Annotated in this window: 107 protein-coding genes, 1 tRNA gene and 1 pseudogene (1 of these 109 only partly in view); 46 read left to right on the top strand and 63 right to left on the bottom strand. The window is 59.8% G+C overall.

What is annotated here, in order from left to right:
* The 4 genes in view from pth to RDL77_RS09930 are tightly spaced (at most 50 nt apart) and all read left to right on the top strand, a layout consistent with a single transcriptional unit that may run on beyond the window.
* Positions 1-462: the 3' portion of an aminoacyl-tRNA hydrolase gene (gene pth, locus RDL77_RS09945; RefSeq protein ID WP_223612576.1), read on the top strand. The gene continues 252 nt to the left of window position 1, outside the view; only the last 462 of its 714 coding nucleotides appear in the window; its start codon lies beyond the left edge, outside the window; its stop codon occupies positions 460-462.
* Positions 463-474: 12 nt separating this feature from the next.
* Positions 475-1578, top strand: a complete 1104-nt coding sequence (gene ychF, locus RDL77_RS09940) for a redox-regulated ATPase YchF (RefSeq protein ID WP_288192688.1) — start codon at positions 475-477, stop codon at positions 1576-1578.
* Between the two features lie 50 nt (positions 1579-1628).
* Complete coding sequence (locus RDL77_RS09935) at positions 1629-2099, top strand: MaoC family dehydratase (RefSeq protein WP_223612574.1); 471 nt, start codon at positions 1629-1631, stop codon at positions 2097-2099.
* Positions 2096-2566, top strand: coding sequence for a MaoC family dehydratase (locus RDL77_RS09930; protein WP_288192687.1), 471 nt, complete (start codon positions 2096-2098; stop codon positions 2564-2566). Before RDL77_RS09935 ends, RDL77_RS09930 begins: the two co-directional genes overlap by 4 nt.
* A 20-nt stretch (positions 2567-2586) precedes the next feature.
* Here RDL77_RS09930 and RDL77_RS09925 read toward each other — a convergent pair whose 3' ends face one another.
* The 6 genes from RDL77_RS09925 to RDL77_RS09900 form a co-directional block, all read right to left on the bottom strand.
* Positions 2587-3132 (bottom strand): adenine phosphoribosyltransferase, encoded by a 546-nt coding sequence (locus RDL77_RS09925; RefSeq protein WP_288192686.1) that lies wholly within the window; start codon positions 3130-3132, stop codon positions 2587-2589.
* 112 nt (positions 3133-3244) lie between these two features.
* Entirely contained in the window at positions 3245-4114 is an 870-nt protein-coding gene (locus RDL77_RS09920; RefSeq protein ID WP_105732028.1) for a cytochrome c1, read from the bottom strand.
* Between the two features lie 20 nt (positions 4115-4134).
* Positions 4135-5433, bottom strand: a complete 1299-nt coding sequence (locus tag RDL77_RS09915; RefSeq protein WP_223612571.1) for a cytochrome b N-terminal domain-containing protein — start codon at positions 5431-5433, stop codon at positions 4135-4137.
* 21 nt (positions 5434-5454) lie between these two features.
* Positions 5455-6018 carry a ubiquinol-cytochrome c reductase iron-sulfur subunit gene (gene petA, locus RDL77_RS09910; protein ID WP_105732026.1) on the bottom strand — a complete coding sequence of 188 codons (564 nt, stop codon included), beginning with the start codon at positions 6016-6018 and terminating at the stop codon, positions 5455-5457.
* A gap of 235 nt (positions 6019-6253) precedes the next feature.
* A complete protein-coding gene (locus RDL77_RS09905; protein ID WP_288192685.1) occupies positions 6254-8104 on the bottom strand; it encodes an ABC transporter ATP-binding protein in 1851 nt (616 codons plus the stop codon).
* A 179-nt stretch (positions 8105-8283) separates the two neighbouring features.
* Positions 8284-10134: an ABC transporter ATP-binding protein gene (locus tag RDL77_RS09900; protein ID WP_288192684.1), complete on the bottom strand. Its 1851-nt coding sequence runs from the start codon at positions 10132-10134 to the stop codon at positions 8284-8286.
* A 410-nt stretch (positions 10135-10544) separates the two neighbouring features.
* Between RDL77_RS09900 and RDL77_RS09895 the strand changes: the two genes are divergently transcribed.
* Positions 10545-11018 carry a tRNA (cytidine(34)-2'-O)-methyltransferase gene (locus RDL77_RS09895; protein ID WP_288192695.1) on the top strand — a complete coding sequence of 158 codons (474 nt, stop codon included), beginning with the start codon at positions 10545-10547 and terminating at the stop codon, positions 11016-11018.
* A 49-nt stretch (positions 11019-11067) separates the two neighbouring features.
* Here RDL77_RS09895 and RDL77_RS09890 read toward each other — a convergent pair whose 3' ends face one another.
* Together RDL77_RS09890 and RDL77_RS09885 are read right to left on the bottom strand one after the other, a co-directional pair.
* Complete coding sequence (locus RDL77_RS09890; protein WP_288192683.1) at positions 11068-12171, bottom strand: ABC transporter substrate-binding protein; 1104 nt, start codon at positions 12169-12171, stop codon at positions 11068-11070.
* A gap of 238 nt (positions 12172-12409) precedes the next feature.
* Positions 12410-12682: a hypothetical protein gene (locus RDL77_RS09885; protein WP_223612567.1), complete on the bottom strand. Its 273-nt coding sequence runs from the start codon at positions 12680-12682 to the stop codon at positions 12410-12412.
* Between the two features lie 147 nt (positions 12683-12829).
* Between RDL77_RS09885 and hemF the strand changes: the two genes are divergently transcribed.
* Positions 12830-13744, top strand: coding sequence for an oxygen-dependent coproporphyrinogen oxidase (gene hemF / locus RDL77_RS09880; RefSeq protein ID WP_223612566.1), 915 nt, complete (start codon positions 12830-12832; stop codon positions 13742-13744).
* Positions 13745-13868: 124 nt separating this feature from the next.
* Positions 13869-14051, top strand: a complete 183-nt coding sequence (locus tag RDL77_RS09875) for a DUF1059 domain-containing protein (protein ID WP_105732019.1) — start codon at positions 13869-13871, stop codon at positions 14049-14051.
* On the opposite strand, the gene RDL77_RS09870 is transcribed toward RDL77_RS09875, so the two are convergent.
* The 3 genes from RDL77_RS09870 to RDL77_RS09860 are packed head-to-tail and all read right to left on the bottom strand — an operon-like array spanning position 14048 to position 16565.
* On the bottom strand, positions 14048-15316 hold the full coding sequence (locus RDL77_RS09870) for a CCA tRNA nucleotidyltransferase (protein ID WP_288192694.1): 1269 nt from the start codon (positions 15314-15316) through the stop codon (positions 14048-14050). The two genes, RDL77_RS09875 and RDL77_RS09870, sit on opposite strands and share 4 nt — an antisense overlap.
* A gap of 2 nt (positions 15317-15318) precedes the next feature.
* Positions 15319-15960, bottom strand: coding sequence for a CoA pyrophosphatase (locus RDL77_RS09865; RefSeq protein ID WP_288192682.1), 642 nt, complete (start codon positions 15958-15960; stop codon positions 15319-15321).
* Positions 15957-16565, bottom strand: coding sequence for a DUF1285 domain-containing protein (locus tag RDL77_RS09860; RefSeq protein WP_288192681.1), 609 nt, complete (start codon positions 16563-16565; stop codon positions 15957-15959). Before RDL77_RS09860 ends, RDL77_RS09865 begins: the two co-directional genes overlap by 4 nt.
* A 134-nt stretch (positions 16566-16699) precedes the next feature.
* On the opposite strand from RDL77_RS09860, the gene RDL77_RS09855 reads away from it, so the two are divergent.
* Genes RDL77_RS09855 through RDL77_RS09840 form a run of 4 tightly spaced genes read left to right on the top strand, consistent with a single transcriptional unit; the run spans position 16700 to position 23535 of the window.
* Entirely contained in the window at positions 16700-17707 is a 1008-nt protein-coding gene (locus tag RDL77_RS09855; protein WP_288192680.1) for a MoxR family ATPase, read from the top strand.
* Positions 17707-18621 carry a DUF58 domain-containing protein gene (locus RDL77_RS09850; protein WP_223612562.1) on the top strand — a complete coding sequence of 305 codons (915 nt, stop codon included), beginning with the start codon at positions 17707-17709 and terminating at the stop codon, positions 18619-18621. The genes RDL77_RS09855 and RDL77_RS09850 overlap by 1 nt, the downstream gene beginning before the upstream one ends.
* Positions 18621-21452, top strand: coding sequence for a DUF4159 domain-containing protein (locus tag RDL77_RS09845; RefSeq protein WP_288192679.1), 2832 nt, complete (start codon positions 18621-18623; stop codon positions 21450-21452). Before RDL77_RS09850 ends, RDL77_RS09845 begins: the two co-directional genes overlap by 1 nt.
* A gap of 1 nt (position 21453) precedes the next feature.
* The gene (locus RDL77_RS09840) at positions 21454-23535 is read left to right on the top strand and encodes a hypothetical protein (RefSeq protein ID WP_288192678.1); all 2082 of its coding nucleotides are present in this window, start codon (positions 21454-21456) and stop codon (positions 23533-23535) included.
* An 8-nt stretch (positions 23536-23543) separates the two neighbouring features.
* Here RDL77_RS09840 and RDL77_RS09835 read toward each other — a convergent pair whose 3' ends face one another.
* The gene (locus RDL77_RS09835; RefSeq protein WP_223612559.1) at positions 23544-24056 is read right to left on the bottom strand and encodes a GNAT family N-acetyltransferase; all 513 of its coding nucleotides are present in this window, start codon (positions 24054-24056) and stop codon (positions 23544-23546) included.
* Between the two features lie 574 nt (positions 24057-24630).
* On the opposite strand from RDL77_RS09835, the gene RDL77_RS09830 reads away from it, so the two are divergent.
* Positions 24631-25608 (top strand): glutathione S-transferase family protein, encoded by a 978-nt coding sequence (locus RDL77_RS09830; protein WP_223612558.1) that lies wholly within the window; start codon positions 24631-24633, stop codon positions 25606-25608.
* A 2-nt stretch (positions 25609-25610) separates the two neighbouring features.
* Here RDL77_RS09830 and RDL77_RS09825 read toward each other — a convergent pair whose 3' ends face one another.
* Positions 25611-26081: an NUDIX domain-containing protein gene (locus RDL77_RS09825; RefSeq protein WP_374042699.1), complete on the bottom strand. Its 471-nt coding sequence runs from the start codon at positions 26079-26081 to the stop codon at positions 25611-25613.
* An 85-nt stretch (positions 26082-26166) separates the two neighbouring features.
* Here RDL77_RS09825 and RDL77_RS09820 point away from each other — a divergent pair, with 85 nt between their 5' ends.
* Positions 26167-27090: a metallophosphoesterase gene (locus RDL77_RS09820; RefSeq protein ID WP_288192677.1), complete on the top strand. Its 924-nt coding sequence runs from the start codon at positions 26167-26169 to the stop codon at positions 27088-27090.
* A gap of 3 nt (positions 27091-27093) precedes the next feature.
* On the opposite strand, the gene RDL77_RS09815 is transcribed toward RDL77_RS09820, so the two are convergent.
* The 8 genes from RDL77_RS09815 to putA form a co-directional block, all read right to left on the bottom strand.
* Positions 27094-27726, bottom strand: a complete 633-nt coding sequence (locus tag RDL77_RS09815) for a hypothetical protein (RefSeq protein ID WP_223612556.1) — start codon at positions 27724-27726, stop codon at positions 27094-27096.
* A 76-nt stretch (positions 27727-27802) separates the two neighbouring features.
* The gene (locus tag RDL77_RS09810) at positions 27803-28567 is read right to left on the bottom strand and encodes an alpha/beta fold hydrolase (RefSeq protein ID WP_288192676.1); all 765 of its coding nucleotides are present in this window, start codon (positions 28565-28567) and stop codon (positions 27803-27805) included.
* Between the two features lie 56 nt (positions 28568-28623).
* Entirely contained in the window at positions 28624-30324 is a 1701-nt protein-coding gene (gene leuA, locus RDL77_RS09805) for a 2-isopropylmalate synthase (RefSeq protein ID WP_288192675.1), read from the bottom strand.
* A gap of 304 nt (positions 30325-30628) precedes the next feature.
* Complete coding sequence (locus RDL77_RS09800; RefSeq protein WP_223612553.1) at positions 30629-31573, bottom strand: alpha/beta hydrolase; 945 nt, start codon at positions 31571-31573, stop codon at positions 30629-30631.
* A gap of 303 nt (positions 31574-31876) precedes the next feature.
* Positions 31877-32785 (bottom strand): cation diffusion facilitator family transporter, encoded by a 909-nt coding sequence (locus tag RDL77_RS09795; RefSeq protein ID WP_223612552.1) that lies wholly within the window; start codon positions 32783-32785, stop codon positions 31877-31879.
* Entirely contained in the window at positions 32785-34968 is a 2184-nt protein-coding gene (locus RDL77_RS09790; RefSeq protein ID WP_223612551.1) for an anthranilate synthase, read from the bottom strand. The genes RDL77_RS09795 and RDL77_RS09790 overlap by 1 nt, the downstream gene beginning before the upstream one ends.
* Positions 34969-35204: 236 nt before the next feature.
* Positions 35205-36884, bottom strand: a complete 1680-nt coding sequence (locus RDL77_RS09785; RefSeq protein ID WP_288192674.1) for a formate--tetrahydrofolate ligase — start codon at positions 36882-36884, stop codon at positions 35205-35207.
* Positions 36885-37161: 277 nt separating this feature from the next.
* Complete coding sequence (gene putA, locus RDL77_RS09780; protein WP_288192673.1) at positions 37162-40254, bottom strand: bifunctional proline dehydrogenase/L-glutamate gamma-semialdehyde dehydrogenase PutA; 3093 nt, start codon at positions 40252-40254, stop codon at positions 37162-37164.
* Between the two features lie 110 nt (positions 40255-40364).
* On the opposite strand from putA, the gene RDL77_RS09775 reads away from it, so the two are divergent.
* Positions 40365-40826, top strand: a complete 462-nt coding sequence (locus tag RDL77_RS09775; RefSeq protein ID WP_223612548.1) for an Lrp/AsnC ligand binding domain-containing protein — start codon at positions 40365-40367, stop codon at positions 40824-40826.
* 341 nt (positions 40827-41167) lie between these two features.
* On the opposite strand, the pseudogene RDL77_RS09770 reads toward RDL77_RS09775, so the two are convergent.
* The 7 genes and pseudogenes from RDL77_RS09770 to RDL77_RS09740 form a co-directional block, all read right to left on the bottom strand.
* Positions 41168-41251: pseudogene (locus RDL77_RS09770) on the bottom strand (DUF2333 domain-containing protein); the annotation flags it as partial.
* A gap of 401 nt (positions 41252-41652) precedes the next feature.
* The gene (locus RDL77_RS09765) at positions 41653-42777 is read right to left on the bottom strand and encodes a DUF2333 family protein (protein ID WP_288192672.1); all 1125 of its coding nucleotides are present in this window, start codon (positions 42775-42777) and stop codon (positions 41653-41655) included.
* 12 nt (positions 42778-42789) lie between these two features.
* The gene (locus RDL77_RS09760) at positions 42790-44076 is read right to left on the bottom strand and encodes a DUF6638 family protein (protein WP_288192671.1); all 1287 of its coding nucleotides are present in this window, start codon (positions 44074-44076) and stop codon (positions 42790-42792) included.
* Positions 44076-45986, bottom strand: a complete 1911-nt coding sequence (locus RDL77_RS09755) for an AAA family ATPase (protein WP_288192670.1) — start codon at positions 45984-45986, stop codon at positions 44076-44078. The genes RDL77_RS09760 and RDL77_RS09755 overlap by 1 nt, the downstream gene beginning before the upstream one ends.
* A gap of 12 nt (positions 45987-45998) precedes the next feature.
* On the bottom strand, positions 45999-47150 hold the full coding sequence (locus tag RDL77_RS09750; RefSeq protein ID WP_288192669.1) for a hypothetical protein: 1152 nt from the start codon (positions 47148-47150) through the stop codon (positions 45999-46001).
* Positions 47150-48238 (bottom strand): hypothetical protein, encoded by a 1089-nt coding sequence (locus RDL77_RS09745; RefSeq protein ID WP_223612544.1) that lies wholly within the window; start codon positions 48236-48238, stop codon positions 47150-47152. The genes RDL77_RS09750 and RDL77_RS09745 overlap by 1 nt, the downstream gene beginning before the upstream one ends.
* Before the next feature lie 122 nt (positions 48239-48360).
* Positions 48361-48951, bottom strand: a complete 591-nt coding sequence (locus RDL77_RS09740; RefSeq protein WP_288192668.1) for a thymidine kinase — start codon at positions 48949-48951, stop codon at positions 48361-48363.
* A 190-nt stretch (positions 48952-49141) separates the two neighbouring features.
* On the opposite strand from RDL77_RS09740, the gene RDL77_RS09735 reads away from it, so the two are divergent.
* The 3 genes from RDL77_RS09735 (at position 49142) to choV (ending at position 52045) form a co-directional block, all read left to right on the top strand.
* Positions 49142-50083, top strand: coding sequence for a choline ABC transporter substrate-binding protein (locus RDL77_RS09735; protein ID WP_223612542.1), 942 nt, complete (start codon positions 49142-49144; stop codon positions 50081-50083).
* A gap of 79 nt (positions 50084-50162) precedes the next feature.
* Entirely contained in the window at positions 50163-51005 is an 843-nt protein-coding gene (gene choW / locus RDL77_RS09730; protein ID WP_288192667.1) for a choline ABC transporter permease subunit, read from the top strand.
* Positions 51002-52045 (top strand): choline ABC transporter ATP-binding protein, encoded by a 1044-nt coding sequence (gene choV, locus RDL77_RS09725; RefSeq protein ID WP_288192666.1) that lies wholly within the window; start codon positions 51002-51004, stop codon positions 52043-52045. The genes choW and choV overlap by 4 nt, the downstream gene beginning before the upstream one ends.
* Positions 52046-52063: 18 nt before the next feature.
* On the opposite strand, the gene RDL77_RS09720 is transcribed toward choV, so the two are convergent.
* The 6 genes from RDL77_RS09720 to RDL77_RS09695 form a co-directional block, all read right to left on the bottom strand.
* Positions 52064-52330, bottom strand: coding sequence for a hypothetical protein (locus RDL77_RS09720; protein ID WP_288192665.1), 267 nt, complete (start codon positions 52328-52330; stop codon positions 52064-52066).
* 183 nt (positions 52331-52513) lie between these two features.
* On the bottom strand, positions 52514-53347 hold the full coding sequence (locus tag RDL77_RS09715; RefSeq protein WP_223612539.1) for an ABC transporter ATP-binding protein: 834 nt from the start codon (positions 53345-53347) through the stop codon (positions 52514-52516).
* The gene (locus RDL77_RS09710) at positions 53344-54198 is read right to left on the bottom strand and encodes an ABC transporter ATP-binding protein (RefSeq protein ID WP_288192664.1); all 855 of its coding nucleotides are present in this window, start codon (positions 54196-54198) and stop codon (positions 53344-53346) included. The genes RDL77_RS09715 and RDL77_RS09710 overlap by 4 nt, the downstream gene beginning before the upstream one ends.
* 4 nt (positions 54199-54202) lie before the next feature.
* Entirely contained in the window at positions 54203-55063 is an 861-nt protein-coding gene (locus RDL77_RS09705; RefSeq protein WP_288192663.1) for an ABC transporter permease subunit, read from the bottom strand.
* Positions 55064-55126: 63 nt separating this feature from the next.
* Positions 55127-56134 (bottom strand): ABC transporter permease subunit, encoded by a 1008-nt coding sequence (locus RDL77_RS09700; RefSeq protein WP_223612536.1) that lies wholly within the window; start codon positions 56132-56134, stop codon positions 55127-55129.
* A 52-nt stretch (positions 56135-56186) separates the two neighbouring features.
* Positions 56187-57791: an ABC transporter substrate-binding protein gene (locus RDL77_RS09695; protein WP_223612535.1), complete on the bottom strand. Its 1605-nt coding sequence runs from the start codon at positions 57789-57791 to the stop codon at positions 56187-56189.
* A gap of 333 nt (positions 57792-58124) precedes the next feature.
* On the opposite strand from RDL77_RS09695, the gene RDL77_RS09690 reads away from it, so the two are divergent.
* The 5 genes from RDL77_RS09690 to RDL77_RS09670 all read left to right on the top strand — a co-directional run bounded on the left by RDL77_RS09690 (position 58125) and on the right by RDL77_RS09670 (position 62081).
* Positions 58125-58886, top strand: a complete 762-nt coding sequence (locus tag RDL77_RS09690) for a 3-hydroxyacyl-CoA dehydrogenase (protein ID WP_288192662.1) — start codon at positions 58125-58127, stop codon at positions 58884-58886.
* A 178-nt stretch (positions 58887-59064) separates the two neighbouring features.
* A complete protein-coding gene (locus tag RDL77_RS09685; protein ID WP_288192661.1) occupies positions 59065-60258 on the top strand; it encodes a hypothetical protein in 1194 nt (397 codons plus the stop codon).
* Positions 60255-60845: a protein-S-isoprenylcysteine O-methyltransferase gene (locus RDL77_RS09680; protein WP_308526393.1), complete on the top strand. Its 591-nt coding sequence runs from the start codon at positions 60255-60257 to the stop codon at positions 60843-60845. Before RDL77_RS09685 ends, RDL77_RS09680 begins: the two co-directional genes overlap by 4 nt.
* A gap of 54 nt (positions 60846-60899) precedes the next feature.
* Entirely contained in the window at positions 60900-61583 is a 684-nt protein-coding gene (locus tag RDL77_RS09675; RefSeq protein ID WP_288192660.1) for a hypothetical protein, read from the top strand.
* Positions 61584-61691: 108 nt separating this feature from the next.
* The gene (locus RDL77_RS09670; RefSeq protein ID WP_288192659.1) at positions 61692-62081 is read left to right on the top strand and encodes a DUF930 domain-containing protein; all 390 of its coding nucleotides are present in this window, start codon (positions 61692-61694) and stop codon (positions 62079-62081) included.
* 54 nt (positions 62082-62135) lie between these two features.
* On the opposite strand, the gene RDL77_RS09665 is transcribed toward RDL77_RS09670, so the two are convergent.
* Complete coding sequence (locus RDL77_RS09665) at positions 62136-63086, bottom strand: cell wall hydrolase (RefSeq protein ID WP_223612530.1); 951 nt, start codon at positions 63084-63086, stop codon at positions 62136-62138.
* A gap of 239 nt (positions 63087-63325) precedes the next feature.
* On the opposite strand from RDL77_RS09665, the gene RDL77_RS09660 reads away from it, so the two are divergent.
* The 3 genes from RDL77_RS09660 (at position 63326) to RDL77_RS09650 (ending at position 65228) form a co-directional block, all read left to right on the top strand.
* Positions 63326-63517: a hypothetical protein gene (locus RDL77_RS09660; RefSeq protein WP_223612529.1), complete on the top strand. Its 192-nt coding sequence runs from the start codon at positions 63326-63328 to the stop codon at positions 63515-63517.
* Between the two features lie 90 nt (positions 63518-63607).
* Complete coding sequence (locus RDL77_RS09655; RefSeq protein ID WP_288192658.1) at positions 63608-64387, top strand: HugZ family protein; 780 nt, start codon at positions 63608-63610, stop codon at positions 64385-64387.
* Between the two features lie 4 nt (positions 64388-64391).
* Positions 64392-65228 carry an RNA methyltransferase gene (locus RDL77_RS09650; protein ID WP_223612527.1) on the top strand — a complete coding sequence of 279 codons (837 nt, stop codon included), beginning with the start codon at positions 64392-64394 and terminating at the stop codon, positions 65226-65228.
* On the opposite strand, the gene RDL77_RS09645 is transcribed toward RDL77_RS09650, so the two are convergent.
* The gene (locus RDL77_RS09645; RefSeq protein WP_288192657.1) at positions 65199-66260 is read right to left on the bottom strand and encodes a hypothetical protein; all 1062 of its coding nucleotides are present in this window, start codon (positions 66258-66260) and stop codon (positions 65199-65201) included. The genes RDL77_RS09650 and RDL77_RS09645 overlap by 30 nt on opposite strands.
* 144 nt (positions 66261-66404) lie before the next feature.
* Positions 66405-66989: a DUF1134 domain-containing protein gene (locus tag RDL77_RS09640; protein WP_374042697.1), complete on the bottom strand. Its 585-nt coding sequence runs from the start codon at positions 66987-66989 to the stop codon at positions 66405-66407.
* 321 nt (positions 66990-67310) lie between these two features.
* On the opposite strand from RDL77_RS09640, the gene chpT reads away from it, so the two are divergent.
* Positions 67311-67940 carry a histidine phosphotransferase ChpT gene (chpT, locus tag RDL77_RS09635; RefSeq protein WP_223612525.1) on the top strand — a complete coding sequence of 210 codons (630 nt, stop codon included), beginning with the start codon at positions 67311-67313 and terminating at the stop codon, positions 67938-67940.
* A gap of 117 nt (positions 67941-68057) precedes the next feature.
* Positions 68058-68411: a response regulator gene (locus tag RDL77_RS09630; protein ID WP_226904627.1), complete on the top strand. Its 354-nt coding sequence runs from the start codon at positions 68058-68060 to the stop codon at positions 68409-68411.
* A 10-nt stretch (positions 68412-68421) separates the two neighbouring features.
* Here RDL77_RS09630 and RDL77_RS09625 read toward each other — a convergent pair whose 3' ends face one another.
* On the bottom strand, positions 68422-69288 hold the full coding sequence (locus tag RDL77_RS09625; RefSeq protein WP_288192656.1) for a LysR family transcriptional regulator: 867 nt from the start codon (positions 69286-69288) through the stop codon (positions 68422-68424).
* Positions 69289-69380: 92 nt separating this feature from the next.
* Between RDL77_RS09625 and RDL77_RS09620 the strand changes: the two genes are divergently transcribed.
* Complete coding sequence (locus tag RDL77_RS09620) at positions 69381-70346, top strand: quinone oxidoreductase (protein WP_288192655.1); 966 nt, start codon at positions 69381-69383, stop codon at positions 70344-70346.
* Positions 70347-70371: 25 nt separating this feature from the next.
* Here RDL77_RS09620 and RDL77_RS09615 read toward each other — a convergent pair whose 3' ends face one another.
* Positions 70372-71586 carry an MFS transporter gene (locus RDL77_RS09615; RefSeq protein WP_288192654.1) on the bottom strand — a complete coding sequence of 405 codons (1215 nt, stop codon included), beginning with the start codon at positions 71584-71586 and terminating at the stop codon, positions 70372-70374.
* A 46-nt stretch (positions 71587-71632) separates the two neighbouring features.
* On the opposite strand from RDL77_RS09615, the gene RDL77_RS09610 reads away from it, so the two are divergent.
* The 3 genes from RDL77_RS09610 to RDL77_RS09600 all read left to right on the top strand — a co-directional run bounded on the left by RDL77_RS09610 (position 71633) and on the right by RDL77_RS09600 (position 74127).
* Entirely contained in the window at positions 71633-73048 is a 1416-nt protein-coding gene (locus RDL77_RS09610; RefSeq protein ID WP_288192653.1) for a PLP-dependent aminotransferase family protein, read from the top strand.
* A gap of 16 nt (positions 73049-73064) precedes the next feature.
* A complete protein-coding gene (locus RDL77_RS09605; RefSeq protein ID WP_288192652.1) occupies positions 73065-73427 on the top strand; it encodes a VOC family protein in 363 nt (120 codons plus the stop codon).
* A gap of 121 nt (positions 73428-73548) precedes the next feature.
* Positions 73549-74127: a tyrosine phosphatase family protein gene (locus tag RDL77_RS09600; protein ID WP_288192651.1), complete on the top strand. Its 579-nt coding sequence runs from the start codon at positions 73549-73551 to the stop codon at positions 74125-74127.
* A 76-nt stretch (positions 74128-74203) separates the two neighbouring features.
* Here the strand turns inward: RDL77_RS09600 and ctrA are convergent, their stop codons facing one another.
* Positions 74204-74905, bottom strand: coding sequence for a response regulator transcription factor CtrA (gene ctrA / locus RDL77_RS09595; protein ID WP_223612517.1), 702 nt, complete (start codon positions 74903-74905; stop codon positions 74204-74206).
* A 454-nt stretch (positions 74906-75359) separates the two neighbouring features.
* On the opposite strand from ctrA, the gene RDL77_RS09590 reads away from it, so the two are divergent.
* The gene (locus tag RDL77_RS09590; protein ID WP_288192650.1) at positions 75360-75746 is read left to right on the top strand and encodes a flagellar export protein FliJ; all 387 of its coding nucleotides are present in this window, start codon (positions 75360-75362) and stop codon (positions 75744-75746) included.
* 24 nt (positions 75747-75770) lie between these two features.
* Here the strand turns inward: RDL77_RS09590 and RDL77_RS09585 are convergent, their stop codons facing one another.
* Together RDL77_RS09585 and RDL77_RS09580 are read right to left on the bottom strand one after the other, a co-directional pair.
* Entirely contained in the window at positions 75771-76067 is a 297-nt protein-coding gene (locus RDL77_RS09585) for a GNAT family N-acetyltransferase (RefSeq protein ID WP_288192649.1), read from the bottom strand.
* A 149-nt stretch (positions 76068-76216) separates the two neighbouring features.
* Positions 76217-76492 (bottom strand): DUF1153 domain-containing protein, encoded by a 276-nt coding sequence (locus RDL77_RS09580; protein WP_091878079.1) that lies wholly within the window; start codon positions 76490-76492, stop codon positions 76217-76219.
* A 304-nt stretch (positions 76493-76796) separates the two neighbouring features.
* Here RDL77_RS09580 and mnmA point away from each other — a divergent pair, with 304 nt between their 5' ends.
* Positions 76797-77987 carry a tRNA 2-thiouridine(34) synthase MnmA gene (gene mnmA / locus RDL77_RS09575; RefSeq protein WP_223612515.1) on the top strand — a complete coding sequence of 397 codons (1191 nt, stop codon included), beginning with the start codon at positions 76797-76799 and terminating at the stop codon, positions 77985-77987.
* Positions 77988-78026: 39 nt separating this feature from the next.
* Here mnmA and RDL77_RS09570 read toward each other — a convergent pair whose 3' ends face one another.
* Entirely contained in the window at positions 78027-79154 is a 1128-nt protein-coding gene (locus tag RDL77_RS09570; RefSeq protein ID WP_288192648.1) for a DegT/DnrJ/EryC1/StrS aminotransferase family protein, read from the bottom strand.
* Between the two features lie 172 nt (positions 79155-79326).
* Positions 79327-80289, bottom strand: coding sequence for a Gfo/Idh/MocA family protein (locus RDL77_RS09565; RefSeq protein ID WP_288192691.1), 963 nt, complete (start codon positions 80287-80289; stop codon positions 79327-79329).
* Positions 80290-80476: 187 nt separating this feature from the next.
* Here RDL77_RS09565 and RDL77_RS09560 point away from each other — a divergent pair.
* A tRNA-Met gene (locus tag RDL77_RS09560) sits at positions 80477-80553 on the top strand.
* 79 nt (positions 80554-80632) lie between these two features.
* Here RDL77_RS09560 and RDL77_RS09555 read toward each other — a convergent pair.
* Positions 80633-81094, bottom strand: a complete 462-nt coding sequence (locus RDL77_RS09555) for an Lrp/AsnC family transcriptional regulator (protein ID WP_223612513.1) — start codon at positions 81092-81094, stop codon at positions 80633-80635.
* A 111-nt stretch (positions 81095-81205) separates the two neighbouring features.
* On the opposite strand from RDL77_RS09555, the gene RDL77_RS09550 reads away from it, so the two are divergent.
* Positions 81206-81817 carry a LysE family translocator gene (locus tag RDL77_RS09550; RefSeq protein ID WP_288192647.1) on the top strand — a complete coding sequence of 204 codons (612 nt, stop codon included), beginning with the start codon at positions 81206-81208 and terminating at the stop codon, positions 81815-81817.
* 18 nt (positions 81818-81835) lie between these two features.
* Here the strand turns inward: RDL77_RS09550 and RDL77_RS09545 are convergent, their stop codons facing one another.
* Positions 81836-82714: a LysR family transcriptional regulator gene (locus tag RDL77_RS09545; protein WP_288192646.1), complete on the bottom strand. Its 879-nt coding sequence runs from the start codon at positions 82712-82714 to the stop codon at positions 81836-81838.
* 229 nt (positions 82715-82943) lie between these two features.
* On the opposite strand from RDL77_RS09545, the gene RDL77_RS09540 reads away from it, so the two are divergent.
* Entirely contained in the window at positions 82944-84491 is a 1548-nt protein-coding gene (locus RDL77_RS09540) for an MFS transporter (RefSeq protein ID WP_288192645.1), read from the top strand.
* A gap of 48 nt (positions 84492-84539) precedes the next feature.
* Here RDL77_RS09540 and RDL77_RS09535 read toward each other — a convergent pair whose 3' ends face one another.
* Complete coding sequence (locus tag RDL77_RS09535; RefSeq protein ID WP_374042695.1) at positions 84540-85961, bottom strand: coniferyl aldehyde dehydrogenase; 1422 nt, start codon at positions 85959-85961, stop codon at positions 84540-84542.
* 245 nt (positions 85962-86206) lie between these two features.
* On the opposite strand from RDL77_RS09535, the gene RDL77_RS09530 reads away from it, so the two are divergent.
* A complete protein-coding gene (locus RDL77_RS09530) occupies positions 86207-86593 on the top strand; it encodes a RidA family protein (RefSeq protein WP_223612508.1) in 387 nt (128 codons plus the stop codon).
* 15 nt (positions 86594-86608) lie between these two features.
* Here RDL77_RS09530 and RDL77_RS09525 read toward each other — a convergent pair whose 3' ends face one another.
* The 4 genes from RDL77_RS09525 to RDL77_RS09510 form a co-directional block, all read right to left on the bottom strand.
* A complete protein-coding gene (locus RDL77_RS09525; protein ID WP_288192643.1) occupies positions 86609-87382 on the bottom strand; it encodes a molybdopterin-binding protein in 774 nt (257 codons plus the stop codon).
* On the bottom strand, positions 87379-88239 hold the full coding sequence (locus RDL77_RS09520) for a cytochrome b/b6 domain-containing protein (protein ID WP_288192642.1): 861 nt from the start codon (positions 88237-88239) through the stop codon (positions 87379-87381). The genes RDL77_RS09525 and RDL77_RS09520 overlap by 4 nt, the downstream gene beginning before the upstream one ends.
* Positions 88240-88308: 69 nt before the next feature.
* The gene (locus tag RDL77_RS09515; protein WP_288192641.1) at positions 88309-88596 is read right to left on the bottom strand and encodes a pentapeptide MXKDX repeat protein; all 288 of its coding nucleotides are present in this window, start codon (positions 88594-88596) and stop codon (positions 88309-88311) included.
* A 143-nt stretch (positions 88597-88739) separates the two neighbouring features.
* The gene (locus tag RDL77_RS09510; RefSeq protein ID WP_288192640.1) at positions 88740-89453 is read right to left on the bottom strand and encodes a thioredoxin family protein; all 714 of its coding nucleotides are present in this window, start codon (positions 89451-89453) and stop codon (positions 88740-88742) included.
* A 208-nt stretch (positions 89454-89661) separates the two neighbouring features.
* Between RDL77_RS09510 and RDL77_RS09505 the strand changes: the two genes are divergently transcribed.
* Together RDL77_RS09505 and RDL77_RS09500 are read left to right on the top strand one after the other, a co-directional pair.
* Positions 89662-90219: a sigma-70 family RNA polymerase sigma factor gene (locus RDL77_RS09505; RefSeq protein ID WP_288192639.1), complete on the top strand. Its 558-nt coding sequence runs from the start codon at positions 89662-89664 to the stop codon at positions 90217-90219.
* On the top strand, positions 90206-90847 hold the full coding sequence (locus tag RDL77_RS09500) for an NrsF family protein (RefSeq protein WP_223612502.1): 642 nt from the start codon (positions 90206-90208) through the stop codon (positions 90845-90847). Before RDL77_RS09505 ends, RDL77_RS09500 begins: the two co-directional genes overlap by 14 nt.
* A 15-nt stretch (positions 90848-90862) precedes the next feature.
* Here RDL77_RS09500 and iolB read toward each other — a convergent pair whose 3' ends face one another.
* The 6 genes from iolB to RDL77_RS09470 form a co-directional block, all read right to left on the bottom strand.
* Positions 90863-91657, bottom strand: a complete 795-nt coding sequence (gene iolB, locus RDL77_RS09495) for a 5-deoxy-glucuronate isomerase (protein WP_223612501.1) — start codon at positions 91655-91657, stop codon at positions 90863-90865.
* Between the two features lie 4 nt (positions 91658-91661).
* Positions 91662-91883: a DUF3329 domain-containing protein gene (locus RDL77_RS09490; RefSeq protein WP_223612500.1), complete on the bottom strand. Its 222-nt coding sequence runs from the start codon at positions 91881-91883 to the stop codon at positions 91662-91664.
* Positions 91880-92764: a myo-inosose-2 dehydratase gene (iolE, locus tag RDL77_RS09485; protein WP_288192638.1), complete on the bottom strand. Its 885-nt coding sequence runs from the start codon at positions 92762-92764 to the stop codon at positions 91880-91882. The genes RDL77_RS09490 and iolE overlap by 4 nt, the downstream gene beginning before the upstream one ends.
* Positions 92765-92938: 174 nt before the next feature.
* Positions 92939-94789 carry a 3D-(3,5/4)-trihydroxycyclohexane-1,2-dione acylhydrolase (decyclizing) gene (iolD, locus tag RDL77_RS09480; protein WP_288192637.1) on the bottom strand — a complete coding sequence of 617 codons (1851 nt, stop codon included), beginning with the start codon at positions 94787-94789 and terminating at the stop codon, positions 92939-92941.
* A 23-nt stretch (positions 94790-94812) separates the two neighbouring features.
* Positions 94813-96744 carry a 5-dehydro-2-deoxygluconokinase gene (iolC, locus tag RDL77_RS09475; RefSeq protein ID WP_288192636.1) on the bottom strand — a complete coding sequence of 644 codons (1932 nt, stop codon included), beginning with the start codon at positions 96742-96744 and terminating at the stop codon, positions 94813-94815.
* A gap of 135 nt (positions 96745-96879) precedes the next feature.
* Entirely contained in the window at positions 96880-97722 is an 843-nt protein-coding gene (locus RDL77_RS09470; RefSeq protein WP_288192635.1) for a MurR/RpiR family transcriptional regulator, read from the bottom strand.
* A gap of 160 nt (positions 97723-97882) precedes the next feature.
* Here RDL77_RS09470 and RDL77_RS09465 point away from each other — a divergent pair, with 160 nt between their 5' ends.
* Complete coding sequence (locus tag RDL77_RS09465) at positions 97883-99016, top strand: Gfo/Idh/MocA family protein (RefSeq protein WP_288192634.1); 1134 nt, start codon at positions 97883-97885, stop codon at positions 99014-99016.
* A 76-nt stretch (positions 99017-99092) separates the two neighbouring features.
* Here RDL77_RS09465 and iolG read toward each other — a convergent pair whose 3' ends face one another.
* From iolG to RDL77_RS09445, 4 genes are all read right to left on the bottom strand, one after another.
* The gene (iolG, locus tag RDL77_RS09460) at positions 99093-100082 is read right to left on the bottom strand and encodes an inositol 2-dehydrogenase (RefSeq protein WP_288192633.1); all 990 of its coding nucleotides are present in this window, start codon (positions 100080-100082) and stop codon (positions 99093-99095) included.
* A 221-nt stretch (positions 100083-100303) separates the two neighbouring features.
* Positions 100304-101329 (bottom strand): ABC transporter permease, encoded by a 1026-nt coding sequence (locus RDL77_RS09455; protein WP_223612493.1) that lies wholly within the window; start codon positions 101327-101329, stop codon positions 100304-100306.
* A gap of 28 nt (positions 101330-101357) precedes the next feature.
* Positions 101358-102899 carry a sugar ABC transporter ATP-binding protein gene (locus tag RDL77_RS09450; RefSeq protein ID WP_288192632.1) on the bottom strand — a complete coding sequence of 514 codons (1542 nt, stop codon included), beginning with the start codon at positions 102897-102899 and terminating at the stop codon, positions 101358-101360.
* Positions 102900-102974: 75 nt separating this feature from the next.
* Positions 102975-103904, bottom strand: coding sequence for a sugar ABC transporter substrate-binding protein (locus RDL77_RS09445; RefSeq protein WP_223612491.1), 930 nt, complete (start codon positions 103902-103904; stop codon positions 102975-102977).
* Between the two features lie 394 nt (positions 103905-104298).
* Here RDL77_RS09445 and RDL77_RS09440 point away from each other — a divergent pair, with 394 nt between their 5' ends.
* Positions 104299-107571, top strand: coding sequence for a GH92 family glycosyl hydrolase (locus tag RDL77_RS09440; protein WP_288192631.1), 3273 nt, complete (start codon positions 104299-104301; stop codon positions 107569-107571).
* A 74-nt stretch (positions 107572-107645) separates the two neighbouring features.
* On the opposite strand, the gene RDL77_RS09435 is transcribed toward RDL77_RS09440, so the two are convergent.
* The gene (locus RDL77_RS09435) at positions 107646-108479 is read right to left on the bottom strand and encodes a TIM barrel protein (protein ID WP_288192630.1); all 834 of its coding nucleotides are present in this window, start codon (positions 108477-108479) and stop codon (positions 107646-107648) included.
* A 126-nt stretch (positions 108480-108605) separates the two neighbouring features.
* Positions 108606-109637, bottom strand: coding sequence for a LacI family DNA-binding transcriptional regulator (locus tag RDL77_RS09430; RefSeq protein ID WP_288192629.1), 1032 nt, complete (start codon positions 109635-109637; stop codon positions 108606-108608).
* A 161-nt stretch (positions 109638-109798) separates the two neighbouring features.
* On the opposite strand from RDL77_RS09430, the gene RDL77_RS09425 reads away from it, so the two are divergent.
* From RDL77_RS09425 to RDL77_RS09405, 5 genes are all read left to right on the top strand, one after another.
* The gene (locus tag RDL77_RS09425) at positions 109799-110893 is read left to right on the top strand and encodes a fatty acid desaturase family protein (protein ID WP_288192628.1); all 1095 of its coding nucleotides are present in this window, start codon (positions 109799-109801) and stop codon (positions 110891-110893) included.
* A gap of 75 nt (positions 110894-110968) precedes the next feature.
* Positions 110969-111286 (top strand): MocE family 2Fe-2S type ferredoxin, encoded by a 318-nt coding sequence (locus tag RDL77_RS09420; RefSeq protein ID WP_223612486.1) that lies wholly within the window; start codon positions 110969-110971, stop codon positions 111284-111286.
* Between the two features lie 2 nt (positions 111287-111288).
* Positions 111289-112521: an NAD(P)/FAD-dependent oxidoreductase gene (locus tag RDL77_RS09415; protein WP_288192627.1), complete on the top strand. Its 1233-nt coding sequence runs from the start codon at positions 111289-111291 to the stop codon at positions 112519-112521.
* 16 nt (positions 112522-112537) lie between these two features.
* Entirely contained in the window at positions 112538-113335 is a 798-nt protein-coding gene (locus RDL77_RS09410) for a 3-methyl-2-oxobutanoate hydroxymethyltransferase (protein ID WP_288192626.1), read from the top strand.
* A 4-nt stretch (positions 113336-113339) separates the two neighbouring features.
* The coding region (locus RDL77_RS09405; protein ID WP_288192625.1) for an ACT domain-containing protein at positions 113340-113559 on the top strand (220 nt) is incomplete at its 3' end.

The following is a 113559-nucleotide window of genomic DNA, read 5'->3' as shown; positions in this document are numbered from 1 at the left end:
GATCTCGTCGTCATCTATGACGAACTGGACCTGCCGCCGGGCAAGCTGCGCGTGAAGACGGGCGGCGGTTCGGGCGGGCACAACGGCATCAAGTCCATCGATGCCCATTGCGGCAAGGACTACCGGCGCATTCGTGTCGGGATCGGTCATCCCGGCGTCAAGGAGATGGTGACACACCATGTCCTCGGCAATTTTTCCAAGGCGGACGGGGAATGGGTCGAACCCATTCTCGGGGCTATCGCTGACAATACGGGTTTGCTCGTCAACAAGGACGATGCCGGGTTCATGAACCGTGTGGCGCTCGCCACCGGCAGCGGCCACAGGAGCGAGCCGAATCCGGTTGCAAAACCGGCGGGTCAAAGCCATATCCGGCAGGCGCGTCCGGCCAAGCCGAACGTCAACATTCCAAAAACCGGCCCGATGGCCGACATGCTGAACAAGCTCTTCGGCAAGAAAGAATAAGGATCGCAGATTATGGGTTTCAAATGCGGCATCGTTGGCTTGCCCAATGTCGGCAAATCGACGCTTTTCAACGCCTTGACCAAGACAGCTGCCGCACAGGCTGCGAACTATCCGTTCTGCACCATCGAGCCGAACACCGGCGAAGTTGCCGTGCCTGATCCGCGCCTGCAGGCCATCGCCAAGATCGGCAAATCGGCCAACATCGTCCCGACCCGCATCAGCTTTGTCGATATCGCCGGCCTCGTGCGCGGCGCGTCCAAAGGCGAAGGCCTCGGCAACCAGTTCCTCGCCAACATCCGCGAAGTTGACGCCGTGGTGCACGTGCTGCGCTGCTTTGAAGATGACGACATCACCCACGTGGAAGGCCGGATCGATCCCGTTTCCGACGCGGAAACCGTCGAGACGGAACTGATGCTTTCGGACCTTGACAGTCTCGAGCGCCGCATCGTGCAGTTCCGCAAGCGGGCCAGCGTCAAGGACAAGGAAGCACTCACTGTTCTTCCCGTCATGGAGCAGGCACTGTCCCTGCTCCAGGGCGGCAAGCCGGTCCGCTTCATGCTGAACGGCATTGCGCCTGACGACCTCCTCATTCTGCAGGGCCTCAATCTCCTGACCTCAAAGCCCGTGCTCTACGTCTGCAACGTCGCCGAAAGCGATGCGGCAACCGGCAACGAACACACGGAAGCCGTCGAGGAAATGGCAACGGCCCAGGGCGCCGAGACAGTGACGATCTCCGCTGCCATCGAAGCCGAGGTTGCACAGTTGCCCGATGAAGAGGCCAAGGAATATCTGGACGCGATGAACCTGGACGAGCCCGGTCTCGATCGCCTGATCCGTGCCGGTTACAAGCTCCTGCACCTGATCACCTATTTCACCGTGGGACCGAAGGAAGCCCGCGCCTGGACCGTTGAACGCGGATCCAAGGCACCGCAGGCCGCCGGCGTTATCCACACGGATTTCGAGCGCGGCTTCATCCGCGCGCAGACCATCGCCTATAATGACTATGTCACCCTCGGCGGCGAAGTCGCCGCCAAGGAAGCCGGCAAGGCGCGCGACGAAGGCAAGGAATATGTGGTGCAGGACGGCGATATCATGCTGTTCCGTTTCAATACATAAGACGCGCTTCTGCCCCTTGAACCAAATGCGCTCATGCCTATTATGGTGGCATGAGCGACTACAATCCCCGATATGCCTATGAGGATTTCACGGTCGGCAGCGAATGGCTGCTCCCCGCGAAATCCGTCGAAGCCGGTGAAATCATCGATTTCGCCACCCAGTTCGATCCCCAGCCCTTCCATCTGGACGAGGCTGCCGGAAAAGCCAGCATCCTTGGCGGCCTTGCCGCCTCCGGCTGGCACACGGTTTCCATGTTCATGCGCATGATGTGCGATGCCTATCTCCTCGATTCCACATCGCAGGGCGCGCCGGGCATCGACTACGCCAAGTGGAAAAAGCCGGTTCTTGCCGGGGACACGCTGACCGGCAAGAGCACGGTCATCGAACGGCGCGTATCCAAATCCAAGCCGGACCTCGGCTTCATCGTGCTGCACCACGCCATCTCCAACCAGCATGGCGAAGTGGTCTGCGAACTGCAGAACACCGGCATGTTCACATTGCGGGAGCCCGCCGCAGCATGAGCGCAGCCCTCACCGCCCTTATCGGGATTGAACGCGATCTCGGCACGCACACATTCACCGCGGAAGAGATCGTCACCTTTGCCAGGAAGTACGATCCGCAGCGTTTCCACATCGATCCGGAAGCGGCCAGGCACAGCAATTTCGGGGCACTGTGCGCCTCCGGCTGGCATACGACGGCCATTTGGATGCGGCTGAATGTCGAGGACATGAAACGCCAGATCAAGGCAGCCATGGAGCGGGGCGAATCGCCGCCGCAATTCGGCCCCTCGCCCGGCTTTGAAAACCTGAAATGGCTGAAGCCTGTTTATGCCGGGGACACGATCCGTTTCACCCGGACGTTGAACGGGTTTCGCGCGCTGCAATCGCGCCCCGGCTGGGCGATGATGCAGATGTCGTCCGCGGCCTATAACCAGAACGAGCAGAAGGTCCTGGAGTTCAACAGCGCCGCGTTGATTGGAATAGCCTAGTAAGGGGCCGCAGAAGGCCCTCAGTCGCCTTCATAGGCGATGAGCGTGCGCACGTTGACGCCGAGCGCTTCGAGCTTCCTGCGCCCGCCCAGATCAGGCAGATCGATGATGAAGCAGGCGCTGACAATATCAGCGCCCATCTGCTGCAGCAGTTTCACCGCAGCTTCGGCCGTGCCGCCCGTTGCGATCAGGTCATCGACGAGAATAACCTTCTCGCCCGGCACGATGGCATCCCGGTGCATCTCCATTTCATCGACGCCATATTCCAGGCTGTAGGCAATGCGCACCGTGTCATGCGGCAGCTTGCCCTTCTTGCGGATGGGCACGAAACCGGAGGACAGCTGGTGCGCCATGGCGCCACCGATGATGAAGCCGCGCGCTTCCACGCCGGCAACCTTGTCGACCTTGCCGCCCGCATAGGGATGGACCAGTTCATCGACGGCCCGACGAAAGGCGCGTGCATTGCCAAGCAGGGTCGTGATGTCGCGAAACATGACGCCGGGTTTGGGGTAATCGGGGATGTTCCGAATGGCATCCACCAACGTCTGCTTCAGCGTCGAATCCATGTCGTCACTCCTTTGTGCCTGCAAGGCGCACAGCGGTGCAGTTTAATAGACCACCACCGCAAAAGAAAAGGGCGCAAGGCGCCCTTTCCGGATCAGATATAGTCAGAGCCGATCAATGTTCGATGTCGGCCCAGATACGGCGCTTGGCGACGTAGAGGAGACCCGCAAACAGAACAAGGAAGATCATGACGCGGAAGCCGGTCTTCTTGCGGTCTTCCAGGTGCGGTTCAGCGGCCCACATCAGGAATGCCGATACGTCCTTCGAATACTGCGCCAGTGTCTGCGGCGAACCGTCATCATAGGTCACCTGGCCATCCTGCAACGGCTGGGCCATGGCCAATGACTTTGCGGCGATGAAGTAAGGGTTGTAGTGCGTTCCCTCGGGGATCTTCATGCCTTCCGGCGGTGTTTCGCCGAAGCCGGTCAGCAGCGCGTGAATATAGTCCGGTCCGCCTTCCTGATACTGCCCCCAGAAGATGTCGATCAGGAACTGCGGGAAGCCGCGCTCGACAGCACGGGCCTTGGCGATCAGCGAGAAGTCGGGCGGAGCGGCACCATTGTTGGCGGCAGCCGCTGCCTGTTCATTGGCGAACGGCGCCGGGAAATGATCGGCCGGAATAGCCTTGCGGGTGAACATCTCACCTTCCGCATTGGGGCCGTCCTTCACTTCATATTCCGCGGCGAATGCCTTGACCTGCGCTTCGCTGTAACCAAGTTCCGAAAGCGAACGGAAAGCCACCAGCTTCATCGAATGACAGGCGGAGCAGACTTCCTTGTAGATCTTCAGACCGCGCTGAAGCTGCTGCTTGTCATAGGTGCCGAAGGGGCCGGCGAAGGACCACTTCATCTGTTCCGGATGCTTGATCGGGAAGTGCGTCGGCTCAGCAGCATTGTGGGCTGCTTCTTCCGCAAACGCACCGCCGCCGAAAGCCAGCATGGTACCGAGACCGGCAGCTGCGAGACCGAGGAGGATTTTTTTCATCGGAGAGTCCTTCACGTTTCTCAGCCTTTGGTTTCCGGAGCCGCCGCAACACCCGCGGGCTGACCGCCGCTCTTGGTCTTGGCAAGCACAGCTTCGGTAATCGAGTTTGGTATGCGGCGCGGCGTTTCGATCAGGCCGAGCAACGGCATGATGATGATGAAGAAGCCGAAGTAGAAGGCTGTGCCGAGCTGCGAAAGGATCGTGTAGATGCCTTCGGCAGGACGCGAACCGAGCCAGCCGAGCATGATGGCATTGGCAACGAAGATCCAGAAGAACAGCTTGTACCAGGGACGGTAGACGGCCGAACGCACCTTCGATGTATCGAGCCATGGCACAACGAACAGGATCGCGATCGAGCCGAACATGGTCAGAACGCCGCCGAGCTTCGAGTTGATCGGTCCGATGTTGAAGGTGATGGCGCGCAGCATCGCGTAGAACGGCAGGAAGTACCATTCAGGAACGATGTGGGCTGGCGTCTTCAGCGAGTCAGCCGGAATGTAGTTGTCCGGATGGCCCATGTAGTTCGGCATGTAGAAGACGAAATAGGCAAAGAGGATCAGGAAGAGCGACAGCGCAAATGCATCCTTGATGGTTGCATAGGGTGTGAACGCCACCGTGTCCGTCTTCGACTTGACTTCAATACCGGTCGGGTTGGTCTGGCCGGTCACGTGCAGGGCCCAGACGTGCAGGATAACAACACCGGCAATCATGAAGGGCAGCAGGTAATGCAGCGAGAAGAAGCGGTTGAGGGTCGGATTATCCACGGCAAAACCGCCGAGCAGCAGCTGCTGGATCGGGTCGCCGATGATCGGAAACGCCGTGAAGAAGCCGGTGATGACGGTTGCACCCCAGAAGGACATCTGGCCCCAGGGCAGGACGTAGCCCATGAAGGCGGTCGCCATCATCAGGAGAAGGATGATCACGCCGAGAATCCACAACAGCTCGCGCGGCGCCTTGTAGGAACCGTAGTAGAGCCCGCGGAAAATATGCACCCAGACCGCAAGGAAGAACATCGATGCGCCGTTGGAATGCAGGTAGCGCAGCAGCCAGCCCGAATTCACATCGCGCATGATCTTTTCAACGGAGTTGAATGCCAGTCCCGTCTCAGCCGCATAATGCATGGCCAGAACGACACCGGTGATGATCTGCGCCACCAGCATGATCGCCAGAATGCCACCGAAGGCATAGGCGTAGTTGAGATTGCGCGGAACAGGATAGGCAACGAATGAATCATAGATCAGACGCGGCAACGGAAGTCGCGCATCGACCCATTTTTCGATACCTGTGTTCGGCGTATAGGATGAATGTCCACCGCTCATGTCGTGTCTCCCCCTGGAACCTTAGCCGATCTTGATGACGGTGTCGGAAATGAATGAAAGTGGCGGGACGGGCAGGTTTTCCGGTGCGGGACCGGAACGGATGCGCCCGGCAGTATCGTATTGCGAGCCGTGGCACGGGCAGAACCAGCCGCCGAAATCACCCTGCTGCCCGAGCGGAATGCAACCCAGATGGGTGCACACGCCGATCATGACCAGCCAGTTTTCCTTGCCTTTGCCTGCACCGCGATCCGCATCGGTCGCCTGGGCATCGCTCGGCAGATTGGCGTTGCGCGCAATCGGATCCTTGAGCTGGCTCAGCTGGACGTTTTTGGCATCCTCGATTTCCTTCGGCGTACGATTGCGAATGAAAACGGGTTTACCGCGCCATTTGACCGTCAGGGACATGCCCGGTGTCAGCGCTGAAACATCAACTTCGATGGACGAGACTGCCAGCGTGGATGCGTCCGGTCTCATCTGGTCGATGAAGGGCCATGCAAAGGCTCCCGCTCCGACCACACCGGCCATACCTGTCGCAATATAGAGGAAGTCACGCCGTGTCGGCTCGGTCGTATCGTGTGCGCTCACGGGGCCTGTTCCTTTCCGAATAACAACGCAGCAGGAGAGTCCACTTTGTCACCACAATACACGACTGGCCCATAGAATGAGCCTCGCGGATTCCCCAGCATATTGCGTGGTTTCTAAGCATGTCGCATGAGCTTGTCCAGCCTGACAGAGCCACAAGGGCAGGATGTCGCAGGGATAAGTCGCCACACCTTTTCCACTCTTTGGCCATGAATCTGTTTGCATTTTCGCAGCGGCCTCACAGGCGCCCGATAAAGCCGCCGGATTGGCGCGCCCAAAGTCCGGCGTAGAGCCCGTTGGCGGCGATCAGCGCGTCGTGGCTGCCGCTCTCGACAATGCGTCCGCCATCCATGACCACAAGCCGGTCGAGCGCAGCGATGGTCGACAGGCGGTGCGCGATGGCGATGACGGTTTTGCCGCGCATCAGCCGGTAGAGATTGTCCTGGATAGCGGCTTCCACTTCCGAATCGAGTGCCGACGTCGCCTCGTCGAGAATGAGAATCGGTGCGTCCTTCAGCATGACCCGCGCAATGGCGATGCGCTGCCGCTGGCCGCCGGACAGCTTGACGCCGCGCTCGCCCACATGGGCATCGAAGCCCCGCCTGCCCTTGGGATCGGTCAAGGCGGCAATGAAGGTGTCGGCCTGCGCATTCACCACGGCCTGCCGCATCAGTTCATCGGATGCCTCGGGACGGCCATACAGGATGTTGTCGCGCACGGAGCGATGCAGCAGCGAGGTGTCTTGGGTTACCATGCCGATATGCGCGCGCAGCGAGTCCTGCGTTACCTCCGCAATGTCCTGTCCGTCGATCAGAATGCGCCCGGCCTGAACGTCGTAGAAGCGCAGGAGCAGGTTGACCAGGGTGGACTTGCCCGCACCGGAACGTCCGACGAGACCGACCTTTTCGCCGGGAAGAATGTTCAGCGACAGATTGTCGAAGACCGGCTTCGAGCGGTCATAGTGAAACTGCACATTGTCGAAACGGATGGCGCCTGCGGGTACCGCAAGCTGTGCTGCACCGGGTTTGTCGACAACGGTGACCGGCCGCGCCAGCAGTTCCATCGAATTCTGGATGGTACCGTAATTGCGCAAAAGGCCATTGAGGTTGGCCATGGTCCGTCCCAGCAGCATGCTCAACCGCAGGACAAGGCCGAGGGTGAAGGCGATTGCACCGGGCGATATTTCCGACTTCAACCACAGATCGATGGAAACAATCGCCACGGCGCAGATCATCACACCGCTGGTTGCGCCGAGCGCAATGCGGATGCCGCTCAGGCCGCGCGTCAGCGGAATGATGGCATCGAGCCAGCGCTGCATGCCCTGCCGCATATAGGCGTCGTCGCGTTCCGCACTGCCGAACAGCTTGAGCGTCTGGATATTGCTGTAACCATCGACCAGCCGCCCGGTGACAACGGAACTCGCTTCGGCGGTCTCCGCCGCGGCCCGGCGCACACGGGGCAGGAAATAGCGGGCGATCAGGCTGAACACAGCGAGCCAGACGATGACGATCGTTGCCAGCCGCCAGTCAAGGTCGCCGATCAGCGCGATGGTGGTGACGCTGTAGACGATGCAGATCCAGATGGCCTGCAGAAGCGTCATCATGAAATCGCCGACCGCCTGCCCGGTCGCCCAGACCTTGGTGACGATACGGCCGGAAAAGTCATTCTGGAAGAAGGCGAGGCTCTGGCGATAGGTGTGCAGATGCGCCTGCCAGCGCACCAGATTGAAGAAACCGGGCACGACAGTCTGCTCCTCGACCAGCGCAGACAGCGTCAGGACGATCGTCCGGGCGATCAGGACACCCGCCAGCATCAGCAGGAGCGGCGTGCCGTGATCCTGCATCAGGCCTTGCCAGCCCTTTGCCGGGTTGACCGATGCCAGAATATCGACGAGCCCGCCGAGAAACCAGAACAGGCCCGCTTCCGTCAAAGCGACCAGCCCGCCCAGCACCAGCACCGCGAAGAACGCGGCCTTGGCCTGCCGGACATAGAACCAGATGAACGGGAACGGCCGCGACGGGACATGATCTGCCGGCGGTGCGGCGTAAGGATCGATCCAGCTTTCGAACAGACGGAAGATATTTCTCATGCGGTGCACATCGGATCAGCAGCCTTTCAGGGTCAGACGTGCAGCGCGCGACTGAAAGAATACTCTTGAGCGAGTCCCCTCGCCGGTCAAATTAAAGTTCATTCAGATATTTCCCGGCAAAGAAAAATGCTCCCCGGCGAAACCGGGAAGCATTGGTGCAGCGGGACTGTTGAAGGCAGCTATTCCGCCGCTTCCTGCTCGTCATCCAGCCCGAGGAATCCACCGGACTGCCGGGCCCAGAGGTTGGCGTAAATGCCGTCGGCGGCAATCAATTCCTCATGGCTGCCGCTTTCCACAATCCTGCCCTTGTCCATCACCACGAGACGGTCGAGCGCCGCAATGGTGGACAGGCGGTGCGCGATGGCAATGACCGTCTTTCCCTGCATCAGCCGGTAAAGATTGTCCTGGATGGCCGCTTCCACTTCCGAATCAAGCGCGGAGGTTGCCTCGTCCATGATGAGAATCGGCGCGTCCTTGAGCATGACCCGGGCAATGGCGATACGCTGGCGCTGGCCGCCCGAGAGCTTGACGCCCCGCTCGCCCACATGCGCATCGAACCCGCGCCGTCCCTTGGGATCGGACGCCGCCTCGATGAATGCCTCCGCCTGCGCATTCTGCACAGCCAGGCGCATCAGCTCTTCCGAAGCATCAGGCCTGCCATACAGCACGTTGTCGCGGATCGAGCGGTGCAGCAGCGAGGTATCCTGCGTGATCATGCCGATATGCTCGCGCAGCGAGTCCTGCTTTACCCTGGCGATATCCTGGCCATCGATGGTGATACGGCCGCTCTCCAGATCGTAGAACCGCAGGAGCAGGTTGACGAGCGTCGACTTGCCCGCACCCGACCGTCCGACCAGCCCGATCTTTTCGCCAGGACGGATGTCAAGGGACAGCCTGTCGATGACGCCCGCACCCTTGCCGTAGTGGAAACCGATAGCCTCGAAGCGGATCGCACCGGCGCTGACGGCCAGTTCCGGCGCATTGGGGACATCGGTGACAAGGCGCGGCAGCGAGATGGAGGTAATACCGTCTTCCACCGTTCCGATATTCTCGAACAGCGCCGACATTTCCCACATGATCCATTGCGACATGCCGTTGAGACGCAGCACAAGGCCGATACCCACGGCCACGGCGCCGACGGAGATGGCCGAACCGAGCCACAGCCAGATCGCAATGCTGCTTACCGAGAACAACAGGAGGCAGTTCATCGCATAGAGCGTGACATGGAATCCCGTCACCATGCGCATCTGCGTATAGGCGGTGGACAGGAACTCCTCCATTCCCTCGCGGGCATAGTTCTCTTCCCGCTTGGAATGGGAGAAGAGCTTGACCGTGGCGATGTTCGTGTAGCTGTCGACGATACGGCCGGTCATCGACGAGCGCGAATCCGCCTGCGCCTTGGACGCCACCTGCAGCTTCGGGATGAAATACCACATCAGCCCGACATAGGCGGCCAGCCAGATCAGGAACGGTATCATGAGACGCAGATCGGCAGCGGCGGCGATGATCAGCGTGCCGCTGAAATAGACGATCACATAGTTCAAGACGTCGAGCAGCTTCATCACCGCTTCGCGCACGGCGAGCGATGTCTGCATCAGCTTGGTGGAAATCCGCCCGGCAAACTCGTCCTGGAAGAACGTCATGGACTGGCGGACGACATAGCGATGCACCATCCAGCGGATGCGCATGGGGTAATTGCTCAACAGGGTCTGGTGAATGACCAGCGAGTCGAGCAGCACGATACCGGGCATGACGATCAGCACGACGCCGGCAAGCAATGCAAGCTTCCAGCCTTCCTGCGCAATAAAGGTTTCGCGCGACTGGCTGGACAGCCAGTCGACGACATTGCCCATGAAGGCATACATCGACACTTCAAGGACGGCGATTGATGCCGTGCACGCCGCCATGACGGCGAGCCATGGCCAGACGCCGCGCGTGTAGTGCAAACAGAATGCAACCAGTGTCTTGGGTGGCTCACTGGGCTCGGCGGATGGAAACGCCTCAAGCCTTTTTTCAAACCAGCGAAACATTATCAAACCTCTTTCGGGCGAGGGTCTCGGCATGACATGCGAGACGAAAATGATTCCGACGCAGCGTGGCGGTTACTGCGCTTGGGTTGCCGGAGCATGATGGAAACAGAAGAAGACAAACATGCAAACGCCAACCATGGGACGATTGCGACTTGTGTCAGGGAAAAAAACTACGCGGAAAGAACAGACACAAGACCGCCAACGACACCGGGCACGGCTTCATCGGGAGAAGCCATCCGGTTTGGAAGAAGTCGGAAAAATTCAGTCATCGACACCTCCAAAGTTTGTGTTGGCAAAGTTAGCGTTGCGGTCGAAACCCTATACCTATTATGAACGGAAAAAGCGAGAGCCTATTCTCAGGAAATACGTGCGCCTGAGCGAAATATTGCCAACGGAGCCCACCGGTTGTGATTGAAGACAAACCCGACCTGCGCATTGCACTTTACCAGCCGGATATTCCGGGCAATACCGGCACGATCCTGCGCATGGCCGCCTGTTTCGGGATCGGGGTCGATCTCATCGAGCCCGCGGGCTTCGATGTATCCGACCGGTCGCTCAAACGCGCCGGGATGGATTACCTCGAACAGGCTGCGCTCACGCGCCATGCCGACTGGCAGCACTTTCAGAACTGGCGCCAGGGCGAACAGCGGCGCCTGCTGCTGTTTTCCACCAAGGCGGCCGTGCCCTACACGCAATTCACCTTTCGACAGGGCGACATCCTGCTGCTTGGACGCGAATCGGCCGGCGTGCCGGATGAGGTGCACCAGTCGGCCGATGCCAGGTTGATCATCCCGATGGTGCCGGGGGCGCGGTCGCTCAACCTGGCGCTGTCCGCGGCCATCGCTACCGGTGAAGCCTTGCGGCAGTTCTCGCTGCCCGCATGAAAAACGCCGGCCATTTCTGACCGGCGTCCTCATTCACCTGACAGGAAGCTTACTTGACTTCAGCTGCCTTGCCGTCTTCCCACTTGTAGAGAACGAAGGTCGGCGTCGTCAGATCGCCGGTCTTTGCATAGGTCAGGTCGCCGACGACGGTCGAAACCGGTGCGCCGGAATGCAGTGCCGCAGCAACCGCTGCCGGATCGGCAGAACCGGCCTTTTCAATGCCGGCCTTGATGACCTGCAGCGCCGCATAGGCATTGAGCGTGAAGGCTTCAGCCGGAATGTTCTTGGCCTTCAAAGCTTCCATGATCTTCGCAGCGGACGGGTTCTTTGTCGGATCGGCACTGTTGGTGAACAGCGTACCGGCAGCGGCAGCGCCGCCAATGGCCCAATATTCCGTGTTCGACAGGCCTTCGGCACCGATGATCTGGGCCTTGATGCCCTGATCCGCCAGCTGGCGGGCAATCAGGCCGCCTTCCGGATGGTAACCGCCGAAATAGATCACGTCGGCTTTTTCCGACTTCAGGCGGGTAATGAGCGCGCTGTAGTCCTTTTCACCGGCATTGATACCCTGATCGACAACTTCCTTGACGCCGCCCTTGTTGAGCGTTGCCTTCAGATTGTTGGCCAGACCCGTGCCATAGGTGTTCTTGTCATAGACAACCGCGACGCGCTTGTCCTTGTAGTGCTTGAGAATGTACTGGGCAGCAACTTCGGCCTGCTGGTCATCGCGGCCGCAGGTGCGGAACACGGTGTCCAGGCCACGCGTCGTCAGATCCGGCGTGGTGGAGGTCGGGGTGATCATCAGGATGCCGTTTTCAGCCAGCACATCGGAAACCGGCATCGAAACACCTGATGTGACCGGACCGACCACGAACTTGATGCCTTCGCCGACCACCTGGTTGGCAACCGACACACCCTGCTTCGGCTCGCCGGCATCATCGAAAAGCTTGATGACGATCTTCTCGCCCTTGATGCCGCCTTCAGCATTGATGGCTTCCGCAGCCGCAGCAACACCGTTCTTCACCTGCATGCCATAGGCAGCCACAGGGCCGGTTACAGGCGCGATGTTGCCGATGACGATGTCAGCACGGGCGAATGAAGTCATCGCCATGACAGCCGTCAACGCCACGCCAGAGATCAACGATAAGCGCATAGTGTCCTCCTTGAATTTTTTATTGCGCGGATTGCGCGGCCGGAAGATTCTCCGGCGCTGCAAAAAGTTCTACTGTCTTTATGGCAGGCTGTCAGCCACGATTCATGACAATCCTGAATCCATCATTGAAATAATTTGATGCCATTTATGAAGAAAAGTGTTCGGCTGTTGACAATTCACGTCAATTTTTCCCGCAATTCTGAAACTTTCACACTTTCAGCAGTCTTTCCAGTCGACTTTAGTCGGCATTAGGCAAACGGCGCATGGTGAATTCGATGATGTCGCCGGGGCGCTCGTACCAGCTTTCGATTTCCGTCCAGTAGGCTGCTTTCGGGTATTGGTCGAACCACTCCTTCGCCTTCTCCCGGGCGGCAAGACGCGGCAGGCGGAAGCTCTCGCGGATGAATGCGCCACGCTGCCGGGGGGCTTCGCCCCGGCTTTCCTTCAGCTGCTTGCGCAAGCCGTCGAGCGGCGGCTTGGGAAAGTGTGTCCTGGGTACTTTGGAGACCATTTTGCATCCCTTCCTGAACCCTGTACGGCAGAGAGTAGATCAAACCCCGCCCTGAAAACGAGTCATTTTTTTGGGATAGCCCAAACACCACCTTCCTTTGCCGCGCCCCGGATGTGATAAAGTACACAGCAAGAAGGAATCGCTAATATGGACCGCCCGGATATTCCCGCCATCCTGCCCGAAGCGCTTGAAGACAAGAAGACAGCCGCCACCGCGTGGTTTGCCGAATTGCGCGACAAGATCTGCGCCAGTTTCGAGCAGCTCGAGGACGATCTGGAAGGCCCCCTCTCCGACCGGCCGGCGGGCCGTTTCGTGCAGACGCCATGGCAGCGCGACGAAGGCAACGGCGGCGGCGGGATCATGTCCATCATGCATGGCCGGGTCTTCGAGAAGGTCGGGGTCCACACCTCCACCGTCCATGGCGAATTTTCCCAGGAATTCCGCAAGCAGATACCCGGTGCGGATGAGGATCCGCGCTTCTGGGCCTCGGGCATCTCGCTGATTGCCCATCCGCAGAACCCGTTCGTCCCGGCGGTGCACATGAACACGCGCATGGTTGTCACCACCCGCCAGTGGTTCGGCGGCGGCGCTGACCTGACGCCGGTTCTCGACCGCAAACGGACGCAGGAAGACCCGGATACCGCCGCCTTCCACAAGGCGATGAAATTCGTCTGCGACAAGCATGCGGCAGTCGCCAGCCACGAGAAATTCAAGGACTGGTGCGACGAGTATTTTTATCTGCCGCACCGCAAGGAGCCGCGCGGCACGGGCGGCATTTTCTATGACTGGCTGCATTCTTCCGACGAAAATGGCGGCTGGGATGCCGACTTTGCCTTCACCCGCGACGTCGGCCGGGCCTTTTCGGTGGTCTACCCCTATCTCGTCCGGCAGAATTTCAACCGGGACTGGAGTTCCGAAGACCGGCAGGAACAGCTGGTCCGGCGCGGACGCTACGTTGAATTCAACCTGCTCTACGACCGCGGCACGATCTTCGGCCTGAAGACCGGCGGCAACGTGGATTCGATCCTTTCGTCCATGCCACCAACGGTCAAATGGCCGTGATGTGATTTTTTCAGGGATCAATCCCGGCTTTCATGCGTTATGGTGCTGCCGGTACGGTATCTGAAGCCGTATCTCGATGGAGAGGGCCCGCGTCACACCGGGCCCACAACAGGGAGAAAAGGCCATGAAAGAACTTCATTGCATCGTTCCCGGTTGCCAGTGGCATACCCGTCACGACACCGAAGCCGAGATCATCCGCCGCGCCACCGAGCACCTTCGCGAAACCCACGGCGAGACGGCCATCCGCGAAGCCATGCTCGAAACGATCAAGGCCAATATCCAGCCTGAAAAGGGCAAGGCTGCCTAGACAGGCTTTCCTGTCAGGTCGGGAATTCTGGCAAGCAGCGCATCACGGTCCAGCGTAAAGCCCGAGTCAATCCACGCATCCTCGAGCGCGCGTTGCAGCTTGCCCACATCGGGGCCCTTTTCCAGACCGGCAGCGATGAGATCGCCGCCGGAAACGGGGAATTTGGGCTTCTCGTACCGCCCGGCAAATTCCAGCAGTTTTGACAGCTGACCGGCACGCATCATGGCGGCATTGTCGTTGAGCGCCTCCATCCGCGCGGAAACTAGCGCAAGGCGCAGGCGGTCCATCATGCCCTGCCGGTCGCTGCGATAAAGCCGCTTGGCAAAACCCGCCTCGGAAATTTCGGCATTGGGCAGGACGGCACCAGCCCAGGCTTCCAGCCGCTCGCGCTCCTGATTGGAAAGCTTGAGGCGCACCGCCATGGCATGGATGCGCTCCGCATCCGGCGGGATCATGCTGGCAAGGCGCAGCAGCGGATCAGCCGGCCAGCCAAGTTCCTTTTCCGTTTTGACGAGACCATGGATCGCATCGATGCCCCATTTCTCGCTCTCGGGCAGAACCGCCGTCAGCACGCCCGCCTGACGCATCCACAACAGGGCGCGCGAGGGATCGGGTGCCCCTAGCATTTTCTTCAGCTCCGACCAGACACGCTCCGCCGACAGCTGCGCCAGACCGTCCTTCAGGCGGGCGCAGGCCTTCAGGCCTTCGCTCTCGGGACGGCCATGGCCATACCAGGCAAAAAACCGGAAGAAGCGCAGGATGCGCAGGTAATCCTCGCGGATGCGCTGTTCCGCATCGCCGATGAAGCGCAGGGTCCGGCTTTCAATATCGGCAAGACCGCCGACCAGATCGACGATCGTGCCATCCGCTTCGACGTAGAGCGCATTGATGGTGAAATCGCGCCGGTCCGCATCCACCTGCCAGTCGCGGCCGAAGGCTACGGCTGCATGGCGCCCGTCGGTCTCGACATCGGCGCGCAGCGTGGTCACCTCGAACGGCCGCTTGTCGGCGACAACGGTCACCGTGCCATGGCTGATACCGGTCGGCACGGTCTTGAACCCCGCCCCCTGCGCCCGGTGAATCGTTTCATCCGGCACACAGGTGGTTGCGATATCGAGATCGGACACCTCTTGCCCGAGAAGCGCATTGCGCACCGCGCCGCCGACGATGCGCGCGCCCTCGCCATCGGCGGAAAGGGCGGCGAGCAGCCTTTGCAAAGCCTCGTTCTTCAGCCATGGGGCCTTGCCGGCAATCGATACTGTCATGCTCAAGAATAGAGCCTTTCATAAAGTGTGCGGATGATGCCCGCCGTAACGCCCCAGATGAAGCGGTCGCCGAACGGCATCGTATAATAGAAACGTTCCTTGTCCTGCCATATCCGGCTTTCCCTGCGGTGGTTGGCAGGATTCATCAGAAAGGACAATGGCACTTCGAACACATCGGCCACCTCATCCGGATTGGGCGTCAGGTCGAATGGCGGATGGACGAGCCCGAGCACCGGGGTGATGGAATAACCTGTCGTGGTGAGATAGCGCGGCAGACGGCCGAGCAGCTCGACATGCCGCCCTTCCAGGCCGATCTCCTCATGCGCTTCCCGCAGCGCCGCCTTTTCCGGCTGGAAATCGTCTTCCGGATCGACGGCGCCGCCGGGAAACGCCACCTGGCCCGAATGCTTGCGCATGTTGGCATTGCGCAGGGTGAGAATGACGCCCGCTTCATCCCCGTGATCGACGATCGGGATCAGCACCGCCGCCTCGCGCAGTTTGGTCGCCGCGATCAGGGCATCGAGGTCGGGATTGAGCAGGTGGTCGCCATGATCGACGCTCAGCGTCTCATGGCCCTTCGCCGCGACGCGCTGCGCAAAGGCCCGGGCGGAAAAGCCGTCATCCCTCCATACTGTCTGGTTCATAGGCTTTGCTCTTCCAGCTCGCCCGACGGCATGATCGGAAAGACCGTACCGCCGGAACGCACGGCAAACATGGATTTGCCGCCGACGACGATATCTTCGCCATGGCTGACCAGTTCGTACATGACCGGGCGGGCGAGCAGCGCTTCCAGCCGTCCGCGCACCAGCACATAGGGCTTAAGCCCGCCATTGGCCGGATCGATGACAAAGCGCAAGGGATTGTCGGCATTTGCCTCGACGATATCGCCGACATTGGTGCGGAACGTCATGATCTGGTCATCGCCCTCGCCGGATACATTGAGCTCGACACCAAGGAAGGGCGCATCCTCGACGCGGATACCGACTTTCTCGACGGGCGTGACCAGATAGGTCTTGCCATCGGCATCCCGGCGCAGGACCGTGGAGAACAGCCGGACCAGCGGTGCGCGGCCGATGGGTGTTCCCATGTAGAACCAGGTGCCATCAGCCTTGATCTCCATATCGAGATCGCCGCAGAAGTCGGGGTTCCACTTTTCCACCGGCGGCAGGCCCTTGCCTTGCGCCGCGGCGCGCGAAATCAGCGCTTCAAGCCCTGCCGCATCGCGCAACGTGCCCTCTGACTGTGCCATACCAAGACCTTTTTGTTCATTCGTCACGAAATAGTCACCGTTAAACCGCTTGTCTGCATGTCATAGTGATCTAGACTCATTTAAGTGTGAAGCTGACCATAAACCAGCTCCGCAGGCCAGAGACGAGGTAAACCATGACAATCATCAAAACCGGGGAACCGTCCGATCCGAAGGCCATGATAGCAGAGGCCGAAAAGGCTCTGGCCGATATCTCCAGGGTACGCTCTGCCATCGGCACTGTCATCTTCGGCCAGGAAAGCGTGATCGAGCGCACGCTTGTCGCGCTGCTTGCCGGCGGCCATGCCCTTCTCGTCGGTGTTCCCGGCCTTGCCAAGACCAAGCTGGTCGAAACCCTCGGTACCGTGCTCGGCCTCGACGAGCGCCGCGTGCAGTTCACGCCCGACCTGATGCCGTCGGACATCATCGGCTCGGAAGTCATGGAACAGGACGACCACGGCAAGCGCTCGTTCCGCTATGTCAAAGGCCCGATCTTCGCGCAGCTGCTGATGGCCGACGAAATCAACCGCGCCTCGCCGCGCACCCAGTCGGCCCTGCTGCAGTCCATGCAGGAATACCATGTCACCGTTGCCGGTGAACGGCACGACCTGCCATCGCCGTTCCACGTGCTGGCGACGCAAAATCCGCTGGAGCAGGAAGGCACCTATCCCCTGCCCGAGGCGCAGCTTGACCGCTTTCTCATGCAGATCGATATCCTTTATCCGGAACTGGAGGCGGAGCGCCGCGTCCTTCTCGAAACCACCGGCACCTCGGAAGCCCGGGCGGCCAAGACCATCACTGCCGAGCGCCTGCGCGAAATGCAGCAGCTGATCCGCCGGATTCCCGTGGTGGAAGGCGTTGTCGAAGCCATCCTCAAGCTCGTGCGTTCGGCCCGCCCCGGTGCGGACAACGATATCGCGCAAAAATTCATCGCCTGGGGTCCCGGCCCCCGTGCGAGCCAGGCGCTGATGCTGTGCGCCCGCGCCCGCGCGCTCTATGACGGGCGTCTCGCGCCGTCGATTGACGATGTCAAGGCACTCGCGGAACCGGTCCTGCAGCACCGCATGGCACTGACCTTCGCCGCCCGCGCCGACGGCATGAACGTGCGCGAGGTCATCGCCAATCTGACCAAGGCCGCACTCTGATGGCAGCCATCGGCGCGCAGGTCCAGAAGACCGCGACACGCGAGGCGCTGGCGCGTGCACGCCAGCGCGCCGCGCTGTTGCCCGATCTTCTGGTCGAAGCCCGCCGCATTGCCAACACCACGAATACCGGCTGGCATGGCCGCCGCAAGAGCGGCGTCGGCGAGACGTTCTGGCAGTTCCGGCCCTACACGGACGGTGAAGCCATCGCGCGCATCGACTGGCGCCGTTCGGCACGCGATGACCGCACCTATGTCAGGGATCAGGAATGGGAAGCCGCCCATACGGTCTGGCTGTGGGCCGATTCCTCGGCCTCCATGCTCTACAAATCCGATATGGCGCAGGTATCGAAGGAATCGCGCGCGCTCGTGCTCATCCTGGCATTGGCCGAGCTTTTGTCGCGCAGCGGCGAGCGCATCGCCTTTCCCGACGTGACCGATCCGACCTCCGCCGCCAATGGCGCGGAGCGACTGGCGGTTGCGCTGTCGCATGTGATCGACCTGCCGAAGCAGCCGGATTTCAGCAAGGTGCGGCGCTTTTCCGATGTCGTGCTGGTCAGCGATTTTCTCGAACCGGTCAACGAGACGCTTGCCCTGCTTGAGCAGATTGCCCAGCGCGGCGCCCGCGCGCATCTGGTCGAAATCTACGATCCGGCCGAAGCGGATTTCCCCTACAAGCGGCGCACGGAATTCGTCGATCCGGAATCCGGCGCGATGCTGACCGTCGGCCGGGCGCAGGACTATGCCGAGGAATACAAGCGCCTGTTCCTTGCCCGGCGTGAAACACTCAGCGCCTATTGCCGCCGGATCGGCTGGAGCTACACCGCCAACCGCACCGACCGCCTTGCCTCCGAAGCGCTGGTTTCCGTGCACCTGAACATGACCGCCGACGCCGGGTATCAGAGGACGGGCCTATGATGGGTGCCTTTCCCCTTGCCCTCGGCGCACCGGCAATTCTGCTGGGGCTTCTGGCCCTGCCCGTTATCTGGTGGCTGCTGCGGGCGACGCCGCCGCGGCCGGTCCGGGAATCCTTCCCGCCGCTGAAAATTCTGGCACAGATCCTCAAGAAAGAGGAAACGCCGGACCGCAGTCCGTGGTGGCTGACCCTGCTGCGGCTTGTGCTGGCAGCGCTCGTCATTCTCGCGCTCGCCGAACCCGTATGGAATCCGCGCGCCGAGACTTTGAGCGGCAAGGAGCCGGTCGCCATCGTGCTCGACAATGGCTGGTCGTCCAATGAGGAATGGACCGCGCGCAAGGAAACGGCGGAACGGCTCATCGCCGATGCCAATGCCTCCGGCGCGCTGATCTACATCCTGGGTACGGCCGAGAAGCTGAATGCCGATGTCGGCCCGTTCGATGCCGCAACCGCGCTCGAGCGGCTGCGTGCGCTGAATGTCCGGCCGATTCCCGTCAACCGCAGCGCTGCCTTCGACCGGCTGAAGGCCGCCCTTGCCAATGTCAAAGGCGTGCGCGTCGCCTATCTCAACGACGGTGTCGACACCCCGCAGGCGGCGACGGCCATCAAATCCATGGAGGGGAGCGGGATCGCCTCGGTGATCTGGTATCAGCCGTCTATCGCAGCCCTTTCTGCCATCCGGCAGGTGGAGAACAATGCGAACGGGCTCACCGTCCACGCCGTGCGTTCCGATGACAGCCGCGCCTCGGGCGGCATCACCATCGGCGCCTATGATGAAAAAGGCCGCCGCATCGCCGAAACCGGACTGGTTTTCCGGGCCAATGAAGCGACCGGCGAAGCCGTCATCGCGGCGCCCTACGAGCTGCGCAACGACTTTCACAGCCTGCGCATCGACAACGCCCCGCATGCGGGCGCCACGTTCCTTGTCGACGACAACAACAAGCGCCGCCGCGTCGCCCTGCTGTCCGGTTCCGAAGCTGATCTGTCGCAGCCCCTGCTGTCGCCGCTCTACTACATTTCGCGGGCGCTTGAGCCCTTCGCCGATCTCCTGCGGCCGCGCAATGCGGAGCTGATCAAGGCCATCCCCGAACTTCTGGAGCAGAAGCCGTCCGTCATCATCATGGCCGATATCGGCAAACTGCCCGGCGAGACCGAACAGGCCATGGTGGACTGGGTTGCCAAGGGCGGGACACTGATCCGCTTTGCCGGGCCGCGCCTTGCCGGCAACAGCGAGCATGACCCGCTTCTGCCGGTCAACCTGCGCAAGGGCGAACGTTCTTTGGGCGGCGCCCTGTCGTGGAAGGAATCCCAGCCGGTTGCCGCATTCCCGGATACGGGTCCGTTTGCCGGGCTGCCGACGCCGCAGGATGTCACCGTCAACCGCCAGGTTCTGGCAGAGCCCGCCATCGACCTTTTCGAAAAGAGCTGGGCCAATCTTGCCGACGGCACGCCGCTGGTGACGGGCGAGACCCGCGGGCGCGGGCAGCTCGTCCTCTTCCACGTCACGCCGGAAGCCACATGGTCAAACCTGCCGATCAGCGGCAGTTTTGTCGACATGCTGCACCGTATCGTCACCTTGTCGCGCAACACCGGACCGTCGCCGCAGGAAAATGGCGCCGGGGCTTCCCGCGCCTTTCCGCCCTATCTGACATTGAACGCCGAAGGGGCTTTGACCCCTCCGGGTGCGGATGCCAAGCCGCTTATCCTCAAAACAGGCGAAACCGGCACGGTGAGCTTTGACAATCCGCCCGGCTTTTACGGCGTCGAGGATTCCATGAGTGCCCTCAACCTCTTCAAGCCGGACAGCGGCATCAAGCCTCTGGTCCGTCCCGAGCTTGCCATTCCCGTGACCACGGCACGCTATGCCGTCGATGAATCGGTGCCGCTGCGTGGCCCGCTCTTCGGGCTCGCCGCCCTGCTGCTGGCGCTCGACGCGCTTGCCATTCTCTGGCTTGGCGGGCATTTGCGCCGCCGCTTCAAGACGGCCGCAGCCGCCTCCCTGGCGATCCTGCTCATTCCCGCCATCCTGGCATTCGGTCCCTCTCCGGCCCATGCCCAGCAGAACGACAGCAAACCGGGCGACCAGACGATCCTGGATGCGGTCAATGCCACGCACCTCGCCTATATCATCACCGGGGATCGTGCCGTTGACGACATCAGCAAGGCGGGCCTTTTCGGGCTTTCCAGGGCACTTGCCGACAGCACGGCGCTGGAGCCCGGCGAGCCCATAGGCGTAAACCCCGAAACCGATGAGCTCGCCTTCTTTCCGCTGATCTATTGGCCGGTCGACCCCGCGGCCAAAATGCCGTCGCAGGCCGCGATTGCCAAGATCGACGCCTATATGCAGCAGGGCGGAACCGTTCTGTTCGACACGCGCGATCAGGATGCGGCCGCCATCAGCTTCGACAACAGCTCGACACCGGCCAATGCGCGCCTGCGCGACATTCTTTCCGGCATGAACATACCGGCGCTGGAACCGGTGCCCAATGACCATGTGCTGACCAAGGCCTTCTATATCCTGCAGGATTTCCCCGGCCGGTTCCGCGGCAGCCAGCTCTGGGTGCAGGCCTCGCAGGCACCCGAAGCCAACAAGGACCGCCCGGTGCGGGTCGGCGACGGCGTTTCGCCCATCATGATAACCGGCAATGATCTCGCGGGCGCCTGGGCCGTCAACGCCAGCGGCGCTCCCCTGCTCCCGACGATCCCCAATGATCCGGATCAGCGGGTTCTCGCCTATCGCGCGGGCATCAACATCGTCATGTACATGCTGACCGGCAACTACAAATCCGATCAGGTGCACGTGCCCGATCTCCTGAAGCGGCTGGCGAACTGACATGTATCTCTCCCTCGACTTCCAGCCCCTGCTCTCGACCCCACTTCTGGCATTGCTGCTCCTGCCTTTGCTGGCGCTTGCACTGGCCGGCCTGTATCTGCGCCAGCGTGGCAGCGTGATCCGCCTGCTGGCCGTGGCCGCGCTCGCCATGGCCCTGTTCAATCCCGTTGTCATCAACGAGGAACGCGAGCCGCTCAAAAGCGTCGTCGCCGTGATTGCCGACCGCAGCCAGAGCCAGGATATCGGCGACCGCACCGCCGATACAACCGAGGCGCTCAAGCAGGTCCAGGCCGCGCTGGCGCGCCTGCCGCAGTTCGAGGTGCGGACCGTCGAGACCAACCGCGCCAGCGAAACCGACGATGCCACGGCCACGCGGCTGTTCCAGGCCATGAACGGTGCATTCCGCGATGTTCCGCCCTCGCGCATCGGCGGCGCCATCATGATCACCGACGGGCAGATCCACGATATCCCGAACAATGTTGCGGCGCTGGGTTTCAACGCGCCGGTCCATGGCCTGATCACCGGCAGGCCGGGCGAGATCGACCGGCGCATCCAGTTTGTCCGGGCGCCGCGCTTCGGCATCACCGGCAAACCGCAGCAGATGACGTACAAGGTCACGGCCGCCGGTGAACCCCAGGGCGGCCGGGCGCGCGTGACCGTGCGGGTGAACGGCAACGAGGTATTGTCGCAGGATGCCGTCATCGGCAAGGAAATGCCGCTTGCGGTGACACTGCCGCGCGCTGGCGTCAATATTGTCGAGCTGGCAGTCGATGCCGTTCCCAACGAGCTGACCGAAATCAACAACCGCGCCGTCGCCATGGTCGATGGCATCCGCGAGAACCTGAAAGTACTGCTGGTTTCCGGCGAGCCGCACAATGGCGAGCGCACATGGCGCAACCTGCTGAAATCCGATGCTTCGGTGGATCTCGTCCACTTCACCATTCTGCGCCCGCCGGAAAAACAGGACAGCACGCCGATCAATGAACTGTCGCTGATCGCTTTCCCGACGCGGGAATTGTTCGTCGAGAAGATCGACCAGTTCGATCTCATCATCTTCGATCGCTATCAGCACCGCGACGTGCTGCCGCTGCTCTATTACGACTACATCAACGACTATGTGCAGAAGGGCGGCGCATTGCTGATTGCCGCCGGTCCCGAATATGCGGGCAATGTCTCCATCGCTAACACGCCGCTCCTGACCATCCTGCCGGCAACGCCGACGGGCGATGTCACGGAGAAAGCTTTCTATCCGCGCCTGAGCGACGATGGCAAACGCCATCCCGTGACGCGCGGCCTTGAAGGCAGCACGCAGGAACCGCCGCAGTGGAGCCGCTGGTTCCGCGTGATCGATGTCAACAAGCCGGATGGCACGGTCGTGATGAATGCCGGCGACAAGCCGTTGCTCGTGCTCAACCGTATCGGCGAAGGCCGGGTCGGCATGTTCCTGTCCGATCAGGGCTGGCTGTGGGCGCGCGGCTTTGAAGGCGGCGGCCCGCATGCCGCGCTCTACCGCCGGATTGCCCATTGGCTGATGAAGGAACCTGAACTGGAAGAGGAAGCCCTGACCGCAACGGGCAGTGGCCGCAATCTCGAGATCCGCCGCCAGACGATGAAGAAGACCGCCCAGCAGGCCAGCATCATCACGCCATCCGGCAAGAAACAGGACATCCCGCTCACCGAGACCGAACCCGGCGTGTTCACCGCCGCGGTACCGACAACGGAAATCGGCCTGTTTCAGGTTGCCACTGGCGATCTGACGACGCTGGCCCATGTCGGGCCGGTCGATGCGCCGGAGTTTGCCGATTACATATCGACGACAGCCAAGCTCGACGGCTTCGCCCGCGAAACCGGCGGCGGTGCCCGCCGCCTGCGGGCAACCGCAGACCAGACATCGATTGAAGTGCCCAGCATCGTCGCCTCGCGCAGCTTTGCCAGTGCGAGCGGCGACAACTGGATCGGTTTGCGGCCAACCAGTGAAACGGTGTTGAAAAGCGTCAACCGCCTGCCGCTGTTCTCCGGCTTCCTCGGCCTTGCCGCAATGATCCTTGTCCTTGGCAGCATGTGGTACCGCGAAGGCCGGTGAATACCGGCCTACTGACCGTCAATCCCCGCATGCCGCACCCGGCCCTGCACGTCTTTCAGGGCGCGGGGCGTGAGTTCGCAGGCAAGGAACCGCGATGGCTCGACCGGCGCGGGCATCTCGATCTGATGCCCGACAATGGGGCGGAAACCGAATGGCGCATAATAGGGCTCGTCGCCCACCAGGATGACAAGCTTGTGTCCGGCAAGCCGTGCGGCTTCCATGGACATGCGCATGAGCGCCGCACCGATGCCCTGCTTCTTCCAGGCCGGCCGGACCGCCAGCGGACCGAGCAGCATCGCCGGTGTCTTGCCGATCAGGATGGGCGTCAACCGCACCGACCCCACGACATGCTCGCCGTTCAGCGCGACAAAGGACAGGGTGCGGTCATGCGGACCGCCTTCGCGGATGCGATAGGCGGCACGGGTGAAACGGCCAGGGCCGAATGCTTCCTTGTTGATGTCTTCGATGGCAGCGTCATGCACCGGTTCTTCCGGCGCGTAGGTCACGACATGGGTCAGCATGCTGGGTATCTTCATAAAGGAGTAGACAATGGCCTTTGGCCAACACAGGAAAGTCCGCCGCGCTGTTCAAGCGCCGGTTCGGGTTTCATCGTCGGATGAAGAGGAATCCTGTCACAAAATGTCTCCTTTTTTTCCGCGTAGCATCTCAGCCGCCCGCCGTAAACCGATTTTCGTGCGCCCATGGCAAAAAGTGACACTCTGTTCACCTGGACCGGGGTGGTTTGGACGGCATTTGTGTCTAGGGTCAGGACCCATTAATCTGGTCGAAATGGTACGCGGCCATTTGTTTGGATACAAGGAGCGAAGGCGATGGGAATGTTTATCCATTCTCAAGTCCTTTGCGACGATGTAGCCGGGCAAATGGACCGTATCCTACGGACGCCGAAACGGCTGCAAGCTGCAGTGTCGAGCTGCTCGGCCGGGGGAAGACCCCGCCCTCCGCATCTCTCCTCGCATCTTCTTGCCGTTTCAGGCGCCATTTCGATCATATTAATGGGTCCTGACCCTAGGTATAGGCAATCGGCAATAAACGCAGTTACCGTTGCACGCAGGTTTGCGAGCCAAGGAGTATGAAATGGGTCTTCTGATTGACGGCAAGTGGCACGACCAGTGGTACGACACCAAGGACAGCGGCGGGCGCTTCATCCGTTCGGAGTCGCAGTTCCGCAACTGGGTGACGGCGGACGGCTCTGCCGGCCCTTCCGGCAAGGGCGGCTTCAAGGCCGAGGCCGGGCGCTATCACCTCTATGTTTCCTACGCCTGCCCCTGGGCGCACCGCACGCTGATCTTTCGCGCGTTGAAGAAGCTCGAGGATGTCATTTCCGTTTCGGTCGTCGATCACTTCATGGGCGCCGAAGGCTGGACCTTCCATGCCGTGGATGGAGCCACACCGGATCATCTGTTCGGTTCGAAACGGCTCCACGAAATCTACACGCGCGCCGACCCTTCCTATTCCGGCCGCGTGACCGTACCTGTTCTGTGGGACAAGCAGCAGAACACCATTGTTTCGAACGAGTCCTCCGAAATCATCCGCATGCTCAACACGGCGTTCGATGCCTTTGGCGATGCCTCACAGGATTTCTACCCCGAAGCGCTGCGTGGCGAGATCGACGCCGTCAATGCGCTGGTCTATCCCAATATCAACAATGGCGTGTACCGCGCAGGCTTTGCCACCACGCAGGAAGCCTACGGGGAAGCGTTCGACCAGCTGTTTGCCACGCTCGACCAGCTGGAAGAGCGTCTCGGCAGGCAGCGCTATCTCGCGGGCAATCGGGTTACCGAGGCGGACTGGCGGCTGTTCACCACCCTGCTGCGCTTCGATCCGGTTTATGTCGGGCATTTCAAATGCAACCGGCAGCGCATTGCCGACTATCCGAACCTGTCCAACTATACCCGCGATCTCTATCAGGTGCCTGATGTGGCCGGGACCGTGAACATGCTGCACATCAAGGCGCATTATTACGGCAGCCACAAAACCATCAACCCGACGGGCATCATCCCCAAGGGGCCGCAGCTGGATTTTGCCGCGCCCCATGACCGCGACCGGTTCTGAACTCACCAGGTGAGCGATATCTCGGCGCCGTCGAGAATTTCGGCCAGCCGCCGCCGCGTCGCGGCGGTGGTGCCTTCCGGCAGGGCATCGAGTTGGAAAAATCCGGCCTCGGCGATTTCGCGGTCCGGCAGCCGCGCTGCGGTCTGCCGGAACGAACGGCAGACATAGAGCGCGACGTGGTCGCGCTTTGAGGCATGCGCATTGTGATAGATGGCAAAAAGCTGCGGCCTGGCCGTCAGTTCGATATTGCCTTCTTCCATCAACTCTTTCGCCAGCGTGTGCTCGATCGTATGGCCGGTTTCCACGCCGCCGCCGGGAAACTGCCAGCCGGGCACATAGGTATGCCTGATGAGAAAGACCGACCGCGCCGCTTCGTCGAGGATCACGCCACGCGCGCCCAACGTCATCGGGCGCCGCAGGAGAAAATAGGTGTGAAACAGGCGATGTCGCCATTTCACGCTTTTGTCAGCCATTTCACCGGTCCTAAATGGGAACCCAGTAACGATACAAAGGTTCTAACACTGGATTCCTACGCTACACTCTCTTAAAGCTGAAATAATGTTCCGTCTTGCACATATCTCCGACATTCACCTGTCGCCCCTGCCCGCGCTGAGCCTGCGCGAGCTCGTGTCAAAACGCATCACCGGCTATATCAACTGGCGGTCCAACCGCAAGGGCTCGATGACCGGCGGTACGCTCGATACCCTGGTTGCCGATCTGAAGGCGCAGGCGCCGGACCATCTGGCGGTGACGGGTGATCTCGTCAACCTGGCGCTGGATGAGGAACTGGAGACCGCCGAACGCTGGCTGAAAACCCTGGGCAATCCGCATGACGTGTCCGTTGTCCCCGGCAATCACGACGCCTATGTGCCTGGCGCTTTGAAAAAAACCCGGCGCTACTGGGCACCATGGATGCTGGGCGACCGCGAGGCAGCCGAACAGCGCCCGGTTGAGTTCCCTTACCTGCGGGTTCGCGGCGATATCGCCCTGATCGGGGTGTCATCGGCCCGCGCCACCGCACCGTTCATGGCGACCGGCGATCTGCGCGACCGGCAGGCACGCCGCCTCGGCGAAATTCTCGATGAAACCGCCAAGCGCGACCTGTTCCGGGTAATCATGATCCATCACCCGCCAGTGCGCGGCGCGGCGCCATCGCACAAGCGCCTGCTCGGCATCGGCCTGTTCCAGCGGACCGTGCGGCGGCACGGGGCGGAACTTGTCCTGCATGGCCATACGCATCTGGCGACACGCTACGCAATCGACGGCCCCGGCTGGAAGATACCCGTTGTTTGCGTGCCTTCCGCCAGCCAAAGCTTCGGCGGCCACAAGCCGGCGGCCCGTTTCAACATCTTTGCCATCGCGAAGACGGCATCCGGCTGGTCATGCCGCATGACGGAGCGCGGCATCGTGGATGCCGCCATGACCATCGAGACGATAGCCGAGCACGAACTTCACGTCGGCGCTGTTTCCGCGCCCGCCTGAGCGTCAGAAATAGGGTGAAAGCCGGTCCCAGAAAAAGGCGAGCAGTGCGCCAGCACCCGCGAAAGCACCGATCAGCAGCCAGATGACCGCGTTGACGAAATCATTGGCCATCGACCGCTGCTGCCGAAACTGGACCGCCGGTGCCGCCGCCGATTGCGGGGCGGGCTCGGCCGGGCCGGATGGCGCAGCAACAGCCGGGGAGCGCAGGCTGACCCGTTCGCCCTCCATCATACGCTGCCGTTCGACGATCCGCTCGGCAATGTAGGTGGTGACCGCGTCGGAGATCGGCTTCACCTCGGGCGACTCTGCCAGAACGCTCCGCCCAAGCCTTGTATCCCTGACAAAGCGATAGGTGCGCCTGTCCCGGCCCATCATCACATGCGCGGTGGCATCGATCCACAGGCGCGGCTGCAAGCCGGTGGAAATGGCAAAATCCCACTGCTCGTCATCGGCAGGGACTTCGTCGAAAACCGGCTGCAGATCCTGCGCCAGGATTTCGATCCGGGCGAGATCCGCTTCCTTCATGTCGATGACGACATCGCCGCGGTCCGCCGCTGCCACCTGCGCACCGCGAATGGCATCGCCGAGCCTGCGCCTGGCGTCCATCGGGCTGATCTTGTCGTGCATCTCACTCATAGGCGTTTCCGGCAAGGTGGGGTTAAGGCATCATTAACAATATGCGTCCGTCGTTGCATCACAAACTTGTCCGAATTCAGCCTGTGCGCACAGTTGTCGAAATGAGACGGATGACCTCGCCCGGAATCTCCTCGACCAGCATATGTCCAGCCCCGTCAAAACGATGTATCGAAAAACGCGGCGGCAGCCCTTCCGATTGATACACCGGCAAGACATTGTCCAGCCGCCCCCATGCAACGGTGACCGGCATGGCGAAAGCCTGCAGGAAATCTCTGGGAATGGTCCCCTGCAAACCGTCTTTCATCATTCGCGCGAGAATGGCATCGAGCCGTTCGATCTGTCCCGGGATCCGGCGCAGGTCCACGTCGCGCCGGATCATCTCTTCAGGAACAGGATTGCGCCAGCCGAACATGCCCTCCAACGCCACCTGAAGCGCGTCATATGTTCGGGCTGCCGCATAATGCCGAAGCAGCCGGCCATTGATATCGGGACCGAAGCCGCCCGGAGCCAGCAAAGTCAGCGAGGCCACTTTTTCAGCGGCAAAGGCGGCAACCAGCGCGGCGGTTGCGCCGCCCATGGAGTGGCCGACCAGATGAACCCTTGGAATATCGCGCCTGTTGAGGCCCTCAACAACCGCCTGCGCGAAATGGCGGGCGGTCACCGCATCGGGGTAATCCAGCGATGCACCATGGCCGGGCAGATCGAATGCAAGGGTCGGATGATCAGCGGAAATCGCCGTTTGGACGGCATGCCAGCCGGCGGCGGTTCCGCCAAACCCGTGCAGGAAGACGACGGGTGTTCCCTTCCCCTCACCCATCTCGATTGCGTGCAACTGGTGCATGAAACGCTCCCAACAGAAAAAGGCCGCTTCACAGCGGCCTTTTGCAGATGTCCGGCTTATTTGCCGATGATGCGGTTGGCCGCCGAGACAATGCCCTCAAGCGAGGCGGCAACAATGCTCTTGTTGATGCCGGCACCGAAAATCTTGCCGTTCGGATGCTCGATTTCCATGTAGCTGATAGCCGCCGCATCGGAACCGTGCTGGAGCGAATGTTCGGAATAATTGACGACCGAGAGCCTGAAACCGAGATAGTGCGACAGGGCATCGATGAAGCCGTCAACCGGGCCCGTCCCCCTTCCCTCGATCCGCTTTGTCTCGCCACGATCGGTGATCTCGGCCGAGAGGATGCGCATGCCCTTGTGCTCCGTATCGGGATAGGTGTGGTGATCCACAAATTTCAGGCGCGCGTCGGGCTGATCCACATAAAGCTCGAGGAATCGCTGATAGATCTGCTTGGATGGCATCTCCTTGCCTTCCTCGTCAGTGATCTGCTGGATGTCATCACGGAACTCCACCTGCATGCCGCGCGGCAGGTTCAAGCCGTAGTCAGCCTGAAGAATATAGGCGATGCCGCCCTTGCCGGACTGGGAATTGATGCGGATGATCGCCTCGTAGCTGCGGCCGACGTCCTGCGGATCGATGGGCAGGTAAGGCACTTCCCACAGGGTCTTGTTGGCCTGCTTGATCGCCTTCATGCCCTTGTTGATCGCATCCTGATGCGAACCGGAAAACGCCGTATAGACCAGCTCGCCCACATAGGGGTGTCGTTCCGGAATCACCAGCTGATTGGAATATTCGTAGACTTCCTTCATCCGGTTGATATCGGAGCAGTCGATTTCCGGATCGACGCCCTGCGTGAACATGTTCAGCGCCAAAGTCACGATGTCGACATTGCCCGTCCGCTCGCCATTGCCGAACAGGGTGCCTTCAACACGGTCGGCACCGGCCATCAGGCCGAGTTCCGTCGTGGCGATACCCGTTCCGCGATCATTGTGCGGATGCAATGAAATGATCAGGTTTTCACGGTTGTCGAGCTGGCGGCACATCCACTCGATGCGGTCCGCATAGACATTCGGCGTCGACATCTCGACCGTCGACGGCAGATTGATGATCAGCTTGTTGTCAGGGGTCGGCTTGACGATTTCCGTGACCGCATTGCAGATCTCCAGCGCCACGTCGAGTTCCGTTCCGGTAAAGCTTTCCGGCGAGTATTCGAAGCGGAAACCGCCGCCGGCCTTTGCCGCCATGTCGGTGATCATCTTGGCCGCATCGGTGGCAATGGTTTTGATGCCGCCGACATCCTTGTTGAACACAACCCGGCGCTGCAATTCGCTGGTCGAGTTGTAGAAATGGATGATCGGCTTGGTCGCGCCCTGCAGCGATTCAAAGGTACGGGTGATCAATTCGGGACGGCACTGCACCAGAACCTGCAGGGAGACATCGTCGGAAATATTGCCTTCCTCGACGCACCAGCGGGCAAAGTCGAAATCCGTCTGCGACGCCGAGGGAAAGCCGATCTCGATTTCCTTGAAACCCATGTCGAGCAACAAGGCGAACATCCGCACCTTGCGGTCGTGGCCCATCGGGTCAATCAATGCCTGGTTGCCATCGCGCAAATCGACGGAACACCAGATCGGTGCCTTTTCGATGCGTTTGGACGGCCATTGGCGGTCCTTCAGATCAACCAGCGGATAAGGTTCATATTTCTTGCGAGCATCGGGCATGCCCATGGTGCGGGGAGCGGTCATATCGGTCATTTGCTTCTCGTTTCCGGCCGTCTGCGCATCTCTGGCGCTCGTGCGGCACTTTTTCAAGCGTTGGAATGGTCTTGTAAAGGGGTAAGGAGCAAAAAGCCTGGCGGCACTTTCGACCGCCGGACGCTCCTCTCAACGAGCCCGGCGATCGCCGATAAGGTCGAGAAGAAGCGGAAGGAGATAGGCGCGGCTGGTCAAACCCGCAAAAGCGGATTTGGCAAAAGACGACAAATGTGTCTGGCGCGTTTCCATGGGCCAGACAATTAAACGACTGTCCGGCCGGATGCAAGAGGTGTTCGCAGGGAACTCAGTTCTTCTTCAACTCGGCGCTCGTTCCCGAAAGCCACTCGCTGACAACCCGCACGTCGTCATTACCGAGGCCATGATCGGATTTGATCGACTTCGCCTCGACCGTTGCCCCGTGCGCGCGCAGCAGGGTCGCAAGCGCCGGTGCGAACGGCGCATAGGTCTGGTCGGCAACGCCGGAAACCGTCAGGACCCGCGCACCCGCGAGATTGGCATCGGTATTTTCCGTCAGCACCGGCATGGAGCGCAGCAGCACCGCCTGCTTGACCATATCCGGATAGAGCATCATCACCGCGCCAACCAGATTGGCGCCGTTCGAATAGCCGAGGAATGTCGTGCGGTTGAGATCGATCTTGTACTTCTCCGTCGCCTGCTTCAGGAAACCCGCGAAGGCCTTGGCCTCGACGTGAATGTCCTTCTGGTCGAAGCTGACCGCCGTCAGACGGCGGTACCACCGGCTGGTGCCATCCTGCATGATCCGGCCGCGAACGGCGAGCAGAAGCGCATGCGGCGCGATCTTGGTGGCGAGGGAAACAAGGCTGGTTTCGTCCTGGCCCGAACCGTGCAGGAGAACCATCGCATCGCCATTGGGCTCATCCGGCCGGTAGAGCCGGTATTTGAACGCAAGATCGTCCCGCAGCGCGCTCTCGCCCTGTGGAAGAATCTCGCCCTTGACTGCCTTTTTCAACATGCCTGCACCGCCTGTTGCAACGATATTGATGGGCTGCGCCTTCTCTGGCGCGGGCACCACTGCCTGCAGCTTCTGCCCGCAGGCGGCCGTGCTAGTTTTACCGGTAACCGCAAGCGGATCAACCGGGTTCGCCGGGGCCGGTACCTTCGCTGCCGCCGGCTTCTCACAGTCGATGATGATCCGTGCGCTGGCGGGATAGGCCGCAGCGATCAATGAAAGTCCGGCGAGAAGTGCGTAGAGGGTCGGTTTACCCATAAGTTAATCCTGACAGTTGAAGGTTAACTAATTTTGTAAACAGCCGCGGTTGTCCGCCCGGCGCTGCCTGCGTTTTCGGCGCTCGATTCCCTGGAGAATGGATGCTTGCCGCCAAATCCTGTGTCCCCTGACTGACGCCCCCGGCGCTGCATCATTGATGGAGAAGTTGCCTTGCTTGATGATGGTGTCATTCAGCGGCTCTGCTATGTCAATATAATTGTAACAAAATCATGACAGCTCGAAACATTGCGTGACAAATGTTGCTGCCGTGCACCGGTTTCTCCAATGCGGCGGTATGACATGTCAGGCGAAGGGAACGGCAGCCGTGCCGATCGGCAGCTTGGCCTCTTCTTCCGGTTCGACGTGAATGACGACACTCGAATCGGGAATCTGCTGCATCAGCGCATTTTCCATCCGGTCGCAGATGACATGGGCGTCGCCGACGCTCATGCTGGCATGTACGACCAGATGAAACTCGATGAACGTCACCCGCCCGGCAATGCGCGTCTTCAGGTCATGCACCTCCAGCGCACCGCCGGCATTGGCCGAGATGATGTCGCGGATGCGCATGGTTTCCTCGGTGGGAACACCCACATCCATCAGGCCCTGCACGGACGACCCGATCACACTCCAGCCTTGCCAGAGAATGTTGAGCGCAACGATCACCGCAAGCAGCGGATCGAGGAACGTCCAGCCGGTGATCACGGCACCGACGAGACCGATGAACACACCGATGGAGGTGACCACATCGGTCATGATGTGCTTGCCGTCCGCCAGCAAAGCCGGCGATTTGTAGCGGCGGGCACGGCTGATCAGCAGCGTGGCCCACAGGGCGTTCACGAGCGAGGCACCGCCATTGATCGCCAGACCCAGCCATGGTTCCTCCATGACCTTGGGCATCTCCCAGGCGGACCAGACTTCCCGCAGGATCAAGAGCGCCGCCACGACGATCAGCACGCCCTCGAGCACCGCCGAAAAATACTCGGCCTTGTGGTGCCCGAACGGGTGATTCTGGTCGGCTGGCTTGTGGCTGACACGGATCGCCCACCAGGCGGCAAGCGCCGCCACGACATTCACGATCGATTCCAGTGCGTCGGAGTAGAGCGCAACGGAACCGGTGACGTGATAGGCGGCATATTTCAGTGCCAGCACGCCCATGCCGACGAAAATCGACCAGAATGCCAGTCGCTGGACGACGTTTTCACCTTCCATCAGGCAGCTCGCTCCTTGGCCTTGCGCGGCAGGTGCGCCACGATGTTTTCAATCATGCGCATGCCCGCATTATGCCCGAGGGTCATAATCGATTCCGGATGGAATTGCACCGCCGCAATCGGTTCGCTCTTGTGTTCGAAGGCCATGATGACCCCATCTTCGGTCTCCGCCGTTACAACGAATTCATCCGGCAAGCGCACCGGATCGGCAAAGATCGAGTGATACCGGCCAACCGTGATTTCCTTGGGCAGGCCCGAAAAAATCCTGCCCTGCTTTGTAATCCGGATACGTGACGGTTTTCCATGCATCGGAACGTGCAGCTGCCGCAGCGTGCCGCCATAGGCTTCCGCCAGCGCCTGCAAGCCGAGGCAGACACCGAAGATCGGCAGGTCGCGCTTGCGTGCGTTCTTGATCGTTGCCTTGCAGTCGAAATCCTCCGGCGTGCCCGGCCCCGGCGAAAGCACCACCAGATCAGGCTTTAATCGGTCGAAGATTTCATCGGGCACCGGCGTGCGAACGGTGGTCACGGTGGCGCCCGTCTGCCGGAAATAATTGGCGAGCGTATGGACGAACGAATCCTCGTGGTCGACGAGCAGGATCGACAGCCCCTCGCCGACCCGCGCAACGGCACGTTCTTCCACGGGGATATTGCTCTTGTGCGCCTCGCGCACCGCCGCAATCATCGCGGAAGCCTTGAGTTCGGTTTCCGCCTCTTCCTCTTCCGGAATGGAATCGAACAGCAGCGTTGCTCCCGCCCGCACCTGTGCGATACCGTCTTTGATGCGGATGGTGCGCAGGGTCAGGCCGGTGTTCATATCGCCATTGAAGTTGACCATGCCGATGGCACCGCCGTACCAGGCGCGCGGGCTGCGCTCGTTCTCTTCGATGAAGCGCATGGCCCAGAGCTTTGGCGCTCCCGTCACCGTCACGGCCCATGCATGCGACAGGAAACCGTCAAAGGCGTCCATATCCTCGCGCAGACGGCCCTCGATATGGTCCACGGTGTGGATGAGCCGGGAATACATTTCGATCTGGCGGCGGCCGATGACGCGCACGGAACCCGGCTCGCACACCCGGCTCTTGTCATTGCGGTCCACGTCCGAGCACATGGTGAGTTCGGACTCATCCTTCTTGGAATTGAGCAGCTTGATGATCTGCTCGGCATCGGCAATCGCATCCTCGCCGCGCTTGATCGTTCCCGAAATCGGGCAGGTCTCGATGCGGCGGCCAACCACGCGCACGAACATCTCCGGCGAAGCGCCGACGAGATATTCATTGTCGCCCAGATTGATGTAGAAGGAATAGGGCGACGGGTTGATGGCCTTGAGACGGCGGGAAATGACCGAAGGCTTGGTCTCGCAGCGCTCGTAGAATGTCTGGCCCGGCACCACTTCGAAGAGATCGCCGCGCTTGAAGCTTTCCTTGGCTTTCTTGACGAGTTCCGCATAGTCGCCGGGATTGTGGTCGCCGCGACCCGGAATCGTGCTCGTCGGCTTGAATGCCCTGGCTTCGGTTTCGCGCGACAGGCCTTCCGTGGAAGCACCCTCGAACGCGTATTCATACCGGTCGAGCCATGCCTTGGCGGCGTGGTGATCGACAACCAGAATTTCGTCCGGGAGGTAGAGCACGATGTCGCGCTGGTCATCCGGCCGCTTCAACTTGTACTGGATCGGATCGAACTGGAACGCGAGATCATAGCCGAACGCGCCATACAGGCCGAGATTGGCATCCTCCTCGCTGAAGAACAGGGCGACGATGCCGCGCAACACCGTGAAAACCGACGGGATGCGCGAGCGTTCTTCTTCGGTGAACGGACGGCTCGGCAGGGCGATTTCAAGGTCGAGCTTCGTTGCGCCCGCAGCGGAAATCGACACTTCGGCAAGGGCCGAAACCGCTTTGTGGATCGGGCGCAACAGGATTTCACCGCGCTTGTTCAGCGCCTCGATCGTCATATGCCGGCCGTTGGAGGTGATGACAACCGGAGGATCGATAATGGCCGTATCCCATCGCGTGTAACGGCCGGGATATTCATAATTGGACGAGAAAACTGCCCCGCGCCGTTCATCCAGCCCGTCGACATAGCTGTCGATAGCGCTCGCATAGGCAGTCGCAATGCGTGACCGGGAGATGGTAACACCGCCTGCCGTGTCGAATATTTCCACGTCGCCCTCAATTCTATGCATCATCATTTCCACTCCGTTGCATTTGGCTTTGCGGGCTTCTGGCGGTCAAACAAAAAGGCCGCCCGGAAAACCCGTTGCGGCCCTGATCCCTTTACGTGCGTGCAAAAGGCTGCGTGGCCGCGATCAGCGAGCCCACCACCAGCCATTTGACATAATAACGCGCGTGTTCATGGCGGTGATTGTTAGCGTTACGCGGCGGCGCTTGCAACAGCAAAAATCACCGGCCTGAAAATCGCTCAGAACAACCCTTCGATCAAACCTTGCGCGTTGAGATGAATGCGTTCGGCCGAAGGCGATTTCGGCAGACCCGGCATGGTCATGATCTCACCGCAGATCGCGACGACGAAACCGGCGCCAGCCGAAAGGCGCACCTCCCGCACATGCACCACATGATTGACCGGTGCCCCGCGCAGGTGCGAATCCGTCGAGAACGAATATTGCGTCTTTGCCATGCAGACGGGAAGATGGCCGTATCCGGCGGCCTCCCATTGCCGCAACTGCTCCCGCACGCTGGCATCGGCATCCGCCTCCGCACCGCGATAGATGCGCTTGACCACCGTCTCGATCTTGTCGAACAGGGAGAGCTCATCCTCATAGAGCGGCGAGAACTGGGCCGAACCGCTCTCGGCGAGAGACACCACCTTGTGCGCCAGCTCTTCGATCCCGGCCGATCCCAGCGCCCAGTGTTTGCACAGGATGGCTTGCGCGCCATGGGCCGCAACGAAGTTCTTCACGGTTTCGATCTCGGCATCGGTATCGGCGCTGAAATGATTGATCGCCACGACAACAGGCACACCGAACTGCCGCACATTTTCCATGTGGCGGCCAAGATTGGCACAGCCCGCCTTCACCGCAGCAACATTCTCAAGACCGAGATCGTCCCTGGCAACGCCGCCATGCATCTTCATGGCGCGGACCGTGGCAACGATGACGGCGGCGGCCGGTTTCAATCCCGCCTTGCGGCATTTGATGTTGAAGAATTTCTCTGCGCCGAGATCGGCACCGAAACCGGCTTCCGTCACCACGTAATCCGCAAGCTTGAGCGCGGTCGTCGTGGCAACGACGGAGTTGCAGCCGTGGGCAATATTGGCGAAGGGGCCGCCATGCACAAAGGCCGGATTGTTTTCCAGCGTCTGCACCAGATTGGGCTGCATGGCATCCTTCAGGAGGACGGCCATCGCCTTGTCGGCCTTCAGATCTCGGGCATAGACAGCGGTCTTGTCGAAACGATAGCCGATAATGATATCGCCCAGCCGCCGCTCGAGATCTTCGAGATCGGTTGCAAGGCAGAGAATGGCCATGACTTCCGACGCCACCGTGATGTCAAACCCCGACTCCCGCGGAAAGCCGTTGGCCACGCCGCCCAGCGAAGACGCGATGTCGCGCAGCGCGCGGTCGTTCATGTCCATCACCCGCCGCCAGGTCACGCGGCGCGTATCGAGGTTGAGTTCATTCCCCCAATAGACGTGATTGTCGATCAGCGCTGCCAGCAGATTGTGCGCCGCGGTGATGGCGTGAAAATCGCCAGTGAAATGCAGGTTGATGTCTTCCATCGGGATGACCTGCGCATAGCCGCCGCCGGCGGCGCCGCCTTTCACGCCAAAACAGGGTCCGAGCGACGCCTCGCGGATGCAGATAATCGCGCTCTTGCCGATGCGGTTGAGACCATCGCCGAGACCGACGGTCGTCGTCGTCTTGCCTTCGCCGGCCGGTGTCGGGCTGACCGCCGTCACGAGGATCAGCTTGCCATCCGGAGCACCACGCTTCGAGCGGATGAATTCCGCCGAGAGTTTTGCCTTGTCATGCCCGTAGGGAACGAGGTGTTCCGGTGCAATGCCAATCTTTGCACCTATCTCGAAAACCGGTTTCTTGGTTGCAGCGCGGGCGATCTCAATATCGGACTTAACGACAGCCATCGGCATGTCCTCCCCTAGTGGTCCGATTCTGACATTTGCATCCCTTTGATACAAGCCATGGAGGCAAATGTCAGAATCAAAGGACCACTAGCAAGTATGTGACTCCAGTGGAACTTTGAATTTGACATTCGCATGTTCCGCGTGATGTCAAATGGGGTGCGAATGTCAAATTCGTTCCACTCGCGTAGATACGCCAAATAGCATCGCAGAAGCGAAATGGGGATAGTGAGCAGCCCACTATCCCCAGTTGCACATCTCTTTTCGGCGGTTTTCCCGCTTATTCGCCCATCGCGATCAGGCTGGCATTGCCCCCGGCTGCGGCCGTATTGACCGAGACCACCTGTTCCAGCGCAAAACGTGTCAGGTATGACGGCCCGCCTGCCTTGGGACCTGTACCGGAAAGACCCGAACCGCCGAAGGGCTGTGTCCCGACAACCGCGCCGATCGTGTTGCGGTTGACATAGACATTGCCGACATCGAGCCGGTCGATGACCTTGGCAACTGTTGCTTCGATGCGTGTATGCAGACCAAAGGTCAGGCCGTACCCGGTCGAGGCGATCTGGTCGAGCACCTTGTCGAGATCCTTGGCCTTCCAGCGCACCACGTGCAGAACCGGCCCGAACACCTCCTTCTCCAATGCTTCCGCATGATTGAGTTCAACGATATGCGGTGCAAAGAACAGGCCTTCGTCCGGTGCAGTACCGGCATAGCGAACCTTCTGGCTCTTTCGCATCGCGGCAATGTGGGCCGCGAGCATGTCGCGCTGCGCCTGATCGATGATCGGGCCGATATCGGTGGAGGCCAGCGAGGGATCGCCAAGCGTCAACTCACGTGCCGCGCCTTCGATCATCTCAAGCATGTTGTCGGCAATATCTTCCTGCAGGTAGAGGATTCGCAACGCAGAACAGCGCTGGCCTGCCGAACGGAACGCCGACATGACGACATCGTCGGCAACCTGTTCCGACAAGGCGGTGGCATCGACGATCATCCCGTTGAGGCCGCCGGTTTCGGCGATCAGCGGAACAATCGGGCCTTTCTTCGCCGCCAGCGTACGGTTGATGGCCCAGGCCGTATCGGTCGAGCCGGTGAAGGCCACGCCGGCAATATCCACGTGGGATGTCAACGCCGCACCCACCGAGCCGTCACCGGGAACATAGAGTACGGCATCTTTCGGCACGCCCGCTTCGTGCAGAAGCCGGATGGCTTCATAGGCGATCAGCGGCGTCTGTTCCGCTGGCTTCGCCACCACGGTGTTCCCCGCAGCAAGGGCCGCCGTGACCTGACCCAGGAAAATCGCCAGCGGGAAATTCCACGGGCTGATGCAGACGAAGGCGCCACGACCGCGGTGACGCAGCTTGTTGTCTTCGCCTGTCGGGCCGGGCATGGCCTTGTCGGTTGCAAACTGACGGCGCGCCTCGGCAGCGTAGTAGCGGCAGAAATCCACTGCCTCGCGAATTTCGGCAATGCCGTCATCCAGCGTCTTGCCCGCTTCACGCGAAAGAAGGTCCATCAGCAGATCGCGATTGCTTTCAAGAAGATCAGCCGCCTTTTCCAAGGCTTTCGCACGGGTTTCAACCGGTACGCGCGACCATGAGACAAAGCCCTTTTTGGCAATGCCAACGGCTTTTGCCGCTTCATCGGCGGTCGCAAACACAACCGTACCAACAGCCGCGCCATTTACAGGGGAAATCACGTTCTGGACTTTGCCCGAAGCTTTTACACCGTCAATCAGCGGCACAGCGCTGACTGCGCGCGATGCCTTGGCGATTCCGCTCAGGAGAGCGGCCAGTTCCTTGCGGTCACCAAGCTCAACACCGGCCGAATTGGTGCGCTTGCCGTAGATTTTGGCAGGCAGAGGGATATGCGGATGGCGATAGCCCTTGCCGTCATTGAGCTTTTCCGCCGGACGCACCAGCAAGTCCGCTATCGGCACATTGCTGTCACCGACCACCGACACGAAAGACGAGTTGGCGCCGTTTTCGAGCAGGCGACGAACCAGATAGGCCAGGAGGTCGCGGTAGCCGCCAACAGGTGCATAGATGCGGCAGGCGATTTTCTCGTCCTTTTCTGTGATCTGCTTGTAGAGGCTTTCACCCATGCCATGCAGCCGCTGGAACTCAAAACCGGTCTTGTCGTCGCCGGCCATTTCCAGGATCATGGCGACCGTCAGCGCATTGTGGGTGGCAAACTGCGGGAATATGCGGGGCCGGGCGTCCAGCATGCGCTTGGCGCAGGCCATGTAGGACGCATCGGTTGCAGGCTTGCGGGTGAACACCGGGTAATCGGGCAGACCGCGCTCCTGCGTCCGCTTCACTTCCGTATCCCAATAGGCTCCCTTGACCAGACGCACCATCATCTTGCGGTTGTGGCGCGCCGCCAACCGGTCGATGTGGTCGATCACCTCAAGCGCACGCTTCTGATAGGCCTGAATGGCCAGTCCGAACCCGTCCCAGCCATCCAGCGACGGATCGGCAAAGACGCGGTCGATGACATCCAGCGACAGCTCAAGCCGGTCGGCTTCTTCGGCATCGACGGTGAAATTGAGATCGTAGGATTTGGCCTTCTGCGCCAATGCCAGGAGGTCCGGCACCAGTTCGGCCATGACCTGATCATGATGCGTGGCGAGATAACGCGGATGCAGGGCGGAGAGCTTGACGGAAATGCCCATGCGGTCCGGCAGCTTCTTGTTACCCGTGGCCCGGCCGATCGCGTCGATGGCATCGGAATAGGATTTGAAATAGCCGCGCGCGTCCTTGCGTGTGCGGGCACCCTCACCCAGCATATCGAAGGAATGGCGATAACCCTTGGCTTCGTTGGAAGCAGCGCGCTTCAGAGCATCCTTGATGGTTTCGCCGAGAACGAAATGGTGGCCGAGATAACGCATGGCCTGCTTGGTGGCGGTGCGGACCGTAGGAAGGCCGATACGCTTGACCAGCGAGGAAATCACCCCTTCCGGCGTCTCGCCCGGCTTGATCACCTTGGCGGAAAGGCCGAGCGCCCAGGCCGATGCCGATACAAACCACGTATCGCCGCTCGGCTCGTGCTCCGACCATTTGCCCTGCTTCAGCTTGTCCTCGATCAGCTTGTCCTGCGTTGCCGCATCCGGCACGCGCAGCAGGGCTTCGGCGAGAACCATCAGCGCCAGCCCTTCACGGGTGGACAAGCCATACTCGCGCAGGAAATCCTCGACACCGCCGATACCACTCGCTTCCTTGCGAATCGTGGCGATGTATTTGCTGGCACGTGCATCGATACGGCGGTTGACGTCTTCCGGCAGGGCGATGGTTTTCAGCAAGGATGCCACCAGTTGCTGATCATCGACAGCATATGGCGCAGTAAAATCGTTTGAAGACGGCAATGGTCTGGTCATCAGGCTTCCCCTTATTGATTTTTCCCATATAATCTATTCCACTTGGTTCTTCTCACCAATGAACGCTCACAAAGCAGCGCAAAAAACTAAAAATATGGGGTATTTTAGAGATGAAAAACCTGGACAGCCTTGACCGGCGCATCTTGCGCGAGCTGCAGAAGGACGGGCGGCTCTCCAACACCGAGTTATCCGAGCGTATCAACCTCTCGCAAACGGCGACCACAGAACGGGTCAAGCGCCTGACAAGAGACGGCTATATCCTTGGTTATACCGCCAGACTGTCGCCGAAAAAGCTCGACCGCGCAATGCTGGTCTTCGTGGAAATCAAGCTGGACCGCACCACCCCGGATGTTTTTGCCACCTTTGCGGCAGCGACACGGCGCAACCCCGACGTGATGGAATGCCACATGGTCGCCGGTGGTTTCGACTACCTGATCAAGGCGCGCGTCGCGGACATGGAGCACTACCGCCGCTTTCTCTCCGATGCCCTGCTGTCGCTGCCGGGCGTGCGCGAGACGCATACCTATGCCGTCATGGAGGAAGTCAAGGAAACCACCCACCTGCCGGTTTGACCGACCTGCAACCGGATACCTATCGCCATACAACTCCCCGTTCGTTGCCGAACCGGTCGCACTTCATCATCAATGGACGTGTTGAGGGCAAAAGCAACAGCACCGGGCCAGCGGTGTATCGGAGGAGATGGGCTGCTCCGGCTGCGGCATCAGCCATGCTCTCAATCTTGGAGGTGATATGATGTGGTTTAAGCCCTTCAGCATCACCCTGGAAATGAAAAAAACCCGGACTGGCTGGCAAGTCACTATCCGGGTTCTTTTCAAGTAGCCAGGAAAGAGGGTGGGCGAAAGCTCGCCCTCACTCCAAGGCCAAATATAGCATTTTACCCGATCAAGTCTACTTATTGCTGCAGAACCTGCTTGATATCGATCAGGTTGGAGCGCACGCGCAGAATATAAAAACCCATGGTTGTCAGGTGGTTGGACAACGACCATCCGCCCTCGTTGCCAAAAAAGTCAAGGAAACCACATACCTGCCGGTTTGATCGACCTGCAACTGGATACCTATTGCGACACAACTCCCCGTTCGTTGCCGAAGCGGTCGCACTTCGTCATCAATGGATGTGTTGAGGGCAAAAGCAACAGCACCGGGCCAGCGGTGTATCGGAGGAGATGGGCTGCTCCGGCTGCGGCATCAGCCATGCTCTCAAACTTGGAGGTGGAGCGATGTGGTTTAAACCCTTCAGCATCACCCTGGAAATGAAAAGGATCCGGAATCGCTGGCAAGTGATCCTCCGGATCCAATTCATGTAACCAGGAACGAGGGTGGGCGAAAGCTCGCCCTCACTCCAAGGCTAAATATAGCATTTTACCCGCCCAAGTCCACTTATTGCTGCAGCACCTGCTTGATATCGATCAGGTTGGAACGCACGCGCAGGATATAAAAACCCATGGTTGTCAGATGGTTGGGCAACAACCAACCGCCCTCGCTGCCATTGGCGATGATCCATGGCGTTATGTTGAGTGCCGAACGGAGCTGTCCGTCCATGCCATCCCATAGGGGGGCCAGGTTCTTCTGCTGCACGACCTGCTTGAAGTCGACCTTTGCCGCATTCATCAGGCCGTAATAGGCGTAGAGCTGGCCATAGGCGAACCAGAACCGGTCATCCGCACGGGTATCGAACCAGCCATAATTGTTCTTCTCCGAGCGATCCTTCAGGATGGCGGAGGTGGAGCCGATATCATTGGCAATACGGTCGATGAACTGCATGAGATTGTCGGCACGCGCATCGAATACGGCATTGCAGGCTTCAAGCTTCGAATTGAAAGTCCTGAGGTCTTTGACCGCCGAACGGTAATAGCTCGGGGTCGGGGTCTTGGGGCCAAAGGGGTTCAGGCCAAAATACCATGCATCCTCGGTGAATTGCAGATTGCCGCGGGCCTTCTGCAGATCATTGTCGATCTGCGATGTGCCGCGGATACGGCCAAGCGTGTCGACAAGCTCGACAGCCGTCCGGCGCACGGCGGAGTTGATGCCGCGCTGGAACGCCGCCTTGTTGTCAAGGAAAGGCGTATCGTCCCATGACATGCCGAAGAAGCCGAGCTTGAACAGCAGCATGGAGGAAATCCAGGCATTCTGGTTCACGTTGAAATCGGTGAGGTCAGCCGTAACTTCGACAATGGCCGAACGGGCGCAGCTCTTGGGCGCCGTTCCCATGGCTTGCGCAGCAACCGGTTCGCCAGCGGCAACGTCACGCTTGTCGAAATTATAGACGGCGACGTAATCCGGATTGAAATTCGTCCAGACCTGCGTGACCCAGAAGAAATAGCCGTAAAGCCCGACCCAGAGAATGAGCATCGCACCCACGACTGTCTTCAGGATCCAGCCGCGCTGGGTGTACCAGCGCCCTGCCCACAGGAACGGCCACAGGATGATACCGACCGCATAGCCGATGCCACGTCCGATCAGATAGAAAATCCGGCTGAAGAAGTTGATGACGGGATCGAGCATTGTGCATCCTTGCTAGGAGGTGAGACCGTAGAGCCGCCTGCGCAGCCCTTCCTTGTCCTTCAAATAGGTTGTTTTGAGTATATCGACAACGTGTTCCTGAAAGGTGGGGCTCCAGCGGCCGTAGTCGGCGTAGAAGCCCTGCTTGTTGAAGATGTACCGCGACAGGAAATCCCATGGGACAAAATCACTGATCAGCTGATTGACCAGCCAAGCATCGGGATGGCTTGGGAGCGCCCGCACCACCAGAAAACGGCGCGCCGGATCGATCTCGGAGAGGTTGATCTGCCCTGTCTGGGCAATTTCACGTTTCACGGCGTTCAGGAACGGCCATGTCCCGTCATGATTGATCAGGCTGGCATTGGCATGAATCCAGGTCTGCAGCCAGATACGATCAATGCCGCTCAGATTGCGTTCCGGTTCAAGCGTCCGGATGAGATGGCGGATGATCATCTCGCCGCGGTTTTCCAGATAGCCCGACTGCTCGATCCACGAGCCGCGCGGCAACTCGATGCGCCCCGTCGCGGCAAGAAACTGGAACACCTGATCGGCGTCCTTGATCGAGATGTAATTGACCTGCCAGGGACGCGAGCGCCGGAAGCCGGGAGCGGCGGGATCGCCGATGACCGTTGTCGTATTGTCATCGACAAAGATATAGATACCGCCGAAATGGCTGGTCCAGAAGGCGCTGTGGCGGAACACCACCTTGTCGGGCACCAGTGAATTCTCGCGGATATCGCCGGTGACCTTGGCAAGTTCGACCATCCGGTTGATGAGATCGTCGTCGCGCCAGATGTTCGGCTCGTTCTGCAGCCGGTCCACCAGCAGGCGCAGTTCCGCCGCCTGCCCCATGACGTTTTCTGCCGAAAGGACGCGGAACTCGACCTGGTTGATCGACAGCAGATCCTCGATGTCGTTGACAATGGAAACACTGTCCTCGATCTCGCCGAAGATCACATCCTTGATGGTCAGCGCGTTGATCGCCCGCGCATTGCTGCTGAAGAACTCGTACATCAGCTGCGACGTGTTGGAGAACTGCGTGTGAACCACCGGCAGCATCGCCTGATCCGGCGTCAGAATGATGAAGCGGCGGTTGACGCCATTGGGATCGAGATAGGACGGGTCCTTCAGCTCAGCGGCAATCTCCGGCGAGAAACCCGTCCGGTCAATATTGAACCGGGTGAGTTCGGTTGCCTTGAATCCAAAAGCCGTCAGTGCCCGGTTATAGCGTTCGATCAGATGCGGTTGGTCGATCGTCAGCAGACGCCCGTAGATCAGTTCGTTTTCGTAGAGAAGGTCCATCAGACGTCCCACTGCCCCCTGGCTTTCAGGGCTTCCACTTCCCGGATCGCCCGTTCGCGCAGGCGCGCATCGCGGACGATCTTTTCCACGGCGGCATCGTCCGACTTGTCGGCATAGCGGAATTCCGAATCCGCATACCGGTTGGTTTCCTGCAGCACCATCTCCATGGTGAAGGGCTTGCGCAGTTCCTTCACCATCGCCTTTTTCTCATCATAGGGCTTGTGCATGAAGGTCTCGGGCTTTTCGAACCATGCATCCGGCAGTTCGATGTCCATGGCGCGCATCTTGATCGCATCTGTCACGTTCTTGATGGCGCGGCCGGTGAAACGCGGCTCGCGTTCCTTGATCATGTGCAGATAGGTACCGATATCGGCAAGCGTTTCCGGCTCGCCGTTCTCAGAAATGAAGCGCTCATACACCGCTTTCAGCCCGTCTTCCTGCGGCTTCGACAATTGTTCATAGGCGGCATCTACGGCGCGTTCGATCTGCTGGTCTTCGAACAGCCTGTGTTCGCCGAGCGGAATCCTGTGGTTCTTGCCGGCGAGCAGCGCAAAGATATCGATGTAATCGTTGCGGGTCTGCGGCCCGTCCACCAGCCAGCGCGCTCCGGCGCGCTGGCGCAGCGCATCGTCGACATTCTCCGGATAGTTGGAGAACATGCCGAACGCGCAGTTGCCGCGCACCACGGTGGAGGCGCCCGCAAACGCTTCCATCAGCACGCCGGTGATTTCCTGCTGGCCGGCAGACGCCCGGTCATCGGAACGCCGCGCGGCAACCTGATCGATATCATCGATGGTGCCGAAGCCGATCACGCGCGGATTGAGCACGTTGTTGACGAATTGCCGGCAGTTCTGTCCGGATTTTCCCTGATAGGAGGAAATCTGATCGACACCGAAATTCTCGTAATGGAAGGCATAGCCCGCCACCTGGCAGTAATCGTTGACGAGACCGGCAATCATCTGGATCAGCGTCGTCTTGCCCGTCCCCGGTGCGCCGTCGCCGATGAATGTGAACAGGAAACCGCCAAGTTCAACAAACGGGTTGAGCTGCCGGTCGAAATCATAGGCCATCAGCATTTTGGACAGTTTTAAAGCCTGATATTTGGCAATGTGATTGCCGATGACTTCATCGGGTTTTTTGAACGTCATGACCAGCGGCGTGCGCTTCTTGCCCGGCGCCACATCGAAGCCGTCAAGCGTGAAATCGTCGCTATCAAGACGCAGATGCATGTCTTCAAAGCTGCCGAGCCCGTCAAAACGCCCCTTGCGCTGCAGCAGGCCTTCAATGGCCGCAGCAGCATAGGCTTTCGCCCGCGCCAGCATGGTCTGTTCATCAGCGGCACCGGCAATGGCCCGGTCCAAACCGCCGACGATCGATTTCAGTGCATCCTGCGCCGTATCGAAATTGAATTCCGGAACCGTCACGTCATTGGCGGCCTGGCTATCCGCTTCGATCAGTTGCGAGAGGTAGGCAGCAAGCGCAAAAGCCGAGACATAGGCGGCGGCGGACAAAAGCTTCTTGAAATGGCTGGCATCCTCCCCCTGCAGGGGCGCCGAGGCATTGCGCGCCAGAAGGTTCTCCAGATCGCTCTGGCGGCCAAAAACATCGGCAACGGCCAATGCGACTGCCGCGCCACGGCGCACCCGGAACAACAGGGTGTGCTGGGCGATGGACAGCATCTGGTCATCGGGACGCACGGACTGGATCGTCCTGGTCAGGTCCACTTCACGCGTTGAGCGCAGACCGCCGGTCGAAACCGTCGAGACGAACCGCCGCCCGGTACCGGCAAGCTCGGTCCCGGATTTCGCATCGCCTGATTCCAGCACGACAAAACGCGTCACCATGGCCTGCGCCACCGGCAGATGCTTGGTGATGTCCTTCTCGTCGATGGTGGTCAAACCGACATCCATGATCGTGCTCCCCTAAATGTCGCTGATGACCTGGCCGTTGGACAGGATATGGGTTTTGAACCCGCTGAAAATACGGCTGGCCTCGCCCGAGGCATAGAGCGCCTGATAGGCCTCGTGCGGCACCAGCGCATGCTGTTCGTAGCTGCTGACACCTTGCCGGGCCGCCTCCAGATCATCCGTATTGATGTAGAACTCCTCGCGCGACGGCTCCGAAGACCAGAGCCCGCGCTTGCCCGGCCGTTCCGCCTTGGAGAAAACCTCCTGCATGGTCCATGTCAGAAGCCAGGCATCTTCCGGTTTGCGCACGCGTTCCAGGACATCGGCAACCTTCTGGTTATGTTCGGTAATACCCGTCGTGTAGAACGGCCCGAGAACCACGCGTCGCAGCTGCTTGGGGTGGAGTTCCGGAAAATCCGTATCGAGGCTTGTCGCAATCGTGATGGGCGACAGCGAATAGGCCGAATTCTTGGCGGCGAAATCGTCAAAGCGCCGTGCCAGCTCCGGATTGAGCAGGCCGCCGACGGGCAGCGGTATCCGCACGCCGGGATTGAGCTTGCCGTCCTTGCCCACGAGAGTTTCCACGAGGCCCTGCGACGAATCCTCGATGATCGCCATATAGATCAGCGGCAGGTTGGAAGCGCCGTCAAAGGCGCCCCAGTGCACCACGTAGAGCGGACGCATGGTCTTCGGATTGACCGAAACGCGGATGGTCACCGGCAGGATGAAAGGCGAGAAAACCTCTCCCTGCTCGACCGTTTCCAGATAAATCCGCTCCGCCATCGATTTCTGCAGATCGCGCGGAAATGCGCGATGCCGCAGGATGAAATCGGCCATTTCATTGCGCAGCGCGGCCGCTGGCGGAATGGCTGCCAGCCGGGCCCTGGTGTCCCGCTTGTCGTTTTCCAGTTCCAGCACGTTCTGGAAAACCGGAAAGCCGCTTTCGGCGCGCGAAATCTGGAACCGGTCGGTGAAACCGATCCGGTTGCGCCAGCATTCGAAGGAGGCTTCCAGCCGCCGCAGATATTCCGATACGGTCTGCGCAACCAGATCGTGCTTGTAGAGCGGCGACTGCTGGTTGTTGAGAAAGATGTCCAGCCCGTCCAGTGCAGCACGGATCGCACCGAAATAGCGTTCGGCGGCGGTCAGATCAGCATTCCCGGCCATTAATTCTGCACGTAGTCAGCGGAATTGTGTTTCTTCAGGACTTCCGAGAAACGGCGCGAGAAAGCATCGTCGGCGAGCTTCTTGCGGCGCTGGATATCCTGGGTGCTGACCATGTTCTTCTCGTGCATCTCGAGCAGGTCGCCAATGTGTTTCTGCGCGGCGGCGCCGACACCGGCCATGGTCTCTTCCGCCGCCGTATCGACCCGGCTGCCAAGGGTATTGATCTTGTGGGCCACGTCCTGCTGAGCCGCCGTCTTCAAGGAATCTTCCAGCGCCTTGTAGAGAACGATGCGCTGTTCCGTATCGATGGAGAGCTTGTTGATCAGCGTGCTCTGCGCGGCGATCTGGTTGTTGAGCGAATCGACGAATGTCTGGAACATCGAGGTATAGCGTTCCAGCGTCTGGCTTTCCGCCAGGAGTTCCTGCTCCTTCGCCTGGCGCTCATTGTACTCCGTCGCCAGTTTCGAGCGGTCGCCTTCCAGCGTGGCGCGGGTGCCCTGATCGGTCGAGGCGGCAATCCGGTTTTCAATATCGAGCAGCAGCGGGTTCAGCTCTTCGATGCGTTTCTGGGTGGCTTCGAGTGTCGCCACTGCCGTCTTGCGGCGCTCGATCACGTTGGAAAGGCTGGCTTCCGACGTCTTGTAGCGCGCATCGAGAATGGTCTTCTGCTCTTTGAGAATGCCAACGATCCGGTCGGATTTCGACAGCAGTTCCTGCAGGTTGCCGGCCAGCGACATGTTGCGCACGCGATCCGTCCGCAGGCGCTGCATCTTGTCCTTGGAGAAAACGCCGACCAGCTTTTCCCAGCCGGAATAGCTTTTCATGCTTTCAAATTCGGAACCGAACACATTGGTCGCGTCTTCCAGACCGATGATCAGGTCGGCAATATTGCCTTCCATGACTTTCTGCTGGCGCAGGACATCGTCGATGCGGGCATTTTCGATATCGAAGTCGGGATTTCCGATCGCAGCATCCGCCTTGGCGAACTTGTCGAGAACGACACTGGACTGGTCAATTTTCGTCCGCATCTCATTGACCATATTCCGGGTCTTTTCGATCTCGGTATCAAAGCTCTGCAAGCTCGCCATTGGTGTCTCCCCTAGATGCCAAGATAAAATCATAAATATATCTGCCGTTCGAATATAGACACGGCATTTAACGAAAAAAAGCCTATAGAAAAATGACAGGCTATATTAGGCCGAAACAAGCTCTAATGGTCCGAAACAATCCGCCCGGTTTCTTCTTCCCAATGCTTGCGGCAAAGCGAGACATACACGGATTTTTCGATGGATACCTGGTCTCCTTCAGTGATCGCCTTGCCCGTCGAATCGTGCCGGACCACCATGGTCGCCTTCGAGCCGCAATGACAGATGGTCCTGATCTCCCGCAGCGTATCGGCGATGGCCAGCAATTCAGCCGAACCGGGAAAGAGCTTGCCCTGAAAGTCCGTGCGAAGCCCGAAACACATCACGGGCAGATGCAGCCGGTCGGCAACGCGTGCCAGTTGCCAGACCTGGTCCCGGGTGAGGAACTGCGCCTCATCCACGAAAACACAGCTTAGTGCATTCGCGCCATGCGCCGATGCGATGCGGTCGAAAAGATTGTCCTCGTCACGGTAAAGCTCGGCGGCCGCCGTCACACCGAGGCGTGAAGATATAACGCCGACGCCGTTTTCCGCATAATGCGCAGCCGTGAACATCATCGTCCGCATGCCGCGTTCCTGGTAATTGTAGGATGCCTGCAGCAGCATGGTGGACTTGCCGGCGTTCATGGTGGAGTAGCTGAAATAGAGTTTTGCCATAAGGGCGTTTAATCAGAGTTGAGGCCAGGCTTGAAGCCTCTCCCGTGCAGAGGGTGCAACTTTTGCCGGAATATCAACAACTGTCGCGAATTGACCGGATTTATGCGCGGCTATGCTTGAACCCCTGCGAAATTGGTGCTTGGTTCATGCCCTTAACAGCCGGTAGAAAACCGGAGAGGGAGAACAATCGATGAAAATGTTGACCAAACTGACCATTTCACTGGCTCTCACGCTGACCGCCGGCACCGCCTTCGCCGCGGAACCCGCGAGTTGCAAGTCCGTTCGATTCGCCGATGTCGGCTGGACCGACATTACCTCGACCACGGCAGCGGCAAGCGCCGTGCTCAAGGGACTGGGTTATTCCACCGATACGAAGGTCCTGTCGGTTCCCGTGACCTATGCGTCCCTTGGCAAGAAGGACATCGACGTATTCCTCGGCAACTGGACACCCAGCATGGCCGCCGATCTCAAGCCCTATCTCGACAACAAGACGGTTGAAGATCTCGGTGTGAACCTCACCGGCGCAAAATATACACTGGCCGTGCCGCAGTATCTCTATGACAAGGGCCTGAAAGACTTCAAGGATATCGTCACGTTCAAGGGCGATCTCGGCGGCAAGATCTATGGTATCGAGCCGGGCAATGACGGCAACCGCCTGATCCTCGACATGATCGCCAAGAACGCCTTCGGCCTGAAGGGCTTCGAGGTCGCCGAATCATCCGAGCAGGGAATGCTGGCGCAGGTTGCCAAGCAGACGAAGACCAAGGGGCCCATCGTCTTCCTCGGCTGGGCGCCGCATCCGATGAACACCAACTTCAAGATTCAGTACCTTTCCGGCGGCGATGATTTCTTCGGCCCCGACTTCGGCGGTGCAACCGTTCATACCAATGTTCGCGCCGGCTACACGACCGAATGCCCGAATGTTGGCAAACTTCTGGCCAATCTCAAGTTCGACCTGAAAATGGAGAATGAGATCATGGGCAAGATTCTCGACGGCGGCGAAGACGGCCCGAAGGCAGCCTCCGAATGGCTGAAGGCCAATCCTGCCATTCTCGACACCTGGCTTGCCGGCGTGACGACGGTTGACGGCAAGGACGGTCTACCAGCCGTCAAGAAGTCGCTCGGTCTTTAAGGCTTGCCGATATTGTCGCCCGGTGTACGCACCGGGCGATTCTTTCGCCTGATACTGCAACCGACAGAGGAATTTTCGCTTGGACTGGCTGACACAAGACAAGATTCCGGTAGGCAAGACGGCAAAGGCCGTCGTCGACTGGCTCACGAACAATTTCGCCGGGTTTTTCGATGGGCTCGCCTTCGTCATGCAGTCGTTCATCGACGGCCTCATGTTCGTTCTGAAATACCCGCACCCGCTGATCATGGTCGCCATCTTTTCCGCGGTTGCCTATGCACTCCGCCGCTCGATTGCCGTGACCCTGCTCACCCTGTTCGGCTTCCTGTTCATCCTCAATCAGGGCTACTGGAAGGAAACCATGGAGACCCTGACGCTGGTGCTCTCTTCCTGCATCCTGTGCATGGGCATCGGTGTCCCCATCGGCATCATCGCAGCCCATCGCCCCCGGTTCTACGCGGCGATCCGGCCTGTCCTCGATCTGATGCAGACATTGCCGACCTTTGTCTATCTCATCCCGGCCATCGTGTTCTTCGGTATCGGCATGGTTCCCGGCCTGATCGCAACGGCGATCTTCGTTCTCCCTGCCCCGATCCGCCTGACGCATCTCGGCGTGTCCTCCACCCCGCAGCATCTGGTCGAGGCGGGCGAAGCCTTCGGCGCGTCGTCGCGCCAGCTTCTGTGGAAGATCGAGCTGCCCTACGCCATGCCGCAAATTCTGGCGGGCCTGACCCAGACTATCATGCTGTCCCTGTCCATGGTGGTCATTGCCGCCCTGGTCGGTGCCGACGGGCTCGGCGTTCCGGTTGTCCGCGCGCTCAACTCGGTCAACACGGCGCTGGGTTTCGAAGCCGGGCTTGTCATCGTGGTCGTCGCCATCGTGCTTGACCGTATCTTCCGTCCCGGCAAGGAGCCTGGTGAATGACCGCGATCACCCTCGAAAACGTCTGCATCATTTTCGGCAAGAAGACGGACGGCGCATTGGCGCTTGCCGACCAGGGCAAGAGCCGGTCGGACATCCAGGCGGAAACCGGCCATGTGCTCGGTGTCCATAATTGTTCGCTCACCATTGCCGAAGGCGAAATCCTCGTGCTCATGGGCCTGTCCGGCTCGGGCAAATCCACGCTTCTGCGCGCCATCAACCGCCTCAACCCGATTTCGCGCGGGTCCGTCGTCGTGCATCATGGCGGCCGTTCGGTCGATGTCGGCAAGGCGGACAAAAATACGCTGCGCGATCTGCGCAAGCATCTTGTCTCCATGGTTTTCCAGCAGTTCGGCCTTTTGCCCTGGCGCACGGTCGAGGAGAATGTCGGCTTCGGCCTCGAACTGTCGGGCGTGTCCAAGGAAGAGCGCGCGGAAGCCGTGGAACAGCAATTGGCGCTGGTCAATCTCAAGGACTGGGCCAAGCGCAAGGTCAGCGAGCTTTCCGGCGGCATGCAGCAGCGCGTCGGCCTTGCCCGCGCCTTCGCCACCGGCGCGCCGATCCTGCTGATGGACGAGCCGTTTTCGGCGCTCGATCCGCTCATTCGCACCCGTCTGCAGGATGAGCTGCTCAGCCTGCAGGAACGGCTGAAGAAGACCATCGTTTTCGTCAGCCACGATCTCGACGAAGCGATGAAGATCGGCAACCGCATCGCCATCATGGAAGGCGGACGCATCATCCAGTGCGGCACGGCGCAGGACATCCTGCTCAACCCGGCCGATAACTATGTCGCCGACTTCGTCGCCAACATGAATCCGCTGGGTGTGCTGACCGCCGGCGACATCATGGTACCGCTGGACCGCAGCCGGCCCGCCAACCGACCCTTCGCCGCAACGGCACGCCTGGCCACCCCCGTGCGCCAGATCATGCAGGCGGTGTCGAAAAATGGCGGCGATGTCGGCATTGTCGAGAATGGCGCCATTCTCGGCATGATCTCCGCCGACGACATCGTGCGGGGGCTGCTAAAGCATCAGAGAAATTAAACGACTACCCCGCACGCCTTACTTGTCGTCGCCGTCCTCATCGTCGTCGCCGCTTTTGCCGGCCGGTTGCCATGCATGCGGCGTGACTTTCTTCTGTGTGTTTGAATCGGTGAAGATCCACCAGCCCGCATCGGTTTCATCCCACTGGCCGCCGGTCGCCTTCAGGCGGTCCAGCGACCGGTACTGCGCCAGGGATTCGTTCTCCTGCCCGTCCTCGTCTTTCCAGAAAACCTGGACCTTGCTGCCGTCCTTTGGGGCAGTTGCAATCGGCTGACGTCCGCTCATAACAGTTCCTCCTGCAAATCGTGCTGTGCGTGGTTCGTGGTTCGACAAGCTCACCATGAGGGAGAGTGGTGCTGCACGCCAATCGGAAACATTGCAGTTTGAACGGTCTTGCAGAGTACGGCTCCCTGCAATCCTCACTCTCCCTCATGGTGAGCTTGTCGAACCACGAACCGCGCGCTAAAATCAAGCGGCGGCTTTTTTCTTCTCCAGACGGGCGCGAATGCTGGCGACATCGGATTTCGGCGTCGCCGCAAACAGCGTCTTGGTATAGCTGTGCTGCGGGTTCGAAAACACCTCGTCGCGCGTGCCGTACTCAACCACTTCGCCGTAATACATCACCATCACCTCATCGGCGATGTAGCGCACGACCGAGAGGTCATGGCTGATGAATACATAGGTCAGGTTGAATTCGTCCTGAAGATCAGCCAGCAGGTTGAGCACCTGTGCCTGCACCGAAAGGTCAAGCGCGGAGACCGGTTCGTCGAGCACAAGCAGGCTCGGGCTCAGCATCAATGCACGGGCAATGGCGATACGCTGACGCTGGCCGCCGGAGAACATATGCGGATAGCGGTTGTAATGCTCCGGACCCAGGCCGACTTTCACCAGCATCTGCATGGCGAGTTCCCGCCGCTCCGCCGCCGTCTTGTTGGTATTGAGCAGCAGCGGTTCGCCGAGAACCTCGCCGATCTTCTGGCGTGGGTTGAGCGAGCCATAGGGGTTCTGGAAAATGATCTGCACCTTGCGGCGCATTTCCGGCGTCACCCTGTCCTTGGCAATGTTAATCGGCTTGCCGTCGATCAGCAGTTCGCCTTCCGACTGCGGATCAATCAGTGTCAGGATGCGGCCGAGCGTCGACTTTCCGCAGCCGCTTTCACCGACGATGGCAAGGGTCTTGCCCTTTTCCAGCGTGAAGCTGACACCCTTGACCGCGCGCACCGTCTTCGGCTTGCCGAACAGGCCGCCGCTGACGTGGTAATCGCGGACAATGTTGCGCCCTTCAAGAACGATCTCGCTCATGTTGCTGCTCCTGCATTGGCGGCCTCGTTCTTCATGAAGTCTGCGACCGTGGACAGACGGTCACCCGTCGCATTTTCCGGCAAGGCGGAAAGAAGGGCGCGCGTATAGGGGCTCTTCGGTGTTTCAAACAGAGACAGCACGTCGGCTTCCTCCATCTTGCGGCCCTTGTACTGGACGATCACCCGGTCGGCCGTTTCCGCGACAACGCCCATGTCATGGGTGATCATGATCAGCCCCATGCCATGCTTGGCCTGCAGGCTGACCAGCAGATCGAGAATCTGCTTCTGGATGGTCACGTCGAGCGCGGTCGTCGGTTCGTCGGCAATCAGCAGCTTCGGATTGCAGGCGATGGCGATGGCAATCATGACGCGCTGGCACTGACCGCCGGACATCTGGTGCGGGAACGAGTTCAGCCGTTCCTCCGGCGTGGGAATACCGACCTGCTTCAGCAATTCGATCGCCCGCGTGCGCCGGGTCCTGGCATCCATTTTCATATGGAAACGCAGAACTTCTTCCAGCTGGAAGCCAACCGTGAAGCACGGATTGAGGCTTGCCATGGGTTCCTGAAAGATCATCGCCACATCGCGGCCGACGATCTGCCGCCGCTGTTTGGTCGTCATCGTCAGCATGTCGTGGCCGTTGAAGACCATCTTGTCCGCCGTGACAGTAGCCGTGTTCGGCAGCAGCCCCATGACAGCAAGCATGGCAACCGACTTGCCCGAGCCGGATTCGCCGACAATGGCCAGCACTTCGCGGGCATCGACGTGCAGGTCGATCCCCTGCACGGCCATGAACTGACCCGAGCTCGTGTCGAATCCAACCGAGAGATTCTTGATTTCAAGCAGCGCCATGATCTCAGCTCCTCTTCAGTTTGGGATCGAGGGCATCGCGCAGACCGTCGCCAACGAGATTGATCGCAAGCACGGTGATGAGGATGGCTAGACCGGGGAATGTGACCACCCACCAGGCGCGCAGGATGAATTCGCGTGCCTCTGCCAGCATGGTGCCCCATTCCGGTGTGGGCGGCTGCGCACCCATGCCGAGGAAGCCCAGAGCCGCCGCCTCAAGGATGGCATTCGAGAAGGACAGCGTGCCCTGCACGATCAGCGGCGCCAGACAGTTCGGCAGGATTGTCTTGAACATCAACCGTATGTGGCCCGCACCGGCAAGCTTGGCGGCAATCACATATTCGCGGTTCTTTTCGCTCATCACCGCCGCGCGCGTCAGACGCGCAAAGTGCGGCTGCAGAACCAGCGCAATGGCGATCATCGCGTTGAACAGGCCCGGTCCCAGGATGGCAACGAGCACCAGCGCCAGCAACAGTGGCGGAAAGGCAAGAATGATATCCATGATGCGCATGATCAGCGCATCGACCCAGCCGCGGAAATAGCCGGCGAGAACACCGAGGATGACGCCGGTGACCATGGAAATGGCCACGACAATCAAACCGATGAACAGCGAGAAGCGTGCGCCGTAGATCAGGCGGGACAGCAGATCGCGGCCAACAGCATCGGTTCCCAGGAGGAATGACGTATTGCCGCCCTCCTGCCAGGCCGGTGGCGTCAGCAGTGCTTCGCGATATTGCTCATAGGGCGCATGCGGCGCAATGAATGGTCCGAGAATGGCAACGAGGACCAGAAAAATCAGGGTGACAAGCCCTATGACAGCGCCTTTATTGACGCTGAAATAGAACCAGAATTCTGCAAACCTGCCCATGCGGCCCTCTTTGGGGGCGGCAGCAAGCGGTGCGGGAGGGGAAACTTCGTTAGTCACAGTTCCTCACTTTACGCGGATACGCGGGTTGACGACCGCATAGAGCAGATCGACAATCAAATTGACGGTCATGACGATCAGCGCGACCAGCATCAGGCCGCCTTGAACGACGACGTAATCGCGTTTCGCGATGGCGTCGATCATCCACTTGCCGATACCGGGCCAGGAGAAGATCGTCTCCGTGAGGATGGCGCCGGCCATCAGCAGGCCCATCTGCAGGCCGATCGTCGTGATGACGGGGATCATGGCATTGCGCAGGGCATGGATGCCGATGACCCGCTTCGGCGCGAGACCCTTGGCCCGTGCCGTGCGCACATAATCCTCACCCAGCACTTCCAGCATGGCGGAACGTGTCTGGCGGGCGATGACCGCGAGCGGGATGGTTCCAAGCACGATAGTCGGCAGGATCAGATGCGAGAATGCGGATTTGAACGCACCCTTTGGCCCGGAAATCAGACTGTCAATCAGCATGAAGCCGGTCGTGGGCTTGAAGAAATAGATCAGATCCATGCGGCCCGACACCGGCGTCCAGTGCAGAATACCGGCGAACAGGATGATCAGCAGGATGCCCCACCAGAAAATCGGCATGGAATAGCCAACCAATGCGATTCCCATGCTCAACTGGTCGAAGATCGAACCGCGCTTGACCGCAGCGAAAATGCCGGCGGGAATGCCGATGATGACGGCAAACAGCATGGCGCAGAGACTAAGCTCAAGCGTCGCCGGGAACAGGGTGAGGAAATCCGCAAGGACCGCACGTTTGCTGGCGATCGACGTACCAAAATCCCCGTGAAAAATATTCCACAGGAACGAGAAGTACTGCTCCCAGATCGGCCTGTTGAAGCCAAACTGCTCAAGCAGCATCTGGTGACGCTCCGGCGTCATGCCGCGCTCGCCTGCGAGCGCAATGACAGGATCGCCAGGCAGCAGGCGGATGAACATAAAAGCCACAAAGCTGATGCCGATAAAGGTCGGAATCAGCAGCAGCACTCGTGAAGCGATGTATCGGAACATGGTAACCCAATAAAAGGCGGTACCGGCCGAAGCCGGTACCGCGAGGAGTAAATTACTCGGTGATGTCGACGTAAGCGAAGTTATGAACGCCGAACGGGCTGGCTACATAGCCGGTCACGTTCTTGGTCATGGCTGTCGTTACGAGCGAGTGAGCAAGCGTGCCCCATGGAGCTTCGCGCTTGAAGATAACCTGGGCTTCTTCATAGAGCTTGGTGCGTTCGGCCTGATCGGCAGTCACAGCAGCCTTGTCGATCAGTGCAGTGAACTCCTTGTTGCACCATGCGGTACGGTTGGCCTGACCGACGGCCTGGCACGACAGCAGCACGGCAAGGAAGTTGTCCGGATCGCCATTGTCACCGGTCCAGCCGAGAATGACCGCACCGTCATGCTTCGGATCGGAAGCGCGCTTCAGGTATTCCTGCCAGTCATAGCTGACGATCTCGACCTTCACGCCGACCTTGGCAAAATCGGACTGCAGCAGTTCAGCCGTACGGCGGCCGTTCGGCATGTAGGGACGCACAACCGGCATCGCCCAGATCTTCATGGAAAGATCCTTCACGCCAGCCTTTTCCAAGGCCTTCTTTGCCGCTTCAGGATTGTATTCGTCATCCTTGATCGACTTGTTGTAGGACCACATTGTCGGCGGGATCGGGTTGATCGCCGGCTTGGCCTGGCCGAGATAGACGGCATCAACGATTGCCTTCTTGTCGATGGCCATGTTGAGCGCCTTGCGCACTTCCGGCTTGTCGAAAGGTGCCTGGGTGGTGTTGTAACCCAGATAGGCAATGTTCAGGCCGCTTTCCTGGATAACGGTCAGGTTCTTGTCGGCCTTCAGGCCATCAACATCGGCCGGATCCGGATAGATCGTCAGGTTGCATTCGCCGGCCTTCAGCTTCTGTACGCGAACGGCCGCGTCCGGTGTAACCGCGAAGATCAGGTTGTCGACTTTAACCTTGCCCTTCCAATAGGTCGGGTTGGCTTCGTAGCGGATCGCAGTGTTGAGCTGATAGTCAACGAACTGGAAAGGACCGGTACCGACCGGCTGTTCGTTGAATTTCTGCGGTGTGCCGTCAGCCATCAGCTTGTCGGCATATTCCTTCGAAACGATCGACGAGAAGTCCATCGCAAGGCCGGCGAGCATCGGGGCGCTTGGCTTGTTCAGCACGATCTTGACTGTCAGATCGTCCACTTTCTTGACTTCCTTGATCAGCTTGGGGAAGTCCATGCTTTCAAAATATTCGTAGGTCGCGCCTTCGACATACTTGGCCCACTTGCTGCCTTCCTTCTGACGTTCGAAGGAGAAAACCACGTCGTCGGCATTCAGCTCGCGGCTTGGTGTGAAATAGCTCGTGGTCTGGAACTTGACGCCCTTGCGGATCTTGAACGTGTATTCAAGGCCGTCATCCGAGATCTTCCAGCTTTCTGCAAGCGCCGGGCGAACCGTCGATGTGCCGGGCGTAAATTCAACCAATGGATTGAAAACAGCCTGGCCAGTCGCATCAAGCGTTTCACCGCCGGTATAAAGTGCAGGGTCGAAACCGCCGGGAGCAGCTTCAGAGCAGTACACGAGAGATTTAGCCGAGGCTCCACCTGCCATCAGCCCACCCGTCAACATTGCAAGCGCTGTCGCCGCAAGGAGTTTCTTGTAGGTCTTCATTTTTCCACCTTCAGAGGTTTTTTGTGTTGCCGGCCCCCATGCCCGCAACCGAGATTGCATGGAAGCCTTTGCAATGTCGCAATGCAAGCAGATTTATTCGCAGTCAACCTGCCATCTCATGAAGAAACGAAGATTCTGGGGAAATTTTTTAACAAAGTCACAAAAATAGCGAAATTCACTAAATGTGACGCCGGCGACTTTTGCGAAGCAGCGTTTTTATATCTGCACAATCCCGGCCAGAACATGTTTCCCCCCAGCTTCGATCATAAATAACGACTGGATCGGGACCCAAACTCGTGCCAGAACGCATGAAAATCAGTGAGGAGATGCATTGTGAACGTTCAGGGCCAAACAGCGATTGTTACGGGTGGCGGATCGGGTCTGGGTGCCGCGACAGCGCGCGCGCTGGCAGAGAAAGGCGCTAAAGTTGCCCTTTTCGACATCAATATTGATGCAGCGCAAAAAGTCGCCGATGACATTGGCGGCTTGGCCGTGGCCTGCAACGTGTCCAGTGCGGACGATGCCCAGCGTGCCGTTGCCCATGTCGCAAACAAGCTTGGCACCGCACGGATTCTGGTGAACTGCGCGGGCATCGCCAATGCCGGGCGGATTGTCGGCCGCGACGGTCCGCATGATCTGGACCTGTACCGGCGGGTCATCGAGGTCAATCTCATCGGTTCGTTCAATATGCTGCGGCTGGTCAGCGACGCGGCCGCCAAGCTCGAGCCGCTGGATACGGGTGAGCGCGGCGTGATCATTTCAACCGCCTCGGTTGCCGCCTTCGATGGCCAGATCGGCCAGGCGGCCTATGCTTCCTCGAAGGCAGGCATTGCCGGCCTGACATTGCCCGCTGCGCGCGAACTGGCGCGTTTCGGCATCAGGGTCATGGCCATTGCACCCGGCATATTCGGCACACCCATGCTTTTGGCCATGCCGCAGGAGGTCCAGGATTCGCTGGCAGCCTCCATCCCCTTCCCTTCCCGCCTCGGCAGACCCGAGGAATATGCGGCCCTGGCCCTGCATATCATCGACAACCCCATGCTGAACGGTGAAACGATTCGCCTTGACGGCGCCATACGCATGGCCCCTAAATAACCGCGATTGGACAGGTTCAGGTTGAAGGCGAATACGCCAAAAAGCTGCCATGGCACCAACCATTGCAACTCTTTGCCTTTGACGACGTTCTGTTAACGTCGGTCATCTAAATTCCTTCTTGGCTCGATTGAGTTGAGAGCGCTGACACCGTCGCAATCGGAACCTGGAAAGGTGGCAGATGTCCGTTATCAATCGCCTGGTCGTTCTCTTGCCAGGCTTTGAACATATGCCGGTCGAGGCCCATCATCGGCGCTTCCTGCGGGAGGCAACCAAGACAGCGCCTGTTTATGACATGTCGTTGCAGGAGGATGGCGCGTTGAAGGTATCGTCCGCGGAAGGCGGCGTCAGCGTGGGAGAGTTCACGCTTGCAACCGCCGGTGCGAACTGGTCCGCCAGAACTGATTTTGTCCTCTACGGCCTCGGTGACATCAACCATTTCTACGCCGCGCGCAACCCTGCCGCTCGCGTTCTCAGCGGCATCGCCGCATTGATCGATTTCATTGTCAGCGGCACGTTCTTTCGCTTCCTGTCGACAAGCTGGCGCTATGCGCTTTTCTTCCTTTATCCGCTCGTCATCATGGGTGCCATTGCGGCGCTGTCCTACGGCACCGGTCGCATTGCCCTGGGGTTGGCGCAGCAGGCGGCGGTTGCCGTTGCCGTCGGCCTGGCGGCGGCCCTCGCTCTGCTGGTCGTGGCGGCACAAAAGATGCACTTCCTGCTGATCATGGACGACTGGACATTCGCGCGTGACATGGCACGCAACCGCCGCCCCGACATCACGGCAAAACTGCACCAGGTCATCAGTGATGCCGCAGCCCGGATCAGTCAGGCGGCGCCAGCGACCGAGGTTGTCGTTGCCGCGCACAGCATGGGGGCGATCTGCGCCCTGCATATTCTCGATGCCGCCCTGCAGCAGAATGATTCCCGGCGCTATGGCCTGCTGACCGTGGGGTCAAGCCTGCTCAAACTGGCATTGCATCCGGCCGCCAAAGCCCTGCGGGCAAGCGTTGAAACCGTCGCGCGCAGCCGCGCCATCTGGGTCGACGCGCAATCGCTGACAGACCCGATGAATTTTTACAAATCCAATCCCGTCCGTGATCTGAACATCGCGGGCGCGGAATCGCCCGTTCTGGTCAAGGTCCGCTTTCGCAGCCAGTTATGCGATGAAACCTACAGGTCCATTCGGCGGAATTTCTTCCGCGTGCACCGGCAATTTGTCTATGGCGTCGAAAAGCGCTCGGCCTATTCCTGGCATGCGATACTCTGCGGACCGGAAAGCTTTGCCGATGTCGCCGCACGCGGCGGGCTGCCATGCGAATGCGCCGCCCAGTCCTCCTCACCCATGAAAATAGCCGAAACTGCCACCATATGATGTCACTTGCTGTTGCCGGAAAGGCCCTGTGGGTCGTTCTTATCGTCGCCTGGTATCTCTTGCGCCGTCCGTTCGACAGGCGCGCGCGCCGCGCGAAACTGACCGTCGACCGCCGCAAGGGCGCCGACACGCTGCGGCTCGCCGTATCGCTGACCGGTCTTGGCATCATCCCGGCCGTCTATGTCGCCACCGGCGGGCCGGGATTCGCATCCTATACGCCAAGCCCCGTCCTTTTCACCCTGGGTATCCTGACCGGCATTGCCGCGCTGCTGCTGTTCCGGCTCACGCACAAGGCCCTGGGGCAGATGTGGTCGGTCTCCCTGCAACTGAAGCAGGATCACAAACTTATTACCACGGGCATCTACAAACGCCTGCGGCATCCCATGTACACGGCCTTCTGGCTCATGGCATTGACCCAGGCCTTGCTTTTGCCCAATTATATCGCCGGTCTATCGGGTCTGGCGGGGTTCGGTTTCCTGTTCTTCTCCAGAATTGGGGCGGAGGAACAGATGATGGAAGAGGCCTTCGGGGAAGAGTATCGCCAATATCGCGCCAGAACATGGCGCGTATTGCCATTGGTCTATTGAAAGCTGTGCCGTTGTCCGCGGCAAAGCCATCACAGGATTGAAAAGAGAATTATCTTGCTGAACACCGCTTCAAACGCATCAACCTCGTTCAAGATGTTCCTCGCACCGGCCTTTGCCCTCTCCCTCGCGGCCTGCCAGTCGACCCCGCCAGCCAGCGTGTCCGTTACCCCATCGGCCTATGCGGCGGAGATGCCGGAACTGACCTGCGCCGCCCATGGCAGCGTCAGCGGATCAGCGGTGAAGCTGACAGCCAACCGGACCAAGCCCGGTGATCCGGCCTATATCGAATTCCGCCAGCGCCTGTCGCCCGGCATTCCAAGCGGCCACATGTATGTGGTTTTCGGCAGGCTCGATGCCAATGGCAATCCCGTCACGCGCCAGTATAACGGCCTCTTTCCCAAGGGCAGTCTGCTGGGCCTTTATGGCGGCGCCCTCATTCCCATGCCCGCGGAACTGAAGCCCAGTTATGCCGACTGCCATTTCGCCACGGGCGCGGCCTATCGCGTTTCACTGACGGAAGCGCAGTATCAGAGCCTTCTCGGCAAGGTACGCGCCAATCTGGCCAACCCGCCGAAGTGGACGATGTTCGGTTTCAACTGCAACAATTATGCCGCCGCGCTGGGCAGCGTGGCCGGTCTTGTCGAGCCGTCCAACAGCGCCCTGCCGTCATTTGCCTATATCTACGCCTATATCGAAGCCAATGGCGACAAGAAGCCCGCCGCCCGGAAGCGGACGTAGCGTTTTTCATAATTTGGTCCCAATCCGAGAGACATTAGGGTCGGAACCGGCCATGCATCCGGACGCGGACCATTGTCCTTCTGCCCATTTTCGGAGAGCCCGGCATCGATGAAATCAGTTCTGGCCATGCTTTTGGCGACGGCAGCCATGATGGGCTCAGCCAAAGCCATGGATTCAACCGAGGCCGAAGAGCTGGAAGGATTGAGTCCCGAGACCCGGCTGGAACAGCGCTGCGATCTCGAAGCCATGGAGCGTATCCACCACGATCCGGTCAAGCTGGTGCCCGACGAACTCGTCGCCTATGCCTTCAAGGAGCCCCTGGTGACCGGCGACAAGATCCAGTCCACCGGTGCAGCCTTCCGCAGCAAGGGTGAGTGGTACCACCTCTCCTACACGTGCACGACCTCGCCCGATCACATGACCGTGCTGACGTTTCAATATGCGATTGGACAGATGGTTCCCCACAGCGAGTGGGCACAGCACTATCTCGTGCCGTAAACGAATCGTGACCGGCGCCGCCTGGGCGACGCCGGAGCCAAATCCCACGCCTGTCTAGTTTGTGAAGCCCGGACGGTCCTGCGCGAGCAGCATCTGCCCGATGGCATCAACCGACTTGCTCTTCGGCGCTTCAAAGGCAAGCACCGCCTGCTCCGCATTCTGCGGGATCGCTGCCGTCTTTGCCGGTGCCTGTGCGGGCGCCGTGAAAACCATGGCCGGTGCTGGCGGATCAACCGGCACGGCGACATTGGCAAAAGCAAGCTGCTGCGGAGCTGCCGCATGCGCCGGCTGTGCCTGCGCCACGGCAAAAGGCTGGTTGGTCACACGCCCGGATGTCGCGGTTGTCGTCGTCGGCTGCGCGCTGGCAACCATGATGTTGTTGACCGACGCCGGGTTGGTATTTTTCATGCTGGCGATATAGGCATTCGCAATGGCAACACTGGCAACCTTGTTGCCCAGATCCGGCGAATTGTACCTGTCGCGCTTCTCGTAAAAAGCGTTACCACCGGCAACAACCGTATAGTGCATGTTGCGATAGGGGAAACGCAGACCGGCCGTGTGGAAGAACATCGCTTCCTTGACCTTGGGATGGCGCTGGCCCTTGAGCACGGCATCCGCCGCCTGCTGTACATCAGGAAGCGCCGCCGACTGCATGGGCCGCGAAAGAACGCCGGGAGCAAACTGCCCCTTCTCGCCCACCACGCCGCAAATCGTATTGGCATATTTACCGGAATCGAGACGGTTCATCACCACGGTACCCACCGCGAGCAGGCCATCCTTGCTCGAGCGGTTGGACTCGAAGAACATTGCCCGTTCCAGGCATTCCTTGTCCTTCGGCGTATAGGCATAGGTCGACGTCTTGGAGACGGTCGTATTGCTGCTTGTCAGATTTGCCTTCACCTTACCGGCATGCTGGGCATTCTGTGTGGTACAGCCACTGACAAGGCCAATGGCGGCAATGACACCCACAATCGAGGGGGTTTTCCACTTCCTTGCGCCGATCACGAAGCAATTCTCATCGCTGTTTTTCCTGCTGGTGAAGTTGCCCACAGATTGAGGTCATTTGGGGCCAAACAATGGCAGATATAGCTAATGGGTGATCACAATCTACCATCTGTTTGAAATCATGACGTTATTTTATTCACAAAAGAAGCAAAAAATTTCTAAAAATGGCAAAATTAAGAATTTGTTTACCGTATTTGAAGTAAGGTTTACGCAACTGATCCGGCTCGAAAGACAGAATCATGCCCCACTATTCCGCAAGGTATGACACGCGTGAAGCACTGATGGAAGCGCTCGTCGAGTTGATGGCGCTTGAGGTACCGGCCGAGGAGTTTGCGCCCGTGCTGTGCACGATCGGACCGGTCGATCTCGACCTGCTTGCCGATTGCATGAACGATGTGGGCCTCAACGACAACCGGTCCATCGCCGCATAATTCCTCCCCCGTGAAAATGGCTTGCCGGGCACCCGCCAAGTCCTTATCTCTCGCCCAGCACCACGAGACCAGCAATGCGAGGGATGAGCTGTGACCCAGAAAAAAGAGGTATTGCGCGAGACCGATGCCGAAGCCGTCAGGCTCGCGCAAACATTGATTCGCAAGGCGCGCCATGCCGTCATCGCGACGCTCGATCCCGCGACAGGCGGTCCGATCGCCACCCGCGTCGGCCTCTCCACCGACCATGACGGAACACCGGTCATTCTGGTCTCTGCGCTCTCCGCCCACACCCCCGCCCTGCTTGCCGATCCGCGCTGCTCCCTGCTCGCCGGAGAGACCGGCAAGGGCGATCCTCTTGCCCATCCGCGCGTGACGGTGTTTGCCCGGGCGAAAGAAATTGCCCGCGACGCGGCGGAACACACCCGCATTGAATGGCGCTACCTCTCGCACCAGCCCAAGGCGAAACTCTATGCCGGATTGGGTGATTTCCGTTTCTTCCGGCTGGAGCCCACGGGCGCCAGCCTCAACGGCGGCTTCGGCAAGGCCTATCACTTGACCGCCGAGGATTTGCTCACCGGCAACCCCGCCAACGCCGAGCTGGCGGCGGCGGAAAAATCCGCGGTCGAGCACATGAACGCCGATCATGCCAACGCCATATCGCTCTACGCCCGCTTCTTTGCCAAAGCCCCCGCAGGCAACTGGCGCATGACCGGAATTGACGCCGATGGTTTCGATATCGCCGATGGCGACGATGTCCAGCGCATCTGGTTTCCGGCACCGCTGACCTCGGCCAGGGACATGCATATGAGCCTGGTGCGCATGGCCGGTGAAGCGCGGGCAGGCTTGGCCTCTGCAGGCGAAACGGTCTGACACGATGCCGCGACAGGATGAAGGCTGGCTGGAACACCGCATCACGCGCATCGATGACGCCGACGACGGGCGGCTCAGCCCCTATCGCAACGTCCGCGAACGCGATCTGGTTGGGCGGGAAGGCCGTTTCATAGCCGAGGGCAAGGTTGTGCTCAACGTGCTGCTTGCCAATGCCGCGTTCGCGGTCGAGTCGCTTCTGGTCCTGGAAAACCGGCTTGCCGGCCTCGCGCAGCAAATAGCCCTCTGCCCGGACGACGTGCCGGTCTATTGCGTATCGCGCGCCGTCATGGATGCGATTGCCGGTTTCCCCATGCATCGCGGCATACTTGCCGTCGGCCGGCGCAGCGCACCCCGTTCAGCCGACCAGCTGATCGATGCCCTGCCGGCAGCCTCGCTTGCCGTGGTGCTGTGCGGCATATCCAACCATGACAATATGGGATCGATCTTTCGCAATGCCGCGGCATTCGAAGCCGATTGCATCCTGATGGACGAAACCAGCTGCGATCCGCTCTACCGCAAGGCGATCCGCGTTTCGGTGGGTGCCGCGCTCAAGGTTCCGTTCGCGCGGGAGGGCTCGATCGACGATCTCGTCGCCAAATTGCAGCAGGCCAGATTCGACATATACGCGCTCAGCCCATCCGGCACGGAAAGTCTCTATGCCGCGCAACCGGGATCGCGCACGGCGCTGCTGTTGGGAACCGAGGGCGAAGGCCTGCCGAAAGCCCTGATGCAGACGCTGAAGACGATCAGAATCCCGATGTCCGAAACATTTGACAGCCTGAACGTGGCCACGGCCTCAGGCATAGCGCTGTCACGGTTTAGCCGGTTCTCCGGTATTTGATTCCACCGGAGAAGCTGCCTTTTGCAGCGCGCGGATGCGATCAGCCAGGCTGATGATTGCCTCGCCATTCTCGTCATAGGCCGCCGATACGTCACCGCCCGCGGTTGCCAGGAGCTTGTTCACCTGGGAGGACGGCCCTTCGAGCCGGGCAACCATGGCGACCACCTGGGACGCCAGCGCATTCATCTCCTCGCGCAACCGTTTGCTTTCCTCCGCCTGCACAAGCGCCTGCTTGCCGCGTGGCGCGTGGTCCGCAGCAACGCCCTGCTTGCGGCCTTCGGCGATGATGCTGCGCAGCCGCTCGTTGAGGCGCTCGACTTCCTTTTCCCGCCGCAGAAGCTTGGCCTCGTTGTCCGATAATTTCGTCACCAGTTCGCTTGCCCGTGTTTCCGCGCTATTGCCGCGCTTTGTTTCCTGTTCGAGCGAATGCTGCAATGCCTTGAGCTCGGTTTCCAGCTTGTGTTTCTGTTCTTCGCTGTCCCGCTTGGCCCGGCGTGCGTCCTTCAGCTCGTCCGAAAGGTTCTCGATACGGGTGGTCTGTGCCGCCACATCGATCTGCAGGCTGTCGGCTTTCGTCTCCGTGCTGTTCAGGCGGCGATGCAGGAGTTCAAGCTCTGCCGAACGCTGCTCGAGGGTTTGCACGGTACCGCCAAGTTCCCCCGCCGATTTTTCCAGTGCCTGGTCGCGTTGCGCAAGGGTTGCCTGCAATTCAGCAATCGTTGCATCGCGGTCGGCGAGATCGGCCGAGAGCAGGCGGACCTGCCGCTCCTTCTCGCTGAAGGTCAGCAGTTGCTGCGCCGCTTTCTCCTTGATGCCCGCAAGGGTCATTTCCAGCTTGCGTTCACTGACGGCGTGCTCTGCCCGCAGACCGTCGCGCTGCGCCTGGATTTCGTTGAGCGTCAGCGGTGTCTCAGCTTCGACGCGCCTGCGTGTCAGCAGCATCGCGCGGCGCCAGACCGGAGGCGCGAAGATCAGCACCAGCAGGACGGCACTCAAAAATCCGAGGGCGAGATAAAGTGCGGTCTGGATCACGATAAGGGTCCTGTTGGAAGATCGCGCAGAGGATAGAGCGGAACATCCTCTGCTTCAAATCTGGCACAATGCCGGTCCGGCATCAAACGGCAAAGACGCGGAACGGCTTCCGCGTCTTGCCCAAACGTCAGCAAAGGAGAAAGATCAAAACGGGTTCCAGGTCGGAGACTGGGTGATCTTGAGATAACCGACATTCACGCCGAGCCGCGCGCCAACGCCGGTGCGTATCGGGACCAGCAAGACCTGATTGCGTTTAAGCACATTGAAGCCGACACCTGCGAAGAGATAGGCGGAACCTGCGACGCCGACAAAGCGGCCATAGAGATTTTGTATATCGTCGAGATTATAGACGAGCATCATGACACGGGAACCCTGGCCGCCGAAGTCCCATCCGATCGATGGACCCTGCCAGAAACTTTTGTGATCCCCGGCATTCTTCGTATAGAGCGTGCCCTCGCCATAGGTGAGGCCCCCGATGATGGCGCCCGATCCCTCTTCACCCAGGATATAGCCGTTCGGCAGACCGTAGCTCTGGAAAATCTTCTCGACCGCCGATGCCAAACCACCGGACGTCGATCCGAAGAATCTCTGCCCCGAATTGACGATCTCGTCCATGGAGAACTGGTCCTGCGCTGCATTGGCCGCATGCGGCTGTGCGACAACCAGTGACACCATTGTCAGGATCAGGAGAAAAAAACGGTTCATAGACAAGAATAGAGACGCCATCATAAATCCTTTTGGCTGTTCGCTTCTTTGTCCGACGCCAGATGCGAATCTTGTGTTCGCCTTGTAATTGAAGCACCATTTAAAGGTCTAAACCTTGTATAAAAGTTTATGAATCGATCTTGGCATTTCAATGGCTTGCCGGGGACGGGAAAAAGATAAGGAATTCAGCATCTACCGGTATCGTTGACGTCGTTCTTGCCGATCCGGACCGAGCTATGTATCCAAATGCAGCAGCCATCAGAGTGATTCGGCATGAACATCTGATTCGGCATAACCCCAATACGCAGATTCCAACCGTCAGCCAAATCCTTAGGAGTTTCTCTCATGACATTGCCCGTAATTCTCTCGGCAACGGACCTCGGAGCCCTCCTGAGCAGCCGCATCTGCCATGACATCATTTCGCCGGTGGGCGCGATCAACAACGGGCTGGAACTTCTGGAAGAAGGCGGCGCCGACGAAGATGCGATGAACCTCATCAAATCAAGCGCGCGCAGCGCCTCCGCCCGCCTGCAGTTTGCGCGCATTGCCTTCGGGGCCGCCGGGTCGGCCGGCGTCCAGATCGATACCGGCGATGCCCAGAACGTGGCCAACGAATATATGAAGGGCGAGAAAGCCGAGTTCACCTGGACTGGCAATCGCGTCCTGCTGCCCAAGAACAAGGTCAAGCTGCTGCTCAATCTCGTGCTGATCGCCAATGCAGCCCTGCCGCGCGGCGGCACGCTGAACGTTGCCTTGGAGACGCCGGAAACCGAACCGCGCTTCGTCCTGACATCGCGCGGCCCGATGCTGCGGGTTCCGCCGAAATTCCTTGAACTGCACAGCGGCAAGACGCCGGAAGAGCCGATCGACGCCCATGCGGTGCAGCCTTACTACACGCTGCTGCTGGCGCAGGAGGCCGGAATGACGATCTCCATCCATGCCACACCGGAAGAGATCGTGTTCTCGGCGGTCTGAGGCGGTAAAAATTTACCATCCGCCTTGGCCATTTCTTCACAATCGGCCTGATACTCTCCCTTGAAGCAGCTGCAATGTCGCAGTGATTCCGGGGGGAGTTGGCACGTGTTACGTTGTATGGTCGTTGATGGAGCGCCGGTGGTCAGGAAAGTTGCGACGCGTCTGCTCGCAAGCGACAGCGTTGTCGTGACCACAGCCGACACGGGCTTTCAAACGGTTTCGGCCTGCAGCGTGGAAATGCCTGACATCATCATTCTGGACTGCGCACTGCCGGATATGCCGTCCGTCGACATCATCAGCCAGATTCGCGCCCTGCCTGGCGGCAAGGAAAGCCGGATTTACCTCTGCCTTGCCGAAATCGACGTGACCAAGATCATGCGGGCCAAACGGGCCGGGGCATATGGTTATCTCCTGAAACCCTTCAACCGGGAGTCCATCTCGGAAATCCTGCCGTCGACGTCCGTCGGGTAAAATCCAGTGGTCATGGTATTCTGACCGGACACTCCCTGCCGATGATATCGGCAAGGAAGGTCATCACCGTCCGCATGACGGGCGAGCGGCCGATATCCGGATAAGCCGTCAGCCAGAGATCGCGGACTGGCGGCAGCTCCTTGACCGGCAGTTTGACCAGCATCGCATCATTGTCCCCCATGAAGCAGGGAAGGACAGCCGCCCCCAGACCGGCGCGCGCCGCTTCCTGCTGGCCGAAGAGGTCGCTGGCCTGAAAGATGATCGGGCGCCCGGCGAGGATCGAGCGCAGCCAGACCTGCTGGGCCACGTGATCCAGCGTTGCATCATAGGCGATGAACGCCAGTGCTTCCGGCGGCTGGGCCGCCTGCTCGCGCGTGGCATAGAGCCCGAAGCGCATGGCCCCGATCCGCCGGATGAGCAGATCCTTCTCCACAGGCCGCGCCATGCGGACGGCGAGATCGGCCTCGCTGCGATCAAGCGCGGCGTTCTGCGTCGCCCCCGCAAGCGCCAGGGTTATGTCCGGGTGTTCGCGGTGAAACTCGACCACGCGCGGTGCAATCAGCCTCGCCGCAACCGCCGGCGGTGCGCTGATGCGCACCGTTGTGACCGGCGAGAGTGACAAGCCTCGGGCACGCCGTTCAATGGATTGTGTCAGCCGCGCCATGTCTTCGACAAGTTCGGCAATCGCCTTTCCCTCCGCCGTCAAAGGCGAACGGCGCGGCAAGCGATCGACGAGACGCAGCGCAAGCGCCCGTTCGAGCGATGCGACGCGCCGCCCGATCGTCGCATGGTCGACGCCAAGCGCGCGGGCGGCGGCGGACAGCGATCCTGTCCGGGTCAGAACGGAAAAGTAGTGCAAATCCTGCCAATCGATCATTGGTGAATTATTGCACATCTATGGAGACAAAACACAGAATTTTCTCACACCGCATGATGTGTTCGAATGCCCTTATTCCAAAGGAGAACATCATGGCACTGACTATCGAAATGACCGGCCCCGGCGGCCCTGAAGTATTGCGGGCAAGAGACGTCGTTGTTGGCGATCCGGGGCCGGATGAGGTGCGCATCCGACAAACGGTTATCGGTGTCAATTTTGTCGATATCTATTTCCGCAGCGGTCTCTATTCGCCGCCAAGCCTGCCCGCCGTGCTTGGCCTCGAGGGGGCTGGCTTTGTCGACGCCATCGGGGAAAACGTCACCCATCTGCAACCCGGAGACCGGGTTGCCTATGCCGGCATGCCGCTCGGCGGCTACGCTGAAGTGCGGCTGATCCCGCAGTCACGCCTGATCAAGCTGCCGGATGCGGTTTCGGATCGCGTCGCCGCAAGCACATTGTTGCGCGGCCTGACGGCCTACATGCTTCTGCACGAGGTCCGCTCTGTCAGGCCGGGCGAATGGGTGCTGGTTCACGCGGCAGCAGGCGGCGTCGGCCAGCTGGTCTCGCGCTGGGCGAAACGTTTGGGAGCCAATGTCATCGGCACAGTCGGCTCGGAAGGCAAAATCGCAGCAGCAAAGGCGGCGGGCGCCGATGAGGTGCTGCTGCACAAATCAGGCGACTGGGCCAGTGACGTCCGCCGCATCTCCGACAACAAGGGTGTCCACCTCGCCGTCGACGGTATCGGTGGATCGATCTTCATGGAAACGTTGAAGACAATCCGGCCCTTCGGCATCCTAGGCTCCATCGGCCAGCCGGCAGGCCCGGTGCCGCCGGTCCGGCTCGAAGACCTGGGCAACATCGCGGTCATGCGCCCAAGCGTCATTGCTGCCGTCAACGATCCGGCGTTCTACCAGCGCGGGTCAAAAGCCCTCATCGCCGCCCTGCAGGACGGCTTGAGCAGCCCGATAGGCGCGGAATATCACCTGCGCGATGCAACCAGGGCACAGGCGGACCTGGAAGCGGGCAAAACAACGGGTAGCGTCATTCTGACCACCTGATTCATGTGCGGCAGGACAGATCCTGTTACCGGCGGCGCAAGACGGTCATTGCCACGATCATGTTCACAACCACGATGCCCATCATCAGAAGCAGTGTCCTGTCGATACCATGCCCGCGAAGTACGCCGCCGGCAATGTAGGGAAATCCAAAGGCCCCGATGAAATAGCCGATCGTGAATACCTGCGATGCGACAGGCACCGAAAGCCCCCGTTCATCCGCCAGATTCACGATCATCGCGTTCAGTGTTGAATAGGTCAGACCATAGCCGATGGCAAAAAGCACCGTCGCAGCGATGTAGAGTACGATGCTTTTTTCGTTCACAGCCAGTAAGGCGAGGCCCGCCAGCGTGAGCGCGAACAGCGTCAAGACCAGCTTCCCCAGCGGCAGCTTGCCGATTTGCGATGCCACCGAAAAGCGAAGGGCCACGGTCGTCACCGTGAATGTCAGGAAGAACGTTCCAGAGCTCAAGCCACGCGATTCGGCATAGAGCGTCTGAAACGTCGAAAGCCCGGAAAACACGCAAGCGGAAAGTCCGATCATGATCACGGGAAAAACTGTTCCTGCACGCACAATGCCTGCTGCAAGCGGAATTGTCAGGGCAACAGCGGTCATTGGCAATTGCTCTATCGTCTTCAATGCCCGCTGCGCCCAGATCATCAAACCGGCAGCAACAATGCAGAACAGTCCGTAACACACATAAATCAATGCGGGTTGGTCACGGCCCTGAACAAGGAAATGTCCCAGCGGCGCGGAAAGGCCAATACCCAGCATTTGCGACCCTGACAGCAATGTCAGTGCTTCAAGCCGTGCGGTAGGTTTCAGACAATGGATAAGCTGTATGGGCGCCAGAATGTAGAACACGGACCACCCAAGGCCGAGCAGCAAACCGCCCGCATAGGCAAAGCCGATCCCGAAAAATCCGAAACTCGCAAAACAGGCCATGGCAGAAGCCATCATGACCGCGGAACAGATGATCAAAGGCAGAATCCCTGTTCGCTCAGCCAGACGCCCCGCGCCTGCGCAACCTGCCAGAGTGGCGATTGTCCCGATGCTGATGATATTTCCGGCTTCAGCAGCTTCACGGCCAGACGCTCGCAACACATCTGCCAGCAGGAAACTTGAGCCATAGGCAATAGCCAGTATGACTGCCCCGATCAGGAATGGAACGAACGCGGCGGCTGGCATTCTGTCCGCAAGCGAAAGAACGCCGGTCCACTGGCGCACCGTTGTCTCGGGCACAAAAAGCGTTTCCGTATTTCGATGGATATCGTTATCATATACTTTCATGAAAAGTGATAACAGTATTCACATCGTTACTCAAGCCTTGCGCGATCTGATTGCGTCTTCTGCACCGGGCGCGCAATTGCCCTCGGTACGCGACCTGATAGAGAAATTCCGGGTCAGTCCTGCCACGGTGCAGAATGCTTTTGCCCGATTGGCTGGCGAGGGCCTGATAGATCCACGCCCCGGCCAGGGAACATTCGTGCGCCAACGCCCGATAACCGGCGCCGCGTCCGATCTTTCCTGGCAGGCTGTGGCTCTTGGCGCCGGGCGTCACGCCGGTGGATCGATGCAGGATCTGCTCGCATTGCCGCCACCCGGCAGCATTCCGCTGAGCATGGGCTACCTGCCCCAAGATCTGCAGGCGACAGAACTGCTTTCCGCCGCCTTGAAACAGATCGCGAGAAATCCCGCCCTTTGGGATCGCCTGCCATTTGAAGGCATGGACCTGCTAAGGGCCTGGTTCGCGCGCGAGATCGGGCACGGGAATGTATTTTCCCCGCACGAAGCGATCATCTGTCCCGGAGGCCAGGCAGCCATCGCCAGCACCTTGCGCGCGCTGCTGGCGCCAGGCAGCACGCTGCTCGTCGAAGCCCCCACCTATATCGGCGTTATCTCGGCAGCCCGCGCCGCAGGCATCACCCTCGTACCCGTCCCTGGGGATGCGGACGGCGTAAGGCCGGATTTGCTGGAAGCAGCGTTGCATGAAACCGGTGCACGCGTGTTCTATTGCCAGCCGACATTTGCCAATCCGTCCGGCGCGCTGCTTTCAGAATTGCGCCGCAAGCAGGTGCTGAAGGTTGTTGCCGACGCGCGGGCATTTCTGATCGAGGACGACTGGGCACGCGATCTTCATCTTGGGTCTCCACCTCCTCCGCCTCTTGCTGCCCAAGATCCGAATGGCCACGTCATATACATCCGCTCCTTGGCAAAATCCGCCGCGCCCGGCCTGCGCATAGCAGCGATCATGGCACGCGGCGCAGCCTTGGCGCGGTTGCGGGCCGCGCGCGGCGGTGAAGATTTCTTCGTTTCCGGGCCACTACAGGCCGCAGCATTGAACATTGTCACATCCCCCGGCTGGAAACGGCATCTCAGCACTGCCAGAAATGCGCTGGCCGAAAGACGCGATGCGCTTGTCACCGCGCTTCGCGCTGAAATCGGCAGTGACATAGGCATCAATGTACCGCAGGGCGGCATGCATCTCTGGATGCAACTGCCGGATCACGTGTCTGATACCGCACTTGCTTCTGACCTCGCACGTCAGGGTGTACTGGTCAGCCCTGGACGGGCATGGTTTCCTGCCGACCCGCCAGGGTCCTATCTCAGGCTAACATTCGCAGTGGCGCCCTCCATACTGCGCGAAGGAGCGAGGATCATCGGGACCGCGATAAGACAAAGGGGCGACCGGCAAACCGAATGAGCAGCAGGAGAAGCGAATGGCGATAACCGGAATTGATCACATACAGCTGGCCATGCCCGCGGGCGAAGAACAGGCGGCACGCGAATTCTATGATGGCCTTCTCGGCATCCCCGAAGTGCCCAAGCCCGCATCGCTCGCCGGGCGCGGCGGATGCTGGTTTGAAACCGGCAGCGTCCGCCTTCATCTTGGCGTCGAGCAGAATTTTTCTCCCGCGAAAAAGGCGCATCCCGCTCTGTTGACGGACAATCTTGCTGCGCTGGTCCACGCATTGGAAGCGGCGGGCTATGCCATTGTCGAAGACCAGCCGCTGGAAAAATACGACCGGCGCTTCGTCAATGATCCCTTCGGCAACCGCATCGAACTGATGCAGCCCAGATGAATTGACCCTGCCAGTCCGCGTCGTAAATATGCCGGAAAACCTCGGATAATCTTTGCCATCGCCGCGGAACGCTTCCACAATGCGATTGGCGCCACACAAGCATCAGGATTACCGATTCCCCATGAAACCTTTGTCCATCTCCACGCTGACCATCTGCGGCATTGACGAACTGCCCGCCCAGAGCGGACGCACCGTCACCCATGTCCTGTCCATTCTCGACCCGAACTGGCCGGAGCTCGAGGCATTCCAGGCCTATGGCACCCATCACCGCACGACACTGAACTTTCACGACATCATCGACGCCGATGAAGGCAAGATTCTGCCGCAGCCGCAACACGTTGTGGAAATCCTGAACTTTGGCAAGGCGCTGGCTGAATCAAAGGCGGAAGGCGCCGAGGGCCACCTGCTGATCCATTGCCACATGGGCATATCCCGCTCGACGGCAGCCATGCTCTCCCTCCTCGCCCAGACCTATCCCGATGAATCCGAGGTCCGGCTGTTCGAGCGCCTGCGCCAGATACGCCCGCAGGCCTGGCCGAATTCCCTGATGATCCAGTATGCGGATGATCTCCTGGGCCGGAACGGCAAGCTGGTCGATGAACTGCGCCGCCACTATGGCTGGCAGATCAAGCGCGAGCCGAATTATCTCGAATGGATGGCTCGCATCGGCCGCAGCCGCGAGCTGGATATGGCCGTTTGACCCGCATCAAACATGCAAAACGCAAAAGGCTCCGTCCAAGACGGAGCCTTTTGCTTGAATGACCCGAGACGAAGGCTCAGGCGATTTCGCGCATGTCCGACGCATCCGGCTCACGCAGCACGTAGCCGCGGCCCCATACGGTCTCGATGTAGTTGATACCACCGGAAGCACTGTCGAGCTTCTTGCGCAGCTTGCAGATGAAAACGTCGATGATCTTCAATTCAGGCTCATCCATACCGCCATAGAGGTGGTTGAGGAACATTTCCTTGGTGAGCGTCGTCCCCTTGCGGAGCGAAAGCAGCTCCAGCATCTGGTATTCCTTGCCGGTGAGGTGAACGCGCTGGCCGGTGACTTCAACCGTCTTGGCATCGAGGTTCACGATCAGGTCGCCCGTGGTGATGACCGACTGGGCATGGCCCTTCGAGCGGCGAACGATCGCGTGGATGCGGGCAACCAGTTCGTCCTTGTGGAAAGGCTTGGTCATGTAGTCGTCGGCGCCGAAACCGAGGCCGCGCACCTTGTCCTCGATGCCGGCCATGCCGGAGAGGATGAGGATGGGCGTCTTGACCTTGGACAGACGCAGGGTCCTCAGGACTTCATAACCGGACATATCCGGCAGGTTGAGGTCGAGGAGGATGATATCGTAGTCGTAGAGTTTGCCGAGATCGACACCCTCTTCGCCCAGATCCGTCGTATAAACATTGAAGCTTTCCGACTTGAGCATCAACTCGATGCTCTGGGCCGTCGCACTATCGTCTTCGATTAAAAGAACCCGCATATCATTCCCCTTTTCCCGCCGCTGAAATGGGTTGCCGTGCAATCCCGAAGTCAGGTCGCGAAACAAGCCGTTTCCATAACGTTAAGATTGCCACCGAATGGTTAACAAAATCTAATTCCGCTTTGCAAGTGTCTTTGACTCATAAGTTAAAAATCACAGGCACCGCATTGATTCATAAGGTGAGTCACCCGGCCAAAAACCATCAGCCAAAGCTTCAGGTTCTGCGCCTAAGCGATTCATTCGACTCAATAAATTTTTAGCCGGACACGGCCGACTTCGATTTACCGAGCTTTAAGTCTTAAGGCGTATGATTAATGCTGAACGTAAAGGAAAGGTTACCAGACGCGGCAACCTTTAAGTTTTTGTTTCATTTTCCCGAAGTGATTCGGGTGAAACGCCAGCCGGATGACTCCTGTTGAAGGGTCTGCGTACCGGCTTTGTGGGGGTAGTGAGTATGAAGTCGCATGAAGGTTTGGTTCGATTGAAACTGTTTCAGGTCAAGGAAAAGCGCCGCCAGCTCGGCCAGCTTGATCTCATGATGGGTGAATTCGAACGCATGGCTGCTGAGTTGGACGCGCAGATTATGTCCGAGGAAAAGAAGGCGGGCATTACCGACACGTCGCATTTTGCCTACCCGACATTCGCCAAGGCTGCGCGCCAGCGTCGCGACAATCTGTTTGATTCGATCCGTGATCTGAAGGCTCAGAAGGACGATGCCGAGGCGGCACTGGCCGAATCAGAAGCCGAACTGGCGAAAGCCGAGGCGCTGGAACAGCGCGACGGCAAGGTCCGCGATATCGACGACATGCCGGCCGCCGACAAACGCGCCATGATCGGCTGACCGGGAACGGCAGCCGGGTCTGCTTCAGCTCTGCCGCACCACATCGGCCCAATCCTTGTGCCGCAGGGATTGGGCGCGCATGAACGGGCATAGGGGAATGATCTTCCATCCCCCTGCCCTCGCATCTTCCACCGCATGCAGCGCCAGCGCCTGCCCCACGCCCTGGCCGCGCAGCGCATCCGGCACACCCGTGTGATCAACGATGATCAATTCGGGATTCACCCGGGAAAACGTCATCTCCGCCTCGTGCCCCGAGACGACGGTTACGTAGCGTCCGCCCTTGGCGGTTTCTTCCTTGGTAATTTTAATTTCGCCTGCCATTGAACGTCTCCTTGCCGTCATCCATGATCTCTTAGATCAGGTTTTGTGGCTCAGCGGAACATCTTGGCAGCAACGCGTTTATGCTTCCCATGAAAAGGAAAAGGCTGGTCTCAACGACCAGCCTCAGCCAAACTCAAAGGCGACATCATCTAATGACGATATTGCTGTATCCGGGTTGTTCTTAATCCAGCCAGGCCATGATCGGAGATCGAGGACTGCCAGGACAGGAACTCTTCCACCGTCAATGTATAGCGATGGCAAGCCTCCTCAAGACTAAGAAGACCACCGCGCACAGCGGCAACCACCTCAGCCTTGCGGCGAATAACCCAACGCCGCGTATTGGCGGGCGGAAGATCGGCGATGGTCAGCGGGCTGCCATCCGGGCCGATTACATATTTTACTCTCGGTCGAACAAGATCGGTCATTGTACTCTCTACACTAAACTTCAAGACCTATCGCAGCCGACATTACAGGCAGGGCTTTAATAATTGCCTAAACAGCGAGTCATTCTCTGGTAACTTCTGCAAATTCCAGGAGATTGTTGAAAATGACCATTTTGCCGGCTTTGACCGGTATCACCGGCCGTTGCCACGGCGACACATCGCTCACCTTTGCGTGAGAAAAATGCACCGCCTGCGACTTCCTGTTGGCAAGATCGAGTCAATTGACCTATATAGGGGCCTTGAATATCCCTGCGCCGTTATGTCGCTGCAAGAACCGGATCCGCTTATGACACTGAATAATCTCGATCTGCCGGGCAAGCCGGAAGACACACGTATCGTCGTCGCCATGTCTGGCGGCGTGGATTCTTCTGTTGTGGCGGGCATTCTCAAACGTCAGGGTTATGATGTCGTCGGCGTTACCTTGCAGCTCTATGATCACGGCGCATCGACCCACCGCGCGGGCTCCTGCTGCGCCGGCCAGGATATCGAGGATGCGCGCCGCGTCTCCGAGCGCCTTGGCATTCCGCATTATGTGCTGGACTACGAAGCGCGCTTCCGCGAGGCCGTGATCGATCCCTTTGCCAACAGCTATGTCAGCGGCGAAACACCTATCCCTTGCGTATCCTGCAACCAGACAGTGAAGTTTGCCGATCTCCTGCAGACGGCCAGGGATCTCGGCGCCGATGCGCTCGCCACCGGACATTATATCCGCAGCCATGCCAATGGCGCGCACCGCGCACTCTACCGCCCGGTCGATACGGACAAGGACCAGAGCTATTTCCTGTTTGCAACAACGCAGGAGCAGATCGACTACCTGCGCTTCCCGCTGGGGTCACTGACCAAGCCGGAAACCCGCGCCATTGCCGAAGAACTCGGCCTGTCCGTTGCCAACAAGCAGGACAGCCAGGACATCTGCTTTGTTCCGCAGGGCAAGTATTCCGACATTATTTCCAAGCTGAAGCCCGAGGCTGCCAATCCCGGCGACATCGTCCACATCGACGGACGCGTGCTTGGCCGCCATGAGGGCATCGTGCACTACACCATCGGCCAGCGCCGCGGCATCGGCGTGGCGACCGGTGACCCGCTCTACGTTGTCCATCTCGACGCAGCCAATGCACGTGTGGTCGTCGGTCCGCGCGAAGCGCTGGAAACCCGCAAGGTTTTCCTGCGCAACGTCAACTGGCTCGGGGATGATGCGCTCGAGAGCACTCCGGAAGGCGGCGTTGAAGTTTATGCCAAGGTCCGTTCAACCCGTCCGCCGCGCCCGGCTGTCCTGCACCACCGCGACGGCGAGACCTGGGTCGAGCTGGTCGATGGTGAAAGCGGCATCGCTCCCGGCCAGGCCTGTGTCCTCTATTCCGATGACAGCAACACCGCCCGTGTCTACGGCGGCGGCTTCATCGGCCGCTCCGAACGGGCTCCGCAGGCGGAAGCCATGCTCAAGCGCCTGGCACAACAGGGCCAGGCCGTCGCCTGATCGCACAAACCTCTGTCAGCGATGCGGCCCCAAAAGCGCTTAGGCAGCGCTTTTGGTCTTGAACTCGCGAATGGTCCCGATGATGCGGTCCTGATCGGCCTCACTCAAATAGGCATGCATCGGCAGGCATAGGATGTTCTTCGGCAGCGTTTCCGATACGGCGAGGCCGCCCGGCGCGCGCATATAGTGCGCATAGGCATCCTGCAGATGCAGCGGCTTGACATAATAGATCACCGAAGGAATGCCGTTGGCCTGCAGATGCGCCTTAAGCGCGTCGCGGTTCTCGGTCTCGATGGCATATTGCGCCCAGGCCGAGCGTGAGCCTTCCGGCATAAGGGCGACCTTGACCACGTCCTTGAGGCCGTTGGCATAGCGCTTGGCCACGATCTGCCGCGCTTCCATCTCGTCTTCGAGAATGGCGAGCTTCTCAATGAGGACCGCCGCCTGGATCGTATCGAGGCGCGAATTCATGCCGACGCGCACATTGTCATACTGCGTCTCGCCCTTGCCGTGGAACAGGATGGAGCGCAACAGGTCGGCCAGCGCCGCGTCATTGGTGAACATGGCACCGCCGTCGCCATAGCAGCCCAGAGGTTTTGCCGGATAGAAACTGGTCGCGCCGACATGGCCGAACGCACCGCACATCGCATTGTCACGCTTGCCGCCGATCGACTGCGCCGCATCTTCGATGACGAACAGGTCGTATTTGTCGGCAATTGCCGATACCGAGGTGTAATTGGCGGCGAGGCCGAACAGATCGACCGGGATGATGGCCTTTGGCTGCAACCGACCTTCCGCCAGGACGGCCTTGATTGCCGCTTCCAGCTGCTCGACATTGATGTTGTAGGTATCGGCGTCGACATCGATGAAAACCGGCTCGGCCCCGACAAGCGCCACGACTTCGGCGGTGGCGGCGAAGGTGAAGCTCGGGCAGAACACCGCATCGCCCGGGCCGATGCCGCGTGCCATCAGCGGAATCTGCAGGGCATCCGTGCCGTTGGCACAGGCCACCACATGCTCGACACCGAGATATGCGCCAAGACGCTTTTCGAACTCGGCAACTTCCGGTCCGAGAATATATTTGCCTTCACGCACCACTTTGGCGATTGCCGCATCAAGCTTGCTGCTAATCCGTTCACGCTGTGCGCCGAGATCGATGAACTGCATCATTGCTCCAATATCAATTGTTCCGCGAATCCGTCGCGGAAAACGGTCAAGACAACTCTTTAGAAGGGCCGCGGGAGGTCTGCCAGACGTTGTCGTTCAAAGTTTGTCCGGTCTTGTAACAACGCTTTACACCGAGCGCAATCTTGCAGCACTTTTGGGGCTGCCGGACGGATCAGCTCGCCTTGTCGTGCGCAACCGTGCCGGCGGTCAGAATCCGCAGGACGCGAATCGCTTCCTCGCCGTCGGTGACCGGCTCGCTGCGCGTGTTGATGCTGTCGATGAAATTCTGGCATTCCCGGGTCAGCGGCATGCCCTGCGCAATCTTGACATAGGTCGGCTCTTCCGTCGTCGACGCCCACTGGCCGTTATCCTGCCAGATCGAATGCTTGTAGACGGCAAGCTTCTTGTCCCACTGCTCCATGTCATCGAAGACGGCCATGGCCTTGGTGCCGACGACCGTAAGACGGCGCTCGCGATAGGGATTAAGGCGCGAGGCAAAAAGGTGCCCGCGAATATTGTTGGGAAAGCGCATGTGCAGGTGGGCGAAATCGCTGAGGTGATCGAGCACCGCCGCGCCCTCGCCGCGCACTTCCAAAGGTTCGGTGCCGGTGATGGCCAGGATCATCGACAGGTCATGCGGTGCCAGATCCCAGAGGGCATCGTTTTCCGTGTGGAATTTTCCAAGGCCGAGCCGATGGGAGTGGATATAGCGCACGTCACCCAGATCGCCTGCCTTGATCAGCTCCAGAAGCTTTTCAAAAGCCGGATGGAAACGCAGCACATGGCCAACCATGAAGATGCGGCCATTGTCGCGTGCCGCCTTCACGGCAGCTTCCGCATCCGGAACGGTCAGGGCGATCGGCTTCTCGACGAGAACGTCCTTGCCATTGGTTACGGCACGAATGGCGGCAGCCGCATGGAACTGCGGCGGCAGGGCCATGACGATGGCATCAACGTCGGGATGGGTGAAAAGATCCTCGACTTCAATATGCAGAACATTCTGCTCCGCGGCAAAACCGGCAGCGCGATCAGTGTTCTGGTCAGAGACCGCAAATAGCGCTCCGAGACTCTTTAATGTCCGGATATGATTGCTGCCCCAATAGCCGCAACCCAGCACTGCAATCCGTGGAGCCATCTTTTCAGCCTTTTTCATGTCGGCATCCATTATCCGCAGGAAGAAACGAACACAAGTCTTGGATAAGGAGAAGATTGCTTGACAGGCCGTTGCTCCCCACATATATCCGCCCCGTCCCTGTCAATTGACAGCGCGTCCCCCGGTCCTCACTTGCAGGCTAGCCGTTCACGGGTCGCATGACATATGGGGCGAAGTAGCTCAGTAGGTTAGAGCAGAGGAATCATAATCCTTGTGTCGGGGGTTCGAATCCCTCCTTCGCTACCATTGTCTTTCCAAAGAAGGCGGTTTTCAGATCGGAATGGCGCGAATTGCGGTTTGCCGCATGTTTTCGGCTTTTTACCGGTCAATCGAGCGGCAGAGCATAGGTCTGCTTCACAATCTGGCTCGGCACATCGGTTTTGACATTCTGGATGCCGTTGATCCGCGTCAGATGAGAGGCCTGAAAGTGCCGGTAGTCGTCAAGATCGGCGACCACAACCCGCAGCAGCGCGTCACTCTCTCCCAGCATGATATAGCATTCCACCACCTGGGGCAGTCTCTTCATCGCATCCATGAAATGATCGATCGTTTCGGCATCCTGCGCCGTCAGCCACACCCGCGCGAACAGCGAAAGCGATAAATTGACCTTGGCCGGATTGAGCACGGCGACATAGCGGTCGATGACACCGGCCTCCTCCAGCAGCCGCACGCGGCGCAGGCAGGGCGATGGCGACAGGCCGGCCTCCCTGGCAAGTTCCACATTCTGCATGCGCCCGTCCTTCTGAAGCGCGCGAAGGATACGCTTGTCGATCTCATCCAACATCATTGAAATTTCCTGCCAATATTTCCGATAGAATACAGCAATTATGCCAGTAAAACACCATATCCTGATATCTTTGCAATCCGATTGCGCGCCGTGTGCGGTACTGTTCCAATCATGGAAATACACACGCTATTGCTGTTTACGGCGACCGTACTGCCGCTGATCTGTACGCCGGGACCGGACATGCTGTTCGTTGCATCGCAGGCGATTGCGGGCGGACGCACCGCAGGCCTGCGTGCGACAGCCGGCGTCTGCCTTGGCTATCTCGTCCACTCCACCCTCGTTGCCCTCGGCCTCGCTGCCATCGTGGCGGCGTCGCCGCTGCTGTTTGAAGCGCTGCGCTGGATCGGCATCACCTATCTCCTGTATCTCGCCTGCAAGCTCATCGCGTCGGCATTGCAGGCCGGACGGGTGACCGTCGCCGCCGGACCGGCGAGGCGGCAGCTCCAGCGCGGTTTCCTCACGGCCTTTCTCAATCCCAAGGGCATGATGATCTATTTTGCGATCCTGCCGCAATTCATCCAGCCCGGCAGCAGCATTGCGCTGCAGGCAGCGGCCCTGTCGGCCGTCTTCGTCCTCTGGTGCGGCGTCGTCTATGTGATTCTCAGCCTGGTCATCGGGCGATTGGCCGGACGCGGCGGTTTCAGCGACCGGCGTCGGAGAATCGTCGAAGGCGGCGCGGGCGGGCTGCTCATCGTTGCCGCCGGTCTGATGGCGGCAAAATGAACGCGGGCGTGTACGGCCTTAGCCGATCCTGACCAGTTTTGCCGCGGCCGCCTGTTCCGGCATATCGACGACGAGCTGACCGAATTCCCGGGTGGCGGGCGTCTGCCCCTCTTCGCTCCAGATCAGGCTGAAAACCGCCGTTGGCAGCGGCGGCAAGCCGTACTGGCCGTCAAGGATCTTCATTCCCGGTTCAAGGTCATCCCGGGTCATCACGGTCATTGCCAGCCCCGACAGCACGGCCGCGCGAATGCCCTGCATGCTCGCCGACGTGAAGACGACGTGCCAATCGATCGAAGTCCGGTCCAGCGCTTCGACGCCGACCTTGCGGTTGAGGCATGGAGCCGGGATGAAGGCGAAAGGCAATGACGTGCCCGGCGGCACTTTGAACGTTTCGGCCGCCACCCAGACAAATTGCGTCTGCTTGAGAACTTTGCCGGTGGCCGCCTCCGGCAATGTCAGCACGACCGCCAGATCGAGTTCGCTGGCCCTCACCATCGCATGAAGATCGAGACTCATGCTGACATTCACGTCCAGCTGGACCTCCGGATTGGTGCGGGCAAACTGGCACAGCAATGTCGGCAGCCGGTCCCCGATGAAATTCTCCGGAACGCCGAAGCGGACGACGCCGGACACCGGCGATGCCTGAAAGCGGCGGGTCAAGGCATCGAGCGAATGCAGGATCTGGCAGGCATAGCGCAGGAAATCGTCGCCATCTTCCGTCAGCCTGACACTGCGCGTCGTGCGGTAGAGCAGCGACCGGCCAACCTGTTCCTCCAGCCGCCGGATCTGATGGCTGACAGCCGATTGCGTCAGGTTCAGCCGTCGGGCCGCCCGGGTAAAGCTTCCCGCCTCTTTGACAGCCACGAAGGCGCGTAACAGTGTGGGGTCGAAATCCATGCCAGCAGATTAATGACAACTGCTAATTTATTCCAGTAAATTAAATCATTTTTGTCATGATACGAACTGACCTAAGGTGCTGGCATGACTCGCTTCGGCGAACATCGGACCGGTCATCCCGCCGGTCCGGTGCTTTTTCGTCCCGACTTGGCCCGGAACTCACCGACACCGCATGCGTGCCGGCGAAGGTGTGTTCCATTGCCAGATGCAACCTTGGAAAGAACCATCCATGTCGCTCTCCTCGTCCCGCAAGAATATGGTGGCGCTGGCTGCCATATGTTTGTCGTCCCTCATGTTCGGCCTCGAAATTTCGAGCGTGCCGGTGATTCTGCCAACCCTGGAAAAGGTCCTGCATGGCACCCTGAAGGACATGCAGTGGATCATGAACGCCTATACCATTGCCTGCACCACCGTGCTGATGGCGGTCGGCACCCTGGCTGACCGCTATGGCCGCAAGCGCATTTTCGTCATCAGCCTCGTGCTGTTTGCCATCACATCCTTCGTGTGCGGGCTGGCGCAGGATGCCGCCATTCTGATCGTCAGCCGCTTTCTCCAGGGCATTGCCGCCGGCGCGATGCTGATCTGCCAGATTGCCATTCTGTCGCATCAGTTTCAGGCAGGGCGCGAGCGCAGCAAGGCCTTCGGCATATGGGGGATTGTCTTCGGCATCGGCCTTGGTTTCGGGCCGATCATCGGCGGCATCATCGTTGCCCTCACCAGCTGGGAATGGGTGTTCCTGGTCCACGTCCCCCTCACCATCCTCACATTGATTCTCGTCTTCGGCAGCATCGAGGAATCCAGTGATCCCGAAGCGAAAAAACTGGATGTCCTCGGCATCACCACCCTGTCGCTGGCGGTTTTCGGCCTGACCTATTTCATCACGCAGGGCCCCGACCTCGGCTTTACCAGCATCACCGCTTTGGCCATCATCGGCGCATCGGCGGCGAGCTTCATCGCCTTCATCGTCGCGGAAAACCGCAGCCCCCATCCCATGTTCGACTTTTCCGTCTTCCGCATCCGCAACTTTTCCGGGGCTATCCTCGGCTCCATCGGCATGAATTTCAGCTTCTGGCCGCTGATGATCTACCTGCCGATCTATTTTCAGAGCGGCCTCGGCTACGATATTGTCGCGGCGGGACTGTCGCTGCTGGCCTATACGCTGCCTACTTTGGTCACCCCGCCATTGGCGGAGCGCCTTTCGCTGCGCTACCGGCCCGGCATCGTCATTCCGCTCGGCCTGTTCACCATCGGCCTCGGCTTCATGCTGATGCGCTTTGGCAGCAGCGTTGACCACGCAAGCTGGCTGACCATGCTGCCCGGCTGCCTGCTGGCGGGTATCGGGCTGGGTTTGACCAATACACCCGTTACCAACACGACCACCGGTTCGGTATCGAGCACCCGCGCCGGCATGGCCTCAGGCATCGACATGAGCGCGCGGCTGATTACCCTCGCCATCAATATCGCGCTGATGGGCTTTATCCTGCTGGAGGGCACGCTGTCTTATCTGAGAAGCGCCTTTGCCGGGTCGTTCGACCCATCCCGGTTGCGCCTGCTGGCGGAAAAAATCGCCGCCGGAAACTTTGCAAGCCTCCCGCAGACCTTTCCGGAACTCACGGCTCTGGACCCGGCCGGAACGCTCGTCCATGATGCGCTGATCCACGGTTTTGGCCTGATCATGCTCTATGGCGGTGCCGGCGTCTGGGTTCTGGCAGTGATCAGTTTCCTGATCTTCGGGCCGAGGAAACGCCTGAGCGAAGCGACCGCGGCGAACCTTTGAAGCCAGCATCGGTACTGAAAGTCATCGACACTGCCGTTCCCGTGAATTTCAGCGCGCGAAAAGCCTGACCACCATGTTTGCCAATCCCCTGTAGGGCGGCTTGATCCGGTCGGTCAGCGGCATCCTGGCCTGATGCAGGACCGGCATGATCTTGCTGAAGGTCAGAAAGCCTTCGCGGCCGTGATAATGGCCCATGCCGCTGGCCCCGACGCCGCCGAACGGCAGATCGTTGCAGACATTGTGGAACAGCGTTTCGTTCACGCAGACGCCGCCGGCCACAATGTTCGCCAGCATTTTTTCCGTTTCCGCCTTGTCATTGCTGAAACAGTAGAACGCCAGCGGCCGGTCATGCCCGTTGATATAACCAATGGCCTCATCGGCGCTGCGATAGGTCTTGACCGGCAGGATCGGCCCGAAGATTTCCTCCTGCATGATCTTGCTGTCATCGCCCGGATCGAGCACCAGCGTCGGCGGCAGCAGGCGCTCGGTTTCCGCCCGTGCCGCATCTTTCGGCTCCGCCAGCGTCATCACGGCAAGCCCGCGTGCCCGCGCATCGTCAAGCAGGCCGCGCAGGCGGCGATACTGCCCCTCATTGACGATATGGGTGTAGTCTGGATTGGCATCGAGCTGTGCATAGCGGGACTTGACCTCTGCCCGCACAGCCTCGACAAATTCATCGCGCCGCGCCAGCGGCACCAGCGCATAGTCCGGCGCGATGCAGGTCTGGCCGGCATTGTAGAGCTTGCCGGTGACAATGCGCGTCACCGCCTTGGCCAAGGGCGCGTCCTCGCCAATGAATACGGGTGATTTTCCACCGAGTTCCAGGGTGACGGGAGTCAGGTTCGGGGCGGCCGATGCCATGACCTTGCGGCCGACGGCGGTGGAGCCGGTGAACAGCAGGTGATCGAAGGGCAGACCGGCAAACGCCCCGCCCACATCGGCACCGCCCAGCGCCACGGCAACGCGATCCGGCGGAAAGACATCGGCGAGCAGTTCCCGCAGGAACTCGCTGGTGCGCGGCGTGTGTTCGGACGGTTTGAGGTAAACATGGTTGCCGGCAGCGATGGCGGTGGCAAGCGGCGTCAGCGCCAGGTTGACCGGATAGTTCCACGGGGCGATGACACCCACAACCCCAAGCGGCACATAACGCACTTCCGCCCGGGCCGGCCACATGTGCCAGCCGGCCGAACGGCGCTGCGGCTTCATCCAGGATTTCAGATGCGCAAGCATGTGGTCGATCTCGCCAAAGACGGTCATGCCTTCGCCCAGCATGCTTTCATGGCGTGAGCGATGGCCGAAATCCGCACTGATCGCCTTGACCATCGGTTCGAGCCGGTCCTTCAGCCCCGCACGCAAGCGTTTCAGATCGTCCTGACGCTGGGCGTAATCGGGCCGGTGCGCCAGCCATGCGGTTCGCAGACGATGGAGGGTCGGCACCAGGGCATCGGCAGATGTGGCGTTCATGTCCATGGTGTTTTCCTCCGGTCTTCTCCGCCTTGTGTTCTACCACGGATGTGAGGGTACCCGTCAGCACTTTCAATGGAACAGGCCATTTCCGAAGGAGTGCGGCCATGATAGTTTTTCCGCGGTCCGTCAAAGAGCGAGGAACCCGCCTTGCCTCCCGGCGTGCTGCGCATCCCCAGCGACAGCGACCAGCAATCCGAGGCCCATCGGCCCAAGACATCCCGCAACGTGCCACGAAAGGAACTGAGATCATGAAACTGATCCCGCGCAATCCCCGGAACGGCGTTTATCCGGCAACACCGGACTATCTCCATGCATTGGAAGTGCAGCAGCCGGAACGCTTCCTCTACATCAGCGGCACCATGGGCCTCGACCAGAACGGCGTAGCCGGCACGACCCTGGCAGAACAACTCGATCTTGTCTGGAACAACATCCGGGCCATCCTTGCGAGCGCCGGGATGACAGTCGACAATATCGTCAGGACGACGAGTTACCTGCGCGATCCCGCCTTTGCCGAAGCCAACCAGAATGCGCGGGTGGCAGCACTGGGTGGCCGCACGATCCCCACGACAACCATTGCCGCCCAGACATTGTCCGAAGCCTGGCTCGTCGAAATCGAGGTCATCGCTGCGGCCTGAACTCGGTCAAACCACTCAGATACCCGCATACCATTCATAGCCGCGATCTTCCCAGAAACCGCCCTTCCCGCCCCACACGCCCTTGAAGCTGTCAACCAGTTCGATCCGCATGAGATATTTGGCATGCTTGTAACCCAGTTGCCGTTCAACCCGCAGCCGCAGGGGCGCACCGTGCGCCACCTCAAGGTCTTTGCCGTTCATGCTGTAGGACAGGATGGTCTGCGGATGGAAGGCATCGATGAGATCGACGCTCTCGTAATACTGGCCGCTGCCATCCAGTGATTTCTCGTACTCATCGGCGCAATAGAACACCGCATAGCGCGCGCCGGGGGCAAGGCCCGCCTTCTGCAGGACAAGGCCGAGGGGAACGCCGGTCCATTTACCGATGGCGCTCCAGCCTTCAACGCAATCATGCCGGGTGATCTGCGTGCGTGATGGCATCGCCTTCAGATCGGCCAGCGACAGGCTGAGGGGTGTGTGCACCATGCCGTTGACCACCAGCCGCCAGTCGGCGAAATTGCCCTCCATCAGCCTCGCATATTCTTCGCTGTCCGGCATCTGCGTGCCGTTGGCCTTGAATATGGGTGACAGGTCGGCCTCGGTGAATTCGCGCGCCAGCGGTTCGTGGGCCTGCAGGAGACGCTGGGAGCCCATGGTCAAGGCTTCGGCCTTCTGCAGGATATCGTTGACGCTGGCATTTTCCACCAGAGCGTCGCACCCGGTCAAAAGTCCGGTCGCGGCAACGCTGGAGCCGATGAGGAAACGGCGGCGTGAGAGTTCGAACTTCATTTCACTGTTTCCTTGTCGGTCTCGACCGTCAGGCCGTAATAGCCGGTGATCATCGAGCGCAGATTGTTCCAGACGCCGGATACCAGCACCATCACCAGATGCACGATGACAAAGGCGACGAGCAGCGATGCGGTGATGAAGTGAATGGTGCGCGCCGACTGGCGTCCGCCGAAAACATCGAGCAGCCACGGGAAGATGGAATCGAAGCCCGGCGACATGGTGAGGCCGGTCAGCACCATCAGCGGCAGAAGGATGAAAATGACCGCCATGTAGGTCAGTTTCTGCAGGCTGTTATAGCGCCGCGCTTCTTCGCCCTTGGGAAAGCGCAGGCGGGCATGTTCGCCAATCTCATGCGCCAGATGCTGCGGCGTCAACTGGTCCTTCGTCGGCACGATATCCCTGCGGAAATGTCCGGCGATCAGGCCGTACAGCAGGTAGACGAAGCCGTTGATGACAAAGAACCAGGCAAAAAAGAAATGCCAGCGCCGCCCGGATGCAAGATCCTGATAACCCGGAATGGTGATCCAGCTTGGAAAGGCGCGCGGCGTCAGCTCGCCCTCGACCGTCGATGCGCCGAGAACGCCTGTCGTCGCGATGGAAATCGAACCGACGCGGGTGATGCCCTTGATCGTGTCGCCATCGCTGACGGCACCGATCGAGATGAAGGAATGATCGGCATCGGCACCGTACTGTCCCCAATAGAGATCGGGATGGGCATTGAAGATTTGCAGACCGCTCATCAGGAGGAAGCTGAGGCACAGGACATTGAGCCAGTGGGTCAGCCGCACGGCAATCGAATGCCGGTAGAACAGGATTTTCCTGGGCCGTGCCGTTTCATGATCAGTTACGCTCGTCATGATGCTATCCTTGGCTGTCGGGCAATGGATCCGGTGCCGTCCCGTCAGGGAGACGGCACCGGAGGGATTTTAGTTCTTTTTCGGTGCCATGGCGTCCGGCTTCATCGCGTCTTTCTTCATGGCATCGGGCTTCATCGCATCCTTGGCCATGGCCTGCTTGTCGCATTCCTTGGTCATGGCATCCTTCTTCATGGAGTCTTTCTCCATGCCGGCCTTTTTCATGCAGTCAGCCTTCATGCTTTCCGTCTTCATAGGGTCTGCCTTCATGGCATCTTCCGCAAGGGCGCTGTTGATGCCGGCCAGTCCGGAAGCGAGAACGAAAGCCGACAGGGCGATGCGGCGTGCAAGAATGTTCATGGTAGTCTCCTCGATTTGAATAAGACACGTATCTGCGTGCCGTTGAGTTTCGGATGCCATGCGGTCATCCACACTTCCTGGGCATCGCGCTGCGTGTCTCACAGCTGTTCATGCCAGGAATTCTTTGTCCGCAGCCGCGGAATTCAGTTGGTGGCGGCGGCCAGGATCGGCCCGCCATGCGGCGCCTGGATCAGGACGGCCGTGCGCAGGCCGGGCTTGGCCGGAGAAATGCGTAGGCTGACCGCCTTGCCGTCCCAGCTTCCAAGATTGGAAAGGCTGTGAACCACATTCTTGTGCGGCAGCGTGTGGCCGGTATTTTCGCCACGGCTGACGGGAACGTTGACGGTCTTGTCATCATAGGTCACCAGCCAGATATCGGCACCGCTCGCCGGTGCCTTCCCCGCAGCGATGGCGAGGGAATTGCCGGTGATCGTCACGGACAAGGGATCGGGCTTTGGCGCCGTGGCGATCAGGTGGTCGATCTCGCCGATGCGGTTGCCGACGACATCCGCGCGGCCATTGACGACCATCTGCGGGGTGAACGGCCCGTCGCGGCCGAGTGGGGTTTCGTAGGTGACCTGCCGGTCCGTATATTCAGGCGCGGCGAAGATATCCTTCCAGCCGAGCCGGTCCCAATAGGTTACGCCGAAGCTGAGGGCCAGAACATCCGGCCGCTTGCTGATCTCGATCAGATTGGCATTGGCAGGTGGGCAGGACGAGCAGCCCTGACTGGTGAAGAGTTCAACGACAGTCAACGGCTTGCCATTGCCGGCAAAGGCGGTGCTGGCGCCAAGGCTCAGCAATCCTGCAATCACAGACACTGCAGACACATATCCGATATTTTTGCGCGACCCCATAACGGCCTCCTGATTTCCGTGGCGTGATCCGGACCTGTCGGCCGGTCACATCAAGCAATTCGCCGGAAGCTGGAATTTGGTTACAACGATCACGGATTGGTGATCGAAAAGTTCGACCAGCGGCCACTGGCATGCGGTAACCGCTGTCGATATGATCGGCGCATCTGTAACCTTTTCGCCGTTGCTGCGAATAAAGGAATGAACCAGGGTGCATTCGGTCGAAGCGCGTTTGAAGGAACTGATGCTCGCAAGCCTTGCGGGCGACGCGCAGAGCTATCGTGTGCTGCTCGACGAGGTGGCCAAGCTTTTGCGCCGGTATTTTCTGCGCCGTCTGGCCGATGCCCACCGGGGCGACGCGGACGATCTGGTGCAGGAAACACTGCTCGCCCTGCACACGCGGCGGCAGACCTATGAGCCGGATCGGCCCTTCACCGCGTGGCTGCATGCGATTGCGCGCTACAAGCTGATCGATCATTTCCGGCGCAACCGCATCCGGGCAACCGTGCCGCTGGACGATGTGGAAGACCTGTTTCTGCAGGACAATTCAGACGCCACCGCAGACCGCATGGATGTGGACAGGCTGTTGCAGACCATACCGGAAAAATCACGGGATCTGATTTACCGGACCAAGATAGAAGGGCAGTCGATCGCGGAAGCGGCCCGAAGCACCGGCCTTTCCGAATCGCTCGTGAAGGTCAGCATTCACAGGGGATTGAAGGCCATAGCCGCGAAGTTGAGAGGACAGGCAGCCGATGACGACAAATGATCTGATCGAGCGTCTCGCCAGCGAATTGAAGCCGGTATCGCGCAAAGCCGTGCTGCGGCGGATCGGCATCGGCCTTGGCATCAGCTCGGTCGCCTCCGCCATTCTCATGTGGTCGTGGCTGGGCATGCGCCCAGACCTGATGACCGCGGCGGGGACCATGGCCTTCTGGGTCAAGTTCACCTATACGCTCGCGCTTGCCGTCGGCGGCGCCTGGGCGGTCAAGCGCATTGCCTACCCGCTTGGCAGCATCCGCATCAGCCTTGCCGTGATGGCGGTCGCCATTGCCCTCATCTGCATGCTTGCCTTCGCCCAGCTCGCCATGTCGCCGCGCGATCACTACGCCAACATGATGAAGGGGCACACGATTACGGTCTGCACCTTCAACATCGTGGTGCTGTCGCTGCCGCTGCTGTTCGGCGCCTTCTGGGTGCTGCGCGGCCTGGCGCCGACGCGGCCCACGGTTGCCGGGATCGCGGCCGGCCTTGCGGCGGGGTCGATTGCAGCGCTTATCTACTCTTTCCACTGCGATGAAAGCGCCATGCCGTTCATCGCCATCTGGTACACGCTCGGGGTGATTTCCTCCGGCCTGATCGGCGCGATTGCCGGCCGCTTCATTCTGCGGTGGTAGATTGTAGCCTGGAGCCTACTTCATCAGCCATTCATGCTCGGGCGCGTTGTGGAATTTCCACGTGCGCTTGGGACCAGCCATGACATTGAGATAATAGAGGTCATAGCCATGACAGGCAGCGCAGGGATGATAGCCCTTGGGCACCATGACCACATCGCCGTCCTCGATCGCCATCGCTTCGTCCAGTGACCGGTCATCCGTATAGACCCGCTGGAAGGCAAAACCCTGCGGCGGATTGAGCCTGTGGTAATAGGTTTCCTCCAGATAGGACTCCGCCGGCAGGTTGTCTTGATCGTGCTTGTGCGGCGGATAGCTCGATGTGTGACCGCCCGGCGTGATCACCTCGACCACGAGCAATGAATCCGCCGGTTCGCTTTCCGGCAGGATGTTGGTGACGTACCGTGTATTGGTGCCCTTGCCGCGTGTTTCCTGGCCAAGGTCGTCAGGCGCGATCACGCGCACCGGCAGATCGCCGCCAAGGCTTGGCGCCGAGCAGACGGCAAGTTCGACAGCCGTATCGGCCACCACCGACCAGTCGCAATTGGCGGGCATGTAGACCGACCACGGCTTGCCCTCGAAGGGTGACATGCGCGCGCCCAGCAAACCGAGATCGTGGCCGTTCACCTGGGCAAATCCCTTGCCCGTCACGAAGACGAGACAGACTTCCGTGTCGCCGCTGCGGCCGGCAATGGTCTGGCCCGGCGCAGCGCGATTGAGGTCGAACCCGACATAGGTCCAGCCGGCGGTTTCCGGCGTGACATGCGCCACGCGGCCGGTGCCGGTTTGCGCCTTGAGCAACAATTTCGACATGGTCCTATTCCTCTTTCCCGTCCGCATCCGTCGGCTTGACCGGTTCGGATGCGTCAAAAGCGATGAAAAACTGCCAGACGCCATAACCGGCGAAACCAAGCGCTATCGTCCCCCAGAACGGCGTGCCCGTGACGAACTCGAAAATGGCCCATGCAACGCAGAAGGCCACGACAGCGATACGCCGCCACAGGGGACGAAAAAACGGATGCTTGGAATCGCTGGTCAAACCAATCCTGCCTCTTTGATGAAGCGGCTGAGATTGGCATGGCCAAGCTTGGAATAGACGGCTGGATCAGCCTTCACAGGGTCCTGCTCTGCCTCGACAACCACCCAGCCGCTATAGCCCTGGAGTTCCTTGAGAACACGAACATAATCGATCATGCCGTCGCCGGGAACCGTGTAAACGCCGGCAAGGACGGAATCGAGGAAGGACCAGTCTTCGCGGTTGGACTGCCACATCACGGCTTCGCGGATATCCTTGCAATGCACATGGCTGATGCGCGCCTTGTGGTGGCGGGCGAGGCGTGCCGGATCACCGCCGCCCCAGGTGGCATGGCCGGTGTCGAGCAGCAGATGCACGGCATCGCCCGTTACCTGCATGAACCGGTCGATCTCGGATTCGGTCTGCACCACGGTGCCCATGTGGTGATGATAGACCACCTGCAGGCCATAGGTCTGCTTCACCGCTTCGGCAAAGGCGGTGTAACGCTTGCCAAATTCAGCCCACGCTGACTTTTCCAGAACCGGACGGGCCGACAGCGGCAGGCTCTTGTTGGAATGGATGGCGTTGGATGTCTCGGCAGCAATCAGAACCGTGCAGCCCATGTCCTTCAGCAGCGTGGCATGGCCGACAACAGCCTTGAGTTCAGCGTCGACATCGCGCACGAGCAGCTCGGTCGAGTACCAGCCGCTGACAAGACTATGTCCGAACGCATCCAGGATCGGACGCAGCTTGTCCGCCGTGCGCGGAAACTTGTTGCCGAGCTCCATGCCGGTGAACCCGGCCGCCTTCGCCTGTTCCAGACAGGTTTCCAGAGGAATATTGCCGCCGATTTCGAGCATGTCGTCATTGGACCAGCCGATTGGGTTCGCCCCGATACGGATCATTCTTGTCTTCCTTCAGTTGTTGTGTGCGGGGTGCGTGGTTCGACAAGCTCACCATGAGGAAGGTGGGTTGACTGCAACACCAATCGCAAAGATTGCAGAATATGACTTCCTGTCATCATCTACGTCCCTCATGGTGAGCTTGTCGAACCACGCACTGTTTATCTACAAATCAGGTTAATCGCCGATGTGTTGCAGTTTCAGCTTCTCTTCATAGGCCTTGCGCGCGGCATTGACCTGCGGGCGCTGGCTGACCTCCGGCACCGCCACATCCCACCACGTGCCGCCGGCGTCGGTGGAGACAAGCGGGTCCGTGTCGATGACGACAACCGTGGTCCGGTCGTTCTGTTTGGCGCGTGCAAGTGCAGACTCCAGTTCCGCAATCGACGCAACCTTCTCAGAAATGGCACCAAGGCTTTTTGCATGGCCGACAAAATCGACGTCAGGCAGAACCTCGTGGCGCGAGTCTTTCATGAGGTTGTTGAAGTTCGCGCCGCCCGTGCCCATCTGCAGCCGGTTGATGCAGCCGAACCCGCGATTGTCGAGAAGCACGATCGTGATCCTCTGGCCCAGCATCACCGAAGTGGCGATCTCCGAATTCAGCATCAGATAGGAGCCGTCGCCGATCATCACGACCACCTCGTCATCCGGCTTGGCCATTTTTGCACCGAGGCCGCCCGCAATCTCGTAGCCCATGCAGGAGAAGCCGTATTCGGCGTGATAGGAGCCGGGTGCGCCCGCCTGCCAGAGCTTGTGCATTTCACCCGGCAATCCGCCCGCCGCATGCAGGACGGTCGCCGCGCTGCCCATGGCCCGCTGGACGGCGCCGATCACCTGCGCATCCGACGGCAGGACCGCGTTGGTCGGTCCGGTGACCTCGGCGGCGGCCTTCTGCCACTCGGCCTTGCCCTGTTTGGCATTTTCGGTCCAGCTCACGGGCGCCTTGTAACCGGCGGTCGCGGCAGCCAGTTCCAGCAGTCCTTCCCGCGCATCGGCAACGAGAGCCGCCGCGCGGTGCTTGCCCGCATCGAAAGCCTGCACGTTGAGGCCGATGAATTTCTTGGCTCCGTTGCGGAACAGCGCCCAGGACCCGGTGGTGAAATCCTGCAACCGTGTGCCGACGGCCAGAATGACATCCGCCTCTTCCGCCAGACGGTTGGCCGCCGATGTACCGGTCACGCCGATTGCGGCCATGTTCAGGGGATGATTGTCAGGCAGGGACGACTTGCCGCCCTGCGTTTCGCAGACGGGAATGCCCGCCGCTTCCACGAAGGCTTTCAGCTCGTTCGATGCCTGCGAATAGATGACGCCGCCGCCGGCTATGACCAGCGGCTTTTTCGCGGATTTGAGCAGTTCGACGGCGGCAGCCAATTCCCTACGGTCCGGGCGCGGGCGGCGCGTCGTCCACACGCGCTCGTCGAAAAAACTTTCCGGATAGTCATAGGCTTCCGCCTGCACATCCTGACACAGCGCCAGCGTCACCGGGCCGCATTCGGCCGGATCGGTCAGCACCGCCATGGTGCGGGCGAGTGCCGGAATGATCTGTTCGGGCCGGGTGATCCGGTCGAAATAGCGCGAGACGGGACGGAAGCAGTCATTGGCCGAAACCGTGCCGTCGCCAAAACTTTCCACCTGCTGCAGAACCGGATCGGGAATACGGTTGGCAAACACGTCACCCGGCAAAAGCAGCAGCGGCAGGCGGTTGACATGGGCAAGCGCCGCCGCCGTCACCATATTGGTCGCGCCCGGCCCGACGGAACTCGTCACCGCCATCATGCGGCGGCGGAAACTGGCCTTGGCAAAGGCGATGGCCGCATGCGCCATCGCCTGCTCATTGTGGGCGCGGTAGGTCGGAAGTTCGTCGCGCACCTGATACAGCGCCTCGCCGAGACCCGCCACGTTGCCGTGGCCGAAAATCGCCCAGACACCGGCAAACACCGGCACCTTCCGGCCATCGATCACGGTCATCTGGCTGGCAAGGAAACGCGTCAATGCCTGCGCCATCGTCAGGCGTATCGTCTTGGTCATGTCAATCTCCTCCCGGCCTGATGCTATGCCGCTTGTTGCTTGCGGCTGGCAAGCCATGCCCTGGTCAATTTTTCGAAACGATCGGCCATGTCGGCAATCGCCGCCTCATCGGATATCTTGCCCGCCAGCCATTGTTCGGCGGCATCCATGAAAATGGTGCGTCCAACGGCAAAACCTTTGACGACGGGCGCATTGGCGGTGGCAGCGAAGGCTGCTTCCAGCTCATCCTGCGGCGCTTCCAGCCCGAGGAGGACGACACCACGGCACCACGGATCGTTCTTTTCGATCACCGCCTCGATCTTCTTCCAGGCGGCGGCCGAAGCCTGCGGCTCCAGCTTCCACCAGTCCGGCTTGATGCCAAGCGCGTAGAGCTCTTCCAGCGCCCGCGGAATGGTCATGTCGTCGAGCACCCCGTGCTTTCCGGCAATAATCTCGATCAGCAGTTCGCGTCCGACCTTGCGCGCCGCCTCGAACAGGGCGCGCAGCTTGGCCTGCTGCTCCGCCTTCAACTCGGCCGGATCGTCCGGATGATAGAAGCACAGGCACTTGATGCAATGATCCACCGGCCATTCCGCCAGCTGCGACCCGATATCCTGCGAGAATTCAAAGCGCAGCGGGCGCGAGCCCGGCAGTTCGACCGGGCGGCCGAGCCAATCGAAATTGTGCCGGGCAAATTCGAACATCGCCTCGCGCCCGAACTTTTCATCGAGCAGCATGCCATAACCGCTGCGGCCATCGGCAACCCGTGCGGCGGCCTTGACGGCCAGTTCCTTGAATGCCTGCACCCGGCCGATATCCGCGCCAAGCCTCTGGGAAAGGTCCTCAAGCTGCACGCGATGGTCAATGGCAAAGGCCATCATCGAAGGGATGTCATGGCGGCGCGTGGTTGCCCAGTGCACATGATTGATCGCCTCGTCCTTGCGCAGCGCATGCTGCGGGCTGCCGTGTTCAAGGAAGAACTGCAGCTCTTCGAATGTCGGGATTTCCGGCGAGCACAGGAGACGCGACACCGCAAAGGCGCCGCAGGCATTGGCCCAGGTCGCCGCCGTGGCGAGGCTTTCGCCGCCGAGCCAGCCGCGCAGGAAACCGGACATGAAGGCATCGCCCGCGCCCAGCACGTTGAACACCTCGATGGGAAATCCCTTGCCGACAATGCCGTCCTCAAGATCATCCGAAATGGCGCCCTCATAGACGATGCAGCCCATCGGGCCGCGCTTGAGCACGATGGTGGCATGGGCGGAAAGCGCGCGGATGGTCTTCAATGCGGCGAGCAGATCAGCCTCGCCGGAGGCGATCAGCACTTCCTCTTCCGTACCGACGATCAGGTCGCAGTCGGCCAGCACCGTCTTCAAATGGCTCGATACGGCATCGGAGGCGATATAGCGGCTGTCGCCTGCCCCGTGACCGGCAAGTCCCCAGAGGTTCGGCCGGTAATCAATGTCGAACACCACCTTGCCGCCGGCTTCCTTGATCAGGCGGATCGCCTTGCGCTGGGCGGCATCGGTGTTGGGCTTGGAAAAATGCGTGCCCGTCACCACCACGGCGCGGGCCGAGCGGATGAACTCCGGATCGACGTCGTCCTCGTTCAGCGCCATGTCGGCACAGTTCTCGCGATAGAAGATCAGCGGAAAGCTCTTGTCGTTCTCGACCGACAGGATGACCAGCGCCGACAGCCGTTCCGCATCGGTGATGACACCATCGACGGCCACGCCTTCGCGCAGCATCTGCTCGCGGATGAAACGGCCCATCTGCTCGTCGCCGACGCGGCTCAGAAGTGCCGAGCGCAATCCGAGACGGGCGGTGCCGATGGCGATATTGGCCGGGCAGCCGCCGACGGATTTGGCGAAGGACGCGATATCCTCGAGGCGGGAGCCGATCTGCTGGCCGTAGAGATCCACCGACGAGCGGCCAATTGTGATGACATCAAGCTTTTTGCCTGTTGCAGCGCTGCCCATGACGATCCTCCCGATATGCTGATCCATCCCGCTGAAAACAGGCCGGGAATTTTTGCATATGAAATAATAATTCTACCAAATCGTCAATATGGAATGTATATTCTTTTTAGATTTCCCGCATTTCATTTGGCGCTGTTACAGGCTGCGGCGCCGTTCCGCCACGCTCACAGTCAACGCCATGGCGAGCGCCATTGTCCCGGAGAGAGACCGGAATCCGGAAAAGTCCCCTTCCGCCGCCTCGAACCACACGCTGGCGGATTGTGCCAGCGGGGAAAACGCGCTGTCGGTGATGGCAACGACAGGCACGCCATGCGCTGCCAGCGCTGCCGCATGCTCGACCGTTGCCGAGGCATAGGGCGAAAAGCTGATGGCAATCGCCGCATCCTGCGGCCGGGCAAAGGACAGGATTTCCGGGTCGATACCGGCCGTCGATTCAATCAGCTGATTGCGGATTTTCAGTTTGCCGAAGGCATAGGCCATATAGGCGGAGATCGGATAGGACCGGCGGCGGGCGATGAGATAGATCGTGTCCGCATGCGCCAGAATTTCCACGGCGCGCTCCAGCACATCCTCCTCGGCACTGCGGGAAATGGTCTGGATGGATTGGCTGGCCGCCGACAGGAACCCATTGAGAATGACGCGGTTCTTGGAAAGGCCCGGCGTATCGCCGCGCAGGCCCGACAGCCGTTCTTCATACGAGCCCTGCCGTTCCCGCAGGCGTTCGCGGAACACCGATTGCAGGCTGGTAAACCCGTCAAAACCCAGATGCTGGGCAAAGCGGATAAGCGTGGAGGGCTGCACGCCGGCCGACTGGGCAATGCTTGCCGCCGTGCCGAAGGCGATTTCATCGGGATTGCCGAGGGCATAGGCCGCGATCTGTGCCAGCCGCTTGGGCAGGAGCTGCCGGCGATCCAGGATCAGCGTGCGCAAGGCATCGAAATCCTGCGGCAGAGTTGCTTCTGTGGCCGTGCTGCCCATTGCGAATCGTTCCCCTTGGTTTTGCGATACGGATGGCGAGACTACCAAAATAATCCATTCCGCAAAACGGATCAGTTATTCCATTTTTATCCGTTATAGATTACTTCAATCAACATCTGCAAGAGATGCGGACATCCTCAAATGTCGTGGGAGTGAAGACATGTCGGGTCATGGGAATGCGCGCGCACTGGGTGTGGGGCTGATCGGAACCGGGTTCATGGGCAAATGCCATGCCCTGGCCTGGAATTCCGTCCGTGCGGTTTTCGGTGATGTCCCTCCGGTCCGTCTCGTGCATCTCGGCGAAGCCAATGCCGAGCTTGCCGGCCAGCGTGCGGCCGAGTTCGGCTTTGCCAAGGCGTCGGGCGACTGGCGCGCCGTGATCAACGACCCCGATGTCGATATCGTTTCCATCACCACGCCCAACCAGTTTCACCCGGAAATGGCGTTGGCCGCGCTTCAGGCCGGCAAACACGTCTGGTGCGAAAAGCCCATGGCCCCGGCATTCGATGACGCCAAGGCGATGACAGCGGCGGCAAAACAGTCCGGCAAGGTTGCGGCGCTCGGCTATAATTACATCCAGGGTCCGGCCATCCGCCATATCCGCCAGCTGCTGGCGGAAAAGATCATCGGCGACGTCAATCATCTGCGCATCGAGATGGACGAGGATTTCATGGCCGATCCCGACGCGCTGTTCTATTGGAAGCATGCTGCAACGTCAGGCTATGGCGCGCTCGACGACTTTGCCGTGCATCCCCTGTCGCTGCTCTGGGCGCTGTTTGGCCGGGTCAGCCGGGTCATGTGCGACATGTCAAAACCCTATGCCGAGCGCCGGACGCAGGACGGCGGCATGAAGGCGGTTGAAACCTATGACAGCGCCAGCGTGCTCCTGCATATGGAAAACGGCGTGGCCGGCACGCTGCAGGTCAACCGTTCCGCCTGGGGCCGCAAGGGACGTATTGCCCTGCAGATTTTCGGCTCGAAAGGCTCGATCCTGTTCGATCAGGAACGCGCCAATGAATTCCAGCTCTACGTCACCGCAGACCGGCCGACGGAACAGGGCTACCGCACGATCCTGACCGCGCCGCATCACGATCCCTATGGCCGCTTCATCCCGGCTCCTGGCCACGGTCTCGGCTTCAACGACCTCAAGATCATCGAGTGCCATGAACTGATCAAGCGCATCGATGGCCAGGAGGCGCATCTGATCGGATTTGAGGACGGATTGGAGATCGAGCGCACAGTGCACGCCATGGCCCGGTCATTCAGTGAACAGCGCTGGGTGGATGTAAGGTAGGAGGGAATCCCCCTCTTCACCCTGCATATAACCGCCCTGCCGGTGACCGCACCGGCAGGGCGTTTTTCATTGAAACTCAGAGGCTGATCGTCTTGCCTTCCTTGACCGAGCGCAGGGCAGCATCGGCCAGCGCCAGCGCGATCAAGCCATCCTTGCCGCTCGGAGCGGCCCTGGCGCCCGTCGCAATCGCATCGATGAAAGCGGCGATCTCGTTGGCATAGGCTTCCGTGTAGCGGGTCATGAAGAAATCATGCAGTGGCGGACGGGTATAACCGTTGCCATTGGCGACTTCGATCGACACCGGACGCTGGTTCTCCGCGGCAACCATGCCTTTGGAACCATGCACTTCAATGCGCTGATCATAGCCATAAGTCGCGCGGCGCGAATTGGAGATGATGCACTGCTTGCCGGAGGCGGTGGAGAGAATGACGCTGACGCTGTCATAATCGCCGAGTTCACCGATCTTCTTGTCCACCAGAACCGAAGCATGGGCGGTCACGGCCACCGGATCTTCGCCCAGCAGGAAACGCGCCATATCGAAATCGTGGATCGTCATGTCGCGGAAAATACCGCCGGAACGGGTGATGTATTCGGCGGGCGGCGCACCTGGGTCACGCGAGGTAATCGTGACCATTTCCACCGTACCGATGGCACCGTCATCGATGGCCTTGCGCACGGCGGCAAAGTGCGGGTCAAAGCGGCGGTTGAAACCGACCATCAGGGTCGCCTTGGTTTCATCAACGACAGCCAGGCATTCCTCGACGCGCTTCACATTGAGGTCAATCGGCTTTTCGCAGAAGATCGCCTTGCCGACGCGGGCAAAGCGTTCAATCAGGTCCGCATGGGTATCGGTCGGCGTACAGATGATGACCGCATCAATGTCACCGGCCTTTTCGATCTCGTCGATGGTGCGGATTTCACAACCATAGGCGCCGGAGAGATCCTTCGCCGCCTGTTCGAACGCATCCGCCACCGCAACGAGTTTCGCCTGCGGGTTGGAGATCACGGCCTTTGCGTGAACCTTGCCGATACGGCCCGCACCGAGCAGACCAAAGCGTACAGTCATTTCATTACCTCTTGGAAAGAAGCCCGGATGGGTTCCGGGCATTGCAGATTGAACTTAAAATTTGCAGTCACAGTGTGCGTGGTTCGACAAGCTCACCATGAGGGAGAGCGAGGATTGCAGGGAACTAGATCCTGCAATATTTCCGGTTAGCCTTGCAGCACCACTCTCCCTCATGGTGAGCTTGTCGAACCACGCACGATGCGGATGCAAGCCATAGACCTTTAAACTTTTCTCTTCTTCTGGCGATAGACGTCTACCACAACGGCTGCAACGATAATCACGCCCTTGATGATTTCCTGATAATAGGCATCCACCCGCAGGAAGGTGAAACCTGATATCATCACGCCCAGAATGATGGCTCCGATGACCGTTCCGGTGATCCGTCCCACGCCGCCGGTGAGCGACGTCCCGCCGATAACAGCAGCCGCAATCGCATCAAGCTCATACGTAACACCCATGCCAGACTGTGCCGTCTGGGCACGGGCTGCGGTAACAATACCGGCAAGACCCGCCAGCACACCGGCGATGGCATAGACCTTGATCAGATGCCGCTCGACATTGATGCCGGAGACGCGCGCCGCCTGTACGTTGGCGCCGATGGCATAGGTGAATTTGCCGTAGCGCGTATAACGCAGCGCGATGTGGAAAATGAAAGCAACGACGAGGAACACCACCACCGGCCAGATACCAGTGCCGATGAAATTGAACTGGTCGGTGAGCCCTGAAACCGGCGATCCCTTGGTGTACCATTTGGCAACGCCGCGCGCCGACACCATCATGCCGAGCGTCGCGATGAACGGCGGAATCTTGGTCTGTGCGATCAGCGCTCCATTGACGATACCAGCAAGCAGACCAATGCCGAGACCGACGATCAGAGGGACGATGAACGGCAGATCCGTCAGGCTGGGATAGACGGGTCTTGCCCAGGTCGAGGCCTGCGCAAAACTCGCGGCAATCATCGCCGTCATGCCGACGACGGAGCCCGATGACAGATCGATGCCGCCTGTTATGATGACCTGCGTCACGCCAACAGCGATAATGCCGATGACGGACACCTGCAGGATGATGATGGTCAGGCGCTGCTGGTTCATCAGAAAGCTCTGCCCGACGAAAATCCAGCCGAGCACTTCATAGATCAGGGCAATGCCGATCAGGACCAGGAGGATGCTGACCTCCGGCGGCAGCCGGCGCCCCTGCTTCGAGACCGCCGGTGCGGCTGCCTTTGCGGTTGCTTGTTCGCTTGTCATTGTTGTTCCTCCCCGTCCGGCAGCGGCTTCACTTGGAAGCCAGCTCCATGACTTTTACCTGGGTTGCCTCTTCCCGATCCAGAAAACCGGTGACGCGGCCCTCGTGCATCACCATGATGCGGTCGCTCATGCCGAGAACCTCGGGCATTTCCGACGAGATCATGATGACGGCAACACCCTGCTTGGCGAGTTCGGAAACGAGGCGGTGGATTTCCGCCTTGGCGCCGACATCGATGCCGCGCGTCGGTTCATCGAGAATGAGAATTTTCGGATTGGTCAGCAGCCAGCGGCCGATCAGCACCTTCTGCTGGTTGCCGCCGGAAAGATTTTCGACACGCTCCTGCAGATTGGGCGTCTTGACCCGCAGCTTGTCGCTCATCACCTTGCAGGCCGCGGCAATGCCCTTTTCCGAAACAAAGCCGAATTTGACGAACCGGTCCTGCAGCACGGCGATCTGCATGTTCTCCAGTACGTCGAGAATGAGCAGGCAGCCGGTTTCCTTGCGGTCTTCGGTGATGAAGGCCATGCCATGCTGAATCGCCTGGTTCGGCGAGGCGATGGCAACCGGCTTGCCGTTGATGGCAATCGAGCCCGTCGTGGCGGGTGTCACGCCGAATATGGTTTCGGCGACATTGGAGCGGCCCGACCCGACCAGCCCGGCAATGCCGAGAATTTCGCCGGCCCGCACATCGAAGGAAACGCCGCTGAACACATTCTTCAGCGCGAGGTCTTTCACCGACAGGACGACATCGCCGATCGGCACGATCTCCTTGGGAAACATCTGGGTGATCTCGCGCCCGACCATCATCTTGATGATGTCGTCGCGCGTCACGTCGGTGGATGCATGCGTGCCGATATAACGGCCATCGCGGAACACCGAGAATTCGTCGGCGATCTCGAACAGCTCGTTCATCTTGTGGGTGATGTAGACAATGCCGATGCCCTGGCTGCGCAGGCTGCGGATGATCTCGAACAGATGCGCCACCTCGCGCTCGGTCAGCGCCGAGGTCGGCTCATCCATGATCAGCACGTCGGATTCGTAGGACACCGCCTTGGCGATCTCGACCATCTGCCGGTTGGCGACGCTCAGGTCCCGCACCTGCGCTTCCGGATCAAGCGCGATGTTCAGCCGCTTGAACAGCTCGGCGGTCATCGCGAACATCTTGCCGTGATCGACAAAGCCGAACATATTCTTCGGCTCGCGCCGGATCCAGATATTTTCGGCCACCGTCATGAAAGGCATCAGGTTCAGTTCCTGATGGATCATGGCAATGCCGTTCTCCAGCGCATCGAGCGGCGATTTCAGCCGGATCGGCAGCCCCTTGAGAAACACCTCGCCCTGATCTGGAACATATATTCCAGCCAGGATCTTCATCAGCGTGGATTTGCCGGCGCCGTTCTCGCCCATCAGCGCGTGTACTGTCCCGCGCTTCAGACGGAACGACACATCGTCCAGCGCCAAGACACCGGGAAATTCCTTGCGGATATTTTCAACATTCAACAGATATTCGGCGTTCGGCACCGCACCACTGGCGCGAACCGCAGCCATCGTTGTTGGGCTGACTGCCATAATCGTCTCCTCCCGAGACATTGAGCAAAGGCTGGAACGCGCCCGGAGGCGCGTCCCTGTGCAAGGCGCTATGCCTTAGTTCTTGGACTGGTACTTCGACAGATTGTCCGGCGTCACCAGCTCGAAAGGAATGTAGACCTTGGTCTCAACCTTTTCGCCCTTCGACAGCTTCAATGCGGCGTCGACCGCACCCTTGCCCTGACCGGCGGCATTCTGGAACACGGTCACGCGGAGATCACCGGCAGCCATGGCAGCGAGCGCATCCTGCGTCGCGTCGACACCGGCCACGACAACCGTGTCCATCTTGCGTCCGGCGGCCTTGAGGGCCTGGATCGCGCCGATGGCCATTTCGTCATTGTTGGAAATGACGGCATCGAATTCCAGACCGGCGGAGAGCCAGTTGGTCATGAGGTCGGCACCCTGGGTGCGCGACCAGTTGGCGGTCTGCTCCTCGACGATGGTAAGGCCCTTGCATTCGTCGGTGGCGATCACGTCGTGAATGTCCTTCGTGCGCTGGCGCGCCGCCTGGTTGGACAGCTCGCCCATCATGACAACGACTTTGCCCTTGCCCTTCAGGAGCTTGCAGACTTCCTTGGTTTCCAGCGTGCCGGACTCGACTTCGTTGGATGCAACAAAGGCCTGTTTTGCCGGCAGTTCGTTGACGTTGACCGGCTCGCGGTTGACGTAGACCAGCGGAATGCCCGCTGCGGTCGCCAGCTTCGACATGGCGGCCGTCGCGTCCGTATCCACCGCGTTGACGATGATGGCATCGACCTTCGAGGCGATAAAGTTCTGGATCTGGCTCTGCTGCTTGGCAACATCGTTCTGCGCGTCTTCCACCTGCAGCTTCACGCCATCCAGCGTCTTGGCATAGTCCTGCATGCCATTGCGCAGGACCGTCAGGAAGTTGTCGTCGAACTGCGCCATCGACACGCCAATATTGGCGGCCAATGCCGACGTGCTCATCAAGGCTGCAACAGCCACGCTCAATATCAGTTTTTTCATTTCGTCTCCTCCACATGGTGCCCGGCCACACCGTCCTGATCCGGAAGCTCCGCGAACGTCGGCATCGTAGCCACGCAACCCCTGCTGCCAGCGATGCCTCTGCCCCTAGAGTGCGCGAAACGTCGCGCAAACTTTTCTGGACTTGTCATACGGAATATAAAAACCGTCGCATCCAGTTTCTGAAATATTTATTCCATTTTCTCAAGAAGGCGTCAAGCGGGGTTCGTGAAAACCGGGCAATAATTGAGGGGTAAATTTTGCACAGCTGCGCAACCGGATTGCCTGTCTTCAACGCCGGTTTTTACCCTCACATCAGGTATTCTTCAGACTTATTGATAATTGACCCGCATCCTGAATTGATAAAATTATCACTTTCAATCGTTTTAAATCGACTTTGGAGGGGTTGATTTGGGCGAGGCTTGCCAGCGGCGGCGACATTTGTAGCTGCATTCCATTTTCAACGACAAAAAATTTTGGGGAGGACATTATGAGACTAAAGGCACCGCTTATTGCGGGCTTGTTCAGCTGCGTGGCATTGGTGGGTTGTACCGGCTCGGATAACAAGGACACTGCGGCATCACAGGGAACGTTCGACGGAGCAACCAAGGACCTGAACACGCAGGTATCTCAACCGTCGGACACAATCAGCCAAGCAGTACAGGTCAAACAAGCTCAGGGCGATGCCGACATTGCGGCTTTGCGAGTAACGCTTGGCGAGGTCCAGCAAACCCTGAAGACTTTGGAAGCCGGCATAACCGCAGCGAAGACAGAAAACGACCTTACCAAATTGCGGCGATTCAATCTCCCGCAGGCGGAAGACGATGCCGCCGCGCTTGCACTGAAACTGGGGGATATCAGCTCGTCCAGATTTAACCCGCTGATAACAGCTGCAGACAATCTGCAACAGCGTATCAGCGCTTTGCAGGCTGATCCCCAACTTGCGGCGGCCGACCGCACTCGGCTTGAGGGTGTGACTGGCGACTTTAAAAAACTCAAAGTTGATCTGGTTGCCGCCAGTACCAAATTCGAGGGAGACCGCGCCGTTCTCGCATCAACGAATGATACAATCCGGCAACTGCTGGAAGCAGTGAAAATCAAAGCCGATGTCGCCACGATTACAGCGCTGACAGACCAGATCGTCAGTCTCTCAATCGCGATTGAAACGCTGAAGAGAAGCAGCAACGGTGAAATCAGGGATTTCAATTCACGCCTGGCTACATTGGAAGACTCGCTTGATGCCCTGCAACCACGATCGGATATGGCGCTGACCCCGTTTGTCAATCTCTTCATTGGCACGACCAAAACCGACAGCGGCGGCGGTCATTCCGGCAACGTCAATCCCGGCGCGCAGACACCCTTCGGCATGGTCAGCTTCGGACCGGACACGAAGGGCAGCGGCGGCGAGTTTGGCGAGGGATCAGGCGGGTATTATTACGACGATGTGGCGATCCAATATTTCAGCATGACGCATCTGAACGGCCCCGGTTGTCGCAGTCAGAGCGCGGTCGCCATGCTGCCGCAGGAAACAGCCAGCCCGATATCAACCGCCGGCGCAAGATACAGCCACACCGATGAATCGGCGCAACCCGGCTACTACCGGGTCAAGTTCAACAACATCCTCAGCGAACTGACCGCGACGACGAGAACCGGCATGGCGCGTTTCTCCTACGCCAACAAGGATAAGGCTTTCCTCGTCATCGATGCCGCGCTCAACGGCAGAGCAAAAGAGAGAGCCAAGAACAAGCTTGCCAATCTTGCCACGGTCACCTTGGGTGAGGATAAAAAATTCATCTCCGGCAAGGCTTTCGCCGGGAGTTTCTGTGACGGAACATGGGATCAGCCCGTCTATTTCCATGCCGTCTTCGACAAACCCTTGAAAAACACATCTTCGGTCAAAGACGGTTTGGCCACTCTGCAATTCGATCTGACCGATACCGATAAAACCGTCCAGGTCAAAATCGGCATTTCATCAGTCAGTGCTGACAATGCCAGGAAGAATCTTGAGGCCGAAAACAATGGCTGGTTATTCGATACTGTCAGGCAGCAATCAGACGCCATCTGGAACAAGCGCCTGAATACCATCCAGATCAGTCTGGCCAAAGCGGAGGAACAAGCAAAGCTTCCATCGGACAAACAGCCGGCTATCAAGACCAATCTGACGAAATTCTATACGGCGTTCTATCGCGTTTACAGCGGACCCACCGTTTTCAGCGATGTCAACGGCGACTACCGCAGCATGAAACAGACGGCACCTTTTCCGGCAATCGACACTCTGCCTGACCGCACAACAGAGAACGTGGCCAATTACAAATTCACACTGGACGGGAAGGAAAGCGGCTACAAGACGCACTACTCCGGTTTCTCCATGTGGGACACCTACCGTTCTGCCACGCAACTGGTAGCTCTTATCGCTCCGGATGAGGCCAGCGAGATGATGCAGTCGCTCGTTGCAGATGCGCAGCAATGCGGCGCATTTCCGCATTGGGTAAATGGCAGCGAGGACACCATCCCCATGCAGGGCGATCACGCCCTCAACGTCATCGCCGGCACCTACCTGTTCGGGGCGCGGAATTTCGACCTGGCCAAAGCGCGCAAATACATGGAGCAATCCACGTTCGATTCCCAAAGCGCCTGCAATGACAAGCTCAGCGTCGGGCGCAATGCCAATCTGCCCGCCTTGCCGGACTATCTCAAACTTGGCTACATCGCTACCGATGCAGCCGCGGCGTGGAATGCATCTTCGGCCACTATTGAAATGACAACCAGCGATCGATCCGCCGCTGCTTTCCTTGCCAGTCTGCCCGCGTCGGCAGGTGTCAAGCCGGACACCATTCAGGCTCTGTTCAAACGCGCCTCAAACTGGCTGAACATTTTTGATACAAGCGAAAAGACACTGAGCGCCAAGGATAAGACCGGCCAATGGCAAAACGGCAGTTTCCATGAATCGACGGAGGGAAATTACATCTGGGCATTTGCTCACGACTGGACCGCGCTCATTGACAAGCTCGGCGGCAAGGCCGCGGCTATCGCACGGCTGAACAAACTGTTTTCCATCCCAGCACTCACCTCGTTCAACGATGTAAGCCGTGAACCTTCCCAAAGAAACCTGAACGGAGGCCAAGAATCAGCAGGTTATTATATCGGGAATGAACCGGCATTTCAGACACCATGGGCCTATAATTGGGCGGCTGCACCGAAATATGCGCAGTACGTCATCCCGGTGATCATGAACAAGAACTTCTCTACTGCCCCCGGCGGATTGCCCGGCAATGATGACATGGGAGCGACATCGGCATGGTATGTCTGGGCGGCGCTCGGGCTCTACCCGGTCATTCCCTCGGCGCCTGGACTGGCAGTGTCCACACCGCAATTCCAAGGTATCACCGTCTGGCTCGGCAATGGCAAAAAGCTGCTGATCAAAACCGACAAGGACGCAATGCTCGACAATGTCCGGTACATCGATGAAATGAAGCTCAATGACACGCCCTATCAGGGCCTGTGGCTGCCGCTCGACAGGATCAGAGACGGCGGCAAATTGAACTTCAAGCTGTCCGCGATACCAACAGCGTGGGGTGAAGATGACAGTCTTGTCCCACCCTCGGGACCAAACGCCGACTACAGCAAGCCCACAGCCAAACCGCCTGCGGGTGCGCAGATCATCCCGTAGAGTGATGAAATTTCTAACCTTGAAAACCGGCGCCGGCTCAACCCGGCGCCCACCTTTTTGGCAGTCGTCAGCGATCAGGATTGAGCAAGACCATTCCTTACCGCAGTCATGCTCGCCGTGATCGCCTCCGCAGGATCGTCCAACCGCTGCACCTCCTCGGCGAACGGCTCGAACGAGAACAACCCGGCATAGCCCCCGGCCAGAAGCGCGCGGATCTGGGCGATATTGCCGAGACGGTCCTGCACATCGACGAGAACGCGGTGGGAATCGCGCATGTCGCTTATGGCAATGGCGGCATCGGTGACGCCCGAGATGTGCACCAGCCCGGTCCATTGTGGGAAAAGCGCCGGTTCCCCGGCGAGATGGTGGTGGAAGGTGTCGTGGACGATCCGGAACGTGTCCTGCCCGCCAATGTCCTCGATGGCCTCGACGGCCTCGCGTTTTGAGCGCAGCGAACAGATTTCAAAGCCGAGCGGTTCGACGAACCCGAGAAGCCCCCGCGCCGTCAGGATCGGCTTGAGCGCTGTCAGCGCCGCACGCAGATTGGCCTGCCGCGCGCCATCCTCCTGACCGGTCCCGTCATTGACCGGTACCAGAACGAGAGCCGCCGCGCCTGCATCCCTGGCATAATCGGCGAGTTCAATGGCTTCCTTTTCGCGCCCGGGCGTCCATTCATTGAAGCGCTGCAACGCATTGATCGTCGCGATCTTCACCCCGACCTCCGCCGCCTGCGCCCGAATATCCGCCGCCGGCGTTCCGTCGACAACGGCATTGCCGGTGAGATCGTTGCGGATTTCCACGTCCTGCACACCGATGGCGCGCGCCAGCTGGAAGAAAGCCTGCGGCCGCAACGCCGGCGTGACCATGTGATTGATTGCAAAAACCGGTGCGGAACGCGTCGCGCTCATCGGAAAACCTCCCAGGAATGAAATGCCAGCACAATGCCGGCGCCGCGCGAAACATCTGTTCCATTCAGCGGTCAGTCAATCGCCCTGACGCCGCAGAAACTATCATCTCTGATAGATTCGGTTGTTTCAGATGTTTTCAGGTAGATAAATATCGAAGGGCAGAAAGGTTTGTCCCGGCGTGTTGGCCGCACCGGTTTCGATGGCATGCCCCATCAGTTCCACCAGTTCACGGCAGAGACGCGGCAGCGGGGTGGCAATGGCCATCGTGACGACATTATCGGCCAGCGCCGCGCGCGATTCCGGCGTGATTTCATTGCAGATCATCACCGGCGGTTCCGGCATAATGCTCTCGCGCAGGGCTGCGATCGCCCCTTCCATGCCGCCGCCGGCGACATAACATCCCGCCAGATCCGGATGGTGTTCCAGCAGATTGAGCATCGCTTCATGCGTGATCTGCCGTGTCTCCAGATTGATCAGCGTATCGAGCACGGTAAACTCAGGCGCTTCTTCGCGAAAGAACGAGCGGAAGCCGATTTCCCGCAGCTCATGCCCCTGAAACCGGTGACTGCCGACAAAGATCGCCACCTTGCCCGGACGGCGCGCCGTTTTGGCGATCATCCACGCCGCCGTGCGTCCCGCCTTGCGGTTGTTCAGGCCGACATAGCCCTCGCGCACGCCAGCGGCAAAGTCGGACAGCAGGGAGAAAACGGCAATGCCCTTCGCCTTCAGTTCTTCGATCACGGCCGTGATCGATGGATGGTCCGGCGCAACGAGCGCGACCGACTGCGTGCGCCCGGCCAGAGACCGCAGCTTGACGATGATATCCTCCGGCGCCAGCGACGGGCAGAAGTCGACGACCGGCACCCCGCGGAAATGCGGCGCGGCATTGACCGCCTGATCGATTTCGCGGGCAAAATCCTGATAAAAATGCTGGCCGGACTTCTGCAGGAGAAAACCCAGCCTGTATTCCGGCAGTTCCTGCCGCATGCGCTGGCGGATCAGCCCCGCCGCGTGATAGCCGATGCTGTTGGCAGCGTCATAGACGCGCCGCGCCGTTTCCTCGCGCACGGGCAGGCGGTTGTTGAGCACGCGGTCCACCGTTGCCACGCTGACCCCGGAAACCCGGGCAAGATCGGCAATTGTCGGTCTGTTGGCCATATCGCCTCGAATGATAGATTCTATCATAAACCGTATCATCCAATGATGGAGATTGATAGGATTTTATCATCGCGAATTGAGCATGCCCCCTGCCATCGCTACACTTCTCCCATCGGGCCGCAGCGTTTGAAGTGCGTGCCGAAGGATTGGGAGGTCCTGCCATGGACGCAGCATTACCGGCATCACGCGATTACAGCCTTGTCGGCCGCGATTCACAGCGCGCTGTCGAGACCGGGCTGGCTGCCGCCGAGTGGTATCACACGGACGTTCCCCGCAAGGACATAAAAGATCTGATGAGGCGCGAGGACGGGCCGGCCATGCGCGACACGGCGATCTGGCTCGGCAGCATGGCTGTCCTTGCCGGGCTGGGCATTGTTCTCTGGGGCACGATCTGGTGTGTTCCCGTCTTTCTCGCCTATGGCGTGCTCTACGGTTCCGCCTCGGATTCGCGCTGGCACGAATGCGGCCACGGCACCGCCTTCAAGACCCGCTGGATGAACGATGCGGTCTATCAGATCGCCTGCTTCATGATCATGCGCAATCCGGTGACCTGGCGCTGGAGCCATGCGCGTCACCACACCGACACGGTCATCGTCGGCCGAGACCCGGAGATTGCCGTCATGCGCCCGCCCGATCTCGTCCGCCTCATCCTGAATTTCTTCGGCCTTCTCGATGCATGGCATGCGGTTGCGGATATGCTGCGCAATGCCGCCGGGTTTGTCAGCGCCAAGGAAAAGAGCTTCATTCCCGCGCAGGAGCAGCACAAGGTCGTGCGCTTCGCCCGCATCTGGCTGGCGATCTATGCCGTCACCATCGCGCTGGCTGTGTACACAGGCTCGATCCTGCCGCTGATGCTGGTCGGCCTGCCCCGCCTGTATGGCGCGTGGCATCATGTCCTCACCGGTCTGCTCCAGCATGGCGGGCTTGCCGACAATGTCATCGATCACCGGCTCAACAGCCGCACGGTGCTGATGAACCCGGTCAGCCGTTTCATCTACTGGAACATGAATTATCACGTCGAGCATCACATGTTTCCCATGGTGCCCTATCACGCGCTGCCACGCCTGCATGCCATGATCAGGCACGATCTGCCCGCTCCCAATTCATCCATCCTCGACGGCTACCGCGAGATGATCCCCGCCTTCCTGCGCCAGTTGCGCAATGAAGACTATTACCTCAGGCGTGAATTGCCGTTGACGGCAAAACCCTACCGCGAGGAATTCCACGGCGAGGATGCCCGCGCTGCAGCGGAATAGAATTGGTAAGAAACTGCTTACAAAGAAGACCAATGAGCAGGGCCTGTGCGGCTCCTGCCAAAGGGAGGAAAGAGCATGAGCGACTGGATTGAGGCCTGCACGGCGGATGATATCGATGAGGAAGATGTCATGCGTTTCGACCACGCGGGCCGGACCTTTGCGATCTATCGCAGCCCCGATGACGAATTCTTCGCCACCGACGGGCTTTGCACCCATGAGCATGTCCATCTGGCCGACGGGCTTGTCATGGACGATATCATCGAGTGCCCCAAGCACAATGGCCGGTTCAGCTACAAGACCGGCCAGGCCAAGGGCGCGCCGGTCTGCGTCAACCTGAAGACCTATCCGGTGAAAGTCGAGGCCGGCAAGGTCCTCATCCAGCTGGCTTCCTGACGATGACCGCCGGTATGGTCATCATCGGCGGCGGCGAATGCGGCGCCCGCGCCGCCTTTGCGCTGCGGGAGAACGGATATGCCGGGCCGGTCACGCTGATCGGCGCGGAAAAGCACCTTCCCTATGAACGGCCGCCTTTGTCCAAGGACACCATGATTTCACCGGAGCATCCCCTCGCCAGAACCATCGCGGGAGAGGACCGGTTCGCCGAACAGGATATCCGTTTCGTTGCCGGCACGACTGCGATTGGAATAGACCGGGAAGCGAAGGACGTCATCTTCGCCGGTGGCCATCGTCTTGCCTATGACCGGCTGCTGCTCGCGACGGGTGCCGTCCCCCGCCCGCTGCCGCTGGCGGCGGCAAGCAGGCATTGCGCCTGTCTGCGCAGCTATGACGACGCGCTGGCCATCCGAGCGCAGCTTCAGCCGGGCGCGCGCATTGTCATTGTCGGCGGCGGCTTCATCGGCCTTGAACTTGCGGCCAGTGCGCGCCAGCGCGGCGCCGTGGTGACGGTGCTCGAAACCCAGGCGCGCATTCTGATGCGCGGCGTACCGGAGGAAATCGCCGCAATCATCGCAAAACGCCATCAGCAGGAAGGCGTTGTCATTCGCTGCGGCGTTGCCATTGCAGCGATCACCGACCGGGAAACCGGCGTCACCATGACGCTTGCCGATGGTGAAAAGCTTGAAGCGGACCTCGCCGTCATCGGCATCGGCGCCCTGCCGGTAACGGCGCTCGCCGAGGCGGCCAATCTTGAAACCGCCAATGGCATCCTCGTCAATGCGCATCTGCAGACGAGCGACCCCGATATTTTTGCTGCCGGCGATTGCTGTGCGTTTCCGCTTGCCCTCTATGGCGGTCGCCAGGTGCGGCTGGAAGCATGGCGCAATGCGCAGGAACAGGGCACGCTGGCCGCCCGCAACATGCTTGGGCTTTGCGAGCCGCATCTCGCCGTTCCGTGGTTCTGGTCCGATCAGTATGAGTTGGGGCTGCAGGTGGCCGGGCTTGCCGACGAAGGTGCCCGGACAATCCGCAGGGATCTCGGCGACGGCGCGTTCATCCTGTTCCATCTCGCGGCGGATGGACGCCTTGTCGCTGCCAGCGGCATTGGTCCCGGCAGCAGCGTCGCCCGGGATATCCGGCTGGCGGAAATGCTGATTGCCCGCAGCGCCTGTCCCGATCAGGCTCATCTCGCCGCGCCGGACATCAAACTCAAATCGCTGCTCGCAGCCTGAAACGGACGGAGACACCATGACCAGCAAACGCCCCACGGTGGCAGATATTCTTGCAATGAAAGGTCGTCGCCAGTTGACCATGCTGCGGGTCGAAACGCTTGAGGAAGCGGAGGCCGCCGAGCGCGCGCGGGTCGATATTCTTTCCGTGCCGCCGGCGCTGCTCTCTCCCGCTTTCCGCGATGCGGCGCCATCCTGTTTCACCATTCCCGGCCTTGAATACGGCGATTTCGTCACGGCGGAGGATTATGTGCGCGCCGCCTTTTCCGCCTTGCGCGCGGGCAGCGATGCGGTCTATTGCGCGGCCAGCCTGTCGACGATCCGGCGCATGCGCGATGAAGGCATTCCTGTCTGCGGCCATGTTGGCCTGATCCCCTCAAAGGCGACCTGGACCGGCGGGTTCAAAGCTGTCGGCAAGACGGCGCAAAGCGCGCTCGATATCTGGCGCCAGACCAAGGCGCTGGAAGAGGCCGGGGCGTTTGCCGCCGAGATCGAGGTGGTGCCGGTGGCGGTTGCAACCGCCATTTCCGAGCGCACCTCGCTGTTCATGATTTCCATGGGCGCAGGCGCCGGCTGCGATGCGCAATATCTCTTCGCCGAGGATATTCTTGGATCGAACCGCGGCCATTATCCGCGCCATGCCAAGACCTACCGCAACTTTTCCGCCGAATATGACCGCCTGCAGCAGGAAAGGGTCGCAGCCTTTTCCGAGTTTGTCGCAGACGTGCACGCAAAAAACTATCCGGCAGCCGAACATGTGGTTGGAATTCCGCATGACGAACTGGACCGTTTTCTCAAAGAGCTTCCTGGAGTTTGAACCGATGGATCATCAGTCCCCCACCTCGCCCGTAACCCGTCAGCCCTCTGATTATGCGCACGGTTTCGTCCTCACCCTGTCGTGCGAAGACAAGCCGGGGATCGTGGCATCGGTGACGACGGAGCTGGCGGCGCTGGATGCCAATATCGCCGAGAGCAACCAGTTCTGGGACCGCCAGACCAACCGCTTCTTCATGCGCATCGCCTTTGCCGCCTCAGAAAGCA

Origin of the sequence: uncultured Phyllobacterium sp., from assembly GCF_902479695.1 — a bacterium.
GTDB classification, from domain to species: Bacteria; Pseudomonadota; Alphaproteobacteria; order Rhizobiales; family Rhizobiaceae; genus Phyllobacterium; species Phyllobacterium calauticae.
Note: the sequence above shows the minus strand (reverse complement) of the source record. Positions and strands in the feature narration are given on the sequence as shown.

Excerpts from the sequence above, each read along its gene's own strand:
- ychF (WP_288192688.1), top strand. The coding sequence starts at position 475 with ATGGGTTTCAAATGCGGCATCGTTGGCTTGCCCAATGTCGGCAAATCG.
- RDL77_RS09935 (WP_223612574.1), top strand. The coding sequence starts at position 1,629 with ATGAGCGACTACAATCCCCGATATGCCTATGAGGATTTCACGGTCGGC.
- RDL77_RS09930 (WP_288192687.1), top strand. The coding sequence starts at position 2,096 with ATGAGCGCAGCCCTCACCGCCCTTATCGGGATTGAACGCGATCTCGGC.
- RDL77_RS09925 (WP_288192686.1), bottom strand. The coding sequence starts at position 3,132 with ATGGATTCGACGCTGAAGCAGACGTTGGTGGATGCCATTCGGAACATC.
- RDL77_RS09920 (WP_105732028.1), bottom strand. The coding sequence starts at position 4,114 with ATGAAAAAAATCCTCCTCGGTCTCGCAGCTGCCGGTCTCGGTACCATG.
- RDL77_RS09915 (WP_223612571.1), bottom strand. The coding sequence starts at position 5,433 with ATGAGCGGTGGACATTCATCCTATACGCCGAACACAGGTATCGAAAAA.
- RDL77_RS09905 (WP_288192685.1), bottom strand. The coding sequence starts at position 8,104 with ATGAGAAATATCTTCCGTCTGTTCGAAAGCTGGATCGATCCTTACGCC.
- RDL77_RS09900 (WP_288192684.1), bottom strand. The coding sequence starts at position 10,134 with ATGTTTCGCTGGTTTGAAAAAAGGCTTGAGGCGTTTCCATCCGCCGAG.
- RDL77_RS09890 (WP_288192683.1), bottom strand. The coding sequence starts at position 12,171 with ATGCGCTTATCGTTGATCTCTGGCGTGGCGTTGACGGCTGTCATGGCG.
- RDL77_RS09885 (WP_223612567.1), bottom strand. The coding sequence starts at position 12,682 with ATGGTCTCCAAAGTACCCAGGACACACTTTCCCAAGCCGCCGCTCGAC.
- hemF (WP_223612566.1), top strand. The coding sequence starts at position 12,830 with ATGGACCGCCCGGATATTCCCGCCATCCTGCCCGAAGCGCTTGAAGAC.
- RDL77_RS09875 (WP_105732019.1), top strand. The coding sequence starts at position 13,869 with ATGAAAGAACTTCATTGCATCGTTCCCGGTTGCCAGTGGCATACCCGT.
- RDL77_RS09870 (WP_288192694.1), bottom strand. The coding sequence starts at position 15,316 with ATGACAGTATCGATTGCCGGCAAGGCCCCATGGCTGAAGAACGAGGCT.
- RDL77_RS09865 (WP_288192682.1), bottom strand. The coding sequence starts at position 15,960 with ATGAACCAGACAGTATGGAGGGATGACGGCTTTTCCGCCCGGGCCTTT.
- RDL77_RS09860 (WP_288192681.1), bottom strand. The coding sequence starts at position 16,565 with ATGGCACAGTCAGAGGGCACGTTGCGCGATGCGGCAGGGCTTGAAGCG.
- RDL77_RS09855 (WP_288192680.1), top strand. The coding sequence starts at position 16,700 with ATGACAATCATCAAAACCGGGGAACCGTCCGATCCGAAGGCCATGATA.
- RDL77_RS09850 (WP_223612562.1), top strand. The coding sequence starts at position 17,707 with ATGGCAGCCATCGGCGCGCAGGTCCAGAAGACCGCGACACGCGAGGCG.
- RDL77_RS09845 (WP_288192679.1), top strand. The coding sequence starts at position 18,621 with ATGGGTGCCTTTCCCCTTGCCCTCGGCGCACCGGCAATTCTGCTGGGG.
- RDL77_RS09840 (WP_288192678.1), top strand. The coding sequence starts at position 21,454 with ATGTATCTCTCCCTCGACTTCCAGCCCCTGCTCTCGACCCCACTTCTG.
- RDL77_RS09835 (WP_223612559.1), bottom strand. The coding sequence starts at position 24,056 with ATGCTGACCCATGTCGTGACCTACGCGCCGGAAGAACCGGTGCATGAC.
- RDL77_RS09830 (WP_223612558.1), top strand. The coding sequence starts at position 24,631 with ATGGGTCTTCTGATTGACGGCAAGTGGCACGACCAGTGGTACGACACC.
- RDL77_RS09825 (WP_374042699.1), bottom strand. The coding sequence starts at position 26,081 with ATGGCTGACAAAAGCGTGAAATGGCGACATCGCCTGTTTCACACCTAT.
- RDL77_RS09820 (WP_288192677.1), top strand. The coding sequence starts at position 26,167 with ATGTTCCGTCTTGCACATATCTCCGACATTCACCTGTCGCCCCTGCCC.
- RDL77_RS09815 (WP_223612556.1), bottom strand. The coding sequence starts at position 27,726 with ATGAGTGAGATGCACGACAAGATCAGCCCGATGGACGCCAGGCGCAGG.
- RDL77_RS09810 (WP_288192676.1), bottom strand. The coding sequence starts at position 28,567 with ATGCACCAGTTGCACGCAATCGAGATGGGTGAGGGGAAGGGAACACCC.
- leuA (WP_288192675.1), bottom strand. The coding sequence starts at position 30,324 with ATGACCGATATGACCGCTCCCCGCACCATGGGCATGCCCGATGCTCGC.
- RDL77_RS09800 (WP_223612553.1), bottom strand. The coding sequence starts at position 31,573 with ATGGGTAAACCGACCCTCTACGCACTTCTCGCCGGACTTTCATTGATC.
- RDL77_RS09795 (WP_223612552.1), bottom strand. The coding sequence starts at position 32,785 with ATGGAAGGTGAAAACGTCGTCCAGCGACTGGCATTCTGGTCGATTTTC.
- RDL77_RS09790 (WP_223612551.1), bottom strand. The coding sequence starts at position 34,968 with ATGCATAGAATTGAGGGCGACGTGGAAATATTCGACACGGCAGGCGGT.
- RDL77_RS09785 (WP_288192674.1), bottom strand. The coding sequence starts at position 36,884 with ATGGCTGTCGTTAAGTCCGATATTGAGATCGCCCGCGCTGCAACCAAG.
- putA (WP_288192673.1), bottom strand. The coding sequence starts at position 40,254 with ATGACCAGACCATTGCCGTCTTCAAACGATTTTACTGCGCCATATGCT.
- RDL77_RS09775 (WP_223612548.1), top strand. The coding sequence starts at position 40,365 with ATGAAAAACCTGGACAGCCTTGACCGGCGCATCTTGCGCGAGCTGCAG.
- RDL77_RS09765 (WP_288192672.1), bottom strand. The coding sequence starts at position 42,777 with ATGCTCGATCCCGTCATCAACTTCTTCAGCCGGATTTTCTATCTGATC.
- RDL77_RS09760 (WP_288192671.1), bottom strand. The coding sequence starts at position 44,076 with ATGGACCTTCTCTACGAAAACGAACTGATCTACGGGCGTCTGCTGACG.
- RDL77_RS09755 (WP_288192670.1), bottom strand. The coding sequence starts at position 45,986 with ATGGATGTCGGTTTGACCACCATCGACGAGAAGGACATCACCAAGCAT.
- RDL77_RS09750 (WP_288192669.1), bottom strand. The coding sequence starts at position 47,150 with ATGGCCGGGAATGCTGATCTGACCGCCGCCGAACGCTATTTCGGTGCG.
- RDL77_RS09745 (WP_223612544.1), bottom strand. The coding sequence starts at position 48,238 with ATGGCGAGCTTGCAGAGCTTTGATACCGAGATCGAAAAGACCCGGAAT.
- RDL77_RS09740 (WP_288192668.1), bottom strand. The coding sequence starts at position 48,951 with ATGGCAAAACTCTATTTCAGCTACTCCACCATGAACGCCGGCAAGTCC.
- RDL77_RS09735 (WP_223612542.1), top strand. The coding sequence starts at position 49,142 with ATGAAAATGTTGACCAAACTGACCATTTCACTGGCTCTCACGCTGACC.
- choV (WP_288192666.1), top strand. The coding sequence starts at position 51,002 with ATGACCGCGATCACCCTCGAAAACGTCTGCATCATTTTCGGCAAGAAG.
- RDL77_RS09720 (WP_288192665.1), bottom strand. The coding sequence starts at position 52,330 with ATGAGCGGACGTCAGCCGATTGCAACTGCCCCAAAGGACGGCAGCAAG.
- RDL77_RS09715 (WP_223612539.1), bottom strand. The coding sequence starts at position 53,347 with ATGAGCGAGATCGTTCTTGAAGGGCGCAACATTGTCCGCGATTACCAC.
- RDL77_RS09710 (WP_288192664.1), bottom strand. The coding sequence starts at position 54,198 with ATGGCGCTGCTTGAAATCAAGAATCTCTCGGTTGGATTCGACACGAGC.
- RDL77_RS09705 (WP_288192663.1), bottom strand. The coding sequence starts at position 55,063 with ATGGGCAGGTTTGCAGAATTCTGGTTCTATTTCAGCGTCAATAAAGGC.
- RDL77_RS09700 (WP_223612536.1), bottom strand. The coding sequence starts at position 56,134 with ATGTTCCGATACATCGCTTCACGAGTGCTGCTGCTGATTCCGACCTTT.
- RDL77_RS09695 (WP_223612535.1), bottom strand. The coding sequence starts at position 57,791 with ATGAAGACCTACAAGAAACTCCTTGCGGCGACAGCGCTTGCAATGTTG.
- RDL77_RS09685 (WP_288192661.1), top strand. The coding sequence starts at position 59,065 with ATGTCCGTTATCAATCGCCTGGTCGTTCTCTTGCCAGGCTTTGAACAT.
- RDL77_RS09680 (WP_308526393.1), top strand. The coding sequence starts at position 60,255 with ATGATGTCACTTGCTGTTGCCGGAAAGGCCCTGTGGGTCGTTCTTATC.
- RDL77_RS09670 (WP_288192659.1), top strand. The coding sequence starts at position 61,692 with ATGAAATCAGTTCTGGCCATGCTTTTGGCGACGGCAGCCATGATGGGC.
- RDL77_RS09660 (WP_223612529.1), top strand. The coding sequence starts at position 63,326 with ATGCCCCACTATTCCGCAAGGTATGACACGCGTGAAGCACTGATGGAA.
- RDL77_RS09650 (WP_223612527.1), top strand. The coding sequence starts at position 64,392 with ATGCCGCGACAGGATGAAGGCTGGCTGGAACACCGCATCACGCGCATC.
- RDL77_RS09640 (WP_374042697.1), bottom strand. The coding sequence starts at position 66,989 with ATGATGGCGTCTCTATTCTTGTCTATGAACCGTTTTTTTCTCCTGATC.
- chpT (WP_223612525.1), top strand. The coding sequence starts at position 67,311 with ATGACATTGCCCGTAATTCTCTCGGCAACGGACCTCGGAGCCCTCCTG.
- RDL77_RS09630 (WP_226904627.1), top strand. The coding sequence starts at position 68,058 with ATGGTCGTTGATGGAGCGCCGGTGGTCAGGAAAGTTGCGACGCGTCTG.
- RDL77_RS09625 (WP_288192656.1), bottom strand. The coding sequence starts at position 69,288 with ATGATCGATTGGCAGGATTTGCACTACTTTTCCGTTCTGACCCGGACA.
- RDL77_RS09620 (WP_288192655.1), top strand. The coding sequence starts at position 69,381 with ATGGCACTGACTATCGAAATGACCGGCCCCGGCGGCCCTGAAGTATTG.
- RDL77_RS09610 (WP_288192653.1), top strand. The coding sequence starts at position 71,633 with ATGAAAAGTGATAACAGTATTCACATCGTTACTCAAGCCTTGCGCGAT.
- RDL77_RS09605 (WP_288192652.1), top strand. The coding sequence starts at position 73,065 with ATGGCGATAACCGGAATTGATCACATACAGCTGGCCATGCCCGCGGGC.
- RDL77_RS09600 (WP_288192651.1), top strand. The coding sequence starts at position 73,549 with ATGAAACCTTTGTCCATCTCCACGCTGACCATCTGCGGCATTGACGAA.
- ctrA (WP_223612517.1), bottom strand. The coding sequence starts at position 74,905 with ATGCGGGTTCTTTTAATCGAAGACGATAGTGCGACGGCCCAGAGCATC.
- RDL77_RS09590 (WP_288192650.1), top strand. The coding sequence starts at position 75,360 with ATGAAGTCGCATGAAGGTTTGGTTCGATTGAAACTGTTTCAGGTCAAG.
- RDL77_RS09585 (WP_288192649.1), bottom strand. The coding sequence starts at position 76,067 with ATGGCAGGCGAAATTAAAATTACCAAGGAAGAAACCGCCAAGGGCGGA.
- RDL77_RS09580 (WP_091878079.1), bottom strand. The coding sequence starts at position 76,492 with ATGACCGATCTTGTTCGACCGAGAGTAAAATATGTAATCGGCCCGGAT.
- mnmA (WP_223612515.1), top strand. The coding sequence starts at position 76,797 with ATGACACTGAATAATCTCGATCTGCCGGGCAAGCCGGAAGACACACGT.
- RDL77_RS09570 (WP_288192648.1), bottom strand. The coding sequence starts at position 79,154 with ATGCAGTTCATCGATCTCGGCGCACAGCGTGAACGGATTAGCAGCAAG.
- RDL77_RS09565 (WP_288192691.1), bottom strand. The coding sequence starts at position 80,289 with ATGGCTCCACGGATTGCAGTGCTGGGTTGCGGCTATTGGGGCAGCAAT.
- RDL77_RS09555 (WP_223612513.1), bottom strand. The coding sequence starts at position 81,094 with ATGATGTTGGATGAGATCGACAAGCGTATCCTTCGCGCGCTTCAGAAG.
- RDL77_RS09550 (WP_288192647.1), top strand. The coding sequence starts at position 81,206 with ATGGAAATACACACGCTATTGCTGTTTACGGCGACCGTACTGCCGCTG.
- RDL77_RS09545 (WP_288192646.1), bottom strand. The coding sequence starts at position 82,714 with ATGGATTTCGACCCCACACTGTTACGCGCCTTCGTGGCTGTCAAAGAG.
- RDL77_RS09540 (WP_288192645.1), top strand. The coding sequence starts at position 82,944 with ATGTCGCTCTCCTCGTCCCGCAAGAATATGGTGGCGCTGGCTGCCATA.
- RDL77_RS09535 (WP_374042695.1), bottom strand. The coding sequence starts at position 85,961 with ATGGACATGAACGCCACATCTGCCGATGCCCTGGTGCCGACCCTCCAT.
- RDL77_RS09530 (WP_223612508.1), top strand. The coding sequence starts at position 86,207 with ATGAAACTGATCCCGCGCAATCCCCGGAACGGCGTTTATCCGGCAACA.
- RDL77_RS09525 (WP_288192643.1), bottom strand. The coding sequence starts at position 87,382 with ATGAAGTTCGAACTCTCACGCCGCCGTTTCCTCATCGGCTCCAGCGTT.
- RDL77_RS09520 (WP_288192642.1), bottom strand. The coding sequence starts at position 88,239 with ATGACGAGCGTAACTGATCATGAAACGGCACGGCCCAGGAAAATCCTG.
- RDL77_RS09515 (WP_288192641.1), bottom strand. The coding sequence starts at position 88,596 with ATGAACATTCTTGCACGCCGCATCGCCCTGTCGGCTTTCGTTCTCGCT.
- RDL77_RS09510 (WP_288192640.1), bottom strand. The coding sequence starts at position 89,453 with ATGGGGTCGCGCAAAAATATCGGATATGTGTCTGCAGTGTCTGTGATT.
- RDL77_RS09500 (WP_223612502.1), top strand. The coding sequence starts at position 90,206 with ATGACGACAAATGATCTGATCGAGCGTCTCGCCAGCGAATTGAAGCCG.
- iolB (WP_223612501.1), bottom strand. The coding sequence starts at position 91,657 with ATGTCGAAATTGTTGCTCAAGGCGCAAACCGGCACCGGCCGCGTGGCG.
- iolE (WP_288192638.1), bottom strand. The coding sequence starts at position 92,764 with ATGATCCGTATCGGGGCGAACCCAATCGGCTGGTCCAATGACGACATG.
- iolD (WP_288192637.1), bottom strand. The coding sequence starts at position 94,789 with ATGACCAAGACGATACGCCTGACGATGGCGCAGGCATTGACGCGTTTC.
- iolC (WP_288192636.1), bottom strand. The coding sequence starts at position 96,744 with ATGGGCAGCGCTGCAACAGGCAAAAAGCTTGATGTCATCACAATTGGC.
- RDL77_RS09470 (WP_288192635.1), bottom strand. The coding sequence starts at position 97,722 with ATGGGCAGCACGGCCACAGAAGCAACTCTGCCGCAGGATTTCGATGCC.
- RDL77_RS09465 (WP_288192634.1), top strand. The coding sequence starts at position 97,883 with ATGTCGGGTCATGGGAATGCGCGCGCACTGGGTGTGGGGCTGATCGGA.
- iolG (WP_288192633.1), bottom strand. The coding sequence starts at position 100,082 with ATGACTGTACGCTTTGGTCTGCTCGGTGCGGGCCGTATCGGCAAGGTT.
- RDL77_RS09455 (WP_223612493.1), bottom strand. The coding sequence starts at position 101,329 with ATGACAAGCGAACAAGCAACCGCAAAGGCAGCCGCACCGGCGGTCTCG.
- RDL77_RS09450 (WP_288192632.1), bottom strand. The coding sequence starts at position 102,899 with ATGGCAGTCAGCCCAACAACGATGGCTGCGGTTCGCGCCAGTGGTGCG.
- RDL77_RS09445 (WP_223612491.1), bottom strand. The coding sequence starts at position 103,904 with ATGAAAAAACTGATATTGAGCGTGGCTGTTGCAGCCTTGATGAGCACG.
- RDL77_RS09435 (WP_288192630.1), bottom strand. The coding sequence starts at position 108,479 with ATGAGCGCGACGCGTTCCGCACCGGTTTTTGCAATCAATCACATGGTC.
- RDL77_RS09430 (WP_288192629.1), bottom strand. The coding sequence starts at position 109,637 with ATGGCCAACAGACCGACAATTGCCGATCTTGCCCGGGTTTCCGGGGTC.
- RDL77_RS09425 (WP_288192628.1), top strand. The coding sequence starts at position 109,799 with ATGGACGCAGCATTACCGGCATCACGCGATTACAGCCTTGTCGGCCGC.
- RDL77_RS09420 (WP_223612486.1), top strand. The coding sequence starts at position 110,969 with ATGAGCGACTGGATTGAGGCCTGCACGGCGGATGATATCGATGAGGAA.
- RDL77_RS09415 (WP_288192627.1), top strand. The coding sequence starts at position 111,289 with ATGACCGCCGGTATGGTCATCATCGGCGGCGGCGAATGCGGCGCCCGC.
- RDL77_RS09410 (WP_288192626.1), top strand. The coding sequence starts at position 112,538 with ATGACCAGCAAACGCCCCACGGTGGCAGATATTCTTGCAATGAAAGGT.